98 protein-coding genes and 2 tRNA genes (1 of these 100 running past the window's edge) are annotated in these 115,343 nt (G+C 45.1%); 55 read left to right on the forward strand and 45 right to left on the reverse strand.

From position 1 onward, the window contains the following. Positions 1–114: 114 nt before the first annotated feature. From HRI96_RS10760 to HRI96_RS10790, 7 genes are all read right to left on the reverse strand, one after another. Positions 115–1,161 carry a Gfo/Idh/MocA family protein gene (locus HRI96_RS10760; RefSeq protein ID WP_210117352.1) on the reverse strand — a complete coding sequence of 349 codons (1,047 nt, stop codon included), beginning with the start codon at positions 1,159–1,161 and terminating at the stop codon, positions 115–117. Positions 1,162–1,165: 4 nt separating this feature from the next. Next, on the reverse strand, positions 1,166–1,963 hold the full coding sequence (locus HRI96_RS10765; RefSeq protein ID WP_210117353.1) for a sugar phosphate isomerase/epimerase family protein: 798 nt from the start codon (positions 1,961–1,963) through the stop codon (positions 1,166–1,168). Position 1,964: 1 nt separating this feature from the next. Continuing rightward, complete coding sequence (locus HRI96_RS10770) at positions 1,965–2,780, reverse strand: sugar phosphate isomerase/epimerase family protein (protein WP_210117354.1); 816 nt, start codon at positions 2,778–2,780, stop codon at positions 1,965–1,967. Between the two features lie 163 nt (positions 2,781–2,943). Further along, positions 2,944–4,446, reverse strand: a complete 1,503-nt coding sequence (locus HRI96_RS10775; protein ID WP_210117355.1) for a tripartite tricarboxylate transporter permease — start codon at positions 4,444–4,446, stop codon at positions 2,944–2,946. A gap of 15 nt (positions 4,447–4,461) precedes the next feature. Further along, a complete protein-coding gene (locus tag HRI96_RS10780) occupies positions 4,462–4,980 on the reverse strand; it encodes a tripartite tricarboxylate transporter TctB family protein (protein WP_210117356.1) in 519 nt (172 codons plus the stop codon). Between the two features lie 131 nt (positions 4,981–5,111). After that, a complete protein-coding gene (locus HRI96_RS10785; protein ID WP_210117357.1) occupies positions 5,112–6,128 on the reverse strand; it encodes a tripartite tricarboxylate transporter substrate binding protein in 1,017 nt (338 codons plus the stop codon). 172 nt (positions 6,129–6,300) lie between these two features. Beyond that, positions 6,301–7,515, reverse strand: coding sequence for an ROK family protein (locus tag HRI96_RS10790; protein WP_210117358.1), 1,215 nt, complete (start codon positions 7,513–7,515; stop codon positions 6,301–6,303). A 329-nt stretch (positions 7,516–7,844) separates the two neighbouring features. Between HRI96_RS10790 and nifJ the strand changes: the two genes are divergently transcribed. The 4 genes from nifJ (at position 7,845) to HRI96_RS10810 (ending at position 15,954) form a co-directional block, all read left to right on the forward strand. Beyond that, positions 7,845–11,393: a pyruvate:ferredoxin (flavodoxin) oxidoreductase gene (gene nifJ, locus HRI96_RS10795; RefSeq protein ID WP_210117359.1), complete on the forward strand. Its 3,549-nt coding sequence runs from the start codon at positions 7,845–7,847 to the stop codon at positions 11,391–11,393. A gap of 238 nt (positions 11,394–11,631) precedes the next feature. Then, entirely contained in the window at positions 11,632–13,602 is a 1,971-nt protein-coding gene (locus HRI96_RS10800) for a tRNA uridine-5-carboxymethylaminomethyl modification enzyme MnmG/GidA (protein ID WP_210117360.1), read from the forward strand. 171 nt (positions 13,603–13,773) lie between these two features. After that, positions 13,774–14,859 (forward strand): peptide chain release factor 1, encoded by a 1,086-nt coding sequence (prfA, locus tag HRI96_RS10805; RefSeq protein WP_210118697.1) that lies wholly within the window; start codon positions 13,774–13,776, stop codon positions 14,857–14,859. 27 nt (positions 14,860–14,886) lie between these two features. Beyond that, positions 14,887–15,954: a N5-glutamine methyltransferase family protein gene (locus HRI96_RS10810; RefSeq protein WP_210117361.1), complete on the forward strand. Its 1,068-nt coding sequence runs from the start codon at positions 14,887–14,889 to the stop codon at positions 15,952–15,954. Positions 15,955–15,962: 8 nt separating this feature from the next. Here HRI96_RS10810 and metA read toward each other — a convergent pair whose 3' ends face one another. Continuing rightward, positions 15,963–16,871 (reverse strand): homoserine O-acetyltransferase MetA, encoded by a 909-nt coding sequence (gene metA, locus HRI96_RS10815; RefSeq protein ID WP_210117362.1) that lies wholly within the window; start codon positions 16,869–16,871, stop codon positions 15,963–15,965. A 46-nt stretch (positions 16,872–16,917) separates the two neighbouring features. On the opposite strand from metA, the gene HRI96_RS10820 reads away from it, so the two are divergent. Together HRI96_RS10820 and HRI96_RS10825 are read left to right on the forward strand one after the other, a co-directional pair. After that, complete coding sequence (locus HRI96_RS10820) at positions 16,918–17,946, forward strand: alpha/beta hydrolase (protein ID WP_210117363.1); 1,029 nt, start codon at positions 16,918–16,920, stop codon at positions 17,944–17,946. A 32-nt stretch (positions 17,947–17,978) separates the two neighbouring features. Then, entirely contained in the window at positions 17,979–19,448 is a 1,470-nt protein-coding gene (locus tag HRI96_RS10825) for a peptidase U32 family protein (RefSeq protein WP_210117364.1), read from the forward strand. A gap of 43 nt (positions 19,449–19,491) precedes the next feature. On the opposite strand, the gene HRI96_RS10830 is transcribed toward HRI96_RS10825, so the two are convergent. After that, positions 19,492–21,336 carry a RelA/SpoT family protein gene (locus HRI96_RS10830; protein ID WP_210117365.1) on the reverse strand — a complete coding sequence of 615 codons (1,845 nt, stop codon included), beginning with the start codon at positions 21,334–21,336 and terminating at the stop codon, positions 19,492–19,494. Positions 21,337–21,581: 245 nt separating this feature from the next. On the opposite strand from HRI96_RS10830, the gene HRI96_RS10835 reads away from it, so the two are divergent. The 5 genes from HRI96_RS10835 to malQ are packed head-to-tail and all read left to right on the forward strand — an operon-like array spanning position 21,582 to position 28,959. Continuing rightward, positions 21,582–22,868: a TolC family protein gene (locus tag HRI96_RS10835; RefSeq protein ID WP_210117366.1), complete on the forward strand. Its 1,287-nt coding sequence runs from the start codon at positions 21,582–21,584 to the stop codon at positions 22,866–22,868. Between the two features lie 18 nt (positions 22,869–22,886). Next, positions 22,887–23,948, forward strand: coding sequence for an efflux RND transporter periplasmic adaptor subunit (locus HRI96_RS10840; RefSeq protein ID WP_210117367.1), 1,062 nt, complete (start codon positions 22,887–22,889; stop codon positions 23,946–23,948). Beyond that, entirely contained in the window at positions 23,945–27,085 is a 3,141-nt protein-coding gene (locus HRI96_RS10845) for an efflux RND transporter permease subunit (RefSeq protein ID WP_210117368.1), read from the forward strand. The genes HRI96_RS10840 and HRI96_RS10845 overlap by 4 nt, the downstream gene beginning before the upstream one ends. Positions 27,086–27,090: 5 nt before the next feature. After that, positions 27,091–27,375 carry a PG0541 family transporter-associated protein gene (locus tag HRI96_RS10850; protein ID WP_210117369.1) on the forward strand — a complete coding sequence of 95 codons (285 nt, stop codon included), beginning with the start codon at positions 27,091–27,093 and terminating at the stop codon, positions 27,373–27,375. A gap of 6 nt (positions 27,376–27,381) precedes the next feature. Further along, positions 27,382–28,959 carry a 4-alpha-glucanotransferase gene (malQ, locus tag HRI96_RS10855; RefSeq protein ID WP_210117370.1) on the forward strand — a complete coding sequence of 526 codons (1,578 nt, stop codon included), beginning with the start codon at positions 27,382–27,384 and terminating at the stop codon, positions 28,957–28,959. Between the two features lie 3 nt (positions 28,960–28,962). Here malQ and hisB read toward each other — a convergent pair whose 3' ends face one another. Both hisB and HRI96_RS10865 read right to left on the reverse strand, forming a co-directional pair. Then, positions 28,963–29,553, reverse strand: a complete 591-nt coding sequence (hisB, locus tag HRI96_RS10860) for an imidazoleglycerol-phosphate dehydratase HisB (RefSeq protein ID WP_210117371.1) — start codon at positions 29,551–29,553, stop codon at positions 28,963–28,965. 188 nt (positions 29,554–29,741) lie between these two features. Further along, the gene (locus tag HRI96_RS10865) at positions 29,742–31,196 is read right to left on the reverse strand and encodes an MBL fold metallo-hydrolase RNA specificity domain-containing protein (RefSeq protein ID WP_210117372.1); all 1,455 of its coding nucleotides are present in this window, start codon (positions 31,194–31,196) and stop codon (positions 29,742–29,744) included. Positions 31,197–31,309: 113 nt separating this feature from the next. Between HRI96_RS10865 and HRI96_RS10870 the strand changes: the two genes are divergently transcribed. Beyond that, positions 31,310–32,368, forward strand: a complete 1,059-nt coding sequence (locus HRI96_RS10870; RefSeq protein ID WP_210117373.1) for a DUF2804 family protein — start codon at positions 31,310–31,312, stop codon at positions 32,366–32,368. Between the two features lie 12 nt (positions 32,369–32,380). Further along, positions 32,381–34,420, forward strand: a complete 2,040-nt coding sequence (locus HRI96_RS10875; protein ID WP_210117374.1) for a hypothetical protein — start codon at positions 32,381–32,383, stop codon at positions 34,418–34,420. Positions 34,421–34,499: 79 nt separating this feature from the next. Here the strand turns inward: HRI96_RS10875 and thyX are convergent, their stop codons facing one another. Together thyX and HRI96_RS10885 are read right to left on the reverse strand one after the other, a co-directional pair. Then, a complete protein-coding gene (thyX, locus tag HRI96_RS10880) occupies positions 34,500–35,336 on the reverse strand; it encodes an FAD-dependent thymidylate synthase (protein ID WP_210117375.1) in 837 nt (278 codons plus the stop codon). Positions 35,337–35,339: 3 nt separating this feature from the next. Then, the gene (locus tag HRI96_RS10885; RefSeq protein WP_210117376.1) at positions 35,340–35,921 is read right to left on the reverse strand and encodes a DUF308 domain-containing protein; all 582 of its coding nucleotides are present in this window, start codon (positions 35,919–35,921) and stop codon (positions 35,340–35,342) included. A 580-nt stretch (positions 35,922–36,501) separates the two neighbouring features. Between HRI96_RS10885 and HRI96_RS10890 the strand changes: the two genes are divergently transcribed. The 3 genes from HRI96_RS10890 to HRI96_RS10900 all read left to right on the forward strand — a co-directional run bounded on the left by HRI96_RS10890 (position 36,502) and on the right by HRI96_RS10900 (position 38,161). Then, positions 36,502–36,930: an Hsp20/alpha crystallin family protein gene (locus tag HRI96_RS10890; protein WP_210117377.1), complete on the forward strand. Its 429-nt coding sequence runs from the start codon at positions 36,502–36,504 to the stop codon at positions 36,928–36,930. 224 nt (positions 36,931–37,154) lie between these two features. Next, a complete protein-coding gene (locus tag HRI96_RS10895; protein WP_210117378.1) occupies positions 37,155–37,355 on the forward strand; it encodes a SlyX family protein in 201 nt (66 codons plus the stop codon). A 41-nt stretch (positions 37,356–37,396) separates the two neighbouring features. Further along, positions 37,397–38,161, forward strand: coding sequence for an RluA family pseudouridine synthase (locus HRI96_RS10900; protein ID WP_256729232.1), 765 nt, complete (start codon positions 37,397–37,399; stop codon positions 38,159–38,161). 16 nt (positions 38,162–38,177) lie between these two features. Here HRI96_RS10900 and HRI96_RS10905 read toward each other — a convergent pair whose 3' ends face one another. The 3 genes from HRI96_RS10905 to HRI96_RS10915 all read right to left on the reverse strand — a co-directional run bounded on the left by HRI96_RS10905 (position 38,178) and on the right by HRI96_RS10915 (position 40,845). Further along, on the reverse strand, positions 38,178–38,393 hold the full coding sequence (locus HRI96_RS10905) for a hypothetical protein (RefSeq protein WP_210117379.1): 216 nt from the start codon (positions 38,391–38,393) through the stop codon (positions 38,178–38,180). A gap of 256 nt (positions 38,394–38,649) precedes the next feature. Further along, positions 38,650–39,678 (reverse strand): hypothetical protein, encoded by a 1,029-nt coding sequence (locus HRI96_RS10910; RefSeq protein ID WP_210117380.1) that lies wholly within the window; start codon positions 39,676–39,678, stop codon positions 38,650–38,652. Between the two features lie 174 nt (positions 39,679–39,852). Continuing rightward, positions 39,853–40,845, reverse strand: a complete 993-nt coding sequence (locus HRI96_RS10915) for a helix-turn-helix transcriptional regulator (RefSeq protein WP_256729233.1) — start codon at positions 40,843–40,845, stop codon at positions 39,853–39,855. A 218-nt stretch (positions 40,846–41,063) separates the two neighbouring features. On the opposite strand from HRI96_RS10915, the gene HRI96_RS10920 reads away from it, so the two are divergent. The 5 genes from HRI96_RS10920 (at position 41,064) to proC (ending at position 45,255) form a co-directional block, all read left to right on the forward strand. Further along, the gene (locus HRI96_RS10920) at positions 41,064–41,612 is read left to right on the forward strand and encodes a DUF1697 domain-containing protein (RefSeq protein WP_210117381.1); all 549 of its coding nucleotides are present in this window, start codon (positions 41,064–41,066) and stop codon (positions 41,610–41,612) included. 70 nt (positions 41,613–41,682) lie between these two features. Next, positions 41,683–42,237, forward strand: a complete 555-nt coding sequence (locus HRI96_RS10925) for a hypothetical protein (RefSeq protein WP_210117382.1) — start codon at positions 41,683–41,685, stop codon at positions 42,235–42,237. Positions 42,238–42,291: 54 nt separating this feature from the next. Then, a complete protein-coding gene (locus HRI96_RS10930) occupies positions 42,292–43,560 on the forward strand; it encodes a glutamate-5-semialdehyde dehydrogenase (protein ID WP_210117383.1) in 1,269 nt (422 codons plus the stop codon). After that, positions 43,557–44,405, forward strand: a complete 849-nt coding sequence (proB, locus tag HRI96_RS10935) for a glutamate 5-kinase (protein WP_210117384.1) — start codon at positions 43,557–43,559, stop codon at positions 44,403–44,405. Before HRI96_RS10930 ends, proB begins: the two co-directional genes overlap by 4 nt. Positions 44,406–44,442: 37 nt before the next feature. Then, entirely contained in the window at positions 44,443–45,255 is an 813-nt protein-coding gene (proC, locus tag HRI96_RS10940; RefSeq protein WP_210117385.1) for a pyrroline-5-carboxylate reductase, read from the forward strand. A gap of 112 nt (positions 45,256–45,367) precedes the next feature. On the opposite strand, the gene HRI96_RS10945 is transcribed toward proC, so the two are convergent. The 8 genes from HRI96_RS10945 to amrA form a co-directional block, all read right to left on the reverse strand. Continuing rightward, positions 45,368–46,228, reverse strand: a complete 861-nt coding sequence (locus HRI96_RS10945; protein WP_210117386.1) for a GNAT family N-acetyltransferase — start codon at positions 46,226–46,228, stop codon at positions 45,368–45,370. Beyond that, a complete protein-coding gene (locus HRI96_RS10950) occupies positions 46,225–47,952 on the reverse strand; it encodes a putative bifunctional diguanylate cyclase/phosphodiesterase (RefSeq protein ID WP_210117387.1) in 1,728 nt (575 codons plus the stop codon). The genes HRI96_RS10945 and HRI96_RS10950 overlap by 4 nt, the downstream gene beginning before the upstream one ends. 53 nt (positions 47,953–48,005) lie before the next feature. After that, positions 48,006–49,382 carry an MATE family efflux transporter gene (locus HRI96_RS10955; RefSeq protein ID WP_256729234.1) on the reverse strand — a complete coding sequence of 459 codons (1,377 nt, stop codon included), beginning with the start codon at positions 49,380–49,382 and terminating at the stop codon, positions 48,006–48,008. A 38-nt stretch (positions 49,383–49,420) separates the two neighbouring features. Beyond that, positions 49,421–50,782: a PFL family protein gene (locus tag HRI96_RS10960; RefSeq protein WP_210117388.1), complete on the reverse strand. Its 1,362-nt coding sequence runs from the start codon at positions 50,780–50,782 to the stop codon at positions 49,421–49,423. 67 nt (positions 50,783–50,849) lie between these two features. Next, positions 50,850–52,067, reverse strand: a complete 1,218-nt coding sequence (locus HRI96_RS10965; RefSeq protein WP_210117389.1) for a chloride channel protein — start codon at positions 52,065–52,067, stop codon at positions 50,850–50,852. 90 nt (positions 52,068–52,157) lie between these two features. Beyond that, positions 52,158–53,792 (reverse strand): ATP-binding cassette domain-containing protein, encoded by a 1,635-nt coding sequence (locus tag HRI96_RS10970; protein WP_210117390.1) that lies wholly within the window; start codon positions 53,790–53,792, stop codon positions 52,158–52,160. A gap of 467 nt (positions 53,793–54,259) precedes the next feature. Beyond that, entirely contained in the window at positions 54,260–55,123 is an 864-nt protein-coding gene (gene amrS / locus HRI96_RS10975; RefSeq protein WP_210117391.1) for an AmmeMemoRadiSam system radical SAM enzyme, read from the reverse strand. A gap of 15 nt (positions 55,124–55,138) precedes the next feature. Beyond that, complete coding sequence (gene amrA, locus HRI96_RS10980; RefSeq protein ID WP_210117392.1) at positions 55,139–56,569, reverse strand: AmmeMemoRadiSam system protein A; 1,431 nt, start codon at positions 56,567–56,569, stop codon at positions 55,139–55,141. 304 nt (positions 56,570–56,873) lie between these two features. On the opposite strand from amrA, the gene HRI96_RS10985 reads away from it, so the two are divergent. The 3 genes from HRI96_RS10985 to HRI96_RS11000 all read left to right on the forward strand — a co-directional run bounded on the left by HRI96_RS10985 (position 56,874) and on the right by HRI96_RS11000 (position 58,688). After that, positions 56,874–57,308 carry a hypothetical protein gene (locus HRI96_RS10985; protein ID WP_210118701.1) on the forward strand — a complete coding sequence of 145 codons (435 nt, stop codon included), beginning with the start codon at positions 56,874–56,876 and terminating at the stop codon, positions 57,306–57,308. A gap of 43 nt (positions 57,309–57,351) precedes the next feature. Continuing rightward, positions 57,352–58,281: a class I SAM-dependent methyltransferase gene (locus tag HRI96_RS11805; RefSeq protein ID WP_256729235.1), complete on the forward strand. Its 930-nt coding sequence runs from the start codon at positions 57,352–57,354 to the stop codon at positions 58,279–58,281. A gap of 134 nt (positions 58,282–58,415) precedes the next feature. Continuing rightward, positions 58,416–58,688, forward strand: a complete 273-nt coding sequence (locus tag HRI96_RS11000; RefSeq protein ID WP_210117393.1) for a restriction endonuclease subunit S — start codon at positions 58,416–58,418, stop codon at positions 58,686–58,688. Positions 58,689–58,951: 263 nt separating this feature from the next. Here the strand turns inward: HRI96_RS11000 and HRI96_RS11005 are convergent, their stop codons facing one another. Next, complete coding sequence (locus HRI96_RS11005) at positions 58,952–60,154, reverse strand: integrase catalytic domain-containing protein (RefSeq protein WP_210116713.1); 1,203 nt, start codon at positions 60,152–60,154, stop codon at positions 58,952–58,954. Positions 60,155–60,355: 201 nt separating this feature from the next. Here HRI96_RS11005 and HRI96_RS11010 point away from each other — a divergent pair, with 201 nt between their 5' ends. The 6 genes from HRI96_RS11010 (at position 60,356) to HRI96_RS11035 (ending at position 65,171) form a co-directional block, all read left to right on the forward strand. Next, the gene (locus tag HRI96_RS11010; RefSeq protein WP_210117394.1) at positions 60,356–60,595 is read left to right on the forward strand and encodes a DUF2281 domain-containing protein; all 240 of its coding nucleotides are present in this window, start codon (positions 60,356–60,358) and stop codon (positions 60,593–60,595) included. Continuing rightward, positions 60,595–60,999 carry a type II toxin-antitoxin system VapC family toxin gene (locus tag HRI96_RS11015; protein WP_210117395.1) on the forward strand — a complete coding sequence of 135 codons (405 nt, stop codon included), beginning with the start codon at positions 60,595–60,597 and terminating at the stop codon, positions 60,997–60,999. Before HRI96_RS11010 ends, HRI96_RS11015 begins: the two co-directional genes overlap by 1 nt. A 679-nt stretch (positions 61,000–61,678) precedes the next feature. After that, positions 61,679–62,392 carry a type I restriction enzyme HsdR N-terminal domain-containing protein gene (locus tag HRI96_RS11020; protein ID WP_256729236.1) on the forward strand — a complete coding sequence of 238 codons (714 nt, stop codon included), beginning with the start codon at positions 61,679–61,681 and terminating at the stop codon, positions 62,390–62,392. An 18-nt stretch (positions 62,393–62,410) separates the two neighbouring features. Next, a complete protein-coding gene (locus HRI96_RS11025) occupies positions 62,411–63,841 on the forward strand; it encodes a toll/interleukin-1 receptor domain-containing protein (RefSeq protein WP_210117396.1) in 1,431 nt (476 codons plus the stop codon). A 37-nt stretch (positions 63,842–63,878) separates the two neighbouring features. Continuing rightward, positions 63,879–64,103, forward strand: coding sequence for a hypothetical protein (locus HRI96_RS11030; protein WP_210117397.1), 225 nt, complete (start codon positions 63,879–63,881; stop codon positions 64,101–64,103). A 231-nt stretch (positions 64,104–64,334) separates the two neighbouring features. Then, entirely contained in the window at positions 64,335–65,171 is an 837-nt protein-coding gene (locus tag HRI96_RS11035; protein WP_210117398.1) for an RHS repeat domain-containing protein, read from the forward strand. Between the two features lie 25 nt (positions 65,172–65,196). Here the strand turns inward: HRI96_RS11035 and HRI96_RS11040 are convergent, their stop codons facing one another. Continuing rightward, positions 65,197–66,918: a phospholipase D-like domain-containing protein gene (locus tag HRI96_RS11040; RefSeq protein ID WP_210117399.1), complete on the reverse strand. Its 1,722-nt coding sequence runs from the start codon at positions 66,916–66,918 to the stop codon at positions 65,197–65,199. A 240-nt stretch (positions 66,919–67,158) separates the two neighbouring features. Here HRI96_RS11040 and HRI96_RS11045 point away from each other — a divergent pair, with 240 nt between their 5' ends. The 4 genes from HRI96_RS11045 (at position 67,159) to HRI96_RS11060 (ending at position 71,511) form a co-directional block, all read left to right on the forward strand. Then, positions 67,159–68,316 (forward strand): LysM peptidoglycan-binding domain-containing protein, encoded by a 1,158-nt coding sequence (locus tag HRI96_RS11045; protein WP_256729237.1) that lies wholly within the window; start codon positions 67,159–67,161, stop codon positions 68,314–68,316. Positions 68,317–68,330: 14 nt separating this feature from the next. Continuing rightward, positions 68,331–70,454 carry a flagellar assembly lytic transglycosylase gene (locus HRI96_RS11050; protein WP_210117400.1) on the forward strand — a complete coding sequence of 708 codons (2,124 nt, stop codon included), beginning with the start codon at positions 68,331–68,333 and terminating at the stop codon, positions 70,452–70,454. A 285-nt stretch (positions 70,455–70,739) separates the two neighbouring features. Then, positions 70,740–70,988, forward strand: coding sequence for a NifU family protein (locus HRI96_RS11055; RefSeq protein WP_210117401.1), 249 nt, complete (start codon positions 70,740–70,742; stop codon positions 70,986–70,988). Between the two features lies 1 nt (position 70,989). Beyond that, positions 70,990–71,511, forward strand: coding sequence for an FKBP-type peptidyl-prolyl cis-trans isomerase (locus tag HRI96_RS11060; RefSeq protein WP_210117402.1), 522 nt, complete (start codon positions 70,990–70,992; stop codon positions 71,509–71,511). On the opposite strand, the gene HRI96_RS11065 is transcribed toward HRI96_RS11060, so the two are convergent. Then, positions 71,470–72,075, reverse strand: a complete 606-nt coding sequence (locus HRI96_RS11065) for a shikimate kinase (RefSeq protein WP_210117403.1) — start codon at positions 72,073–72,075, stop codon at positions 71,470–71,472. The two genes, HRI96_RS11060 and HRI96_RS11065, sit on opposite strands and share 42 nt — an antisense overlap. An 85-nt stretch (positions 72,076–72,160) precedes the next feature. Here HRI96_RS11065 and HRI96_RS11070 point away from each other — a divergent pair, with 85 nt between their 5' ends. After that, on the forward strand, positions 72,161–72,853 hold the full coding sequence (locus HRI96_RS11070; RefSeq protein ID WP_210117404.1) for a PrsW family glutamic-type intramembrane protease: 693 nt from the start codon (positions 72,161–72,163) through the stop codon (positions 72,851–72,853). Between the two features lie 142 nt (positions 72,854–72,995). Here the strand turns inward: HRI96_RS11070 and HRI96_RS11075 are convergent, their stop codons facing one another. Continuing rightward, positions 72,996–74,855: a M3 family oligoendopeptidase gene (locus tag HRI96_RS11075; protein ID WP_210117405.1), complete on the reverse strand. Its 1,860-nt coding sequence runs from the start codon at positions 74,853–74,855 to the stop codon at positions 72,996–72,998. A 250-nt stretch (positions 74,856–75,105) separates the two neighbouring features. Further along, positions 75,106–75,429: a cupin domain-containing protein gene (locus HRI96_RS11080; protein WP_210117406.1), complete on the reverse strand. Its 324-nt coding sequence runs from the start codon at positions 75,427–75,429 to the stop codon at positions 75,106–75,108. 395 nt (positions 75,430–75,824) lie between these two features. Here HRI96_RS11080 and HRI96_RS11085 point away from each other — a divergent pair, with 395 nt between their 5' ends. The 3 genes from HRI96_RS11085 to HRI96_RS11095 all read left to right on the forward strand — a co-directional run bounded on the left by HRI96_RS11085 (position 75,825) and on the right by HRI96_RS11095 (position 79,416). Beyond that, complete coding sequence (locus tag HRI96_RS11085; protein WP_210117407.1) at positions 75,825–76,547, forward strand: 5'-methylthioadenosine/adenosylhomocysteine nucleosidase; 723 nt, start codon at positions 75,825–75,827, stop codon at positions 76,545–76,547. A gap of 11 nt (positions 76,548–76,558) precedes the next feature. Beyond that, the gene (locus HRI96_RS11090) at positions 76,559–77,632 is read left to right on the forward strand and encodes a biotin--[acetyl-CoA-carboxylase] ligase (protein ID WP_210117408.1); all 1,074 of its coding nucleotides are present in this window, start codon (positions 76,559–76,561) and stop codon (positions 77,630–77,632) included. A gap of 95 nt (positions 77,633–77,727) precedes the next feature. Next, positions 77,728–79,416: a hypothetical protein gene (locus HRI96_RS11095; RefSeq protein ID WP_210117409.1), complete on the forward strand. Its 1,689-nt coding sequence runs from the start codon at positions 77,728–77,730 to the stop codon at positions 79,414–79,416. Between the two features lie 98 nt (positions 79,417–79,514). Here HRI96_RS11095 and HRI96_RS11100 read toward each other — a convergent pair whose 3' ends face one another. The 6 genes from HRI96_RS11100 to HRI96_RS11125 are packed head-to-tail and all read right to left on the reverse strand — an operon-like array spanning position 79,515 to position 83,573. After that, positions 79,515–79,850 (reverse strand): hypothetical protein, encoded by a 336-nt coding sequence (locus HRI96_RS11100; RefSeq protein WP_210117410.1) that lies wholly within the window; start codon positions 79,848–79,850, stop codon positions 79,515–79,517. After that, a complete protein-coding gene (gene lspA, locus HRI96_RS11105; protein ID WP_210117411.1) occupies positions 79,847–80,374 on the reverse strand; it encodes a signal peptidase II in 528 nt (175 codons plus the stop codon). Before lspA ends, HRI96_RS11100 begins: the two co-directional genes overlap by 4 nt. A gap of 14 nt (positions 80,375–80,388) precedes the next feature. Then, complete coding sequence (locus HRI96_RS11110) at positions 80,389–81,156, reverse strand: Nif3-like dinuclear metal center hexameric protein (RefSeq protein WP_210117412.1); 768 nt, start codon at positions 81,154–81,156, stop codon at positions 80,389–80,391. Then, the gene (locus HRI96_RS11115) at positions 81,153–82,163 is read right to left on the reverse strand and encodes a hypothetical protein (protein ID WP_210117413.1); all 1,011 of its coding nucleotides are present in this window, start codon (positions 82,161–82,163) and stop codon (positions 81,153–81,155) included. The genes HRI96_RS11110 and HRI96_RS11115 overlap by 4 nt, the downstream gene beginning before the upstream one ends. 28 nt (positions 82,164–82,191) lie before the next feature. Continuing rightward, the gene (gene yfcE, locus HRI96_RS11120; protein ID WP_210117414.1) at positions 82,192–82,770 is read right to left on the reverse strand and encodes a phosphodiesterase; all 579 of its coding nucleotides are present in this window, start codon (positions 82,768–82,770) and stop codon (positions 82,192–82,194) included. Positions 82,771–82,790: 20 nt separating this feature from the next. Next, complete coding sequence (locus tag HRI96_RS11125; protein WP_210117415.1) at positions 82,791–83,573, reverse strand: TrmH family RNA methyltransferase; 783 nt, start codon at positions 83,571–83,573, stop codon at positions 82,791–82,793. A gap of 475 nt (positions 83,574–84,048) precedes the next feature. On the opposite strand from HRI96_RS11125, the gene ppdK reads away from it, so the two are divergent. Further along, positions 84,049–86,742: a pyruvate, phosphate dikinase gene (ppdK, locus tag HRI96_RS11130; RefSeq protein WP_210117416.1), complete on the forward strand. Its 2,694-nt coding sequence runs from the start codon at positions 84,049–84,051 to the stop codon at positions 86,740–86,742. Between the two features lie 274 nt (positions 86,743–87,016). Here ppdK and HRI96_RS11135 read toward each other — a convergent pair whose 3' ends face one another. Then, complete coding sequence (locus HRI96_RS11135; protein WP_210117417.1) at positions 87,017–87,859, reverse strand: putative ABC transporter permease; 843 nt, start codon at positions 87,857–87,859, stop codon at positions 87,017–87,019. Between the two features lie 71 nt (positions 87,860–87,930). On the opposite strand from HRI96_RS11135, the gene HRI96_RS11140 reads away from it, so the two are divergent. Beyond that, positions 87,931–88,004 (forward strand) — tRNA-Ala (locus tag HRI96_RS11140). A 72-nt stretch (positions 88,005–88,076) separates the two neighbouring features. Here HRI96_RS11140 and HRI96_RS11145 read toward each other — a convergent pair. After that, positions 88,077–89,351, reverse strand: coding sequence for a plasmid pRiA4b ORF-3 family protein (locus tag HRI96_RS11145; protein WP_210117418.1), 1,275 nt, complete (start codon positions 89,349–89,351; stop codon positions 88,077–88,079). A gap of 247 nt (positions 89,352–89,598) precedes the next feature. Continuing rightward, positions 89,599–90,558 (reverse strand): LysR family transcriptional regulator, encoded by a 960-nt coding sequence (locus HRI96_RS11150; protein ID WP_210117419.1) that lies wholly within the window; start codon positions 90,556–90,558, stop codon positions 89,599–89,601. 255 nt (positions 90,559–90,813) lie between these two features. Between HRI96_RS11150 and HRI96_RS11155 the strand changes: the two genes are divergently transcribed. From HRI96_RS11155 to HRI96_RS11185, 7 genes are all read left to right on the forward strand, one after another. Then, positions 90,814–91,701: a carbohydrate ABC transporter permease gene (locus tag HRI96_RS11155; RefSeq protein ID WP_210117420.1), complete on the forward strand. Its 888-nt coding sequence runs from the start codon at positions 90,814–90,816 to the stop codon at positions 91,699–91,701. After that, on the forward strand, positions 91,698–92,540 hold the full coding sequence (locus HRI96_RS11160) for a carbohydrate ABC transporter permease (protein ID WP_210117421.1): 843 nt from the start codon (positions 91,698–91,700) through the stop codon (positions 92,538–92,540). Before HRI96_RS11155 ends, HRI96_RS11160 begins: the two co-directional genes overlap by 4 nt. A gap of 74 nt (positions 92,541–92,614) precedes the next feature. Further along, positions 92,615–93,916 carry an ABC transporter substrate-binding protein gene (locus HRI96_RS11165; RefSeq protein ID WP_210117422.1) on the forward strand — a complete coding sequence of 434 codons (1,302 nt, stop codon included), beginning with the start codon at positions 92,615–92,617 and terminating at the stop codon, positions 93,914–93,916. Positions 93,917–93,979: 63 nt separating this feature from the next. After that, complete coding sequence (locus tag HRI96_RS11170) at positions 93,980–96,151, forward strand: hypothetical protein (protein WP_256729238.1); 2,172 nt, start codon at positions 93,980–93,982, stop codon at positions 96,149–96,151. Positions 96,152–96,157: 6 nt separating this feature from the next. Next, positions 96,158–97,354: a glycoside hydrolase family 88/105 protein gene (locus HRI96_RS11175; protein WP_210117423.1), complete on the forward strand. Its 1,197-nt coding sequence runs from the start codon at positions 96,158–96,160 to the stop codon at positions 97,352–97,354. Positions 97,355–97,427: 73 nt separating this feature from the next. After that, positions 97,428–98,510, forward strand: coding sequence for a dienelactone hydrolase family protein (locus HRI96_RS11180; protein ID WP_210117424.1), 1,083 nt, complete (start codon positions 97,428–97,430; stop codon positions 98,508–98,510). Between the two features lie 81 nt (positions 98,511–98,591). Continuing rightward, entirely contained in the window at positions 98,592–99,023 is a 432-nt protein-coding gene (locus tag HRI96_RS11185) for a hypothetical protein (protein ID WP_210117425.1), read from the forward strand. Positions 99,024–99,210: 187 nt separating this feature from the next. Here the strand turns inward: HRI96_RS11185 and HRI96_RS11190 are convergent, their stop codons facing one another. Next, the gene (locus tag HRI96_RS11190; protein ID WP_210117426.1) at positions 99,211–100,599 is read right to left on the reverse strand and encodes an MATE family efflux transporter; all 1,389 of its coding nucleotides are present in this window, start codon (positions 100,597–100,599) and stop codon (positions 99,211–99,213) included. 140 nt (positions 100,600–100,739) lie between these two features. Here HRI96_RS11190 and trxA point away from each other — a divergent pair, with 140 nt between their 5' ends. After that, positions 100,740–101,057, forward strand: a complete 318-nt coding sequence (gene trxA, locus HRI96_RS11195) for a thioredoxin (protein WP_210117427.1) — start codon at positions 100,740–100,742, stop codon at positions 101,055–101,057. 21 nt (positions 101,058–101,078) lie between these two features. Then, the gene (locus tag HRI96_RS11200) at positions 101,079–101,756 is read left to right on the forward strand and encodes a tRNA-uridine aminocarboxypropyltransferase (protein WP_210117428.1); all 678 of its coding nucleotides are present in this window, start codon (positions 101,079–101,081) and stop codon (positions 101,754–101,756) included. A 99-nt stretch (positions 101,757–101,855) separates the two neighbouring features. Here HRI96_RS11200 and HRI96_RS11205 read toward each other — a convergent pair whose 3' ends face one another. Both HRI96_RS11205 and HRI96_RS11210 read right to left on the reverse strand, forming a co-directional pair. Further along, positions 101,856–103,709: a glycoside hydrolase family 3 protein gene (locus tag HRI96_RS11205; protein ID WP_210117429.1), complete on the reverse strand. Its 1,854-nt coding sequence runs from the start codon at positions 103,707–103,709 to the stop codon at positions 101,856–101,858. A 2-nt stretch (positions 103,710–103,711) separates the two neighbouring features. After that, positions 103,712–104,653, reverse strand: coding sequence for an NAD(P)/FAD-dependent oxidoreductase (locus tag HRI96_RS11210; RefSeq protein ID WP_210117430.1), 942 nt, complete (start codon positions 104,651–104,653; stop codon positions 103,712–103,714). A gap of 140 nt (positions 104,654–104,793) precedes the next feature. On the opposite strand from HRI96_RS11210, the gene HRI96_RS11215 reads away from it, so the two are divergent. Beyond that, positions 104,794–105,996 (forward strand): integrase catalytic domain-containing protein, encoded by a 1,203-nt coding sequence (locus HRI96_RS11215; RefSeq protein WP_210116713.1) that lies wholly within the window; start codon positions 104,794–104,796, stop codon positions 105,994–105,996. 309 nt (positions 105,997–106,305) lie between these two features. Here the strand turns inward: HRI96_RS11215 and HRI96_RS11220 are convergent. Beyond that, positions 106,306–106,377, reverse strand: a tRNA-Cys gene (locus HRI96_RS11220). A 155-nt stretch (positions 106,378–106,532) separates the two neighbouring features. Between HRI96_RS11220 and HRI96_RS11225 the strand changes: the two genes are divergently transcribed. Beyond that, positions 106,533–108,143, forward strand: coding sequence for a Na+/H+ antiporter NhaC family protein (locus tag HRI96_RS11225; protein WP_210117431.1), 1,611 nt, complete (start codon positions 106,533–106,535; stop codon positions 108,141–108,143). On the opposite strand, the gene HRI96_RS11230 is transcribed toward HRI96_RS11225, so the two are convergent. Beyond that, complete coding sequence (locus tag HRI96_RS11230; protein ID WP_210117432.1) at positions 108,140–109,105, reverse strand: DNA-methyltransferase; 966 nt, start codon at positions 109,103–109,105, stop codon at positions 108,140–108,142. The genes HRI96_RS11225 and HRI96_RS11230 overlap by 4 nt on opposite strands. Positions 109,106–109,138: 33 nt before the next feature. After that, positions 109,139–109,384: a TIGR03905 family TSCPD domain-containing protein gene (locus HRI96_RS11235; RefSeq protein ID WP_210117433.1), complete on the reverse strand. Its 246-nt coding sequence runs from the start codon at positions 109,382–109,384 to the stop codon at positions 109,139–109,141. 104 nt (positions 109,385–109,488) lie between these two features. Between HRI96_RS11235 and HRI96_RS11240 the strand changes: the two genes are divergently transcribed. The 4 genes from HRI96_RS11240 (at position 109,489) to HRI96_RS11255 (ending at position 114,338) form a co-directional block, all read left to right on the forward strand. Next, positions 109,489–109,929 (forward strand): MarR family winged helix-turn-helix transcriptional regulator, encoded by a 441-nt coding sequence (locus HRI96_RS11240; protein WP_210117434.1) that lies wholly within the window; start codon positions 109,489–109,491, stop codon positions 109,927–109,929. A 204-nt stretch (positions 109,930–110,133) separates the two neighbouring features. Next, a complete protein-coding gene (locus HRI96_RS11245; RefSeq protein WP_210117435.1) occupies positions 110,134–111,438 on the forward strand; it encodes an ABC transporter substrate-binding protein in 1,305 nt (434 codons plus the stop codon). Positions 111,439–111,613: 175 nt separating this feature from the next. Beyond that, positions 111,614–113,242 carry a bifunctional phosphoribosylaminoimidazolecarboxamide formyltransferase/IMP cyclohydrolase gene (gene purH / locus HRI96_RS11250; RefSeq protein WP_210117436.1) on the forward strand — a complete coding sequence of 543 codons (1,629 nt, stop codon included), beginning with the start codon at positions 111,614–111,616 and terminating at the stop codon, positions 113,240–113,242. Positions 113,243–113,270: 28 nt separating this feature from the next. Next, on the forward strand, positions 113,271–114,338 hold the full coding sequence (locus HRI96_RS11255) for an MraY family glycosyltransferase (RefSeq protein ID WP_210117437.1): 1,068 nt from the start codon (positions 113,271–113,273) through the stop codon (positions 114,336–114,338). A gap of 123 nt (positions 114,339–114,461) precedes the next feature. Here the strand turns inward: HRI96_RS11255 and HRI96_RS11260 are convergent, their stop codons facing one another. Further along, positions 114,462–115,343 carry the 3' portion of a COG3014 family protein gene (locus HRI96_RS11260; RefSeq protein WP_210117438.1) on the reverse strand. 450 nt of this gene lie beyond the right edge of the window, so only the last 882 of its 1,332 coding nucleotides appear in the window; the start codon falls outside the window, past its right edge — the gene reads right to left on this strand; the stop codon is at positions 114,462–114,464.

Consider the following 115,343-nt stretch of genomic DNA (forward strand, 5'->3'; position numbering starts at 1 on the left):
TGAACACACTGATGCCCGGCCGGCAACTGTCCGCTGCGTGCTAATGCCGCAAAGCGCAAAGTTTCCGTGCAACGGCAGGCTGCTGCCGGAATATAGCCGCTTTTTAACACATTTTCAGCATATGATGCATTTTTTACCGCTTCGGGCGCTTTTATATGCGGCGCATATTATTTCGACTGCACGGCTTGCGCTCTCGCCGGTTATGTCCGGTTCGGAGTCTGTGTCAACGGCGTTTATGAACGATTCAAAAAGCCTCTGATGGCCGTGGAATCCTATAGCAGACGGATCGGGAGCTCCGCCTCCTGTTAAAGTCGCATTGCCGTACTCCGCTCTAATCCGCTCGTCTTCATCCGTTTCGTTTGAAAACTCCCATTTTACAATATTTTCTTCTTCCATAACGGCGGTGCCTTCCGTGCCCATTATTTCAATTCGCTTAAAAAAACCCGGATATGCGCACGTAGTGCCTTCTATGGTTCCCACCGCGCCGTTTGCGAATTTAAGGGCTACTGCGGCCGTGTCCTCAACTTCGATTCTCTTATGTCCTACGGTTCCGATAAAAGCGGACACTTCTTTGACAGGCCCCATAAACCACTGGAGCAGATCTATCGCATGTATGCCCTGATTCATCAAGCAGCCGCCCCCGTCCATCTTCCATGTTCCCCTCCAAGCTCCGCTGTCGTAATATTCTTGACTCCGGTACCATTTTATCTGAGCGTCCGCAAATGCGATCTTGCCGAACCTTCCGCTTTCAACCGCCTCCTTTACTATTCGGGAAGCATCGTGATATCTGGAAGGAAAAACGCCTGTCAATTTTACCTTATTTTTTTTACAGGCGTCTATAATGACCTTGCATCTTTCGGGCGTTACTTCAAGCGGTTTTTCAACAATGACATGTTTTCCGGCTTTTGCGGAAGCAACGGCTCCGTCAAGATGAAGCCCTGATGGGGTGGCAATCGTCACAATATCGATTTCAGGATTATTAAGAAAATCCGCCAAATTTTCATATCCCATGCAACCGTGCTTCTGGGCAAACGCCTCCGCCTTGCCGGGAACAGGGTCAAACCCGGCTATAAGCCGGGCGCCGTCAATATGCTCGATCGCCTTTGCGTGGAACTCCGAGATCATTCCCAGTCCTATTATCCCAAAACCTTTTTTTTTCATCGCGTTACCTCCCAAAGAGGTTTTTAACCTTCGACAGCGCCAGCCTTGCTTCTTGCCATGTCTCAGGTTTTTCCGTTTCAAAAGAAACGGTTTCCTCATAACCGAGTTTAAAAAGAATATTGAGCGCATTAAAAACGTATTCGTCGGATTCTTCGGGAATACGCCTGTTAAAGCCGGCAATATGTACATGTCTTACATGGTCAACACAGGGTTTAAGAGAATCAAGGGATTCTCCGTTGCACATCATGTGAAACAAATCGACCATCATCTCAAGGCCGTCGTCATGCACAGTCCTCACAAGCTCAAGGCCTTCCGAAGCCGAAACGATTAAATTGCAGCAGGTTTTATCAAACGGTTCAATGCAAACAAGCATTCCCGCACGCTTTGTCCTAGGAAGAATGACGTCTTTAAGTATCCCTACGAACTGATCGAAAGCTTCTTTCCTTGTCTGCTCCGGGCCGAATGTCCTTGAAGGGCCGCTTCCGAGTATTATTTTTAGGATCCCAAGCCTTTTAAGCCTTGGAAGAACACTATCCAAATATGAAGCCGTCTTGTTAACGTCAACTCTTTTTCCCACAAGTTTGATATCCGCCGGAAAAAAGTTACAGGCTGCAAGGCTTTTGAGGTCCGATTTTTCCGTCTTTTCGACAACGCTAGAAAATTCGGATTCCGGCATTTTGTAAAAATTCATCAATGGGAATTCCACATAGTCGAAGCCCGCTTCCCTAATCATGTCAAGGAACTCAAGGCCGAGCCCGAAACGAGGTTCCGTGGAAAAACCTGTGCAGTAGCCGTATTTCATCTCATTTCCATTCAATGCCGAGCCCGTCAAGGATCTTCCTTACGGCGTTGACTGCAACCGCAAATTTTTCAGGCGAAGTGCCGCCTCCGAACCTGCCGGCGACGTCAAGATGCGGCTCCATGGAAATAAAAATGTCTCTGTCACGCAATCTGTCAAACACTTGCGGAATACAAGAGACGCCTTCGCCCGGAACGCTCATATCAAGCGCATGTCCCGAATAGTCTTTAACATGGACATAGCTTATATACTTATGCATAACTTTTTCGGCATCCAATGCGTTTTCTCCCGCTATGGAATAGTTTGCAGGATCAAAAACAAGGCCGAAGTGATCGGATTTAAGAGCTGCGGCAATTTCAGCGCTTTGCGCGCTTAACTGTCCGTAAATTTCAGACTCATTTTCATGAAGAAGGGTAACTCCTTCCCTTGACGCAAATTCCGTCATTTTTTCAAGTCTGGACAGAACCTCGTCACGGTGTTCAAGGATATTGCCGTTCTTGCAGTAAAAGGAAAAAATTCTCACCCTTCCGCATCCGAAGAAATTTGCAAGCCGTACAGCCCTTTCAAGCCTTTTCATCTCAAGTGAAAGAGGATCTTCTATAAAGGTCTTGCCTATCGGGGAACCTATACACGAGACTTTTATGCCGCATCCTTTAATTGTCTTTCCGATCAGGCTAACCTGTTCGTCCGTCAGCTCCATCACATTGGAACCCCACGCAGACCTCAATTCAAACCATGAAAGTTCCATTTGCCGCCATATTTCCATCTGCGCATAAAAATCGGGACCAAGTTCGTCTGCAAAGCCCGTAATCGTAAACATGCTAAGCCTTCCTTAAAATTGCACAGCGAATAAATCTTCAGATTTAGGAGCTGGGCAATTCGTGCGCTCTTTGCGCACAATCCAATAAACGAGTTTTCGAAGAAAACTCGAAGTTAAAAGATGCCGCGATATTTTAGCGGCGGCTTTTAAACCTTCCTAAAAATTACCTTTTCGATTTGAATTTGTAAACAAGTTTTTCATAAAAGGGAGTCTGTGTGAAAATCAGATACGCGATCAGGAGCATAAAGAAAACGGATATCGGCCGAGTAAAGAATATGGATATGTCTCCGTGCGTAAGCAAAAGCGCTCGCCGCAGATTCTCGTCGGCCATATTGCCGAGTATGATTCCCAAAAGAAACGGCGCGCCGGGCATTTTCAAATAGCTCATAGCTATTCCCAAAAGTCCGAAGACGAACATAAGTTTTATGTCAAATAATCTGTTTGAAACTACAAAGGCGCCTATTACGCAACACACAAACACGATCGGCATAAGTATCTTTGCGTCTACCGCAAGAACTTTTACGCTGAACCTTGCTATAACCATTCCTAAAAACCACATAAAGCAGGATGCAAGGAACATAAAGACTATAACGTAGTATAAAAAGTTTGGGGTATCCTGCATAAGAAGCGGTCCCGGCCTATATCCGTGCATCCAAAACGCCGCAAGCAAAACCGCGGCGGAAGTCGATCCCGGGATTGCAAGGGACAGCACGGGAATGATAGCTCCTCCTATCGCGCCGTTGTTTCCCGCTTCCGCAGCTACGACGCCGTCAATGCATCCGTTGCTCCAGAGCTCAGGCGTCTTCGAAACCTTTTTTTCCGACCAATAAGATATCCATCCGCCGGTATCTTCTCCTACGCCGGGAATTGCGCCCATAAGCATCCCCAGAATACTCGACCTTAATATGTTTAAGCGGTTTTTTAAAAGTATGATGAGTCCTTCCTTAACGCTGTATTTATTGTTCTGCTGCATCATAGCCTTTGCGCCGCCGCTAAAAGCTTTGACAACTTCGGGGAATCCGAAAAGCCCTATCATGACCGGCAGCAGCGATATCCCTCCTGCAAGATTAATGCTGCCGTAGGTAAAGCGCCTGTATGAATATATGGTGTCCATTCCGACTTGGCTCATGAGCAATCCTATAAAACCCGATATCCACCCCTTAAGCGGGTCTCCGTTGCTGGTAAGGTTTCCGCATATTACGACTCCGAAAACAGCCAGAAGAAACATTTCATGACTCATGAATTTTAGGGCAAATTGCGTCAACATGGGAGTGAACAGCGCAACGCATACAATGCTGATGATAGTTCCGAAAAACGAGGCGCCTGTCGCCACAAAAATTGCAAGCCCGGCTTTGCCCTTAAGCGCCAACGGATAACCCTCCATCGCGGTAGCCGCGGAAGCCGGAGTTCCTGGTATATTCAAAAGAATCGCACTCTGGTTTCCCCCTGATATGGCGCCGATATATATCGACAAGAGCGACATAATAGCCAAAGGACCGTTAAAATTATACGTCAACCCGGTGAGCAAGGCTACCGCCATCGTCGAAGTCAGCCCCGGAAGCATTCCGAAAATCAGGCCGGTAAAAACAGACAGTACCAATGCCAGTAATCCCGTAGGGGTGAGGGCGATAGCAAACGCTTCGCCTATGTAACTCAAAGCTGCCATTTTTCATTCCTCCTCTTACGGCATGGGAACATTAAAGATTATTTGAAACACCAGAATGATGGCAAAAGTCGCACATGCGGATATCAGCAGCAGCTTCGCAATCTTTCCGAACGATTTTTCCCAGTTAATGAATATCAGCAAAGTAGATAGGGCAATAAAAGTGGCGATCCAGAAGGGAAGTCTTCCAAGCATAAAAAAAATATAAACCCAGAATATTGCAATGCCGATCAAGGCCTTGTGCACATTTCCGCTTTTTACGAACTCACGACAAAAGGCCCTTATGTCTAAAAGGCATTCTTTAAGAGGATGCTCCTTCAGTGTTCTTCTAATATATATAATTGAAAATATAAAAAGACATATTCCTATTATCATCGGCATAAGCCCTGAAGAATAATAAAATACGTCAACGAAATCTTCTTTCCAAAAGGTTATGCTCTTGCACATAACATAAACGGACACGGCAAGAACTATGACTCCGGCAACAAGATCTATTCCGAACCTGCTCTTGGGATCCGTCTGCTTTTGATCACCCATGATTAGTTTTCCTTTATCCGCAAACCGTACAAAAGACGGTAAAACTGCGGAGAATCTTTCAACGACACTTTTTTTACAAAGCGCCAAAAGGCGGGTCAATACGGAAAACCGTACCGACCCGGATCAAGTCTCTATCTCTTATATCCTAGATCCTGAGGAGATCGTTTCGCTATCCCAAGATCGTAGAGAGTAAATCCTATGGCCGCGGCCGCTTTGTCTTTGAGTTCGTTAGATTCCGCAATCGTCGAACCTAGAAGGATCATACCTTTTTGACCGGCGAAGGCTTTTACGCTGTCGGTTTGGCAGGCTTTTACGAACGCAGATTCAAGAGCCTTTTTTGTACCATCGGGAACGTCCGACGGGAACATAAGACCGAATGCGTCTCCGATCGGCAGGGATTTTGCAAGTTCCGGAATAAAAGTTTTTATAGACGGAATAGGTTTGGAAACGCCTTCAAGAACAAGGTTTTCTTCCGTGAGCGAGCATAAAGCTACAAGATCTCCCGATCTGAGAAGATCTATCATTTCATTTGAAAGCTGGGACGTAAAGTCTACCTCACCTGCAAGAAGCGCTTTAATCGCATCGGCTCCGCCTGCATAGGGAGTGTTCAGTCCCTTGCCCATAACGGCGTCCGTTGCAGAAAGAACCATAACGGCGTTGTATCCCGAAGAACCTATACCTGCGACGCTGTTTTTGATGGTGTTTGCAGGATTGTCCTTAAGCGCCTTGTACAGGTCGTTAAACGTTTTGTACTTACTGTTCTTTGAGACGGCAATTACACAGGGAACGTAGTAGGCGGCCAAATAATCCCAATCCTTCGGCGACCAGTCGGCAAGACCGTTCACATAGTGAGTATGAGGCGTTGCATTTGCAATGAGAGTGTAACCGTCATGAGGTTTTAAAAGACAATCGTTCATACCAACCGTTCCCGTTGCGCCGGGTGTGTTGACGACGCTTATTTTTACTCCGAAAATTTTAGACATTTCATCGGTTACGCGTCTGCCGACCAAATCCGAAGATCCGCCGGCTCCCCACGGAACAATCAGTGTAATGTCTTTTGATGGGAAAGGCTTTTCTCCCGCAGCCTTAGCGAATACGGCCGTACAAACCAAACAGAGAACCAAAGAAACAATACAGATCTTCTTCATACTTTCCTCCATAAAATTATGAATTTTTCATTCAGCCTCTTATTTATAAACGGTTGATGTTAATATCATAACACGCACAAATATAGCCGTCAACGATAATATTAGCGCAATAACTAGGGAATAATCCGGCAGCAAAAGCATTTAATATCACAACTATTATCATAAAATGATATTAATTATTGTCCATTCCGTGAAAAACAAGCATTTCAATTAGACGGGCTTTAAAGAAATCGGCGCAGCAGCCGAGTGCGGTTATGTCTTCAAAATCTCCGGTTATTATCTCTATCTCAACGGAAGGTTTTGAATACCACGGGAGCTTTTCCCGAATCTTTTCAACCAGCGTCTTTCTTATAAATTGATTACCTACGAACGGTCCGTACACGATAACTCTGTCCGCAGGGAAAACCCTATGCGTGTTATCGATGACGCAAGCCACGCTTTCAACGGCTTTTTCAATCACGGGATCACCGGAAAAATCGCGGCTTGCCATAAGCCGCCCGAGCTCTTTTTCATCGGAAGGAAATACGCCCAAAACTGATCCTAAATGCTTCTGTAAAGCCCAGCCGGAGCTGATCGTTTCAAGGCAGCCCCTTTCCCCGCACCTGCAAAGCGCTGCATCTTTGGGCGGCACAATCTTTATGTGGCCTATTTCGGAAATGCTTCCGGCCGCAAGCAAAGGAATTTTTCCATTTATACAGTAAGCGGCTCCTATCCCGTATCCCCAGTGAACAAGAATTATGGAAGAATCGTTAATGCTGACATTCCTAAAAATTAAGGCGTTCAGCTGAGAATCCAAAAATCGATAAAGTCTTACAGGCACTTTGAACCGGACCGAAAGTTTTGAAAAATCAAGATTCGAAACCTCAGGCCATCTTGAATTGAACACCCACCTTGTTCCGTTGGCGCTGACTATCCCGGGAACTGCAACTCCGATTCCTACAAGAATTTGCTTTTTGGTGATGCAGTATTCCAGCTCTATGATCAGGCGCGTTAGAGACTCAAGGAATACCGTGTTATCAGCATCGTCGGGAACGGGTAAACTCTTTTGCCAAATGCTTTTCCCTTCCATATCGATGAGATCTGCGGTTAGGGTGTTTGAAGAAACTCCGACAGAAATCGCCACGAGTCTGTCAAAGCGCGGATGAAGTATTACCTCCGGTCTGCCCTTTCCTTGAATTTTCACTTCCGCGTCCTCGTACACAAGTTCGTCTTCCGTAAGCTGCTGCACCGAATCCGAAACATTATTGGGCCTTAGCCTGAGTTTTTGATTCATCCGCTTGCGCGACGTTCCCTCTTCGGCACATATAAGCTCATAAAGCCTTGCCTTTTCAATGTCTCGTGTTTTAAATCCGCGGTTGAGATAGTATTCCGAAACCAGATAATTCATATATATACTAATCTTATTCTACCATATATCAGTCAAAAAATTCACTCTGCGGATTGTTAAAAGCCGCAATCGCTTCAGGCAACGCTGCATTTTTTTGCGCAACATGTTCCTCCGTGTCGGTTTCAGCCCTGAAGACGCGGCCCTGTTGCCGCAAATAAGCGGTTTTCCGATTTAACATTCCGTATAAAGCAAAATATGGTTTTCATATCGATGTTTTTCACGTCATCAATATTGCTAAATCTACAGGAACGGTATAATCTATAAGTAGCTATTGTTGGTGGTTTTACCACTATCCCATAACTTATCCCAATATTCTTTTAGGAGGGCTTATGTCCAGAAAAAAGCAGTCAATGGACGGTAACCAGGCGGCTGCACATGTTGCGTATGCATTTACGGAAGTTGCAGGTATTTATCCCATAACTCCGTCATCGCCAATGGCGGATTTTGTCGATCAATGGTCGGCAAATAATTTAAAAAATATATTCGGAACGGAGACTAAAGTCATTGAAATGCAGTCTGAAGCGGGCGCCGCCGGCACCGTGCACGGTTCCCTTGCCGCAGGCGCAATGACCACAACGTTCACCGCGTCTCAGGGACTTCTTCTGATGATCCCGAATATGTACAAAATTGCAGCGGAACAGCTGCCGGCTGTTTTTCACGTTTCGGCGCGTACTGTCGCAACTCAGGCGTTGAGTATCTTCGGCGATCATTCCGACGTATATGCCTGCCGTCAAACGGGATTTGCGATGCTGGCGGAAAGCAGCCCGCAGGAAGTCATGGACTTGGCTCCGGTAGCTCACCTTGCCGCGATAGAAGGGAAGGTTCCGTTCCTTAACTTTTTCGACGGATTCAGGACATCGCATGAAATTCAAAAACTTGACGCATGGGATTATGCGGATCTGAAAGAGATGTGCAATATGGAAGCGGTAAAGGAATTCCGTAAGCACGCGCTCAATCCTGAAAATCCGTCGATGCGCGGTTCGCATGAAAACGGCGATATTTTCTTCCAGCACCGCGAAGCATGCAACCTTGTGTACGACGCTTTACCTGAAATCGTACGCAAATACATGGCAAAGATAAATGTAAAACTCGGCACCCAATACGATCTTTTTAACTATTACGGAGCGAAAGATGCGGATCGCGTAATCGTAGCTATGGGATCCGTTTGCGACGTAACGGAAGAAGTCGTAGACTATCTCATGAAAAAAGGCGAAAAAGTCGGTTTGATAAAGGTTCGCCTGTACCGCCCGTGGGTTGCGGAAGCGTTCCTTAAAGTTTTGCCGGCCACCTGTAAAAAACTCACTGTCCTTGACAGGACAAAAGAGCCGGGATCTTTAGGCGAACCCTTGTATCTGGACGTAGCGACTACATTGCGCGAAGCGGGAAAGCACGACGTCATTCTTACCGGCGGACGCTACGGATTAGGCTCAAAGGACACTCCTCCGTCAAGCATATTCGCCGTATATAAGGAACTTAACGAAGCTTCTCCGAAAGCGCGTTATACTGTCGGCATAATTGACGACGTTACCAATTTGAGTCTGCCTGAAATAAAACCCGCGCCCATCACTTCGGCCGAAGGTACGGTCGAATGTAAATTCTGGGGTATCGGTGGCGACGGCACCGTAGGCGCAAATAAGGATTCTACAAAGATCATAGGCGATCACACAGACAAATACATTCAGGCCTATTTCCAATACGACTCCAAAAAAACCGGCGGCGTTACGATCTCTCACCTGCGCTTCGGCGACAAACCGATCAAAAGTCCGTACTATATCAACCAGGCAGATCTTGTAGCCTGTCACAACCAATCCTATATCATCAAAGGGTATAAGATGGTTCAGGACGTCAAAAAAGGCGGAATTTTCCTTATCAACTGTCAGTGGTCCGATGAAGAACTTGACAAGCACCTCAACGCGGAAGCAAAAAAGTATATTGTAAACAACAATATAAAAGTGTACACGGTTGACGCGGTAGACATAGCAGGTAAAATCGGTCTTAACAAACGCACTAGCACCGTGCTCCAGTCGGCTTTCTTTAAACTGGCAAAGGTTCTTCCGGCGGAAGATGCCGTCAAGTACATGAAAGAAAAAGTTGTGGCAAAGTTCTCAAGCAAGGGACAGGACATCGTCGACATGAACTGCAAGGCGATCGACGCAGGAGTAAACGCGCTGCATGAAGTAAAAATTCCTTCTTCTTGGAGCAATCCTCCGGCAGACGCGCCGAAACCCGCTTTGTCCGGCGAAAAGAGCACAGTCGCAATGGTCAAAAATCTCATGCAGCCCATCGCGCTCATGGACGGCGACAGCTTACCCGTTTCCGCATTCAAAGACATTGCCGACGGTCAGTTCGGAACCGGTATTGCCGCCTATGAAAAACGCGGTATTGCCGTTATGGTTCCCGAATGGGATGCGTCGAAATGTATTCAGTGCAACAACTGTGCTTTCGTGTGTTCGCATGCGACCATTCGTCCGTATCTGCTGTCCGACGCGGAAGTAAAAGGCGCTCCTTCGAATCTTGTTACGGCGGACACCAAGCCGAAACCGAGTCAATACAAATATACCATTTCGGTATCGCCTCTCGACTGCACGGGCTGCGGCGAATGCGTAACAGTGTGTCCCACAAAGGCTATCGCAATGGTTCCGCAGGAAACGCGCGTTCAGGAACAGCCGGTATTCGATTATTTGGTTTCTCACGTGAGCAAAAAGACGGATGCGGGCATGGACGACCTTACGCCCAAAGGTTCGCAATTCAATCAGCCGCTTTTGGAATTTTCAGGTTCGTGCGCAGGCTGTGCGGAAACTTCGTACGCAAGGCTTATCACCCAGCTGTTCGGCGAACACATGTATATTTCCAACGCCACAGGCTGTTCTTCCATATGGGGAGGACCAGCCGCTACCTGTCCGTATACCGTCAACAAGGATTCGAAAAAAGGCCCTGCATGGGCGAACTCTTTGTTCGAAGACAACGCCGAGCACGGCTTCGGTATGGCGGTGGGACAAAAATATATACGCAATGGCTTAATCGCTCAGCTTGAAGAAATGGGAAAGAGCGATAAGGCCAGCGCATCCTTCAAAGAAGCTCTGTCTCAATTTATGGCGACAAAGGATAACACCAGAGCAAATACGGAACCGTGCAAAGCCCTTATCGCGGAGCTTGAAAAAGCCGCTGCGTCCGGATGCGGTCTTTCCAAGGAAATTCTTGAAAAGAAAGAATATCTTTCAAAGAAATCCGTATGGGTAATGGGCGGCGACGGCTGGGCCTATGACATAGGATTCGGAGGTCTTGATCATGTTCTTGCTTCCGGAGAAGACATAAACGTCATAGTTTTCGATACTGAAATGTATTCGAATACCGGCGGTCAAGCGTCAAAGGCTTCGAACATCGGTGAAATTTGTCAGTTCGCCGCGGCAGGTAAGGATATCGGTAAAAAATCTCTTGCGGAAATCGCAATGACCTACGGATATGTTTACGTTGCTCAGATAGCCCTAAGCGCAAATCCGTCGCAAACCGTAAAAGCGATTGTGGAAGCGGAAGCCTATAAGGGACCGTCGTTGATCATCGCCTACTCTCCGTGCGAACTTCACGGAATTAAGGGAGGAATGAATCACTGTCAGGATGTAATGAAGTCTGCCGTAAAATCCGGCTACTGGAACCTGTTCAGCTTTAACCCGGCTCTGAAGGCGGAAGGCAAAAATCCGTTTACGCTTTCTTCAAAACTCGGAGACGGCTCTTATCAGTCGTTCCTTGCAAACGAAACGCGCTACTCCGCTCTTACCAGAAAATTCCCGGAAAGGGCGAGCGTTCTGTTCCAGAGGAACGAAGACACGGCAAAAGCCCGCTTCGAGCACTTGCAGAGGCTGGTTGAACTGTACAAATAAGCTCAAAATGCGGCGTTGCAGAACACGGTTTTCTAAAACGCCGCATGAGAGCGGCGCATACGCAAATATGTGAGTTTTCTAAAGAAACTTGCAGCGCGCACTAGCGTGTCAATAAAAGCCCTTTTGCAAGGCAAACAGCTTTGCGAGAGGGCTTTTTTATCGGCGCGGACATTGCATAACTTGGAGCACGGACGAGCAATTTGCCTAAAACGAGCGATTACACTATAATCGCTCTACTATGGCCGGATTTTATGATTTTTTTGACGTCGCCGTCGTAGGCGGCGGCCACGCGGGAATAGAAGCGTCTCTTGCTTCCGCAAGGATGGGACTGAAAACCGTACTTATAACGCAAAACATAGATTCCATAGGAAGGCTTTCCTGCAACCCGTCCATAGGCGGAATTGCAAAAGGAAACATCGTGCGCGAAATCGACGCGCTCGGCGGCGAAATGGGAAAGATCATCGACAAGTCGATGATACAATTCAGACTTTTAAACCGCCGAAGGGGCCCTGCAGTGCAGGCTCCGCGCGCGCAAGCCGATAAAATCCTTTATTCTCAAATCGCGCGAAAGACGGTAGAAACTACGGAAAACCTTTCAACCTTGATGGATTCGGTAACGGATATTCTGACTGCGGTTTCGTCAGCAAAACTTCCGCCCCAGTCCGACAGCATTGCGGAAAAAGGTTCCATTCCCGGCGAATTACGCAGCGTAAAAACAAGCGAAGCTGCAAAAAGCGGAATGAGGCAAAAGGTTACGGGAATCGTAACCGAGCGCGGAAGAATAATTCCCGTTCGAGCCGTAGTCCTTACGACCGGTACGTTTTTAGGCGGTAAAATTTTCATAGGCGATTACGACGCTCCCTGCGGGCGGCTGGGTGAAGAAGGAGCTTTCGGGCTTACACAATCGCTTATCAGGCTGGGTTTTACGATAGGCAGATTAAAGACGGGAACTCCGCCGAGAATTCTGCGTCACACGGTGGACTTTACAAAACTTGCGGAGCAGCCTTCGGACGAAGACATTATTCCCTTTTCCTTCGATAATGAAAAAATTGAAAGACCGATGGTTTCCTGCCACATCGCCTACACGAATACGAAGACTCACAACATCATAAGAGAAAACATAGGCCGCTCTCCTTTATACAGCGGAAAAATTTCAGGAATCGGGCCGAGATATTGTCCTTCGATCGAAGACAAGGTTATGCGCTTTTCGGAAAGAGAGCGGCATCAGATCTTCGTAGAACCGGAGGGGCTTGAAACCGACGAGATATATTTAAACGGTCTTTCTTCCTCTTTGCCGGAATCGGTGCAGGACGCCTTTTTAAGAACTATGGAAGGCTTTGAAAACGCCGTTGTGGCGAGACCCGGCTATGCCGTAGAATACGACTATGTGGAGCCGACGCAGCTTTATCCTTCCCTTGAAACAAAACGCGTGGCCGGGCTTTTTAACGCGGGACAGATAAACGGAACGTCAGGCTATGAAGAAGCCGCCGGTCAAGGCCTTATAGCGGGAATAAACGCCGCCCTGTACTCCAAGGCGCATAAAGAATTTTGCGGCCCCTTGTGCGCCTTAAATGAGGATACGGGGGGAAACCCGCTTATGCTTAATGAACGCATTGAAAAATTCCAAAAAAAGGCCGGCTTTACAAATTTCCGCATAATTCCTGACTGGAAGCCCGTCATACTTCACCGTTCGGAAGCATACATAGGCGTTTTGATCGACGACCTTGTAACTTTGGGAACAAAGGAACCCTACCGTATGTTTACCGCTCGTGCGGAATACCGATTGAAACTCCGCTTTGATACGGCCGACCAAAGGCTTTGCCGATACGGTTTTTACGCGGGATTAAAGACCCGGTCGCAGCTTGACGCCGTAAACGAAAAATACGCTCTTGAAGACAGGATCATAGCGGAGCTTTTAAAAAATCCTAAAATGCAAAATCCGGGATATCCTCAAAAAGTATGGGAAACGGCGCAGATAGACTTCAAATACAAATACTATATAGAAAAACAGGACAAGCGAGTCGAAAAACTGCGCCGCATGGAAAACACCAAGATTCCCGTTAATTTCGATTACGGATCTATCCCTTCGCTTTCAAGCGAATCGCGGCAAAAACTTGAAAAGATCCGCCCTTTAACGCTCGGACAGGCAGGCCGCATAAGCGGAATACGAAACAGCGACATTATGCTTTTGATGGTTTATCTCAGGTAGATAATTTTTGCAGTTTCAGTGTGCGGCTTTCGCCTCCGAACAAGAACACAGTGTTTGTCGCACACCGTTTTTTGCGCCGATTGACCGGCGGCGAATTTTGGCCGCGTTGACTGCACACGGCGATCCAATTGTAAAAAAAGCGTAAAATATGTAAAATCAATTTCTATGGATTTGTTAAAAAAGCTCGAAGATTGCTCCGTCCGGTTAAAGGAGCTCGATAAAACCGTCGCCGATCCCGATTTGGTAAAGGATCCTCAAAAATACAAAGCCGTTATGAGGGAACACGGACATCTCAGTACGATTGCAGCTCTTTACGACGAGTATAAAAAGGTTTTGAAGGGTATTTCCGACGCACATGAAATGATAACGTCGGAAGACGATCACGACATGAGGGAAATGGCGAGAGAAGAGCTGCGGGAATTGGAAGAAAGACTTCCTAAACTTGAAGAAGAGATAAAATTAAAGCTTATTCCGCCGGATCCTCTTGATGAAAAGAATATTATAGTCGAAATACGCAACGGAGTAGGCGGCGACGAAGCGTCGCTTTTTGTAATGGATCTGTTTCAGATGTATACGCGGCTTGCGGAGCGCAAAGGCTGGAAATACGAAGTCATAAATTCCAGTCCTACGGAAGTAGGCGGATACAAGGAAATCACTTTTTCCATAAGCGGAAAATTCGTATACGGAACTCTCCGTTGGGAAGGCGGCGTCCACAGAGTGCAGCGAGTTCCGACGACGGAAGCACAAGGGCGAATCCACACAAGCACGGTAACGGTGGCGATACTCCCCGAAGCGGAAGAAACCGAAATTGAAATCAAACCCGAAGACGTAAGGATCGACGTAATGAGGGCGGGGGGACCCGGCGGACAATGCGTAAACACGACGGATTCCGCCGTGCGGCTCACACACATTCCCACAGGTCTTGTAGTCATACAGCAAGATGAAAAAAGCCAGATAAAAAACAAAGCCAAGGCGTTCCGCGTATTACGCGCTCGTCTGTTCGATATGGAAGAGTCTAAAAAAAATGCCGAACGTTCGGCCGCACGCAAGTCTATGGTAGGCGCCGGAGACAGGTCGGAAAGGATCCGCACGTATAACTTTCCGCAAAACCGTGTTTCCGATCACCGCATAAACCTTACGCTTTATAAACTGGACCAGTTTATGCTCGGCTACATGGATGAAATGCTCGACGCTCTTAATGTTTATGCAAAAGAAGAGCAGCTTAAAGCGGACATTACGGAGATGAACAATGACTGACATCCCGTGCTGCGAACAGGATGATTTGTGACAGTTTCGGAAGCCGTCGGATACGGCGTAAAATATCTTAAAGAAAAAAAAATCGACCGAAAAATTTTTATGCCGGAAACGACACCTATTTTTGACACGCCGGTTTTAGACGTAAACTGTATCTTAGAGCATACGCTAAAAAAATCGCGAACGTTTATCTTATCGCACGGCGACGCTGAGCTTTCAAAAAAACAAACGTCCGTTTTTAAAAATGCCTTAAAAAAGCGAAGAGAAGGACTTCCCGTAGCATATATTACGGGCGTCAAAGAATTTTACGGACTTGATTTTCTTGTAACGCCTGACGTTTTAATTCCCAAACCCGACACGGAACTTTTGGTAGAACATGCGCTAAAGGAAGCTGCCCAAAAATTTGCCTCAAGAGAAAATTTTACGGCGGATTTTACGGCAGGCCTTGCGGCAAAACCCGAAGACCGTAAAAATTCCCGAAATGCCGCTTACCGAGTAGCGGACGTATGTACCGGAAGCGGCTGCATCGCCGTTTCTTTTCTGCACGAAGCCGCCGCAAGCGGTGTAAATGCACCCCCTATCGACCTTGCCGTTTATGCCTCCGACATAAGCAAAAAAGCGCTCAGTGTGGCAAAAAAAAACGCTTATCGTATTCTTTCAGACAATCCGGCGGCAAAAAAGGCTATGGATTTTTTTCAAGGCGATCTGCTTGACGCCTTCCCTAAAGAAATTCGATTCGAATTGATTTTGTCAAATCCGCCGTACGTACCGTCCGAAACGGTAACGGAACTTTTAAAAGACGGCAGAAAAGAACCCCGCGTCGCCTTGGACGGAGACGTCATGGATATTCGTGACAAAGATTTCTGCGATGAAAATTCATGCAAAAAAGATTTTCACGACGGACTTGCAATTATACGCAGGCTTATTCCTCAGGCGTATGAGAGGCTGTCGGCCGGAGGGCTTTTTTTGCTCGAAGCGGGAGAATACAACGTAGAAAAAGCTGCAAAGCTTATGAAAAGCGAAGGTTTTGCGGACGTTAAAATTCACAAAGACTTGTCGGGGCAGCTTCGGCTCGCGGAGGGAAGAAAACCTTTTTAGGACGGACGCTACGCAAAAGTAAACGGCGTTTCCTGATAGACATAGTAGTTAAGCCAGTTACTGTAAAATAAATGCGCCGTGCTCCGCCATGTGGAACGGGGCGGATTTGACGCGTCGTTTCCCGGAAAATAGTTTTTAGGTAAATCTATCGGAAGCCCTTTGTTTTTATCCCTCCAATACTCATCGGCCAGGGTATGCGCATCGTATTCCAAATGTCCGGTTATAAAAATTCTTCTGTTATCGTTCGACTTTATGATCGAAACTCCGGATTCTTCGGATTCAGCGAGAACCGTCAAATCGGGTACGGCACAAATATCTTCAGTTTTAACGCAGGTGTGTCGTGATTGCGGTATAAGGAATATATCGTCAAATCCGCGTAAAAGCGGATCCGACCACGTCATGCGCGTGTTTTTAAATACACCGAATAATTTGCTTTTTAAAAGATGTTTTTGAATTCCGTACAAATGGTAAAGAGCCGCCTGAGCCCCCCAGCATATATACAGCGTACAAAAGACTTTTTGCCTTGCATAATCCATGATCTTACACAGATCTTCCCAGTAATCGACTTGTTCAAAAGGCAGTTGTTCAACTGGCGCTCCCGTGATGATCATTCCGTCAAAAGATTTGTTAAAAAGTTCTTTAGAGCCTATATAAAATTTTTCAAGATGTTCTTCGCCCGTGTTTTTTGAAACATGATTTTCCATGCGGACAAGTGAAATTTCCACTTGAAGCGGAGTATTGCCGAGAAGCCTTAAAATCTGAGTTTCCGTAGAAATTTTCGTAGGCATCAAATTGAGAATCGCTATCTTAAGAGGACGTATGTCCTGAGTCGTCGCACGTTGCTCTGTCATCACGAATATGTTTTCGCGTCCGAGAATCTCACATGCAGGCAGTCCCGACTGTATTTTTATAGGCATAAGACGGAGTATAGCATCCGGGGATCATTTTTGCTATACTTGAATTATGTTTTTTTCAGATAACAGAAAAGCTGCCGTCAAAAAATTAAGAAATCTTGTGCTTAATTCCAAGACCGAAATTTCCGTATTCAGAAAAAAACTTGAAGCTGCGTTTCAAAACCCGATCCTTCCGAACCGAGTTACTCTTTCCGAACATGTTTACGGGAATATAAAATGCGACGTTCTCATACCTGAAATTTATTCTTCAAGGCGCATAGTTCTTTACATACACGGAGGGTGTTTTGCCGGAGGTTCATGCGCTTCCTGGAGAAATTTCTGTGCGAGTATAGCAAATACGGCTTCGAGCCGCGTCGTCGTGCCCGAATACCGACTAGCTCCGGCGCACGCCTTCCCTGCGGCTATGGAAGATATTCAATTATGTTTTAGAAGTCTGTACACCGAAGAACAGATATCGCTCTCGTTGGATGCGGCTGCGGGTGAAAAAGCGGAACCTGAAATAATAGTTGCCGCCGACGGTTCCGGAGCGACCCTCGCGCTGGCCGTTCTGTTCACTTTAAAGGAACGTTACAAAAAATCCGTAAAACAGGCGATCCTGTTCTCTCCGTGGCTTAACCTTTCTCCTTCGTCCCAAGTCTTTCAGGAAAAAAGATCGTGCGATGAAGTTATTACAGCCGATTGTTTAAGAAAAAGCGGAGAATTTTATACCTATGAATCAAATTTGCAAAATCCGCTCGTTTCACCCGTGTATGTTGAAGAAGAAATGCTAAAAGGCTTCCCCGACGTTTTTATTCAGATGGGCGAAAAAGAAATTCTCTTGCCGGATGCAATGAAATTTAAAAATAAGCTTGAAGAAAACGGTGTAAACTGTACGCTCGACGTGTGGAAAGACATGATGTTTATGTTTCAGATGGCGGACGAATACCTGCCTTCTCCTCATCTCGCGCTCGAAAAGATCGGAAAACTCATAACCGCGCGCAAATCGTGTCCCGAAGATTTTTTTGCCGATTATTCAAAATCCGCCGCAAAGAACCGCGGCGACGCAGCTTCAAAAGCCGGCCGGGATTTGACTGAGTAAGCGCAAAAAAATATTGAGGTCTAAGGTAATATATGGAACTCTTGTCGCCCGCGGGGAACGTTAAAAAACTTTATTACGCGTATGCTTACGGAGCTGACGCGGCCTATATAGGCTTAAAAAAATTTTCTCTTCGCGTAAAGGCGGATAATTTTTACGAAGACGAATACAAGAGCGTTATAGAATTAAAAAAACAATTTCCCGGTAAAAAACTTCACTGCGCCTTGAACATAAGCTTTCATGACAGCGACATAGAACAGTTTATGAAGGACATGGATTATTTTCGTCTGTATCCCATAGACGCTTTTATAATACAAGACATAGGAATTCTTCCCATCCTGCAAAAGCATTTTCCTGAGGCAAAACTTCACTTGAGCACACAGGCAAGCTGTGTAAACGGCAGCGCGGTCAAAATGTATAAAAATATGGGATTCAGCCGCATAGTCTTGGGGCGGGAAGCGTCTCTCGACGATATCCGAAAAATAAAAGATTTTGTTCCGGACATGGAACTTGAAGCCTTTTGCCATGGAGCAATGTGCATCGCCTATTCGGGGCGCTGCCTTATGAGCGCTTATCTTACCGGAAGATCCGCGCAGGCGGGTTTTTGCTCGCACACGTGCCGCTGGAATTTCGACGTAATGACGGCAAAAAAAGCCGATCAAGATAAACAGGCTTCCGGCAAAAAAAATCTTTCCGCAGAGCAAGCCAAACTTATCGCCGAATCAGGAACGCTCTTATTGCGCGAGCACGAACGTCCGGACGAATATTTTCCTGTTTTTGAAGGCGACGGTTTTACGGCGGTATTGTCAAGCAAGGATCTTTGCATGATTGAACATTTGGACGACATGAAAAAGTCCGGCTTGGATTCCATAAAAATCGAAGGCCGGATGAAAAGCATTTACTACGTCGCGCTCGTTACGCGCGCTTACCGCAAAGCTCTGGACGCTCTTGAAGGAAAAATTTCAAAGGTTCAGGCGGCGCCTTTTATTGCGGAACTTGAAAATGTGAGCCACAGAGAATCTACAACCGGATTTTTTTACGACCGCACAGAAGCCGACAAAACCGCCTACGGCGCAAGCGACAGTCCCTACGAATTGGGCGCGATCGTCGAAGAAAAACTTGCGGACGATTTTGAAAGAGAGTTTTTTAAAATATCCGGGACAGCTGCTAAAGAAGTAAAAACAAAAAAGACGTCTTGCGGCGAAAAAGACATAACCTCCGGGCAAAAAAGCATGAAAAAAAAGAGCGGATGGAAATTTTACAGGCTGGAGGCGCTGAACAAATTCGATCCGAGTATGAACCTTGAAGTTATAACGCCTGAAACCGTAAGCCTTATACTGAAATCGGGTTCGTGGAAAATTGCGGATCCTGAAACGGGTCTTGAACGGACATGGGTCTGCAATGGGCATAAATGTGTTTTATACGCTCCGGACGACATTCCGACCGGAGCCCTCATACGCATAAAAGATTCAGGCTACGTCTCAGGAAAAATCCGCGTAACTTAAAAGTTTGAGTAAAGCAAAATTCAAAATCCGTCCGGCGGCGCGGCTATTTGCGTTCCGCCTTGTTTTTTGTGTCGTCCGCTTTTGCAGCGTCCTCTTCGTCCCATAAAACGTCGATAGTCCGCTTTTCCACGTTCCTTATGCGCTGGAAGGTAAGGCAATCCGCCCTGTGTATTATTATTCCGCGGCCGTTTGAAACATAACCTACTATAGGCTCGGGATACTCGGGATTGCAGCACTTTGCGATATTCACAAGAAAATTTGTAGTCGTTCCTATTCTGACCTTGCCTGTGCTGCGCTTTACTGTGACTCCTTCACCCGCCGCCTTGTGCCGCGCTCTCTGTTTTTTTACAGGTTGTAAGGGCGCAGCTTCAGCCGAAGGCTTTGCATGAAGCAAGGGATCCGTAAAATTTACGGCGTGCTGGGTAAGCCATGCGCGTATTTTGCTTCTTGCCTTAGAAGTTTTTACATAGGCCAGCTGATTTTCCGTAGGATGCGCCTGCGGATTCGTTAGAATTTCAATGATCTGCGTGTTTTTAAGCGGCGTTGAAAGTGGAATTATCTTTCCGTCGGCTTTTGCGCCCACTATCTTTTCGCCTATAGCGGAATGAACGTGATAGGCAAAATCGATCGCAGTGGATTCCGCCGGAAGCTGCACAACTTCTCCCTTAGGGGTAAACACAAAGATCGAATCTCCCAAAAGCTCGTTCTTTATTGCGGCAAAAAAAGCTTCGTCCGTGAGATGGATGTTTTTTAATTCCTTTAACTGATTTACGATCGTAAGATTGTCCGCAGCCACAGAATCGCGGCTCATTCCTTTTTTATAAAGCCAATGACTGGCAACTCCGTGTTCGGCAATCGAATGCATCTTTTCCGTGCGGATCTGTATTTCAAGCGGTTTTCCTTCGCACATTACGGTAGTGTGCAAAGACTGATAACCGTTGGACTTAGGCATGGCGATGTAGTCTTTAAAGCGTCCGTCCAAAGGCTTCCACAGCCCGTGAACTATTCCTACGAGGGTATAACATTCCGGTTCGGTACGGCATATTATCCTGAGCGCAAGCAGATCGAAAAGTTCCCCTGTCTCCTTATTGCGTTTACGCATCTTTTGATAGATCGAATAGAAATGCTTTGCACGACTCGTTATGGTGACGTCGATACCGAGCTTTACTGCGGACTTTTGGATCGCCTGAACCGCTCTTTCAAGGTACTGCGCCCTTTCGTCTTTTTTCTGAGAAACTATAGCCTTAATCTGCCTGAAGACATCTGGATTCAGGTATTTGAGGGCAAGATCTTCCATTTCGTTTTTTACGGTAGACATACCGAACCTGTCGGCGAGAGGCGCCCATATGTCCAGAACTTCCTGCGCCACAGCTCTTTGTTCCTCAGGCGGAACGCTCGCCAAATCCCTCATGCGGTCAAGGCGGTCTGCAAGCTTTACGAGGATTATGCGCACGTCGTCGGCCATGGCAAAAAGCATCTTTCTGGTAGAATCGGCCTGCTGCAGAGTCTTGTTGCTGATATTGATGTTTGTGATTCTGGTTGTGCCGGCTACAATGGAAGCGGCGCTTTTGCCGAAATTGTGCTCCACATCGCCTATCGTAATTTCAGAACCTTCGGATAATACCGGCAGCGTATGAAAAAAACCTGCAATAATGCTGTCACAATCCATTTCGTTTTCCGCCAGGATATTTGCAACTCTAATAGAATGAACGTAATACGGACTGCCGCCGCTCTGAACGCCGGCGGTTTTTTCTACAAGATAATTCCACGCTTTTTCAATGCGCATTTTATCATCGCCTTTATAATCCGGAAAACGGTTAAAAAAAGAATTTATGAGATCTTCGGGAGTTTCCTTGCTCTCGGACGGTTCATTCATTATATTATCCATACGTAAAACATAACAAAAATCCTCCGGACGGACAATGCAGGAGTCATAACAATAAATTATCAAAAAATAACAGAGTTTTTTTGCTTTAAAAGCCTTACAATATATATATTTGTGACAGTTTATCGTAACTGCCAATTACGGAATTGTTTTAAGATAAAGGAATTCAAACTGTGCGCAAAAAGCGCACGAATTGCACTCAGTCGAAAATTGAAATTTTCTCCCTCGTGCAATTTTAAGGATGTTTTATGAGGTTAAAGAACTTCGCAGCTACAGTGTTTATCGCTTTTTTTCTTTTCCCGCTCGCGGCGCAAAACCGGAATTTATCAGTGGAAGAAGCCGTAAAGCTGGCTTTGGAACAAAACGCTTCGATCGGACAGAGCAAGATCAGCCTTTCAAGCGCAAAGCGCGAAAAAGCGCATTCATGGAACAGCGTAAGCCCATCTTTAACGCTTGGAGGAACTTATTCCAGCCCTAACGAAAAGGACTCTTACGATTGGAGGCTCTCGGGCACGGCGGGAATATCGCTTTTGTTTTCTCCGTCGCTGTTTACGTCGATCAAAACGGCCAAGCTCAATTATGAAAAAGAACTTATCTCCTACGAGCAAATGTGCCGCAGCATTGAACTATCCGTGCGCACTTCATTTTATTCGCTTTTATACGATCAGGAATATATTTCTTTACAAAAACGCCGCCTTGAAACGGCCAAACGGCAGTACGATCAGAACAGCGTAAAATACAACAACGGAAGAATTCCGGAAATCGACGTTTTATCGGCCAGAGTAAAATACGAAAAGCTGAAACCTCAGGTAGAAGAAGCGGATATTACCTTTTTGAACAACGTCGACACATTTAAAAAGCTTTTAAACATAGACGCAGACACGGATCTCACATTGTCCGGATCTTTGGACGACATTATGAACCTTGTCGAAAAAGACATAGCTTCCGGCAGAGTGGAAGACTGGGTAAACGCTTCCGTTTCCGTGCGTTCGCTTGAAAAACAGTTGGAAGCGGCTGAGGCCGCCCTCACGGCGTCCCGTGCAGCGGTGTTCGGTCCTTCGATAAATGCCGGATGGAATTATCAGCCTTCGCTCACGGATAAGTCCGAAGGAAAAACGACGGACGGCGGCTCCCTTTCTTTGAGCGTCTCGATTCCCTTGGACGGACTGCTTCCGTGGTCGTCCAAAGCCGATACCGTAGCAAGCGCAAAGGACAATATCGCCGCATTAAAAATAAAGCTTGACGAAGCCAAGCGCTCCGCAAGCGTTTCCATAAACAACTACGTGCGGCAAATCAAGCAGACGCAATCGTCCATAAAATCTTTACAGATAAACGAAGAACTTGCGGAAAGAACTTATGAGATGACCCTTGACGCCTATAATAGAGGGACAAAGGATTATCTTACCTTACAGGACGCTTCCGATTCCCTGTTCGAAGCAAGACTTTCCGTAAAATCAAAACTTTACACACTTATTTCAACCATACTTAATTTGGAAAGCGTATCGGGATCACCGTTCGGAACGCTTGCCGAATAAAGAGTTTCGGAGGGAAACATGATATTTTCAAAACGCCCCTTTATAATCTCCCTAATCGTGATTTTAATAACCGTTGCCGCCGCATTATTTTTTAACACGGGCGGTAAAAACGCCTCGCAAGGCGCAAGGGGAAAAGGCGGCAAGGATTCTGCCCAAATAGAGATTGCCGTAAGAACGAAGGCTGCAGAGATAAGAACGCTTCACGACTACGTTTTAACGAACGGCGAAATTGAAGCGCTGAATTCCGTCGCCGTCTATCCCGACATCGGAGGAAAAATTTTAAGCGTGAACGTGCTTTTGGGCGACAACGTAAAGCGCGGAGATGTAATAGCACGGATAGACCCGTCCGAGCCGGGCGCCCGCTATGCTTTAAGCCCCGTCGTAGCTCCGATTTCAGGGAGCATTATTTCCACGCCGCTTAAACCCGGAACAACTGTGACGACGGGAAGCACCGTAGCGATTATAGGCGACATAAAAAACCTTCAGGTTACCGCCAAAATACCGGAAAGGTATACGGCCGTTTTAAAAACGGGACTCAAGGCAAACATTGTTTTGCAAGCCTATCCGGATATTGTGTTTACGGCGACAGTGACGCGCGTTTCTCCCGTAGTGGACGCCGCATCCAGAACCAAAGAGATAATATTGAAATTCGACGAAGACGACACGCGCATAAACGCCGGAATGTTTGCAAATGTGACCTTATACACACTCGATTACAGCGGCAGCATCGTAGTAACGAATAACGCAATAGTGACTAAGGGCGATAAAAAATATGTGTTTGTCGCGTCCGACGACACAGATACGAAAGAAACTTTTGCAAAACAGACAGAAGTCACGCTCGGCGAAGCCGTCGACGGCTTTACGCAGATTTTGTCGGGAGTCGCCGAAGGCGAAAGAATCGTGATAGAAGGCGTGCAGTCGCTCTCGGACGGCGTAAGAATTCGCGATGTTTCAGTTTCCGCAGGACAAAAGGATATGCCGGAAAATTCAAACAAGGCGGATTCCATAAATCAATCCGACAAGGAAAAACCGAAAAACAACGCTGACGCTGGCAGTAGCAATAACGGGGGAGATAGATGAGCATTTCAAAAAAAACGCTTGAACACCCTGTGCTTACGCTCATAATATTTGTTTTGCTCGGCGTAATGGGCCTTTTTACGCTTAAAAACGTGGCCATAAGCCTTTTTCCTGACGTGGATTTTCCCATGATATGGATATCGACGAGCTACAAAAACGCCGGCCCTGAATCGGTTGAAAAATCCGTCACAAAGGTTCTTGAAAGTTCCCTCGTGAGCGTAAACGGCCTTAAAAATATCACCTCCAGTTCTTCGGAAAGTTCAAGTTCCATTTCGCTTGAATTTGAATACGGAACGGATCTTGATGTGGCGACAAACGATATCCGCGACAAGATAGACAGAGTGAAGGGCAGCCTTCCCGGCGATGCGGGAACTCCCGCGATATTTAAAATCGACAGCAATTCAATGCCGATAATGCGCATTGCCGTGCGCGGAAACCGTTCAAACGACGATCTGAAAGAAATCGCAGAGAATTCGATAGTGGACGTGCTCGAACAGACTAACGGCGTCGCGGAAGCGAGCGTTTCAGGCGGTCGAGAAAAAATAGTGCGCGTAGAGCTTTCTCAGAACCGGCTTGCAGCTTATAAGCTCAATATCAGTTCCGTCATAAGCGCGATCTCCAAACAAAACCTCGAACTGGGCGGCGGAAAGATAAACGAAGGCACAAAGGATTTTATCGTACGCACGACGGGCGAATACTCCAGCATAGACGACATAAATAATGCCGTGATAACAACCGTAAACGGGTACGACGTAAAACTGAGCGATTTGGGAACGGCTTTTGAAGGTTACCAAGACAGGTCTTCCGAAGTTTATATAAACGGTGAAGAAGGCGTTTATGTTTCGGTCACAAAGCAGTCGGGAACAAATTCAGTCACCGTTGCCAACGCCGTCTACGAAAAATTGGATCAGTTAAAAAAAACCCTTCCCTCGGACATTTCGCTCGATATTATCATGGACGATACGACTTCCATCCGCGACACAATAAGCACACTTTTGACTTCTTTGCAGCAGGGGCTCGTCCTTGCCGTTTTTATTCTGTTCGTCTTCTTGTGTAATTTTAAAAGCACTATAATAATCGCAGTTTCGATTCCGCTTTCAATGATCATAACCCTGCTTGCAATGCATTTTGCGGGGCTCTCCCTTAACATGATGACAATGACAGGTCTCATACTGGGACTCGGAATGGTAGTAGACGCTTCCATTGTTATGATCGAAAACATTTACGGGTACAGACAACGCGGTACAAAGCCCGTCATAGCCGCAGTTCTGGGCTCTCAAGAAATGATCGTGTCCGTAGTTTCAGGAAACCTTACAACTATCTGCGTATTTCTTCCGTTTTTGCTGTTTATTTCGGAACTGCAAATGATGGGACAGATGTTCAAAGGAATAATTTTTACCGTCGTCATAGCCCTGGTTTCAAGTCTCTTCGTGGCTATCTTTCTTGTTCCCGTTCTTGCAGGAAAATTTCTTCCCCTTTCAAACCGAACCGAAAGTCCTGTACGGAACTCTGTTTTAAAAAGGTTTTATTCATTTTCGGCGCTGTGTATGGACAATCTTACCGCCGCTTATAAAAAAGCTCTTACTTCTGCTCTCAATCACAGGCCCACCGTCATTATTTGCTCTATTTGCGCATTGTTCCTTTCGATCACAGCATTACGCACGATGCACATAAACATGATGCCCCACGGCAACGACGATTCGGTTACGCTTAACATAACAATGCCCATTGGCACAAATCTCAAAGAAACAACTCTCGTCGTACAGCAATGGGAAGAAATTGTAAAAAGGGAAGTAAAAGGCTATAAAAATCTCATCACAAGCATCGGAACGGGAGGCAGACGATCTTCCAGCGGCACAACTTATAAGGGCTCCATATCTATCCGGCTTCCCGAAACAAAAGAACAGATCGACACGGCGCCGGTTATACAGCAAAAACTCCGGCAGTTTTTTAACGACTTTCCCGATGCGCAATTCAGTTTCAGCGCTGGAATGGCGCGGCAGATGGCGGGCGACGATCTTGACATCGCCATTCGTTCCGACGACCTAAATACCGCTTTACAGGTAGCCGATCAAATAAAAGAAGTTATGGACGGCATAGAAGACATAGGGGAAGCGAGCATAGACACGGAAAAAGGCCTTCCGCAAGTAGAAATAGTTATCGATCGCCCCAGAGCCTATTCCTTCGGCGTGGACGTTACAAGCGTCGCCAATGAAATTTATTACGCCATAGACGGTTACAAAGCGACAACTTACCGCAAAAACGGAAACGAATATGAAGTTGAGATCATGCTCCGGCCTGACGACAGAGCGAAAATAACGGATTTGGAATCAATCTATGTAAAAGGTAAGAACGGGCTTGTAAGCGTTGCAAATTTTGCCAGTATAAAGCGCGGCTTGGGGCCCGTAAGCATAAACCGCGAAGACCAGTCAAGAATCGTCCATGTTACGGCGGACATAGTGAGCGCTGCAAACGCAAATGTCGTCGAACAGATGATCAAAGACAAGGTATCACAGACATTCGTAGTTCCAGATAACGTAACTATAAACTATGAAGGTTCGTGGCAGGACATACAAAAGCAAGGCTCCGTTTACGGTCTTATTATCCTGCTTGCGATAATACTCGTTTTCGGCGTTATGGCCGGAACGTACGAGTCTTTTAAAGCGCCTATCATAAATCTTACGACAATACCGTTTCTCATAATAGGAGTTGTATTCATATACAAGCTCACGGGACAGGCTCTTTCAATAATGTCGATGATCGGTGTTATAATGCTCGTAGGCATAGTGGTAAACAACGGAATCATCCTTGTCGATTACACGAACCTGCTGATAGATAGAGGATTAAAAATGAAGGACGCATGCATCCAAGCGGGATCGAGCCGACTTCGCCCGATACTTATGACAACGCTTACCACAATTTTAGGTATGCTTCCCATGTGCTTTGCAACGGAAGGTATGGCTGCGGTAGTTCAGCCCATAGGGCTTGCCGTCGTAGGAGGCCTCGCGTCGAGTACCTTTGTCACCCTGTTTTTTATACCCGTCTTATATTCATTGATAATGAACAGCGGCAAAATAAAACACGGTAAGATTCAAGTGCTTTTGAGCGGAGAGACCGACAGTAAAAAAGGAGAAAGATAAAAAGTATGCACCGTGCCGAAATCATAGCAAATCAATCAGTGCAGGACGATATTCTTGAAGCCCTTGAAGAAAACGTTCCTGAAATTCTTTATACCGTAGTTCCGTCGGTTCAAGGACGCGGCGGAGAAAACCGCAAACTCGGAACGACGACTTGGCCTGAAACAAATTTTCTTGTAATCTCATATATTGAAGACGATAAGGTTCCTGCGGTAAAGGCCGTAATAAAGGCCGTAAAAGAAAAATTCAAGAACGAAGGAATAAAATTGTTTTTTACAAAGGCGGAATCATAAAATAATATGCAACTTAAGCGCGCAAGCGGAATTTTACTGCACCCCACCTCCCTTCCCGGAAGTCCCGGAATAGGAACAATAGGAAAAAACGCCTTTGATTTTATCGATTGGCTCTCCGAAGCAAACCAAACCTTGTGGCAAATTCTTCCGTCAGGGCCTACGGGCTACGGCGATTCTCCGTACGCATCGTTTTCAACCTTTGCGGGAAACCCTCTTTTGATCGATCTTGACATCTTAGTAAAAGAAGGCGTTTTGGATAAAGATCAGGCGTCGCCGCCGGAATATATACGCACAAACGGAAACGTAGACTTCGGCTCGGTCGTATATTGGAAAAAACCGCTTTTAAAGACGGCCGCAGTTCAATTTTTAACCCGCGCCGATCTGAAAACAAAAAGAAACTATGAACTGTTTAAAGCTGAAAACACTTTTTGGCTTGACACTTACGCGGTCTTTATGAGCATAAAAGAAATTTATGACGCAAAGGCGCAAAAGGAAGGCGTCGCAAATTCCATGTGGAACGCATACTGGCCAGAGGAATTGAAAAAGTGCAATGCAGATGCAGTCGAAAAATGGCAAAAAGATTACGAAACCGACTGCGAAATTCAAAAAGCGATACAATATTTTTATTTTTCACAATGGAATGCGCTTAAAAAATATGCCAACGGCAAAGGAATTTCAATAATCGGAGACATACCTATCTTTGTAGCGTCGGACTCGGCCGACGTTTGGGCTAACCAAAAGTTATTCCGCCTGACGGCTGAAAGCCTTCCGGAATTTGTCGCAGGCGTTCCCCCTGATTATTTTAGCGCAGACGGCCAGCTTTGGGGCAACCCGCTTTACAACTGGGACGAAATGAAAAAAGACGGCTATTCATGGTGGATAAACAGGATAAGGACGGTGTTAAAACAAACCGATTACGTGCGTATAGACCACTTCCGAGGTTTTGACGAATATTGGAGCGTCCCTTACGGACAAAAAACGGCCGTACACGGTAAATGGGAAAAAGGCCCTTCATATGATTTTTTTAACGCCATAAAAAGCGAGCTCGGCGACATTCAAATAATAGCCGAAGATTTGGGAATTATTACCGACAGCGTACGAAAACTCAGAGATCATTTTTGTTTACCGGGAATGAAGATCCTTGAATTTGCCTTCGATAAAAATGAAGCGGCTAAAGGCGCCATGACCAACGCTTTTTTGCCTCACACATACGATAAAAACAGCGTCGTATATACGGGAACTCACGACAACGACACAGTGCAGGGCTGGCTTGAAAAATTGCCGCTTGAGGACAAACGCTTGATAGCGGCGTATCTGGGCTTTTCGGAAGGCGAAGCCCAAAAAAAATGTTCGGACGGAGCCCTGTGCCGCGAACTCGTGCGTACAGCTCTTGCCTCCGTTGCAAATTGGGCTATAATTCCCCTGCAGGACATTTACGGGCTGGGTTCCGAAGCCAGGATGAACATGCCTTCTACGGCCGGAGGAACAAACTGGCAGTGGCGCATGAGCGAAGATCTTTTGGACAAGGATAAAGCTCTTTGGTTAAAAAAATGCAGCATGCTTTATGCAAGAAACGTATTGTGAGCTTTACAAAACGCCCTTGGTAGAAAGCACTCCGTTTATCCTTTCATCGTATTGAACCGCCATTTCAAGCGCTTTAGCAAAAGCTTTAAAACTTGCTTCCGCGATATGATGATTGTTATTTCCCGAAATGCAGCGCAAATGCAAATTCATCATTGCCGAATACGAAACGGCGTAAAAAAATTCGCGGATCAGTTCCGTGTCCATGTCGCCGATTTTAGGAACGGTATACTCCTCTTCAAAAACCAAAAAAGGCCTGCCGCAAAGGTCTACGGCGCATAGGACTAAGGCTTCGTCCATCGGAAGAATAAAATGACCGTACCGGTGAATTCCGCTCTTATCGCCTAGAGCTTTTTTTACGGCTTCACCGAGCACGATTCCGCAGTCTTCTATTGTATGATGGGAATCCACACGAAGATCGCCCTTGCAGAGCAAATCGACGTCAAAAAAACCGTGCCGCGCAAAACCGTCCACCATGTGGTCAAAAAAACCTATTCCCGTATCGCTTTTGCATTTACCGCTTCCGTCAATATTTAAAGTAAGTGAAATATCCGTTTCTTTAGTCAGCCTGTGAATTTGAGCCGTACGTTTTTCCATATTAACTTCCAAAGATATCTATTATAAAAGCCTAAAAGACCTTACCCGCAATTTTATTAATTTGCCGTATTACGATCTCAACAATAAAAATATAAATTATAAAAAATCTACTGTCAACGCGCGCTCACATTAGACGCGCAGAACCGGTGTAAACGGGACAATGATAACGCTGCGGTAAAAGTTTCAGTTTATTCAATATCGTACACTTCGCCGTATTTTACGATTGTAACATCTTTATAACCCGCCTCGGAAAGATGCTCTATGAAACTTTTTTGAGCGTCCGCTTCGCCGTGCACAATAAAAATCTGCTTTAAACGGCTTTTGTCGATCGAATTGAGCCAATTTATCATTTCCGAATAATCCGCATGAGCGCTGAATGCGTTTATCTGCTCGACTTTCGCCCTTACCTGGTGCCAGTCGTTGAGAATTTTAACTTCTTTTTCTCCGTCACGAATCCTTCGCCCCAAAGTATTCTCGGCCATGTAGCCTACGATCAAAACGGTATTGTCGGGATTGCTTATATTGTTTGCCAAATGATGGAGAATGCGCCCCGCTTCACACATGCCGTCCGCGCTTATTATTATCATGGGGCCGCTCTTGTCGTTAAGCGACTTGGATTCTTCTACGCTCGTTATATACGATATGACTCCGAAGCCGAACGGGTTTTTGTGGTGCTTTAAAAACGCTTCTTGCGTTTCATTGTCATAACATTCAGGATGGAGCCCGAATATTCCCGTCGCGCTCACGGCCATAGGAGAATCCACATAGATCGGAATTTGAGGAATTTTCTTTTGATCCACCAATAGGTGAAGATAGTAAACCAGTTCCTGGGCGCGTTCTATCGCAAACGAAGGAATTATTATCTTGCCTTTACGGACGACGGCTCCGTTTACAATTTTTTCAAGTTCCTGCATCGCAAAATTTTTGTCTTCGTGCAAACGGTTTCCGTATGTGCTTTCAAGGAAAATATAATCCGGAGCGGGAACGTCTTTTTCGGGATTTCTGATTATAGCTTTGTCGGGGCGGCCTAAATCCCCCGTATATAAAATGCGTATTTCGTTGCTGCCGCTCTTGGACAAAGCCGCGGGAGCGTTAAGCCCCCCGTGCCTGCCCTTTATCGTAACATAGGCATAGGCGGAACCTAAAATATGCCCGGCGTCAAAAAATTCAAGCTGAACGTCCGGCGAGATATACATTTTGCGCCTATAAGAAAGAGTTATGATCTGATCCGCGGCTTTCGTACAGTCGGCCTCATTAAACAAAGGGCTCCAATTGAATTTTTCACCTTTTTTTGCCGCCCTCTTTGCCAAATATTCCGCGTCGCGGGCCTGAATGCGAGCGCTGTCCATCATGATAAGATTTGCAAGATCGCGCGTTGCCGGGGTTGCGTAAATATTGCCTTCAAAACCGTGTTTTACAAGAATCGGCAAGAGCCCGCAATGGTCGTAATGCGCATGCGTCAGGATCACGGCCTCAAGTTTATCCGTAGGAAAAGAAAAACTCCTGTTTTTTTCATCCGAAATGGCTCTTTTGCCCTGAAAGGCGCCGCAATCGATCATGTACGAGCGTCCGTTCATTTCAATAATATGTTTTGAGCCCGTAACCTCTTGGGCGGCGCCCAGCGAATACAAAGATATTCCCATGTTCCCTCCTGAACTGTCAATTACAGTCTAAACTTGCAAAGGACTTACAACAAGAGCCGATTTGCAGATTTTACTCATTTCCTGTATAATTTTACGATGTATACGAGGTAATTTTGTATTCACGACAGATCACGCAAGCGCCGAAAAAACTTATCCGCAACGGGAAACCTCTTTTTGGAACCTATTCGGGACTTACCGAAAAGCTTGACATAAAAGGAGTAAAATTTCCTTTCGGCATAATTCCGCTGCCTACGTTCATAACAAATTTTGCAATACGGAGCCAGCTCTTTGTCGCTTTTAATACCGAAAATTATATAGGACAGATCGCATTTTTTGACGCAAAGCTGTTCGGTTATTGCGAGGTCGTATTCTGGGATACACAGACAAACGCAAAATCCGTGTACAGCGCTTTTATAGGGCCGAGAAAACGTCTTATTCCCAAAAATCTTAAAAAAGGAATCTGCATTTGTTTTAAAAAATCGCATTATATAAAAGTAGGATGGAACCGGGCGCACAAAAGAATTTCCATGTTTTTCAGCCTTGCCGGAAATCCTTCCCGCCCGAACGCGGGAGCGCTGCTCACCGCAAACACCGACGATTCTACGGACATTATTTCCGTAATGCCGGCTCCTACGCTCAGAAGATGTTCGGCGACATGGTTAAACACTTTTTCCGTCCATGGAAATTTCTTCGTAAACAAGGACAGCAAGGCAAAGCCCTCAAACAACTGTTCCGGCTATGCAATCATCTCCATAAACCGCTGTTATTATAAACTGCACGTAAAATACAATAACGTAACGGGGCTCGGCAATTACGATAACAGGCGCTTGTCGTTCAGATTGACAACAAGTTCCTTTGACGCCAGAAACACAAACAACTGCAATTCCAATTTTTTGTTTTTAGACAAAGAAGTTACTCCTTTGCCTCAGGTATTTATCACGCATCCTTTCGGAATGGATAAAAGATGGATCATTCAAGACACGGAAAATATGATAGATCTCACTTTTACACCCGTTTCTGAAAATCTTCGCAAAATGAACACTGTGGTGTTCAGAACGGTTTATCACACTATATACGGTTTTTTTGAAGGAACGCTTTTAACAAAAGACGGCGAAAAACTTTTTCTTAAGAGTTTTCCGGGTATCGTTCAGGCAACTATGCTTCGTCTATAGGGAGAAATTTTTATGGCTGATGAAAAAAAATACCTTGAACCCGGGACTCTCGAAAATACCCGCAAAAACATAGGAACAATAAACAAAGAAGAAGCCGCGCAAATGATAAAGGTTTTAGGCGGTGAGATTTTGGAAGAAAAGCCTGTGACGTCTCCCCTGCAATTCACATCTACGGCTTCCCGCAGCGCAAAACCTCCCAAACCCCGCCCGCCGCGGCCGGAAGCGGTGCGAACGCCGGCGGAAGCCGCCATGCTTTCTACAATGTCCGTAAACCGCGCCTCAAAAAGCGCTCCAGTTTCAAATAAAAAAACTTCCGGCATGCCCAATATTTCTCCCCAGGACTGGCTTGCAGTGGATAAAGTGATGATGTCGCCCGAATACAAAATAAAAACGGATTACGGCATATTCAACTTTATACGCCTTCTGCAAAAAGACGGACTTTTACGGATAGACAGGAATTTCGCCAAAAACACGCTCGACCGCCACATAAGTCACATGGAAGCCTTTGTTACGCTCATACGGACAATAATCAACCTTTCTCCGGTATCCTATCAGGCTAGAATAAGATCCGACGACAACCCAAGATTCAGACTCTTGAACAAGGTGGAAAAATGGGACGTTCATACTTTAAGAGCCCTACACAACGATATTAACTTATACCATGTGCAGATTCCGGACATAATGCCGTTTATAAAGGCAATCTACAGCATGCTTGTCCAAATACTTTTTTTAGGCGAACGTCGAGTTACAATGCTCCTAAAAGAAATTTACGAAGATCTTTCGCTTTATCCGGACGTAAAAAAACCTCTTGTCACAGCGACGATGAAAGATACCCATCGCGAATGGCTTTATTTATATTCTCAAATAGTGAAAGGCCTTTATCCTTTGCTCTATTGCATGTGCGGCGGCCCGTTTCAGAATTTCGAGACATTCTTTTCGAACAGGGCGGCAGCAATCCTTAAATTCACCGAAAAATCTCGTTTTGACATCCTCCTGCCGGAAGCCGAAGCTCCGATTCCTCCCGCTTATGAACAAGCGGAACAAAAAAAGGAAGATGTGCCGCCTGCGCCGGAGGAAAAGGAAACCCAAGAAAAAGAGCAAAAAGACAAGGTTCGAAAAAAACTCGTTAAAACAGGGATAAAGCTTTTGGACACTCTTTTTCCGGACGCCGGATTTACAAAACTTGAAACGCATCCCGACATGTATCCGTATTTTCAGCCCCTGTTCGAATTCCCCGACGGATTCAATCTTCTTTCGCCTGAAAATCCGCTTCAAGTGCTGGTGGTTCTCCTTCGCATAATGGAAGACCTGTTTCAGGGATGCCGCAACATACGTTTTGTTTTCGACAGCGACGCGCGCCAAAGAGACGATCAGGATTCCATACTCACGGTTTTAAACGAATGGAACGCTTACAGAGAAGTTTTATTTGATAAAACATATTGTCATACACTAAGAAATTTCGTGACGGAACAGTACACCAAGAGGGATTTTTGTCACACGCAATACGGCAGGGCTATGCAAAACAAACTCTTTTGGTTTATAAAATATCACTTTCTGCCGCTTTATACATTTGACAAACTCGTACTTGAACGTCCTGAGCACAACAATACATACCGCCCCTTACATTCCAGGACGGACTTTATCTGTGATTTTTTTACCGAACTCGCCCATAATGTGGATATAACGGCTAAAACCGAAAACGCGTCCATAACAGGCATTCAAAATCCGTGGGATCATTACAGCTTCGACATTCCTAATACGGTATCCAAAAGACTTGACGTCTTGTTGATGGCCAACCGTACCGGCAAGGGCATGACCGCAACGAACATAAATCTCATCAAATACACGCTTTGCATCTGCGCCGTTTTGGACTGGTGGATAAACGACGGCGACAGCCCTGCTTATCAATGCGATCAGTTTAAATTCTACCGCATTTCGCTTGAAGACGGAGGGCCTCTGTTTACGGTAACGCTAAGAGACGATCAGCAAAAACTGTTTCTTGAAAACTTCAAAAAGCTGACCGCGGAGCAAAACAAAAAAAAGCAGACATAAAATCGGCAAAAAACCGCGGCGCCTTGCAACGGGCGCAAAGCGCGAGGTTTCCCGCACAACGGCAGCGCGCCCGCGGCTCTTATAGCTGAATGCCCGTCTTTATTTTTTCAAGAAATCTGGAAAGCTTTTTCCCTTCAAGCGGGTTGGGTCTGCCTTCAAGAATTTCCTGCAGAGCCTTCATTTCTTCACCGGAAAATCTTACGCCTTTTTCCATGTGATTTTCGAAGGACTGTACTGCAAGCGGCGCGACCTTTCTTGTAAGCTCAAGCAAAACCTTTGCGTATTCCCTTATCTCATATTGAGCATGGGTTTCCAAGCGGAGTCTTAAAAAATGAAACAGATTATGTAAATCCATCTCCCAGTAAAATTCCGTGTACAAAGAAAGGGGCAGGTTTATTCTGGCTATTTCGCGCGCAAGTCCGCCGTCAATAAGGCTCTCGTATTCTTCATAAGAGCGTTTTTGTCCCTCGATAAATTTATTTTGAATTTTTTGAGCTTCTTCGGCCGGAAAAGCTTCTTTAGAACGACCCTGCTTGTTGTCGGGACTCTGCGGAGCGATATTTTCAAGCGCGGGAACGTAAAATTCTTCTTCCATTATGGAATAGCGCCCCGATATTTCATTCATCCTTCCCGTTCTGTGGCGCACCCACTGACGCGCAACAAAGATCGGCATTTTAACGTGGAACGTAAGAACTACTTGTTCAAACGGCGATGTATGCTGATGCCTTAAAAGATAGTCGATCAAAGCAGAATCCGCCGACACCGTTTTAGTGCCGGCGCCGTAAGAAACGCGGGCAGACTGCACGATCCTCTGATCGCCGCCTAAATAATCTACTAAGCGGACAAAGCCCTTATCAAGGACGGGAAATTCCTTATCAAGTATTTTTTCCGCTTCCGGAACTACACAATGTGACATCACCTACTCCATGTTTTCGGCTTTATCGTCGTCTGATACTTCATCCGCTTCCATAACGATGGGCGCATTCTTAAAAGAATACCGGGCAATAAAAACCGCAAGGGCAATAAGAAGGATTCCCAGAATTCTGACTATTAAAACGCCTATTCTGCCCGGAATCGCAAAAAGCAAAACGGAAAGTAAAATCGAAATTATAATTTCAATTACGTACGGACCTGCGGGAATGCCCGCAGCTTTCAGCTTAAATACGGCAAATATTTCCAGAAGAGCCGACAAAATAAGATATACTCCAAGAATGTATAGCATTATTGTCCATACGGTTGCGGCAAGGACAAGCGGCAGCGATACGGCGGCAAAACCTATTACAATCGATAAAAGGCCGCGGATTAAAATATTCTTTTTAAAATAAGGATCGTCGATAAGAGTTCTTACGACTGCGAAATTTATGATTCCGTCGATTACGGCTCCTATGCCTAAAATAATGACGATCGATTTTATAAATTCCTGTGGGGACGTAAGAACCATAACCCCTATTACGGCAGCCAAAAAAGCAATGATAATACCTGATCTTTTCATGTTTTCCATATTTCCATTATATCATAATAATAAAAAGTCATAAATAGGTTTTTAAAGGCATGTTTTTAAAGACATTTTTAAGCCTGGCCTGAATCTTCGCGCCGACGCGCTCTTTGCGGGGATACAGGCAAAAGCGCACGAATTGCACTCAGTCAAAAATTGAAATTTTTTCCTTCGTGCAATTTTAAGGGCAGTTTGATTCATCGGCGGTGCTTAAGCTGAGTCTAATGTGTCAAAAAGACACATTAGACTATGTCAAATAAACACAATTTGTTCCTTGCACGCACAACTCCAATGCAATTTAAGAAAAACCGAGTTCTACGCCTCCTTTTATTCATCTTTTTTCGTATTTTTAGGCTTTTAAGTGAAGTTTTTACCGTTTTTTAGCGAATTCGGCCGCTTATTCTACTCTATGTCCGCATATTTTGCTTGTTTTGCGGCATCAAAAAAGTTGGCATGATATTTGCTAAATAATAAGTGTAAGGCGAAACCCTTTCGGAAACGAAAGAGCGCCGCCGAACATCGGCAAAATAAAGCCGCTGCAAACTTAAATATTATACGGATGTAAAAAGTCCGAACGGAGGATTTTATGAACGAATTATCACTTTTTAACACATTTTTTAACGACGCTTTTGGTGCAAACGGACTTCCCGAATTCAACTTCCACGCAACTCCCGCAGTTCCGAAAGTTGATGTAAAAGAAACCAAAGACAATTATCTTCTTGAGATGGATCTTCCCGGCCGCACCGAAAAAGACGTGAACCTTGAGCTGGATCACAATGTTCTTACGATCTCTTCGCATAAAGAAGACACAAAAGAAGAACATTCCGGCAAAAACGAAAAGGAAACATGGCTTATCCGCGAACGCAGGGTTTCCGATTTCAGCAGGCGGTTTACGCTTCCCGACGATGTAAACGGAGAAAAAGTTGCGGCTACATTTAAAAACGGAGTTCTTCTTGTGACGATCCCGCGCAAGGCTTTGCCTTCTCCCAAACGGATCGCTATAGAAACGAAGTAAAAAGCTGCCGTGCAAAGGCTTTTTAAGGCTTAACAACAGCTTGGGAATTAAAAGGGCTGCCTTTAAAAGTAATGTACTTTTGAGGCGGCTCTTTATTTTTATTGAGCACTGTAGAAATCGTGAATGTCGCAATACGCTAGATTACCGTTTCACGAAATCTTCGATCCGTAATTCCCGTATTTTCTCATATACATCTACTAAAAAAAACATTAAAATACATAATCATGGATGAAGAGCGTTATACCGCCGTTGAAATAAAACTTTCCTATCTCGAAGATCTTGCCGAAAGTCTTCAGAAAGAAATTCTTCGCCAAAGCCGCGCAATGGAAGCTTTAAAAAACGAAAATAAATTGATTTTGGAAAAGCTGCGCAGCATATCGGACAGAATGGAAGAAATTCCCGATAAAAGACCGCCTCATTATTAACCTATCTATGAAATTTAATAAGGATTTTCAAACGAACATATATGAAAAAAATGGAAATTCCTAGAGTGGGAAAAAAGACATTTCGTGAAAATCACGGAAAAAGCGGAAATAGAAGAATTGAAATCCTTTTTGAAGACGAACACATAATCGTAGTGATTAAGCCAGAAGGAATGCTGTCCGTACCGTATGCGGGGAGCAGCAAAAAGACCGTCATAAACACGCTTGAAGATATCATGCACAAAAACGGCGCCTATTCATCAAGGCATAAACCTTACGCAGTACACCGGCTTGACCGCGACACATCGGGCGTAATGATGTTCGCCTTAAACGAAACCGCGCAAAGAAAAATAATGAATAATTGGAATACAATGGTCACGGAACGGCTTTACAGAGCTGTAGCCGAAAATCCCGCAAGAAGACCGCTCCCCGATACAGGGACGATCGACAGTCCTTTATCCTACAACAAATACAATATAGGATTTGTTCCCGCCTCTAAAAACGGACAATCCGGGGCAAAAATCGTTCCCGCAGTCACACGCTATAAAGTGATCGCGCGCGGTAAAACTCATACGCTTTTTGAACTAAGCTTGGAGACAGGAAGAAAAAATCAGATCCGGGCACATCTGGCGTCAAAAGGATATCCGCTGTCGGGCGATAAGGCTTACAGGGCAAAAACAAATCCGTTCGGAAGGCTCATGCTTCACGCGCGGACTCTCCGCTTTTATCACCCCTTTACAAACGAGCTTATGACATTTGAAGCGCCCGAACCTGAAGAATGGATGACCTTTGTAACAAAAAGATCTTAAAGATCATCACGTCCGATCAGTCTCGTTCCGCTTCGTTTTCTTTCGGCTCTAAATGTTTTTCTAAATGTTTTACGGCATTTTCCTGAGCGCGAACTTCTTTTTGCTCTCTGCCGGGCGAAGTAAGACAGCCGGGAGGAATATAAGCGCAGCCGCCTGAAATTCGGCTTATATCCTTGTATCCGCGTAAAATTTTATGTATAAATTTTTTTACGGTATGAAAAATATTATTCATATACCCCTCCGCAAAAATTATGACCTACCTTAAAATTGCGCTGCGAGTAAATGTGCCGTGCAATTCGTGTGCAAAAGCGCGTACCCTCAGATTATTATACTATATTTTTTACCGCGGGATCCGAATAAATAAAAATTACGCCGCACATTTTAAACGGGCAAGATCTTTTCACTTTATCAAAGAACGATCAACGGGCGGCTTAGTTTCAAGCGGTCTGCCGCTGTGTCATATTAATGCGCTCGGCATGCGGCATTTTTTACACTTCTACCCGCACGACGATGCCGCTTCTTCCGTTCTGCATATCGCCGATACGCGCAAGGCGCGCGTTAAACCGGAACGTATTCGGCTTGGCAGTGCGAAGGATCGCAGCTCCTGTTGCGCGGATGTACCCCGTGCGCTGTAAACCGGTGTCGCCTCGGGCTTTAGAGCAAACGTCTTCGGCCGAAACGGAAATCGCATTGGCATCATGGGGATTGTACGGTTCGGCTTGGACGCTTACGCGGAGCGAGGCATAAATCTTTTTCTTTGCATCACGCACTTTTTGCGTGCCGTCTAAAATATCGTCGCCGACTTTTTGGGAAAGAGCGTCGTCCAGAAAATCGGACCCGTCGTTCCAGCCGTAAAAGTTCATCCCCACTATGCCTATCGTAAACGCCGCACTATGATTTTTAAAATACCGTATAAACATCTGCTTGGGCGTTTCGTTTGCAACATCCGGTTTTAAAACGTCTTTTGCAGCGCAATACAATAAAAACCCGGTATCCGTTTTATCCGCCCCTAGAAGCGCATTCGTTTTATAAAGTGCGGAAAAAGCGGCCTCATCGCTGTGCGAACGCCCGTATATCCACGCAAAAAGCGCTTCGGCTGCCACCGGCTTTACGATAAAGAGCGTAAGCTGCGGAAATTTCATAAACAGAGCTGTCCGGCGCGCAAGCAGTTCCGCGGCAAGCAAAGAATCGCCGCCTTCGACCGCAAGTAAAAGCGCTCCGACGTGCGTCAAAAACGCAAACGTATCGGCATCGGCGATTTCAAAATCGTTTTTAAGATACACGCGGATATCCCTGCAGAGCGCTTCGTCCATGTAAGTATACCATGCGCTCGAAAAATACGGACTTCCGTCGAGCGTCTGCATTGCCTCAAGCGTACCTTCCGCTATGTCTTCAAGTTTTCCGCAAAAATCAAGCTGACCGACACGCGTCCGATTAAAACCCCAATAAAAAGAATCCGTCTTTCCCGCAGCCTGAACGATGACATCGGCGCCGCTTGTTTTTTTCATGTCCGTCATATACACCTCCGATATAAATCAAGAAAAGTATATAGCACGGGGTGTGTCAGGCAGTGATACAGATAAAAATTTTATTTTTTTTGCCGCACAAGTCCATGCCGGCAGATCTGCTGCAAAAATAACCGGCGGCGTATCGCCGACTTTTTGGAACAATTTTCGGGTTACCGCGTCCCGTCAATACAGCTCGGCCGTTTTCCGGACTTCCTCTTTTACCGCTTCGATAAGCTCAGCCGGGTTGAGCACGGTAACGGCGCTCCCAAAGCTCATAACCCAATGCAGCGCTTCCTGAAGCTGATTGGTTTCAAACGAAAGATACACGGTGTCGTCGCTGTTGTGCCGCAGCTGCTGCGTCGGGTGCCAGCTGCGTTCCAGAATATACGTGCCGATTTTTTTGTCGAACAAAAGCTCTATTTTCAGCGGCGCGCTGTCGGTATTCCAGACGCCGAATTCGCTGTCGAAATATTTTTTCGGGTTAAAATCTTTCGGACGCTCAAAGCGCTTTTCCGTAGTTTTCGGATTTTTCATTCGGGAAAACGCGAATATTCTGCACTCCTTGTGCTTTAAACAATAGGCAAGCATATACCAGTTCCCTTTTTGGCAGATCACGTGATAGGGCTGCGCCCGGCGAAGACGGAAGGTGTTACCGCCGAGCGATCTGTATTCAAAGGCGAGCGTGCGCTGCATCTTAAGGCTTTCAAAAACCGCATAAAAAACGCCGTTTTCTATCTGCGGCAGCGGATCGCTTATAAAGCTTAAATCGCTCGATAAAAAAAACGAATCGACGGAAACTTCTTCGGGCATCAGGTTTATAATCGTATCGAAGATATTTTTCATGGTCGATTCGAGCGGCGTGTTTCTGTACTGTTCAAGCAGCGGAATAACCGCCGATACGGCAAACAGGTCCCCTTCGGAAAGCATGACGCTTTTTATAAAAAAGGTTGGGTCGGTATAATAATAGCCGCGCTTTTCTTCATCGTATTCAAGGGGCGCGTTGTACCGGTCGCGCAAAAAATCGATGTCGCGCATAATCGTGCTGCGCGAAACTTCAAACTTTTTACGTAAATACGACGTGTTCGGGTATTTCCCACTGCGGATGATTTCGTCGATTTTAAGGATGCGAAAAGTTTTTACTTTTTCTTCGCGGCCTTTTTTCAGCTTTTTTGCCATGGCTTTTAACAGTATAACACCGATTTATAAAAACGCGCTATCGGTACTTCTTTCAGCGTGCCGAAAGTCGACGTAAAAGCAGCGAAGCTAGCAAAGGCTCACGGCACGGACAGCTGCACATATACTATCGATACGCAAGGTAAACGCACCCCGCACAATTTCATGTGCGATACCCCCGTATTGATAAATTCCATATTCTGAAGTATCGTGGAGCTTCTATGAACTATATTGCGCTCCTGCGCGGCATCAACGTCGGCGATTCCGTCCGCATTACGATGAAAGAACTCAAAGCCTTGTTTGAAAAAACGGGCTGCACAAACGTGTCGACCTATATCAATTCCGGCAACGTGATTTTCACGTCCGCGGACGATCGGCTTGTTATCCGTAAAACTCTCGAAAAAGAATTATTAAAAACGACCGGTACCGATATAAAAGTATTGATCAAAACAAAAGACGAAATCGATGCGATCGCCGCTGCCGTTCCTTCCGGCTGGAAAAACGACACCGAACAAAAAGCGGATGTCGCCTATTTATTCGACGTAATCGACGATGCGAAAATCATCGATGAACTTCCGATAAAAAAGAAATTTATCGACATACGCTACGTAAAAGGCGCGCTTATGTGGAATGTCAAACGCGCCGATTACAACAAAAGCCGAATCAATAAGATCATATCGTGCGGACTGTACAAAGATATGACGATACGCAATGTGAACACCGCCCGCGCGCTGCAAACTTGCATTGCCGCGGGCATGCCAAAAGCTTAATCCAAAGCCCCGAAAATACAAAAAAGCATTCCCCACTTGAATAATATGAGTTAAAAATTTATTATTAATCATGGCTAAGACCGTAGATGTATTCGAGACGGATACACTTACAGAAACATTTATCGAAAAATCAGTTCTCAACGCCGGAAAGAAGATTTTGCAGGAAAAAAATATTGCAAAGGTCGAAGAATTCGCTCTTAAAATAGCGGGCGCCTTTGGAGCGAACGATTCCGTTTCAGTTTCCGAATTTGCCGATGAAAAAAAATTGATTGCCAGTTTTAACAATAATATGACGCTTTTGATCCAAAAGACTTGGGTGGAAAAATCCGACGCGGAACTTAAAGAGCAGGTTTTATATCAGCTTGAGCAGTTTTGTTCTCTCATTGATTTTGATACGTGGAACAAAGCGTATTCTCCGTTTTTAAAAATAATATACGATGCGGTTTATCTGATGTTCGGCAGTCAGGCAAAACAGGAAGATTTTCTTGAATACGCTTTCCGCATAGATCCCGAATTCGGGATTTTTTGGTGGTATATCCAGCTGCTGCCCCAAGAGGCGGATTGGACGTCGGAAAAATGCAGGATTATAATTTTATTGGGTATGTATTTTCTGGCTAATTACTAGAATTCGACAGTCCGGAGTTTTACAGCTCCGTTTTTTTATGTAAAATGGTTAAATATGGATATTACGGCTGTCTGCAACGGTTTGCGAAAAAGTTCAAAGATATTGGCAGGGCAAACGGCAAAACAAAAAAACGACGCCCTCGCTTCGGTCTGTAAGGCTATTGAAAAACGTCGAAAAGAAATTCTTAAAGCCAACGAAAAGGATATAAACAAGGCCTCTCTTGCGGGAATGAGCGGAGCGCTCATAGAACGGCTTTCTCTGGACGATAAAAAGATCGACGGAATAATAAACGGCATACGGACAGTCATAGCGCAATCGGATCCGATAGGAGAAGAGATTTCCGGGTGGAAGATGCCCAACGGGATATATATCCGCCAAATCCGTGTTCCGATCGGAGTAGCCGCCATTATTTACGAGTCGCGTCCTAACGTAACGGCAGATGCGTTTTGTCTTGCTTACAAAAGCGGTAATGCGATCTTATTGCGGGGTTCGTCTTCCGCGCTTTTTTCAAATAAAGAAATAATAAGAGCGATAAAAGAAGGACTCTCATCTTGCCCGGACGGCGTTTCCGGTGCGGTGGAGCTTGCGGATTGTTCGGATCGAAGCGACGTTGACCGGATACTTAGCGCCGTCGGCCTGATCGACGTAGTTCTGCCGAGGGGCGGCGAAGGCCTTATAAAAACGGTTGTGGAAAAAGCAAAGATTCCCGTCATTCAGACGGGGAGCGGCGTCTGTCACATTTACGTAGACAAAACGGCGGATCATGTAATTGCCGCCCGTATTGCGGAAAATTCCAAAATACAGCGTCCAGGTGCCTGCAATGCCGTTGAAACCGTTCTCGTTCATAAAGATGAAGCTGATGAATTTCTGCCGCTTTTGGAAAGGCAGCTTGCAGGCCGGGTACAGCTTCGCGCCGACGGAAGGGCTTTTGAAATTTTGCATACAGAATCTCAAAAAAACGGAAGGGATTGTGTAATAAAAGCGGATGATAAAGATTTCGGATTTGAATTTTTAGATCTCGTTTGCGCCGTAAAAACGGTGGATTCTTTGGAAGAAGCCGTTTCGTTTATAAATGAACACGGAACGAAACACTCGGATTGCATAATAACCAATGACCTTGTCAGTGTCCGTAAATTTCAGCAGCAGGTAGACAGCGCCTGTGTTTATGTAAACGCTTCCACTCGCTTTACGGACGGAGGGGAATTCGGGTTCGGAATGGAACTTGGAATAAGCACTCAAAAACTTCACGCACGAGGCCCCATGGGGATAAGAGCTCTTACGACTACAAAATTCCTGATTGACGGAGAAGGACAGATCAGATGAGCGATTCGGGAAACGGAAAGATACTTGCCGAAGTTGTATCGCGGTCAAGAAAGATCATCATAAAAATCGGCAGCAATACGCTTGCAAAAGAAGACGGCACTGCAAATTTTGAATTTATGCAGAGCTTTTCCGCACAATGTAAGAATTTGATAAACAGGGGAAAACAGATAGTGTTGGTTTCTTCCGGGGCGCAGGTAAGCGGTATTTCAACTATATCCGGCTGGGCTCATAAAAGGGACGTACATTATCGGCAAGCTTTGTGCGCCATAGGGCAGGTCGAGCTTATGAATAACTGGAGAAAAGCCTTCGGCGAACAGAGTTTGCACATAGGTCAGCTTCTTTTAACAAAGGACGATTTTGCCGACGATCACCGCACTTTAAATATCCGAAATACGTTGTTCACGCTTGTAGACGAAGGCGTTATTCCCATTATAAATGAAAACGATTCGGTTTCTTTTGACGAAATCCGTATAGGCGATAACGATAATCTGAGCGCTTTGACGGCAATTTTGTGGAGTGCGGATTTGCTCATATTGTTCAGTGATATCGACGGAATATACACCGATAATCCTAAGACGAACAAGGATGCAAAACTTATAGAAACCGTGAGCGACATAGAAGATCTTAGGAAAAATATAAAAATCGGAAGCGCGAACGATTTCGGTTCCGGGGGAATAGAAACCAAGCTTCAAGCCGCCGAAAAGACGACATCATACGGAATTCCGATGATCCTGGCTAACGGAAAACAAAACGACAGCCTTGAGCATATTGCCGACGGGCGCGGAAAAGGAACATTATTTTTGGCGGATGAAAAATGCCTTATCCGCGCGGTCGGAAGAGGATAGTATTCGGCCGATTTTATAACACAATTTGGGAGGAAGTATGAAAGATATTGCAAACATTACGATAGGCTGTATAGGGGCAGGAACAATGGGAAGCGCGCTTTTAAAAGCTATGACAAAAATCATAAGACCTGAAAAAATATTTGTTTCTTCCCTTAATTTTGAAAACGCAAAAAAGTTTTCCGATGAAACGGGATGCACGGTTTGTAAAACCAATACGGAAGTTGCTTCTTTTTCGGATTTTTTATTTTTGGGAGTAAAACCGTCCGTAGTCTTTCAGGTTTTAAACGAAATAAAGTCTTCTTTAAGAAATTCTTCGGTCATAATATCAATGGCGGCGGGAATCCCTCTTGAAAAACTCCAGACGGCGGCAGAAGGTTTTTCCGTCATGCGTATAATGCCTAACATGAGCGCGCTCGTGGAACAGGCGATAACGGCTCTGTGTTGTTCCGCCGACGTATCTGCAGACGACATTGAAGTTGTAACAAAACTGCTTGAATGCGCGGGCAGGGTAGAAAATGTCAGCGAAAGTCTGATGGACTGCGTTACGGGCGTAAGCGGCTCAAGCCCGGCGTTCGTGTTTATGTTTATCGAAGCGCTCGCGGATGCGGCCGTGCGTTACGGAATGCCGCGTCAGCAAGCCTATGTCTATGCGGCGCAGACGGTAAAGGGAGCCGCTTCAATGGTATTGGAAGACGGAAGATGCCCGGCTGCATTAAAGGATGCCGTTTGTTCTCCCGCCGGCACAACTATAGAAGGGGTCGCTTGTCTTGAAAAAAACGGGTTTCGAAGCGCGGTTATAGAAGCCGTCAGCGTTGTCTGCGATAAGGCAAAAAACCTGAGCAAAAAGTAAGAGCCGTAAAGGGCGGCCCGGAAACGGCCCCGGTATGGCGCGCTATTTTGGCGGCGGTTCGGCTTTGCCCGCATTCCGGGCTGCCTAAAAAGTTTAATTTCCTGGGCAGGCCTTAAACAACATCGTAATAATAAGCTATCGTGTAAGCGGCGATCTCTTTAAAACCGCATTTTTTATATAACTCATACGCATTCGTGTTTTTGTCTTTTACAAAGAGGACGCAGTTTTTTTGATTTGAAAAAAGAAAAGAAATGAGGCTTTTTAAAACGGCGAAGGCAAGTCCTTTTCTGCGGTGTTCGGGAACGGTGTATATCCCGCCTAGCTGAGCCCATTCCCAAGAAAGCGAGGACGTTGCGGCTTTTGCAACTGCGGAACCGTCTTTTGTAAAGGCTGCAAATATATATTGCTCTTTCATTCGGCCGGAAAGCATGTATCGGCAGATCACAGGATCTGCCTTGCGCCCGAAAGGCAAAACTTCTTCTTCCTGGTACGCTGTTTCCAGAGGCAAAATATTTAAAATATCCGCTTGCGTGCAGCGCCTGATTTCCACGTCGATAAGAGGCTGAAAAATTTCTTTTTCGCTTTCACAAATGCCGTTATTCTTTAACTCCATCAGGCGGTAAGAATTCTTTATTTTATATTTTACATTGTTTATTTTTTCGAGGGCTGAAATGAGATATTCCGAGCCGAGAGCTTCGCCGTTGATGCCGGAAACGGAATGTTTTTTCAATATTGCGGCGGCGTCATTTTTTAAAAGATCCGTTTGAAATTCTTCGGGAATATAATGCATGAGCATATTCCCTCGGGATAAAGCGATAACGCCTTTTACTTCGTCTTTTATTCTGCTGCAAAGCGCATAAATGTAAGTTTCTTTTTTTTTCAAGGATTGAATGAGGGCTACGCAAAAAGGTTCGTGTTTTTTTAAAAAATCATTTAAGGCTTTATCTTCACGGTCTATAGGAATAAAATTCATAAAGCTTGCGAAGGCAAAGATTTTGCAAGATAAAAGCCTTGTATGGAATCGCAGCCCAATTCTTTTAAAAGATCGAACTGTTTATCTGTCTCAACCCCTTCGGCTATTACTTCAATGCCCAATCTGTGGGACATATCTATTATCGCTTTTACGATATTTACGCCGGATTTGTCGTGGGGAATGGGATCTATAAAGGATTTGTCTATTTTTAAAAGATCAAGGGGCAAAAGACGCAGGTAATTAAAAGACGAATAACCCGTTCCGAAATCGTCAAGGGCAATCTGGATTCCCATATTATGTATGGCGGTCAGTTTTTCTATGACGGAATCAAAGGAATTTATAGCGATCGATTCCGTGACCTCGATTTCAAGTTTATCCGGCGGCATACCGGTTTCTTTCATAATCGAAGCCAAATTTTCAATGAACAGCGGATGTTCAAATTGCACCGCCGAAATATTAACCGACAGCAAGGGAGAGTTATACATGTCCTTTATGATTTTAAGGTATTGATTTATGCTTTCCCGCAAAACCCACTTTCCGAACGTTATGATGTCGCCGTTTCTTTCCATGATAGGAATAAAGACTGAAGGGCGGATGTAGCCGAAATCCTTTGAGGTAAAATAAGACAGAACTTCAAATCCGCGAAGCTCTTTCGTATCGGTATTGAATTGCGGCTGGAATAAGAGCGAAAAAGTTGAAATTTTTTGATTTTCATCTTCGTCCAGATCCTGAAGCGGCATTATGCCGCTGTCAAGATCTTCCAGCGTGTAATGAATATCCGTTTCCAGAGCGATGCTCTTTCGCAACGTGCTGTTAAAAATGACGCTGCGGTTTTTACCGCGCTTTTTAGCTTCGTACAAGGCCATGTCCGCATATCGAAGAATTTCAGAATCGTTTTGCGCATGCTCCGGAAAGCGAGCAATACCTATGCTGCATGTTACGGAATAATTTTTATTCTTGTATACGAACGGCCGTGTTATTCCGATTTCTATTTTTTCAGCTATTGAAAGCAGCTCTTCATCCGTTTTAGATCCGGAAATTATTAAAAGAAATTCGTCGCCGCCCATACGCCCCAAAAGCATGTCCGGCTCTACATGGCAGGAAATATTGTGCACCGCTTCCTGTAAAAAAATATCGCCTATCTTATGTCCGAGGGTATCGTTTATGACTTTAAAATTATCCAAGTCAATAAACATTATTGAAAAAGGCGAAACGGAGGCTTGAGGATCCGTCATGTTTTTAAGCGTGTCGGATATTTTTCTTCTGCTGGCAAGACCGGTCAATTCGTCCGTATAGAGAAGCTGCTCCATTTCGATTTTTGACTTGTTGAACTGGCAGAGTAAATTCCTTTGCCGGTAATAAATGAAAAATAAAAAAACGGCGGCAGCTAAAGGATTTAAAATTCCCGGAAGAACGAATATGTTATATTTAATCAATATTGCAAGCGCAAATAAAAATGGGATTCCGTTTAAAATCTGTATAAAGACAAAACCCCTGCATCTAAAGTTTAAGATCACAAAGCAGAATATGAATGTGAGAAACAGGCTTGAAGCGGAAAAAAATGAAAAAACAAACTGTATTCGGCCGTTATTTAAAAGTTCCTGCGCGGCGGCGCCGTTGAGCTGCATAAAGAATATGTAATGTGCAAAAAAAATAAGAACGGCCAGAGAAATACGTGCAAGGAGAAAATCTTTGTTATACGGTTCGTTATTTACTATTTCCATGCTCACAATGATAATTATAGAATATATAACATAAAAAAACTATAATTTTAGCGCTATGTTGTTACATTATTAAGCCATTTTCCCGAACGCACGCGGATTATTCCGGCAATTGACTTAAATATATTTTCACACAAAAGGCATGCGTATACCTGCCAAGGCTGCCAGCGGAAGACAAGAGCAGTTACAAAGCCCATCGGTATTATGATCGCCCACATCCAAAACAGATCGTGAAACGCCGCATATCTTGTGTCCCCGCCGGATCTGCAAATACCTACTATGAACAGCATATTAAACGAATTAAACGGATAAAACCATATGAGCGTCCAAAGCATTAACTGGGCTTGCCGCAGTATGTCGGGTTCCACTTTAAAGAAGGACGGCAAAAATAAAGAAAACGGATACAAAAGGCAGCCCACCGCAAATCCTACAGCCGGTATGAAAAAGGCAAAGTGCTTTGCGTATGCGCGGGCGCTTTTTTCATTTCCGGCGCCTATCTGTTTTCCTATTATGATTCCTGCGGCGCTGCCGAAGCCTATAACAAAAACCCATGACAGCTGCGAGATAGTCCCGGTGATATTAAAGGCTGCAATTGCCTTTGTGCCTATGCGCGCAAAGATAGCGTTTTCAAAAGTGATTCCCGTGCCCCACAAAGTTTCATTGAACAACACGGGGAGCGCGGTTTTTATAAATTTCGCTACAAACGCGCGGTCGAAGCTTAAAAGCTCCTTTAACGTTCCGCAGGGTTCGTATTTTTTTGAATACGAATAGCATAAAATGATTGTCATTTCGATGCTGCGTGAAATAAAAGTAGCGACGGCCGCTCCCAAAACGCCCAAGGCGGGAATAAAAACGCGTACGCCTGAAAAAGACAGATTCAGCCCGAAGATGAGAATCAGGTTGAAAAATGCGTTTAGGATAACGGAAACAAACGTTGAAAACATAGGTAAGCGCACGTGCTCCGTGCTCCTAAATGAAAACTGGTATGCAAAACTTATAGCCGTCGCAGGATAGCTTAGCCCCACGGCGCGAAGATATTTTGCTCCGCATTCGATTACTTTGGGATCCTTTGAATAAAAACCTATGAGAATTTCCGGTATGAACAGCGTGGCAAGGGTAAAGATCAAAGAAACCGCGACTGAAGCGGAGAGCATAATGCCCAAAACCTGCCGTATGCGGCGTACGTCGTTTTTTCCCCAATACTGGGCTATGAATATGGAGCCTCCGCTTGCAATGCCGAAAAGTATCATATTCAATATGAAAAATATTTGGTTTCCCAGCCCTACGGAAGCTATTTCCACAGCGCCGAGCTGACCTACCATAATGGTATCGAGCATATTTACAAAGGTCTGCATGAGCTGCTGCAGAGTTATGGGAACGGCGATTAAAAAAAAGTTTTTATAAAATCCGGGAACTTTTTGTGTTTTCATCATAGCTTTTATTACATCAGGCTGTAAACGCCGGCTAAGCCCTAGTTTCTGAAAGAATGAATTGGCGCGGGTATTCTTCCTCCCCGATTTATAAAATCCTCGCAACCAAACCTGTTTACGGATATTATCGGCGCGCCTCCCATTAAACCGCCGAATTCGGCCCAATCACCTTCTTTTTTGCCGGGAACGGGAATAATCCTTACAGCCGTGGTTTTCCCGTTGACCATGCCGATCGCAAGCTCGTCCGCCATTATACCGCTTATCGTCGCCGCGCTAGTATCGCCGGGGACAGCGATCATGTCCAAGCCCACGGAGCAAACGGTCGTCATTGCTTCAAGTTTTTCTATAGTGATGGAATGATCTTTTACGGCGTTTATCATCCCTTCGTCTTCGGAGACGGGAATAAAGGCTCCGCTCAATCCGCCCACGCTTGTGCTTGCCATAACGCCGCCTTTTTTTACCATGTCAGTGAGCATCGCGAGCGCGGCCGTAGTTCCGGGAGCTCCGGCTCTTTCCAGCCCACATTCTTCAAGAATACGCGCTACGGAATCGCCTACGGCGGGCGTCGGAGCTAAAGAAACGTCCAAAATGCCGAAACTTACGCCGAGCCGTTTTGCGGCCTCGGTTCCTACAAGCTGCCCCATGCGCGTGATCTTAAAGGCGGTTTTTTTAATGCCGTCTGCAAGAACGTCTATGGGTTTGCCCTTATATTCTTGCGCGGCGGCTAAAATTACACCCGGGCCCGAAACTCCGACGGAAAGAACGGCGTCGCCTTCTCCCTGCCCGTGAAAGGCCCCCGCCATAAACGGATTGTCTTCCGGCGCATTGCAAAAGACTACCAATTTTGTGCAGCCGTAGGCGTCTTTTTCTTTTGTGAGTTCAGCAGTATTCTTTACTATATTGCCCATAAGTTTTACGGCGTCCATATTTATGCCGGACTTTGTAGTTCCGAGGTTTACCGAAGAACAGACCCTGTCGGTTACGGCAAGAGCTTCCGGAATGGAATTTATGAGCGCAAGATCTCCGGGTGTAATCCCTTTTTGAACCAAAGCGGAAAAACCGCCTATGAGATCGACGTTAAGTTCTTTTACGGCTTTGTCCAGTGTAACGGCCCATTCCACATAGCTTTTTTCTCCGCTGGGCTCCGCAATTAAAGAGATAGGCGTAACCGCAATACGCTTGTTTATAATAGGGATTCCGAATTCTTTTTCAATTTCCCCGCCTACCTTTACAAGATTTCCGGCGCGGCGCATGATTTTGTCGTATACCTTCGTGCGGCTTTCTTTTCCACTTGAGCAGGCGCAATCGCGAAGCGAAATGCCCATCGTTATACAGCGTATATCCAGTTTTTGCCGCATGAACATGTTGACCGTTTCTTGAATTTCGACCGGTGAAAAAATCATATATTAACCCCGTAGCTCTAAACTTTAAACATCATATCCTAACGCAAAGAATATATCAAATATTCTATTAAAGCATGGAAGACAGCCGTTGTTTTCCGTAAATCGTATTGTTTCCGTTACAGGCGTAAGCTATTGCGCATGTGATAAAAAAATACGGAAGATATTTAAAGCCGAAAACTTCGCAGCCGATAAACATGGGGGCTAGAAAGGTATTTGTCGCGCTGCCTAAAACGGAGGCGGAACCCAGCGCCGCGCATAAAACCGGCGGAAGTTTTACAATGCCTGCAAGCACATAACCGAAAGAAGATCCTATACAGAGCAAGGGAGAAATTTCGCCGCTTTGAAATCCTGCGCTTAAAGAGATAACTGTAAAAAGAATTTTTAAGATCCAATCCCATGCGTATACTTTACCGCCGTGGAATACCGAATGGGTTATACCGAGACTGAGCCCCGAATAGCGTCCTCGGTATAAGGCTATGGAGGCTATACTTATTGCTAAGCCGACAATAAAAATCCTGACACAGTCGTTGGGTAAAATTTTCTGCAGCAAAAGGCGCATTTTTTTGTCCGCAGTCGAAAAAATCCGGCCTACCATACAAAATGCGAGAGAGGCGATAACTATGCGGAATATGTTTCCTGCGGTAAACGATATTTCTGCGTCCATTAAAATCGTCTCCATCGGCACTCCTAATTTACCTGAGACAAAAGAAGCCGTAAAAGCGGTAATAAGGGAAGGCAGAAACGCTTCGTAAGCGAGGCTCCCGGCTACGAGCACTTCAAGCGCAAAAAACACGGCGGCTATTGGAGTTCTGAAAAGCCCTCCGAATCCGCCTGCAATTCCCGCTATCAATAAAATGCGGGCGATTCTGTCGTTGCGGAAAATTTTTCCTACTCTAAAACCCAGCGCCGCTCCGATCTGTATGGCAACCCCCTCTCGCCCTACGCTCGCACCGAACAAGTTGGAAATCCACGTAGATACGATGATAAACGGTATGATCCTTTTAGGGACGGAAGGCTTTTCGCCGTATCCCACTTCGAAAATCAAAGAAACACCTTCAGCGCTGGACCCGCCCCAACTTTTATAAGCCGATACTATAAGAATTCCTGCGATACCCAAAAACGGAATAAAAAACAGCGGGTGCGATACGCGAAGCGCATCAAGGAACAAAAGCCCTCTCCCGAAAACTGCGCACACCAATCCTGCAAAAACGCCTACAAAAACTGCCAGCAATAAGATCAAAAAAACGTATGTTTTGTGTTTAATAAAATCAAAGACAACCTGCATTCAAGCTCCCATAAAATTCAACAGTCGAACAAAATTTCAATTTTCGACCAAATGCAATTCGTACGCACTTTGCGCACAGTTCAATTTATTTTATGAATTATCGATAATCTTATACATAGGTCTTTCTTTGGGGTGAAACTCAAGGATGTGTTTTTCACAAGGCAGAACTTCAGAGGGGTCATGAGTTACATGAAGCAATGTCGTGGTTCCGCTTTCGGCTATGGTTTCCAGCAAATTCAATATATTTTCTCTGTACGATTTGTCAAGTCCATGGCAGGGTTCGTCTAAAATAAGGATTTTAGGACATTTAACCGCTGCGCGCAGTATTAAAAGCGCCCGCTGCTCTCCGTAGCTTAAATTCCCGAAAAGTTCTTTTTTTCTGCCGGAAAAACCGCCTAAGTTTAACCATTTTTCAGCCGTGATAACTTCCAGGTCGGTTTTATGTTCGTAAAGACCTATGGAATCGCGGAAGCCCGAAATGATTACCGATTCCAGATCTGTTCCGCCGAGCATCCGATATTCTACGTGCATTCTGTACGACACTATTCCCAACTTGGATTTTATGTCCCAAACGGTTTCTCCCGATCCGCGGCGCTTTCCGAACAAGGAAACGTCGTTGCAGAAAACCTGCATATTGTCGCCCGTTATAAGCTCCAAAAAAGTTGTTTTCCCCGAGCCGTTCGGGCCTCTTATGAGCCAGTGTTCGCCTTCGTAAAGCGACCATGTAAGATCGTCCAAAACGACATGACCGCTCCAAGCCACATTGACGCGCTTCATTTCAACTAGGATCTTGCGCTCTGCCCGTGACGCCTTGTCTGCATTGCCGGCCGTTTGACATAAAGACCGCGTTTTAAAAGACTCATCGTTTAACATAGAAACTTCGGCTATAAATGTTTTTTTACGGCTTTTAAGTTCGGAATTATTTTCTTTTTCGCGCTTAAAAAGCAAATTCTCGTAATCGTTTTTCGATCCGCAAAAACTTATCTTTGCTCCGGTAAATTCGATCACATCATTTATCGCGCCGGGAATTTCGGAATATCTGTCCGACGATAAAATTATATAAGGCAAAGTGTCGTCGATGCGGGAAGACCGTTCTTTTACCGTTTCGTCAAAAAACTTAAACAAAACGCTGCGGCTTTCAGAATCCAGGCCGGCGAACGGGTTGCTTAGGATGAGCAGTTTTTTTTCGGACAAAAGAGAGCGGCACAAAAGAGTGCGCCTTATTTCGCCGGTGGACATGTATTTTAATCCTCTGTCCAGAATATCCTCAATTCCGCAGAGTTTTACATACCGGTTGTTTTCAAGGCATTTTATATTTTCAGGAAGGATTTCGTTTTTCTTTACACTGCGTGAAAAAATCGCCTCCGCAAGAAAAATGCGCCCTGTTCTGCCCGCGTCTACGCCGTCCGGCGAAAATTCGCTGTCGTCGTTTTTACGCTCTTCTTCGATGAGCGCGGCGGCTCTTTCCAGCGAAACGGTCTCTACGGAAGAAGAGAAAACGTTTTTATAATAAGAGCCGTCATCATTCGGTTCGCAAGATGCACCGCCGGACATACCGTTTTCCGAAAGCGCCTTTAAAAACGCTTCTTTTCCTTCGCCGCCGGGACCCGTCACAAGCCACGCCTCGCCGCTTTTCATAGTCCAGCTTAGATTTTGAACGAGGACTTTTCCGCGGTCTTGTATGCGGCAATTTTTTATGGATATAAGGCACGAACCGTCTTGCATATAGAGAGTATACTACAATAATGTGTTTTAAGTCATTTGATAGTGCAAAACGGCAAAGCCTAAACGTTGCGAATTGTGCGCTCATGCGCGCTAAGGCGCCGCCCTCAAAAGCGCAGATTTTTCTGCAGCGGCGCATTTTAATGAATAATTAATCCGAATTTGAAATTTTTAAACATCGGGTGTAATATATATATGGGCAAAGGAAAGTTCCGCTTTGATATCCAGACAATATCATCAATCTTCCCGTCTATATTGAACTCTTTGTCCTCCTAATAACCGGTAGTAAGTTTTACTGCCGGTTTCGGTTTTTAAATCAGGGTTAAGCTGTAAAACGGCGCGGTACCTAGACGCAAGGGGTCGGTTGCGGCGAGTCCGCAGTCTGCCGTTTTATTTGCAGCCGTGTGTTTTGTTGTGAAAATATTTTTCTTCAATTAAGCTATACGAGTTTTACCGAAAAAGCATTGCGCTCAGCAGTTGCCGGGGTACACGTATTCGAGGTATTCCCGCGCGATCGAAACAGAGCGGTATACCGTATCGACAGGCGTCGCATCCGCATTCTTCATGCGCCAGTGCGGAAAAAAGCGCGTAATGTGCAGCGGCATAGCTTTATCGATTTTCGAAACCCACTGTGCAAGGGAACGGATCTCCTCTTCTCCGTCGTTTTTACCGGGGACGATGAGCGTAGTGAGCTCAACATGTGTCCGCTTCGCCGAGCGAACAATCGTATCTTTGACGGCATCAAAATCACCGCCTAACGCCCTGTACCACTCGCGCGTAAATCCTTTTAAATCGATGTTCATCGCATCGACGTAAGGCAGCACTTCTTCTATCACATCGGCGCTGACGCAGCCGTTTGTAACAACTACGTTTTTCATGCCGAGAGAGTGTACACAGCGCGACGCATCGCGCACGTATTCCCACGACACAAGCGGTTCGTTGTACGTGTAGGCGACGCCGATATTGCCGCAGGGGATAAGCGATAAAGCTTTTTCAGCAAGAGCCTCGGGTGAAACATACACCGTTTCGATGCCGCCGCCGCTCTGTGAAATCTCCGCATTTTGGCAAAACGGGCAGCGCATATTGCAGCCCCAACTTCCCGCCGACAAAATCACGCTTCCGGGAAAAAATCGATAGAGCGGCTTTTTTTCGATAGGATCGAGGGCTAATGCTGTGAGCCGTCCGTAATTGAGCGGGACGATTTTTCCGCCCCTGTTCATTCGGGCGCGGCATTTTCCAGTTCGGCCATCGGCGATCGAGCAGCGGTAAAAGCACGTATCGCACACGGCTGTCGCTTTTGACTCAGCGCTTTCCACGCTTACGTCGTCCTTCATCACAGTATCCCGAAATCAATAATGGCGCACAACTTCAAAGCGCTCAAGCTCGGGGTTTTCGCTCATATCGATGCCGGCTTTTTTGCACGCAATTTCTATTTGCTCGTCAATTGTGTTTACCGTTTCGAGGTTCGGCAAAAGTAAGCCTCGCCTGCTTCCCTTCGTCACGATGACGCCGTAGCGCTTTACGTCGAGCTCGGTTTTCGACGAAATTTTTTCAGGGCTCGAGAGAACATCAACGCTGTATACGAGAGATGAAAGTTCGTCTTCCTCCACTTCGGAAAACCGCGGATCGAAAGCGGCGGCGCTTACCGCATTGTGCGCGATCTCTTCGGCGATGTTTGCGCACACAGGGGCGATCGTTCCGATACAGCCGCGGAGCATACCGTCTTTTTTCAGCGATACAAAAACTCCCGCGCGATTGTCGAGCAAATCGCCCGAAAGTTTCATCTGTCCGGGGATGCTTGAACCCACTGCCGCGCCGCCTTCGATGCGAAGATAGCCCTTCGTCCGAACGTAAGTTTCGACCGCGAGCCTTGCAAGGCGGACATATTCGTCTTCGCTTTTTTTCCGTTCATCAAAAGCTCGCCGTTCGTTTTCTTCGTACCGCTCCAAAAAATTGCGCGCTTCGTCACTCCCCGTCACGCCATAGATACAAATCCCGTAGCCCACGCCGAAAGGCCCTTCGTAGGAAAGCCTTTCCGCGCGGACTGCCGTGCGGTCGAGGCTTCCCGCCATAATGATAAACGAACGATGACCGCACTCCGCAGCGTTTTCACAAAAATCAGGGCTGAACAAGCTGGCCGAAAGTAGCTTTCCGAAATCTGCGTTTCCCATAACGTTCATGATACGCTCATCGTATACGGGGCCTTCCGCGCGAAATCCGTAGGGCCCGTCCTCTTTTAGCACGTGAGACAGATCTCCGCTTGCAACGACGACAACTCTTTTCCCCGTTTTTTCCGCAGCCCGACGGATGCACTCGCCGAGCGCATAATGCGCTTTGTACGACTGCCCCGAAAGACCGATGCGCACGAGCTTATAATCTGTGTAATACTTATTGATAAAATACAGCGGCACCGCCGTACCGTGGTCGAGCGGCGCATGCTTTTCCGCTTTCGTACCCGCTGCAATCTTTGCCGCGTCGGCTTCGCTGCAGACAGCTTTAACAAGCACCGTATCGTAAAAAAGGTGAAATCGCACTTCAGGCGCGCCGAACTCGGAAAAATCTCCGACCGCTTCGGTTCCCGGCGATATGTGAAAGTAATCACGGTAGAGAGTTGCATGTGGAGACGTGACGACGATCGTTTCGGGCTTTAGACTCGCGATCTTTTTTGCAACCTGCACATATGCGGCTACCGTCGCAGCAATTTCATCTTCCCTGCCGCGCCCCACTTCATGCACGATTAGCGGAGGATGCGGAACCATAAACGCGCCGATTATCGCCATAGCAAACTCCCGTTTTAAGAATTATTTTGCCGCTCCTGTAAAAGCGCGGCGCTTTCTTAAAATAATTGTACTCCATTTTTTCTGAGCCGTAAACGCCGCCGTAAAGTGCGTGCTCGCATTTATCGATTTGTGCGTCCGCCGCTGCAGGCGCGTCTTTGGCGCGCGTTCGTCCTGTGTACACGGCGCATGTCTTCTCGCGAATTTGACTGACGGGCGCGTTCGCGGTATTGTTATCGTATGGAAAGCGCAGCGAATTATTCCCTTGGCGGAAATGCCGACTATATCCCACAGGCGTAAAAACATGATATGCAAAGAATGTTATTCCGAACAAAACAGAGCGACTCCCTTGCTTAATGCCGCGGAATGTTTAAAAAATCATACTCAGTACATATGCGGTTCCTGCGGAAGATGTATTTGCATAGAACATACGGAACGAGGCCTGCAAAGGTGGAATTTTCCTTTTAGAACATTGGAAATCGCAAAGCTGTATTTAAGGACGGCGGATTATACGGTGAAAAATTGCTGCGGCGTCTATGAAATAAAAAATACAAAAAGTAAAATTTCGTACAAGATTTTATCAGGAAAGGACGACTTGCTTTTATATCTAAAGAAAAATCCCGATAAAAGCTGCAAAGAAGAAAAGCCGGTTTTTTCCGTAAAGGAATACGCTGAATTTCCCAATACGGAAGTACGAAAATTAACCGCTTTGGAAGCCGAAAAATATCTGTCTGAAAGATAGAATTAAACGGACTTTTAGAATAACCTTTATCGGGAGGATAACTATGAGCGAATTTAGCGGTGTGGCCGATACAATGCTTATACCTATGGCGGCGCGGATTTATGCGTCCAAACGTTTTCCGGAATATTTTTATGACGAAACGGCTTTGTCACTGGAAGAAAAAATACCCAAAGAAACGCTTGAGCGGATTTGGAAATCATCTTCCGAATACACTATGCTGGCTTCCGTAGCCCGCTATCACAATTTTGACGAGATAACGAAAAACTTTATTGCCGCGCATGAAAAATGCAACATCATTAATCTGGGCGCGGGACTTGAAACTGCGGCATTTCGGCTGCAAGCAGAAAGTGTGCAGACAACCGGGACGCAGGCAAACATCATACAAGCAGACAACTTACAAGAGGCAACTGTACAGGGAGCCGGCAAACATACCGCAAGGACACATACACCTGTCACATATACGGACGGCGCAATTTTTTACGAAATAGATTTGCCTGAAGTTATCGAACTGCGCAAAAATATCTTGGGCAAAAAAGAAAACGAGACTCTCATAGGAGCCGACCTTTTTACGCTGAGATGGGCAGAAAACATAGACGCCGCCCTTCCGTCTTTGCTGGTTGTTTCAGGCGTGTTTCAATATTTCCGTGAAGAAAAAATTTTGTCGTTTTTGTCGGACATAAAAAAACGCTTCCCCGCCGGAGAATTGATTTTTGATGCGACGAATGAAATCGGCATAAAATACGCGAATAAGTACGTACAAAAGACAGGCAACGCTTCGGCGCATATGTATTTTTACGTAAACGACTGTTCCGTCTTTGCAAAAAAATGCGGTATGGAGCTAATCGAAAGGCGCACGTTTTATACCGCCGCACGAAAAATGTTGAAGCGTAAACTGAAGCTGTATACCCGCATAGCGATGAAAGTGTGCGACGACGGCGGAAGAACGGTCATCTTACATTTAAAACTTAATTGATTTTGAGTGCCGAAATGAACGATCATCTTCTACTGTTGCTGCCTTTTATTGGACTGCCGTATTCCATTTTAATCAATAAGACAACGACGAGGCTTTCAAAGCTTTACGGATAAAGACTTTTAGCAGTTTCTCTATTGATAGGCACAGAATTTTTTTGTAATAATTTTTCCCTTATCTGTTGGAATTATGAAAAGAAATATACGTATATGAAATTTGTATTATTCTTTTTATTGTGGATTCAAGAAAACTTAAAAAAAATAGCTAAGGGAGAAATGCAACCTTTTATTCCATTAAATTTATTCAGAAGGGAAAAATTCATCCCCCTCCCACCGCTCGCCGAACAACATCGAATCGTTGCCAAGATTGAAGAACTGTTTACTAAGCTTGATTCCATCAGGGCGCATTAACTGATTAGTTTTATCTTGAAAGGTCAGGGTACAATGCCCAATGCTTTGCATTGTATGTGCGATCCGGTACGGATGCCGGTGGTTCCAAACAGAAGTGGTTTCATTCGGCTTTAATACTCTTTGTTACGGCATGGAGCGGAGACGTAAAACTTCTGGCATTAAACTCTCCTCTCGGAATACACGAATAAACGATAAACCGTATTTCCTCAAATAAAAATCTAACCCAAATGATTTAGGTTCCTCAAGTAAAAATCTAACCGTAGCTATTTTGACCAAGGGACAGCCATAGAGATAAGCGTACTTTGGAGCTGTTGTGTTTTCTCAAGCAGCAGTTGCAAATCCAAGTTGACCATTCTCCGTCTCAGTTCCTCTTTTTCAGCAGGGCTCAGTTCCTTGCTTTCCATAAGCCTTCGGTAAGGAGTCTTAGCAGTATCATATTTTTTTATAACCTTTGCGTCTATTCGTGCCTTAGCGATAATCTTCATCGAAGGGAAAAAAAAGTTGACGAGCTTGTTATAGTATTCATACAGTTCTGCCATGACTTCTCGTGTTTCTTCTCCTTCAAAGCGGTAATAGCCGACAATTCTTCGTACCACACTGTCATTTTTCTGCTCGACAAAGCAATTGTCATTCTTTTTGTATTCTCTACCTCTGGTAAATACAACCTTATGCTCTTGGCACCATTGCAACAGCTGAGTATTTTTGAACTCACCTCCGTTATCACTGTCGATGCCTTTCATCTTAAACGGTAATTTTTCTTTTACATCATCGACCGCTTCTTTTGTCCAGCGTTGGGCTTTGTTCAAAAGAGCTCTGTTTTCCGTCCATCCTGAATGCACGTCGGTGAGTGTGAGCGTACAAACATACTGACCTTCGCTCCTCATACCGCAATGAGCGACCGTGTCGGCTTCAAAAAAGCCTGGTTTTTTCTCGTCCCAATTGAAATAGGTGCGTATGGGAATAAGCTTATTCAGATTTTTTGCAGGACGTGTGGTCGAAATACCGCGGATTGAATGTTTTGGGATTTCCGGCTTGAGAATCCTTGCGACCGTTGCGCTTGATATGGCGCTTAGTTTAAGCTTGAGTTGTTCATCATAGCCTGCCTTTTGAGCAAAGTAGTCGATGTTGTCGCGGATGAACGGAACAAGGCGTTTTGCACACAGATACATCGATAAAATCCACAGGCGAATAACTTCCTGTTGTACGTCTTGACAGTAGTATTTTTCATAGCGCCGCTTTTTGCGTACTTTCGTAATGACCTGCACGCTCTTTTTTTCAACGTTGTTAAAGTGTGTTATTTTTATGTACGCCGTGTTTTTCAAAATGTGGATGGCATACTTTCGGTTGTAGCCGGTGGTCGCAATGAACTCATCGATGATTTTCGTCTTGTGCTTTTTGCTTGCCGTACAGTAGCGTTTTGCCGTTTCTTCGGTTAATTTCTGTTTCGTTTTCATGTCTAACCCCATTTTGCCCTTCCTTCGGGCTTCTATTGTGACTCAGATTTGGGTTAGATTTTTACGTGATTCACCGCTTTTTTTTCGGTTAGATTTTACGTGAGGCAATGCGTAAACTAGCATAAAAATAAAGGCTTATGTTATAATAGAGCATCTCTAAAAACGTGGTTGAATTTTTCGAGGTTTCCACTAAAATTATGTGGAGGGTTGCCAATGTCCTATGAAAAATATGCTCAAATAGAAACTCTGGTTTTAGAAATGCCTTATGAACAGAAAATTCAACTTCTCTCTATGATTGCAGATAATCTAAAAAATACAAAAGTAATTGAAACGGTTCATTCACAGACTAAAAAAATAAAACGCTGCTTCGGTATTGCAAAAGGAGAATTTTCTTATCCGAGAAATTTTGATGAGGATAATGACGAAATTGCAAAACTTTTTGGAACCGTGTGATGAAGATACTCTGCGACACTCACATTTTGATTTGGTTTCTAACGGGAGATGAACAGCTTTCAACAAAGGCGCGTGCCATTATAGAAAACGAGGAGAATGAAATTTATTTTTCTCTTGTGTCCGTATGGGAAATCAGTATAAAACATTCACGAAAGCCGGAGCAGATGAGCCTATCACCTAAACGATTTGTAGAATTGTGCGAAAGTCAGGGGTTTTTAGAATATCCGATAGAGCAGAGGCATATTCTTGCTGTCGATACGCTGCAACGTCCTGTAGATGTGCCGGAACATCATGACCCGTTTGATAAACTTTTACTTTCACAAGCAAAAACTGACAAGCTAACATTCATTACACATGATTCGCTCATTCCGGATTACAATGAGCCATGCATAGTCCCTGTGTAAAGAAACCCGTAAGTATTATGATACAGATCGTTTATTAGACATTATCACTCTCATTACACAGTAACCGCTAAGACCGACCGATTGAACTAAAGCGATCACCCTCTCGTTGGAGAAAGCTCCGGTTTGAGGACGATCCTTTTGTGAGAGGTGTTTCCTTAAATTTTATATGCGCCGCTCTCTTTACCACGTTACATGGGTAATTGATAATCAGCGTTAGGGATTGAAGGGGCAGCGCAGCTGTTCCGAAGGAATGGAGCGTTAGTGGAACCCCGTAAAGCCCGACGGTTTACGCGGACGCGGAAACCGGAACGCCCAAAATAATTACACATTATAAATCAAATAAGGAGAACCCTATGGATTGCAAAGAAGAAATCGTCGATTCGCGAAATTTTAATGAAAAAGCCTTTGAAAACACAAAGCATAATGCGCAAGCGCTTTTCCGCCTGAACCACACTGTGCCGATATATGGATGAATACGATGCCGCTTTGCGCGAATTGTCCGGCGGCAATATTGCAATAACAGCATGATCTCAACACCTTTGCAAGACATGTGTTTCACACCGAGGACAAAATCGAGAATAACGTCTATACAGAAAACAAACTGTTCTTATGAAGCCCGTACAGGTGTGATATAATACATATAGTATATTCAGGTACGAAAGCGGAATAGGGGTAGACGATGTCCATTAAGGCAAAAGATATGACACCGGCTGAACGCAAGGAGCGCGTGGCGCAGCTGGTAAAGCAGTTTAAGGCGAACGAGGCGTTTTATCTTTCCAAAGATTTTGTGGAAAGCGAAGTGCGTAATAAATTTATCGATCCGCTGCTTGAATGCCTAAAATGGGATGTCAAAAACGAAAAGGGTGCGCGGCATGACAGGCAGGAAGTAATTACCGAAGACCGCGTAGTGATGAACGGTCAGGTAAAGCATCCCGACTACACGCTCTGCTACGGGGGCGAGCGGAAGATGTATGTTGAAGCAAAGCAGCCGAGCATCGATCTTAAAACGAATCCCGAACCGGCGCTGCAAGTGCGGCGGTATGCGTATACGTCGAAGATGCCGATTGCAGTGCTGACGGATTTTCAGGAATTGGCAATTTACGATACGCGGATTAAGCCGAGCGAAAAAGACACTGCTGCGACCGCCCGTATTGAGTATCTGACCTGCGATAAACTCGTCGAAAAATTTGAAGAGTTATACGATAAAATCAGCTGGGATGCCGTCGATCTCGGCACCTTCGATACCTATTACGAAGGGACGAAGGATAAGCGGGGAACGGCAACCGTTGACGACGACATTTTGAATATGATCGAAAAATGGCGCACGATACTTGCCGAAGATATTGCGCTGCATAACGAAGGAAATTTTAAAAATAACAATAGTGAAAAATAGGGAGCAATAACTATATCTATGGAAAATCATCCTAAAGTTTTTATATCATACTCTTGGACTGTGCAAAAGGAGGTGGTAAAACTTGCTCAAAGATTAGTAAATGACGGAATTGATACAATCGTCGATTTTTGGAATTTGAAGCCCGGAAATGATAAATATAAATTTATGGAATCTATGGTTACAGATAAAACAATCGATTTTGTTTTAATTGTATGTGATAAAACATATACAGAAAAAGCCAACGATAGAACTGGAGGGGTCGGTGATGAAACAGTAATTATATCGTCAGAATTATATGGAAAGTTTAAACAAGAAAAATTTTTACCGCTCATTTTAGGAAAAAATGAAGATTCAAGTCCTACTGTTCCCGTTTATATAAAGACGAGGATTTACTTTGATTTTTCTGATGAAAATAATTATGAAAATGAATATGAAAAACTTATACGGCATATTTATGATGAACCGCTTATATCAAAGCCGAAACTCGGTTCGAAGCCTGAATACTTAAAGAATAATTCGGTAGATATAGTTTCGCTGCGGAGCGGAATTTCTATTTTAAAGACTGAAAATACTGACTTGAAAAAAAATGCTGTTCTTTCTGATTTTCCCAAAAATTTTACAGCAAAAGTAAAGGAATTTAAAATCGATACCGCAAATTCAGATAAAGATTTTATAGCTTCTGAGATTGTTTCAAAGATAGATGCAATGAAACCGTTACGTGATATTTATTTAGATTTCCTTAAAGAAGTTATATCATCTGAAAGAGATGTTGCATCGTTTATCTATAATTTCTTTGAAACAACATATAACGAATTAATGCTGGTTGATAAAAACGTTCATTCACGGTTTAAGTATTATTTTTATCATTACACAATATTTATCTGGGAATTATTTGTATGCACGATTGCATATCTAAGACACTATGAAAAATATTCATTACTTCACGATATATTAACGCATACGTATTATTTACAAAGAGAACTTTCACCAGCGAGCAATATAAAACCATGCTCTTTTGTCAAGTTTAGATGTTATCCAACAATAGTTGATGATACTTATCGATATAAAGAAGAGGACTTAGTCTCAAAAACTGCGAATATAATGGTTTCCAGAGTTAAGGAACCGATTATAACAAAAAAATCTTTTGCAGAAACAGATATATTTCTAACCCAAATGTCTTTTGCATTAAACCAAACCTACCATGAAAAACATTGGTTCGCTTTATCGTATATTTATGCAGATAATCCCGAAAATATATGGGTTAGACTATCTTCAAAGGAATACTGCGAGAAAATACTCCCATTATTTGGAGTAAGCTCAATTGATGAACTAAAAAAAGTTATTGCGACTAATCCCGTAACACCCAATTATTGCTATCCCAATGACTTGGATTCAATACCTCCTATTCCCTTGCAAATAGGCAATGATCAGATTGCATCGTTAAAATGAACGGTTGTTGATAACTTAAAACACAGGAGGTCTCCCTATGTCTTACGAAACAGTGATTGAACAAGTAAAAATGCTGCCCGAATCGCTATTAGCGCCGGTTTCGACTTTTATCAAACTGCTTGAAGCGGAGCAAGGTGATTTCATGGAAAATCATGCAGAGCAAATAAAATCCAAAAACAAACAAGCCTTTTTTGCATTAGCCGGGAAAATTCACCTTGATAAAAATTCAGTTACAGAATTACGCGAGACAAGTTTAATATGATTTTGGCAGACACAAATATTATCATAGATTGCGGATTACGCTTGCAAGACAGCTTATAGCACTTAAGAAAAACGGACTGGATGTTCTGTTTCAATATGCAGACTAAAATAGCGCAGCTGAAAACATTTCTCAAAATAAAAAGTAAAGCCTCAAGAGAAACCGGCCGATAGTAGTAACTGCAAGATTTTATTTAAATTCGATATATGGAATATTTTTATTTTGGAGGTTTCTATGAAAAAGATCTGTTTTTTAGCTTTATTTTTATCATCTATAATTCCGGCGGGAATTTTTGCCGATCCGCCGTCTTTTAAAATAAACGGAAACGTGAAGTCGTATACAAAGACAAATTATGTGATAACGCAAAAATTCGGCGATTATTTTCGCACGCCGGACATAAGATACACTTATAAATTTGACGATCAGGGAAGAGAAACCGAAGTTTCGGAAATTACTGCGGCGGGAATTCTTTTAAGCAAAATCACAAACTCATACAACGAAAAAGGCCTCGTCGCTTCAAAGATAAGCACGGATGCGGCCAATATTACAGAGTGGCGCATATCGTTTACATACAACGACGACGGTCTTGTCATAGACGAATCGGAATTCAACAAAAACGACACGCTTTCCGGAAGAACGATTACAAAATATTCCGACGATAAAACCCAGTGTGAAGAATCGTCATACAATGTAAACGGACAGCTCATTTGGAAAAACATCCATAAATTCGATTCTTCCGGCAGAAAGATAGAAACAAATCAATATTTTGCCGACGGCGCTCTGGATCAAAAACAAAAATACACTTATAACGACGAAGGAAGGCTAGCGGAAGTCAACAGCACTGACGGCTTCGGCAAAGCGACGAAAAGAATCCAGTACCGTTTTGACGAAAAAGGAACGGTCACGGAAACTGCAGTATACGACTTTGTCACCGGCGCTGAAGAAAGGGAATTTTATCGCTATAACGAAGACGGAAATCTTATAAGAACGACAACTTACAATGTAGCAAAGAAATTCGACACGATCGTAAACGAACTGATAGATATGAGCGAGTACGTTTACGAAAAATAACGGCGCGCTGATTTATAAAATGGATTTATAAAAGCGGCGAAAACATTCTTGCGATCCGGCCTATCATTCTTTGATAGACCGGTATTTTTTTATATTCCTCCAAGGTAATTTCACGGCAGTTTTTCTGTGTCAATTTAAAATCGTCTTCCATGTCGCGGATGACGGGATTTCCGTAAATAAAGACGCCGCATTCAAAATGATGAAACAGGCTCCGATAATCCAAGTTGATCGTTCCGATAACTGCGCGGTCTCCGTCCGAAATGAACATCTTTGCATGTATAAAACCGGGCACGTATTCGTAGACGCGGACGCCCTTGTCTATAAGAGTCTTTATAAACGTTCGCCCTATGCAGAAGGTAACAAAGTGATCGGCTTTTGCAGGAACCAGAATCGATACTTCAACTCCGCGTTTTACGGCAAAGGTTAAGGCGGTTTCAAGCGTGTTGTCCAATATCATGTATGGAGTTGTAATGTGAACATACCAGCGCGCTTTGTTTAAAATATCGCAGTAAACGTTTTCAGCAATGTCTTCCAGGTTTACCCCGTCGTCGCCGTAGGGAATTACGAATCCGCCCGTCCGCTCGGGCGGCGTTTTTGCATCCAGCTTTGATAAATTCTGTTGTAATAAAACGGAAGAAGCGAGTGTTCCGGAAAGCGACAGAGGGGGAACAACATCGGGCGTGTCCGACATTTTAGTGTAAAAATCCCAATCGTCGGGTTTTTTTTCATTTAAATTCCATGTCTGAAGAAACAGAGCCGTAAGAGTTTTTACGGCCTGTCCGCTTATCTTTACTGCCGTATCCTTCCAATAAGCGAACCTGGTATGGCGCAAGTTCATGTATTCGTCTTCTATGTTTACTCCGCCCGTATATCCTACTCGCCCGTCAATGACAAAAATCTTTCGGTGATCGCGGCTGTTTTGATGCGTTGAGAGTATTGGGATCAACGGCGCAAAAACTTTTGCCTTTATGCCGAAGGTACCAAGATACTCGGGATAACCGGAAGGCAATAACATCATTGAACCTATTCCGTCGTACATAACCCTGATTTCAACGCCTTGTTTCGCTTTTTTTATGAGAATTTCAAGAATGGAATCCCAAATTTTTCCCATTCCGATTATAAAGTATTCGATAAAGACAAAACGCTTTGCCGTTTTCAATTCCGTCATGATGTCACTGTAATTGGCCTCTCCGCTGGGAAAATAGGATGCTGTAAAATTCATATAGGCGGGAAATCCGCCGGAATTTTGCAGATACCAGGCGGTATCGTTTAGTAGAGGCGTGTGCTTTACGACTGTCTGAACTTCAGGATCGGGCTGCAGAGAATCTTTCATCTCTTTTGTGGTCGTTTCCAGAGCTTTGCGCAATCCCACGGCTCCGATATTTGTCCTAAAAAAGATGTAGAATAAAACTCCGAAAACGGGAATGACCGCAACGGGTATCATCCATGCAAGTTTAAATTCCGGCTTTGAATTATTATTCACAAGGAATATCATGAATATGAAACTTAATATATTGACGCCGTTTACTACATAGCTTAGTATGGGGTTTAAAAAGCGGCCTATTGAAAACAAAAAAAGGAATTGTATTGCAAGAAGAAATAATATGACGAGTATCCGGCCGAACAACAAGTACGTAAGAATTTTTTTACTTTTTCGGCGGACTTTTATGATCTTTTTTGAGCCTTTTTTTACTTTTCGTTTATATCTAAATGAATCGGTTTTAAGTTCCGAATTTTTCATTCTCATACGGCAAAATTATAAGCGCTTGATTTAAAAAATGCAAATCGCACAGCCGACTGCGGCAAGGCTTGGAAGCCGCGTTGAAATTCGCCTGAAAATTCACAGGCAAAATCCGCCATAAAAATCTCAGCAAAAAAAGAGTAACGCTCGGTGATTTTCCGGTAAAAAAGCCTTTAACAAAACACTTCAGAAATATGCATTTTATGCCGATAAAAGAAAACGGAATGTTATAGACGAGGGTGTGTTATGAGTAAAACAATCGGCATAAAACTTGCGGACGGATCTTTTTATCCTATACTTGAAGAAGGAAAACCTCAAAAGAAACGAATGGAGCTGACAACCGTCAAGGACAATCAGGAGACTGTTCAAGTAGACCTATACCGGTCTGAAAGCCAAACCATGCAAGACGCAGAATATGTCGACTCCCTGCAGATAAACAACCTTGCCGCACGCCCCAACGGGGAACCTACCCTGTCCTTTGACATAACGCTGGATGAAAACAATAAGTTATCCGCCCAAATCAGCGATCCTGACTCCGGAGAAAAGAGCAACATATCCATAAATCTCGTAAACCGTCCTCCTGAAGAACGCGAAGAACCGGCCAATTTTGAATTGGTTCCGGAATCGGAAGTTCCCGACATTGACTTTGATCTCGGAGACAGTTTCGGCACGGAACAGGAATCTGCGGCCGAAAAAACACAGGGCGGATTGCTTGCCGCAGCAGATAAGGTAAAAAGCGACGACGATAATTTTTTTGATCTGCCCGACTTTGATGAAGACTCGGACAAACCCGATTTTGCCGACCGGAGCAGTCTATCCGATCAATCCGGCGAAACGAACGGTATAAATTCGACTGAAAATTTTGACAAAGACGGGCAAAGCAGGACGGAAGACGGACTGAGCTTTGACGATTTTTATGATAAGGAAACTCATGAAGATTCGGGCGTAAGCAGCGAAGATGTAAAAAAGACAAAACGGCACGTAATAATCTGTCTTATCTGCGCCGTTATCTGCATAACGGCTACGGTCTTGATCCTGTTCGTAGTTCCTTCAAAATTAAACCTTCGCACAAAAAAAGCAAATAAAGACGCCGTCAAGATCGCGCCTGTAGCCGTAGAGCAGCCTTTACCTCCGCCGGAAAAGCCCGCGCCCGCCCGTTCCCCTGCAAAAGAAAACGAAATAGTAGTGCCGCCCACGCCTCAGGTAGTACCCGCAGTTCCGGCCGCGAAGCCTGAGAGCAAAAAAAACATTTCATACAAGATAAAGTGGGGAGACACATTGTGGGATATTTCGGACGCATATTACAGGAACCCGTGGAAGTACCGCAAGATCGCAAATTATAACCGCATAAAAAATCCCGATCACATCATTGCCGGAACGACCATAATAATTCCTGCAGAGTAAGGCCGGAAAATCTTGTGGCGTGCCTCATAAGCAAAACGGTAGGGTTTTTTGTTTTTTCATTAATTTTTTCAACTTTGTCCTGCAGTTCCGAGAGCGGGAAGCTGCAAAAACAATACGGAAAAGATTCTTATTATTTTCAGGGGCTTAAGAGCATTGAAAAAAACGACGTAAAAAATGCGGAGCGTTTTTTCAGAAAAGGAATAAAAGAGGGAAGCAAATATACCGCCCGCCTCTGCGCTGAAGAATTGACAAGGTTCGGGAACATACAGGAGCGTATCGCTTCCTGTGAATATCTTGCAAAAAAATTCCCCGACGACCGCTCTCTTATTTTGCTTGCCTCGTCATTAAACGAAGGAAAGGAATTTTCCAAGCTCATTGCCGTAACCGACGATCTTGACATAAGAACGTGCAGCAACGTTCTTGCCTTTCAACGGCTTTCCGCTATGAGAGAAAAACAGGATCTCCGCTATGAAGACACCGTATACAAGTGGTTTGCCTTGCGGCAATATACGCAGGAGCATTTCAGATTTTTTAAAGAAAACCCTTTAGCCGTTTCGGACGAAAATAAAAAAAACATACTGATTTTTAGGGCGGCGGTTTTTACGCAGAACTATCAGTTCGCATACAATCAGATTAATGAAATATCTTCGCTCATAAAAGACACAATCGCTAACGCCGAAGATCCGCGCTTTACAAGGCAGCTCATATCGGACATGGGCAAGGCCTGTCTTTTCGGATCCGAAATAGGCTCTTTTACCGCCCAAGCCTCTCTTTTTGACGGCATTGCAGCCCAGACCGCTTCTAAAGGAGATTCGGAAACGGCCTTTTACGCATGGTTTTACGCCGCCCGCCTGTATGAAAAAGCCGGCGGTCATCATACCCTCGCTTCAGACCGGTACTTAAAAGCCATGGAAGCTTCCGTAACAGGGGAGCAATACGATAACGCTCTGTGGTATCTTTTAAATTTGGATCTTGGAATTTCAACTGATAAGGCAATACAGAGATTAGAGACCTACTGCACAAAGTGGAACGATCCCGAATATTTTTCCGACCTTTTTTATACAATGTCCGTCTTATTGCTTTCGGGGCACAAGCTCAGTGATTTTTACAAGGTTTATACGATAATCAAAGATGTTGCCGACGAGGACGTCTGTGCAAAGTACGCTTATTTGAGCGCACGCCTTATCGAAACAAAACTTATCGAATCTGCGGCGGATCAAAAAACCGAAGAAGACGTTCAAAAACTTTTTCGCGCCGCGCTGAAAGGCGGTTCGATTTCTTATTACAAACTTTTGGCCGCGGAGCGCTTAAACCTTTCAGGACAGGAACTGGAAAATGCATTGCTTTCTTCGAAAAGAAAAGATTCATTTGACGCCGACAAGGACGCAGAAAACCTTTTGCTGGGATATGCATCTTACGGGTTCCCTCAAAAGATATATTCGGCATGGGAACAATTTTATTTACAGAGAATACCGCTGGGGACGGACTGCCTTCTTTCCGTTTCCTCTTTTATAAACAAATGCTCGGGACAAATACCGGGCAATCTATACAAAAGCCTTCGCATAGCTTCGATCGCCGTAAACGAAAGCGATAGAATTCTATCAAAAAAAGATTTAAAAGAAGCTTACCCGCAAAATTATTCCGACTTGGTTTTCGACGCGTGTAAGGAATTCTCCTTGGATGAAGAAGTTTTATATGCGCTTATAAGAAGCGAAAGCTTTTTCGATCCCGACATAAGAAGTTCCGCCGGCGCCGTAGGATTAACGCAGCTTATGCAGAGCACGGGGCAGGACATTGCAAATCATCTCAAAGTCAAAGAATATGACCTGACGGACCCTCAAACAAGCGTCCGCTTCGGCGCTTATTATCTCAGCAATCTTATAGGAAGGCTGGATTCTTCGATATTGCTTGCAGCCTTCGCCTACAACAGCGGAATATCGCGTGTCAGGCGATGGGTGTCGAATTCAAAAAAAGAATTGGAAATTTCAAAAACGCTTCCGATGGATCTTTTTTTGGAGACGATTCCTTTTTCGGAAACGCGCGAATACGGGCGAAAGATAGTTTTTGCTGCGGCGATATACGGGTGGCTTTATTACGATATTACGCCGGGTGAAACGATCCGTAAGATTATGAAATAAAAACTCGACGTACAAAAAGCCGCCCCCGCAAAGACCGCGACGCATAAGAGCCGGCGCGGATTTGATTTGCTCGCCGCAAACGAGTTCCGCCCGGTCTTCCGCCGCGACTTTGAAAATATTTTCGTAAAAAAACGTTTTTCGTCTATGCTTCCGGCAAAGATTTATATATATTAATGTAAAGAGTTAAACAGTGCGCAAAGAGCGCACAGCTAAAAACTTTTTCGGATATTGAAACAGGCCTAAAGCTTCGCTGCAGGCGCCCGCAAAAGTTTTATAGGAGGCATTATGGAAAACAATAAAGAAAATCCGCTTGAAAAATCCGTAAAGGAAGCGTTAGATAAATTTCGTCCCTACCTGCAGTCTGAAGGCGGCGATATGGAATATTTGTCGCTCGATGATGAAAACCGCGTGCACATACGTTTGGTAGGCGCCTGCGGCTCCTGCCCCATGTCCACCATGACTTTAAAAATGGGAATTGAGGAATTTTTAAAAGATGCCGTTCCTGAAGTACAGGAAGTCGTACAGGAATTTTAAAATGACAGTAGCAAAAAATAAAGTTGTCAGCATCGATTATACTTTAAAAGACGAAACGGGCGCCGTTATAGATTCGTCAAAAGACTCAAGCCCTCTTGAATATGTTCACGGCACGGGAAAGATTATTTCCGGCCTTGAGGCTCTTCTTGAAGGAAAATCCGAAGGCGATTCTTTTAGCGCCGTGATCGAACCTAAAGACGGGTACGGAGAGTACGACAAGTCTCTGCTCATAGAAGTTCCACGAAAGAATTTCGATGAAGGAACGGAAATCAAAGAGGGAATGAAGTTTCAGGCTTCAAGCCCCGGAGGACCTTCCGTAGTAACGGTAAAAAAAGTTACGGACGACGTAATCACGATAGACGCAAACCATGAACTAGCCGGTAAGCAGCTTCATTTTGACGTAAGGGTCGTAAGCGTCCGCGACGCGACAAATGAAGACATGGAACCGCTTTCAGGCTGCGGCGGAGGCTGTTCCGGATGTTCAGGCAGTTGCGGAGGGTGCGGCGGCTCCTGCGGAGAGTAGCAAGGAAACGAGCTTTTTTGTGTTTTCGTTTGCAGAGCAGGAAGACGGCGAAAGCGTAAGATCCGCAAGGGACACGTACCTATCGTTCCTGCGCTTGTAAAAATCATGGAAAATTATCCGCACATCTTCTTCGGTGTGCGGATTTTTTTTTGCTATGTAGGCGGGAATGTTTTTTATTTTACCGTTTTCAAAAATCGCTTCTTTTAAGATCCTGTCGGAAGCGGTTTTTTCGGTAACATCTAAAAATACGAAAAGGCCGCCTGACGAGCCGAGCGTTTCCAAAGCGGGATCGTTGTCGCAAATTCCTCCTCCCGTCGCAATTACGGCAGGGCGGTAAACGATATTCTCACATATCGCTTTGCATGCGAGGGTTTCCGCCTTTTTAAATTCGTCTTCGCCCTTTTCCAAGTATATTTTTCTTGCGGACATGCCGCAGATTTTCAGTATTTGATCGTCGGTATCGAAAAAAGGACAGTTAAAATATTTTGAAAGAAGTTTCCCCTGAGTAGACTTTCCGCAGTGTTTTATTCCCATGAGAACGACGGATCTTGTAAGGCAGAACATAAGTTTTTTCCCTTAAGCAAGAGCATAAGGTATGCACGGATAATTTTCAATTGCAAAAGAATTTTTGTTGAGATATGCTGATGCTATGAACGTTTTGGCTCCGATCGCCCTTTGCTTTGTAATGTATGCCGCGATTTTTATCATATTCGCAGTTCTTGTTCCCTCTTTAAAAATCCGCCATGAGCTTTGGGCTTCTTTTCTCGGGCTGCTTGCGGTTTTGCCTACGGCCTTTACGGAATATGTTGTTCTCAGCCTGCCCATCTTTACGGCGCATACGTTTTTTACGGTTTTGATAACGGCCCTTGTCTTTAACGGTTTGATCGAAGAAAGTCTTAAAATGATCTTTATGCTCCTGCTCCCTTATAAAAAGCTGAAATTACCGGCGTTTTTTGCCTGTTCCGTCTTATGCGGGCTTGTTTTCGGCAGCTTTGAGTCGGTGATCTACATGCTGGTCTATCTGCAAAAAATATCTTCAGGCGGAATCGGCGTAGTGTACAAGCTTATATTGATAAGAATGTTCACGGCCGTAATCATACACACGTTTTGCGCAGGGCTTTCAGGCCTATATATCTGGTCGTTCCGAAAAAAAGCTTCGGATATTACGTCCTTTATTTTTGCAGTAGTGTTTCACGGATTATATAATTTTTTCGCCGGAAACTCAGGGCCGCTTTACTGGTTTATCATACCTGTGATTCTTTTTGCGATCGTAGAATGCCGCATCCGCTATTTGGTCGTAAACGAAAAAAAGGCACGAACAAAAAAAGCAAAGCAGGTTTAAGCATGCAATACTTTGCAGCTGAAAATCGCAGCCTGAAAATTTCAATCTGTAAATCACAACTTTCGCGGTTTTTTTTCAGCAAATAGAGAAATATTACCGCGGCGCGAAAATTTTACTGCTTAACAGGTTTTATCGCTATAGTCTATTTTTTAGAGGCAAAAAGGCTTTCCAATTCTTTGAATTCTTTTTCGTAGATTGAAACGCCGGAGCGCCAAAAATCTTTTTCCGTAATGTCGAAGCCCGCTTTTTTACATAAGTCTTCGCAGTTCATCTTTCCGGTATCGGAAAGCAAAAGACGGTAAGTTTTTGCAAATTCGGGGCCTTCTTTTTTGTAGCGGGCATAGAGTCCCAGAGCGAACAGCTGCCCGAAGGCATAAGGAAAGTTATAGAAATCCAAAGAAGTGCTGTAATAATGTGTTTTTACCGCCCACATATACTCGTGCCGGTTTTCATTAAGACCTTCGCCGTACGAGCGTTCCTGAGCGTCTCTCATGAGAGCGCAAAAATCATCGGCGGTAAGTTCTTCGGAAGCGCGTTTTTCAAATACGCTCTGTTCAAAATAATAGCGGCTTAGAATGTCGACTAAAATTTGACACGAATCCTGCAAGTCGAACTCAAGAAGCCGGATTTTGTCCGCTCCCTTTGCCGAAGGAGCGACGTCCTGTTTTACAATGGTTTCGGCGAAGGTGCTGGCGGTTTCCGCCAAAGTCATGGGATAAGATGAAAGCAAATAAGGATTTTCGGTTACGCACGAATGGTGGTATGCGTGCCCCAGTTCGTGAACAAGGGTTATGACGTCCGAAAATGACCCCGTAAAGTTGGATAAAACACGCGATTCTTTTTGCGCCGGAAAATCCTGGCAATAAGCGCCGCCGACCTTTCCGCTTCGGACGGAAGCGTCGATCCAGTTGTTTTCAAAGGCTTTTTCAGCAAAGCCGCCCATGTCCTTGCTGAAAGAATTAAATTCCTTGATTATATATTTTTTAGCTTCTTCAAACGTCCACACGCGGTCAAAAACCGAATCGGAAGCGTCGCTTCCGGCAGGAACGGGAATAGGAGCGAACATGTCGAAAAAAGAAAGCCCTTTTTGTTTACCTCTTGAGGCGGCGCCGGAATTGTACAGAATTTCGGCTTTAAAACGCATGTATCTGCGCCACATGGGAAGACTTTCTTCTATAACGCCGATCAGGGAAGCAAGAGTTTTTTTGCTCATTCTGGCCGAAAAAAGCGAGCGGTCGACGGCGTTTTCCCAAGCGCGGCGCTTATTCAGACAAACGGTTTCGCCTTTCAGATTATTGAGCGCCGCGGCAAAAGCGATTCTGTTTTGTTCAAGCAGAAAAAGCTCTTTTTCATAGGAATCTTTCCTCGTCTTCGCTTCAGGCGAATATGCGCCGCTTCTCAATTCGTTAAAGGTTTTGCCGGTTTCCCTGTCTTTCAAAGTTGAAATAAGCTGCTCGTGAAGCCGCGCCCACGCGTCTCCTCCGGTGCGCTGCAAATCCGAAGCCAGGTTTTCTTCATCGTCGCTCATCTGGTGAGACAGCTCGTCAAGCTCTTCATTTATAAAAAATTCATAGTCGGAAAATTCGGGGTAGCGTCTGTAAAATTCCGGAAGGCGTCCCATGTTTTTCTTTAACACCGAACGGAATATGAGTTCCTGTTTTTTTGACCTGAGCTGTAATTCTTCCATGCGGGACAGGTTGTCAAGATATTCCTTATTCACGGTATCGACGGAATAAATTATGTAAGCGTAAGCGGCAAGCGATTCTTCAAGAGCCCCCGTCTTGTCGGCGCAAGAGATATACATGCTGAGCCACAAAGGAAAGTCAAAATTGTCTTTGCTCTTTTCCGAAAGCGTATTTGCGGAGTTAAACAGCGAATCGATTTCGTCCATTCCCTTTTCATAATCCCTAAGAGCGTCTTTATATTCTTTGCTCTTCAATGAAGGATAAATGCTTTTCAGATCCCACTCGGGGGCTTTTAAATTTTTATTTGTTTGTTCCATATCCATATTTAATCCATAACTCATTCGATTTAGAGCTTTTACCCCCGCCTATCGTTTGCGGCGAGTACCCGCTGCATCGAATGCGCGGCAAACGTACTGCTAAGACCAGCCGAATACGTCCTATGCGGCGAGAGGTTGCCTTGCCCAGCGTCCGGCCGAGCCGCCGATGCGTCAACGGCTCGGCGAATCCGCCGCATGACGAAAAGCCGCTTTGCCGCACATCCGGCGCCATATCAGGTTTCAGCCGTCTTTAAACAAAATCTTTTCTCATCGGATTAAATATATCCAACAAGACGGAATCTTCCAGCGCGACTACTCCGTGCTCTACATTCGGCGCGATTTGATAAGCGTCTCCGGCTTTTATAATTTTTTTACCCGCGCCGGCTTCTTCAACTTCAAACGAGCCTGAAACGACATATCCTATTTGTTCGTGAACGTGTTTGTGAAGCGCTCCGACGGCACCTTTTTTAAATGTAAGTTCGCACAGCATGAGATTTTCCGAATACGTAACAACCTTGCGCGTTATTCCGCCGCCTAAATCCTTATAAGGTATTTTATCCGCATATGTTATCATTGTGTCGCTCCATGCATTTTGTAATACACAAATCTTTTTATTGTGTTCTGAATGTGATATAAATATACTGAATTTGACAATAAAAAAACAGACGGGTTCTTGCTTTGAGCATCGCACTTTAAAAGCTCGAAATTGAACCATAAAGTACTTGCGGGGGCATAAAAAAAGAGCCGCAAAAAGGAGGAAGAATGCGGCTCTTCAAGTTGTTTGTTGCTGGTAAGAGTAATATATATAATTATAAAAATTATGTCAATCGCAATTGTGTGAATTTTTCGCATATAATGCGTTTTTTTGCGGTTTGAAACAAAAATTTGGTAAATTAAGTATATGCTACGCCGATCGGCAGGATTTCCGCAATTGTTGCACCGATCGTTAAAATTTTCACAGGAGATAAAATGAAAAAGATAGGTATTATAGGCGCCATGGAAGTGGAAATTTCTTTATTAAAAGACCTTATGACCCCGAATGAAAAAGCAAAGCGGATAAACGCCGTCAAATACTGCGGCACTGAGTATTTTGAAGGCCTGATAGATGAAATTCCCGTCGTTGTGGCAAAAAGCGGCGTGGGCAAAGTAAACGCAGCGCTTTGCGCCCTCACTATGATTTATAAATTCGATGTAACTCATATTATAAATACAGGAATAGCCGGCGCCGTCGGAAAGGGTCTTGATGTTCTGGACTTCGTGGTTTCGACGCAAGCCGTTTACCATGACATGGACGCGACAGGCTTCGGTTATAAGCCTACGGAAATTCCGCAGATGCAAACCAGCTGTTTTATAGCCGATAAAACGATGATCCGCGCCGCTCAAAAAGCCTTTGACGGTATCCCCGAATTAAAGGGACATAAGCTTATGAGCGGAAGAATCGCTTCGGGGGATCAGTTTGTTTCCGCTAAGCAGGTAAAAAACCGTATCCGTGAAATTTGTAACCCTCTGTGCGTTGAAATGGAAGGAGCTTCGATAGCGCATACGGCCTTTGTAAACGATATTCCGTTTGTGATAATACGCTGCATGTCAGACATGGCGGACGACGGACATGAATCCGTTTATTCTTTTAACGAAACAAACGCCGCAAAAATGAGCGCGGCTCTCGTGCAGAAAATGATAAAGTTATTTTGACCGGCAAAAATATGATTTCAACGAAACAATTCGTTTTTAAAGAGCTCTCTGCAGCTCAGGAAAGTGGAGTTTTCGTATCCGGACAGGAATTGGCTGAAAAATGCGGAGTTTCCAGAACGGCGGTTTGGAAGGCGATAAAGTCTCTTGCCAAAGACGGAATAAAGATCGAAGGCGTCACAAACCGCGGATACCGATTGGAGGGCAATGAAGAAAATTTATCACTGTCTGCGATGGAATCTTTGGTTCTACCGAAGGAAGGCATACGGTTTTGTGTTTACGACCGGCTCGATTCCACGAATCTTGAAGCAAAGCGCCTGTGTGCACAGGCCGGAATATTGCGCGACGCGCTTGGGGCTCTTACGCCTGAAGGGAAAAAGCTTCACAAACTGGTAATAATCGCAAATGAACAGACGGCTGGGCGCGGCCGCTTGGGGAGAGAATTTTATTCGCCGGCAAAAACAGGAGTCTATTTATCCATGATTTACATTCCGCAAAAAAACCTTGTTCATCCGGCAAAGATGACAGCCTCAGCTGCCGTAGCGGTGTGCCGTGTTTTTAAAAGATTGTATAAAGCTGAACCTAAAATAAAATGGGTAAACGATATTTTCGTAAACGGCAAAAAAGTATGCGGAATTTTGACCGAAGGAATTACGGACTTTGAAACGGGAAGGATTGAAGCCGCCGTTATAGGGATCGGGATCAACATATACGAAGATGCAAAAGGATTTCCGGAACGGATAGCGGATACCGCAGGTTCGCTTTTGGGAACAAAAGGAGAGCCGGCAAAGCGCAACGAGCTTGCAGCGCAAACTGCGCTGGAACTTTCACACATATACGCCGAACAGGAAAACGATCCTCTTTCTTCCGAAGCAAAAGATGTAATAAGTGAATACAAGCAATTAAATTTTCTGCTCGGTAAGACTCTGGAAATAACTCCCGTCATAGGCGTAGAAGAAAAATATACGGCAAAAGCCGTGGACATAACGGAAGACGCGGCCTTAGTTGTAAAAAAAAGCGACGGAACTTACCAGACATTACAAAGCGGCGAAGTGAGTTTATATTCAAAAAATTTTTTATCTTTTTGATTTTCTCACAAAGGTTTTACTGTAAACTTACTCAAGTCTGTGATATAGTTATATAGCTATACGCGTATAATATCAAAAAGTAGGAGACCAGTTTCATGAGCGATTCCGAATTAGATCCTTCTATTTTGGCTTTATTAAATCAGGCGACTCAATCTACGGCACAGGAAGAAAACGGCGGCGAAGACGTGCCGGAAGGCGGCTCTTTTACCGATGAACAAGGCGCTCAGGAAACGGCTGAAGGAAAAACGAGCGATCCTATAAAAGTCGATCTAAGTAAAAAAGAATTTGCTCCCGTAGAAAAATTTTTTCAAGACGTACCTGCCGATTTTTTTGACGACCCGTCGTATTATAAAACGGCGCTGTCCGGAGAAGACCAGTCGGCGCAGAGACTCCATTCCGTACTCTCAAAGTATTTAAAATGCCGCGACGCTCAGGACAGGACGGTTTTTCGACAGCGTCTTGTCAGCGCATATTGGGAATTTTTCCGTTCTATCGCGCCTAAGATGAGACTCCTTTCTACGCCGATGCCTAAGCGTCTTTTGCTGCGATACGGCGTGCTCCTTCCGTCGTTGTTTACGCCCGAACAAAAACAAATGTTTGCCAAGGCATTTATTGAAAACACGTCGGACGAACCTGTTTTTTACGTAGACGAGTGGTTTAAGGAAATAGCGTCAGGGCGCCTGCCCATATCGGCAACGGACGAAGCCCGCCCTGCCCACAAGGCTTCTTCGCCCGCAGAAGTGGATACCGCCGAACAGCAGTATCTTTTACAGCTGCAGACTAAAAACAGCGGAAAGCTGCAAAATTCGGAAAGTCTTTTAAGCGTAAAAGAAAACGAAAGAAGCATGCTTGAATCCGAGCTCAGAAACCGCATAGACATGCTTTTGGAGCATCAACCGGCCATCGGGCTTGAACCGCACAAGATGCCTTATTCAGATTTACAAAAAAAATTATTTTCCGAAATAAATGAAAGATTGCGCGCTCTCTCAAGAAACGATAAGGAATTATCCGCCAACTTTAAGGATTTCAGAGAGGCAAAAGAAATACAGACAAGCCTGCAGGAAAAGATAGCCGCCGGACCGCAGCTTGTCGAAGTAAGGAAGTCGGATATTGATACTGAAATGACTACCGTGCGCCAAATGGTAAAAATGACCGTAGGACGACAGGGCAATCAATTCCCGATCTTTTCAAGGGAATTTTTCCACTGTCTGCCTAAGGAAACGGGTTTTCGTGAAAATGTTATTTCAATACTGTCTTGGATAGAATCCATAGATCCGGGAGCCTTTTGCCGGATTCACAAGAATGTCCCCAATAGGATTGTGCCTTTTGTGCTCCTTGTTCCTTCTTACGGGGAATTCGGCTTTTGCTGGGAACCCTTTGACCGCTACAACCGTATCACAAGCCGCGGCCGCATTGTGATCCCCATGTATCCGCGCAACCTTCAAATTTCAATATTGCGCGCCGTTGCGGATCTTCGCTGGCAGGTCGCAAAAGAAAAAGCTTCTTACTACTGGATGGAAGAAGGACTGACCGGACAGTATTACCAGTGGATAGATTCCCAAAAATTAAAAGGCGACCTCAAATCGTTTTTTATCGAAGATTATATCCTATGGATGACTAAGGAATCTACCGGCGTCCAGCGGCTTGAAAAGACCGTTCGGGGAATTTTTTGGAGACACCTTCCCTTCCCGCAGAGTCTCAAAGACGAGCTCAAAAAGAGAAGCCTCGCTTATGCGGAACTTTATCAAAAAGATATAAACCGTGCCATGTCGGACGGATATTGATTTTTTTACAGAGAGGGCTTCGTTTTTGCCTTTGCCGTCAAATTGCTTAAAAACTGCCTCGGCGCGTCGGTCACGGCAGTGCGGCATAAACGCACATTTTAGGGGCGTGAACTTTTTTTACTGTATAAATATTGATTCGCTATCTTTTTGTTTATCTTGTCTTTAAGATCGAATTTAACGATGATAAAGCGTATGATTTTTACCGATAAGATTATATCTAGTATTAGGCCCGCCGCCAAAATGAACGGCATAACTATGTGGAGCGGCAAAGAAGACGAAAAATTAAAGACTTTGTAAATCACAAGAACCGCTACGATAAACAACGCGACGAGCAGGGCAATCATAAAAATAAAATTAAACACTCCTACGGCTATGGAAAAAATAATCGTGTTTTTTTTGCGCTGATATTCGGTAATTTTTACCTCGTCCATCATTTATCCTCCGGATTTTCTTTTTTTATCGCGTAGACAAAGGAAAATATTAAAATTGCCCCGCAGACGACTACGGCCGAATCAGCTACGTTAAACGTAGGCCATCTTTCCATTCCGAACAGGCCGTAAAATTTGACGTCGATAAAATCTACCACGCCTTCGCTTCTGAAAATTCTGTCAAAAAGGTTCCCCAGGCCTCCGCCGAGAACTCCGCAAATACTCCAGCGCTGCAATTTTGAAAATTCATTGTTTCTAAAATAAATGATAAACACGAGCAAAATCACAAAAAACGGCATGACGGAAAAAAGCGCCGCACGGATGTGAGAGGGCAGACTTCCGCCTACGCTAAAAGCGATTCCCGGGTTGCTCACATGGATAATCCGTAAAAAATCCCCTAAAAACGACGCCCCTATTGAAAAAGGCGGAATCCGCTTTACGATAAGCGCTTTTGAAAGCTGATCCGAAATAAAAACCGCCGCCGTCAAAATTAAGGGAATGAGCTTTTGTTTAAATTTTATTTCAGTCATTTTTATGATCCTGTTTACAATCCTGTAGGAAAATCGATAAAGACGGTCTTAATGCCGGTTTCTTTTTCAAGCTTTTGCCGGACAAGATTTATTCCGACGGTTTCCGTCTGATAGTGACCGCCGGCGATAAGATTAAGTTTGAGTTCTTTTGCGGAATGAAAAACTTCGTGGCCTATCTCTCCGGTTATGTAAGCGTCGATTCCTTCGTTTGCAGCCTGAACATGATCTTCGCCCGCCGCTCCTGAAATTATAGCTACAGTCCTTATTTTTTTTACACCGAACGGCAAAACGTACAAAGGTTTTTCGCCCTTGTTCAAGGCCCTTTGAGACAACTCTTCTACGGTAAGAGGGTTTGGCAGAGCGCCTTTAACGCCTATCGTCATCCCTCTCCATTGCCCGAACGGGCTCAGATCGGTAAGTCCTAACCGAAAAGCTATTCCGTAATTATTACCGACGCTGCTGTTTGAATCAAGGGGAATATGACTTGCATAAAGGGCAAGGTCGTTTTTTAAAAAAATATTTATACGCTCGTAGTGTACGCCGGTTATAGTATCACATTGTCCCCAAAAAAGTCCGTGATGGACAAAAAGAAGGTCCGCTCCCTCTTCCGCTGCGCGCAAAGCCGTAGCGGCACAGGCGTCGACGGCAAAGGCAACCTTTATTATCTGCTTACCGCTGGGCGAAGAATTTGAGATCTGTATGCCGTTCTTGGAAGGATCGTTAATAAAATCTTCCTTGCGCAAAAAACCGTTAAAATAAGCGTCCAATTCGGTCAACGTCATTTTTCCTCCAACGCCTGTTTTGTGCGTAAGACCATATAAGAAGGCACAATTAATGTCGGTTCCCGCTTTGTTCCTAAAACATAGGCGGTAAAAGGATCGGTCTGAGTTACGCAGCCGTATCCCTTGTTCTTATAAAGATCTACGGAAGCTAAAGAAAAGACGCCTTTAAAATCGGGGGAATTTTCTTCACTCAGCTTTATAAGAGCTTTTTCCTGCATGAGGTCGCCGATGTAAAAACAGCGGGTTTGTGAACCCTGCCGCTCCGAAACGATCTTTAGCAAAGTTTCGTATTCGTTTAAGACGGATCTTGTGAATTTCCATTCGTTTTTTATAAATTCGTCAGGCTTTTTTAAAGAAAGATAGATCAGGCCGCTTCGCCTGAAAAACGGCAGATCCAGCCTTGAAGAAACGTATGGAACAGGGCTTTGGTATAAATCCAAGGAATATATTGTGTACCCGGAGCGCGCAAGGAGTATCAGATACGGCCTGTACGACCTTGTGTCGCCCCTTTTGTCGGCGCTAAAAAGAATGACGGGCTTTTCGCTCGTCCTTTGTTCGTCCGTACCGTCTTTTTCTTTAAATGTCCATAAAACAGCTCCCTTGCCGTATCCTTGAAGCCTTTCGGCGGTTTCCGTCACACCGTAAGAAGAAGCGTCGACGGGCACTTCACGAAAATAGACGATCAGCACCGTCAATGCAATCGTGCAAATAAAAAAAAACAGTGAAAAAATATAAAAAACGGGACTGTATCTGTCTACATACAAGTGTGAAGCAAATCGCGATATGGCGTGTATGTTAAGGATGAATACCGCAAGCGAAAGGGCGAATATAAGCAATGCAGGAACGGTACAGCCCTGTGCAAGGATCTGAAAAAAAGAGACAATCAGGACGACGGGCGACAGAACCGTAACGGTTATGCTGTTTTTATGCTTTGAAAAAAAGATACGGCCGTTTATGAGAATTAATAGAAAGAGGCAAAGCAGGTTTCCCGTCAACGAGTCGGTCATGACAAAATATTATACGAAAAGATGAAATCTAGCAATGCAGAGAATTCAGTATTTTCGCTTCCATGTCGTATAAGGTCACCGTCTTATTTTCATATACGGCGAATCCCGCAGGGGAACCTCCTTTAGGCAGCGATACGGAGCCAGGATTGCAGACAAGAACGCCCGACTTGTTTTTTTCAAGGACTTGAATGTGCGTGTGTCCGTAAAAGATCACGGCCGAATCCGAAATAGGAGGTGTCTTGCTTCCGCTCACGGCGACATTGCCGTCGGCTCGTTCCGGCGCATACACGTGTCCGTGCGTGCAGAACAGGCGGACTCCTTCGTCAACTACAAGGGAATATGTTCCCAGCACCGGAAACTTTAAAACCATCTCTTCGACTTCCGCATCGCAGTTGCCGCGGCAGCATATTATCTTGTTTGCCAGCGGGTTAAGTATTTCTGCAACACGGCCGGGATTGTGTCCTTCAGGTAAAGGATTTCTCGGGCCGTGATATAGAATGTCGCCGAGCAAGATGATGTGATCCGCCTTCATCTTTGAAAATTGTTCTATGACTTTTTCACAAGCCGTAGCCGAGCCGTGAATATCCGAAAATATCAAGTATTTCATTTGCTTCTCCTATTAAAACGCTACGCGTTCCCTTTAGCCCATTCATAAAGTATTACCGAAGCGGCCTGCGCTACATTCAGGCTTTCAACCGGCGCCGCCTTATCAGGGTCCGTAAACATTCCGGCCGAAGGAATCACGACAAGAGCGTCGCAATTTTCTTTTACTTCCCGTGAAATGCCGTTTTCCTCATTGCCCAGCACGATAAGAGCCGGTTTTGCTTTACAAAGAGCATGTATCTGAGAAATGTGCGTTTTAGCCCCTACGTCGCTGCCCAGCCTGAACATCTTTCCTTTTAAGGCCTCAAGCAGCTTTAAAATCGACATGACGGAATAAATGTTTACAAGTTCCATGCCGCCTTGCGCTATGCGATAAGCGCTTGTCGTAATGGAAGTTTGCTCTTCCGTAAGCGGAATAATTATATTTTTCATCCCGAAAAAAGCTGCGCTTCTGACTATCGCGCCGAAATTGTTTGCGTTTCCTATTCTGTCAAGAAGAAGAGCTCCCTGCTTTTTGTGCAGCCAATCGTCCGTAATTTCGGAAGTGAGCGGTTCGATTTCAGGCTGGGCTATCATGGCCACAGCTCCTTGATGATGTACGCTCCCGCAAAGTTTTTCAAGCTCGGTGTCTTGTACCGTATTGTAGGGGATTTTATGCTGGGCAAGGAATTTGCATGCGCCGCCGAAGCTGTGTATGCGGTTTTCCGAAAAATACAGCCGCGTTATTTTTTCCGGATGAATGCGGGAAAGGGCAAGAACCGCTTCAAATCCGCAGACAGCGAGTTCTTTTTTTGCCTTGTTTTTCATAAAAAAAATATAGCAGTTTTTCGGAGGCGTAACAACTGAAAGCCGGAAGCTGCGCTGACTGAACCGCGCCGACAGCCGGAAACCTCGCCGAGAATTTAAGTCTGGACGAAAAATTAACCGCGGGAAATTTAAGTTTGACAACTGACAACAGAAAGTGTAAAATCCTCTATCTATTTGGTCGAATTTCGAATTTTGAAAATATCAGCCAGTAATGCTATGCTTTCGGCGAGAACGCTGTTCGGCTTCGCCTCACTACCGAGTTTGCTCCGCAAACTCGCTGTGTATGCCGCGGTCGAGCTTTTTAAGAAGAATTCTGTAAGCATGACGCTCGAAGCGTCACGCAGCCGGAACCTCTCCTCCGCACAGTTTTGTTCGTTTTCAAAATTCACCATTCAGTTGGCACACTAAAGGGTTGGAAAATTTCGAGTTTTATCAAACTCGAAATTAACCCTATTATAAATACACGGAGAAATACATGGCTAAAACAGCAAAACTTGTATATTTTTTTGGCAACGGCAAGTCCGAAGGAAACGCGAGCATGCGTTCGGAACTTGGTGGAAAAGGCGCAAATCTTGCCGAAATGACGAACATAGGCATTCCCGTTCCTCCGGGATTTACAATTTCTACGGAAGTTTGCAAACTTTTTTATGAAAACGACAAACAGTATCCGTCTCAGTTAAAAAGCGAAGTGGCGGAAAATCTTTGCAAGCTTGAAAAAGCTTTCGGAAAAAAATTCGGCGATGAAAAGGATCCTCTTTTAGTCTCCGTGCGCTCCGGAGCCGCAGCCTCAATGCCCGGTATGATGGATACGATTTTAAATCTGGGACTCAACGATAAATCGGTGGAAGGCCTTGCAAAGAAAACGGAAAATCCGCGCTTTGCATGGGACGCATACAGACGCTTTATACAGATGTTCGGCGACGTGGCCATGGGTATAGATCACGATAAATTCGAGCGGATCATAGACGAAGTAAAATCACACAAAGGCAAAAAACTCGACACGGAACTCGATACTTCCGAAATTCAGGAAATCGTGGCCAAGTATAAAAAACTTTACAAAAAAGAAAAAAAATCCGATTTCCCTCAAGATCCTATCGAGCAGATGTGGTATGCGATCAACGCCGTGTTCGGTTCTTGGATGAACGCGCGCGCAATAAAATACCGTGAACTCAACAACATAAAGTATCTCAAGGGAACCGCTGTAACCGTCATGGCCATGGTCTTCGGCAACATGGGCGAAGATTCGTGTACGGGAGTATGCTTCAGCCGGAACGCGGCGACGGGCGAAAACAAATTCTACGGAGAGTATCTTGTAAACGCACAGGGTGAAGACGTCGTTGCGGGAATCAGAACCCCCGAAGAGATAGACGTGCTTGCCAAAAAAAATCCGCATATTTACAAAGAACTGATAGAAATACGCGACAGACTTGAAAAACACTATCACGATATGCAGGACATGGAATTCACCGTTCAGCAGGGAAAGCTTTTCCTTTTACAGTGCAGAAACGGCAAGAGAACCGGCGCCGCGGCGGTTAAAATGGCCGTCGACATGGTTACGGAAAAGCTCATAGACAAAGAAACTGCCGTCATGAGAGTTGAACCCGGACATTTGGACCAGCTTCTTCACCCCGGCATCGACGCAAAAGCGGCAAAACTTTCAGGCGCGATCACAAAGGGTCTTAACGCTTCTCCCGGAGCCGGCTGCGGCCAAATCGTGTTTACGGCCGAGGATGCCGAAGAGTGGGTGAAAGAAGGCAAAAAAGTTCTTTTAGTCCGTAAGGAAACCAGCCCGGACGATATCGCCGGCATGAACGTTTCTCAGGGAATTCTTACGGCAACGGGCGGAAGGACAAGCCATGCGGCGGTTGTATGCCGCGGTATGGGTAAGCCCTGCGTTTCCGGCGCGGAAGAAATAAAATTTACTTCCGCAAAAGAGATAAGCGTCAACGGAAAAACATACAAAGAGGGAGACTGGATGACTATTGACGGAACTACCGGCGAAGTCTACGGCGAAAAAATTCCTCTGGTAGAAGCGGTTTCTTCAAAAGAATTGGACACCTTTATGGCCTGGTGCGACGAGATCCGCAACAAGTCCGTGAGAACGCCGAAGGTCGGAAACAAAATTAAAGGATTCGGCGTGCGCGCGAACGGCGATCAACCGATCGATGCAAAAAACGCATTTAAATTCGGAGCGGAAGGAATAGGCCTTTGCCGAACGGAGCATATGTTTTTTGATCCTGAAAAACTTGTGTATTTTCAAGCTATGATAAGCGCCGATTCCACTGAAATGCGGGAAAAAGCTCTTAAAAAAATTCTTCCGCTGCAAAAAAAAGATTTCGCAGGTATCTTTAAAGCGATGAAAGGAAACCCCGTAATAATACGGTTCCTTGATCCGCCCCTGCATGAGTTCATTCCTCACGATGAAGAGGGAACAAAAAAAGTACAGGCTGTCCTCAAAGAAGAGGGAATTGAAATCGACCTTAAAACCTTGGAGATGAAATTTAACGGTCTTAAAGAATTCAATCCTATGCTCGGGCACCGCGGCTGCCGGCTTGCGGTTACTTATCCTGAAATTTACAAGATGCAGACGGAAGCCGTTACTCTTGCGGCCATAGAGTGCATGAAAAAAGGCGAAAAAGTTTTACCCTACATCATGATCCCGATTGTGTGCGACCCGAAAGAGCTTTCCGTGATCCGCGCGGAATGTGAAAAAGTTATCGCGGAAGTTGAAAAGAAAAAGGGTCAAAAGGCGAATATAGAAATCGGCACGATGATAGAAGTTCCCAGAGCCGCTTTGCTTGCGGACGAAATAGCAAAGCATGCGGATTTTTTCAGCTTCGGAACGAACGATCTTACCCAGATGACCTTCGCTTTCAGCCGGGACGACGCAGGGAAATTCCTTGAATCATATTACAAAAGAGACATTCTTCCCTCGGATCCGTTTAAAACTCTTGATGAAAACGGAGTGGGAAAACTTTTGCAGTACGCGGTTGAAAAAGCCAGGTCGGTAAAACCGAATTTTCACTGCGGTATATGCGGAGAGCACGGCGGTGATCCTGAAACTATAGATTTTTGCTACCGTGCGGGGCTGAACTATGTTTCTTGTTCTCCGTTCCGCGTTCCTATAGCGCGCTTGGCTGCGGCGCAAGCCGTTGTCCGAAATAAATAGGCGCGACTGATCCGGCTCGTGCAGGCGGCAGGGCGGCTGTCCTAAAACTTCGGTTTTCGGACAGTTTTCCTTGATATGCTGCTTTTGCGGCGGCTCCTTTCTCCGGTCGGGCAAGCGGTCAAACGGGCAGCCGGTCGATGAATCAATCGGCCGTTCGGTAACAGTTGCCCGGCCAAGTCAGTCGAGCGACCGGTTATCTATCGGTTAATCAAGCGATTTATTGATCATCGGCGGCCGGTGGTATCTATTGGGCGTCTGTCAGCCCGTCAAGCGGTCAGACCGAAGGCCGATCCGGCTTTTTTCCCTTGTTCGCCGCCGCTTCGCGGAGCATTTCCTTTATAAGGGCAATGGAAGCGCCGTAGTTTTTACTGGTCATGGAGGGGAAATGGCGCAGCAGGGTTTCAGCATTTTTTTGCCGCCGGCGTGTGTCTTCGATTTTTTCAAGAAGCCTTTTGCTGAACTGTTCTCTGTGCTGCTTTGAACGCTCTTTTATTGACAGGAGCATTTCGTTCAGGTCGCCCTTTTTGAACCAGCTTTCCGAAGAAAATCTTTCTTCAAGTTCTTCTTTGAACTCTTTTAGTTTTACCATCGTTTCACTGAAGCCGACAAGCCGCCGGAGTGTGTTCGACAAATCTGCGAAGAGAGCGACGGCTATAAAGGATGCAACCCATCTTGCGCCTTTTTCCGACAACGAAAATACGATAGTTAAAAAGAGCGGCTGCACAAAGTGAGAGCAGAGAACGCCCATCAGTCCGAATAAGACGGAATTTAAAAGACACACTCGGCCGTGCAGGTTGAATTTTTTGTCGGAATAATCCCACCATTTTGTTTTAAACAGCGTTTCAAGGAGCCAGCTGCTTACATATTCAAGGACGGAACAAAAAAATGCCGAAGCAAAAAAAAGTTCTACCCACGTCCCTTTCCAGTTTTCAAGACCGTGTAAAACAATGAGTCCTCCGAATCCGTATATCGGACAGATCGGCCCGTGTAAAAAACCTCTGTTTACAAATTTCCGTTCAAAAAAAATACCTACGTAAAGAACTTCGCAAGTCCATCCTAAAAAACTGTACAGAATAAAAAGCAAAAAAAGACGCGGCGTCGTTATTATTTGGAACATGATATTGAAATATAACACGATTTTTGCGTCTTGACTACGCGCAACATTTTTTATATAGTAAAGACGTAAACGGGGGTGTAGCTCACCTGGCTAGAGCGCTTGCATGGCATGCAAGAGGTAGTCGGTTCAAGTCCGATCATCTCCAAAAAACAAAGATCCGTCGCTATTTACCGCATGTTAAATCAACTGTAAATTTTAAAGAACTGACTACCGAATTTTACCCCAAAAAATCCTTTTTAAAGGCTTTTATCTGTTTGGAAATATTTTTATTGACTTTTTCTGCATCAAAAGTTGACAGATCCATATCGTCTACCCCAAGCCACTCTTTGTATTGCTTGTAATTTTTTCCGGTTTTTACTCTGAATGCTTCTTTTATTGCCTCAAGTCCGCCGATCCCGCCGCAATCTTCAATAATCCCGCTTCCTTTTCCGTCCGTAACAAATGGAAGCGAAGACACCGGAATGTCCGTTAAAAAGTCGGATTTTTTAAGCTCTAACTTTATATCCCAACCGTCGCCGAAATCATACAAAAAGTGAATTTCAGGATTTTCTTTATTCAAAAATCTTATAATTTTTACAGCATAGGCTTCAAAACATTCAGGAGCTTGCAGACCGAGCGTTTCAAGCATAAAATCCGCATCGGCTCTGTCCATTTCTTCATCAATGTAACTTTTAATTTTTATGTCGCTTACAAATTCGAGCATATTTTTTATGCTTTCTTTTGAAAATCCTTTTTTCCTAAGTTCTTTTTCCTTTCGGTCTCGGCGCCTGATTTCAAATTCATACAGGTGGCTTCCGTCCATATTGAACATTATCATAAGTGCAAAGGCAAGGTTTTCCATTGTCGTGTTCGGGCTTATGATAAATTCCCGCCAGATTTCTTTTTCAAAACCGCAAAGAAGCGCTTTTATTTTATAGACGGGTTTTTCCTTAAGTTTTTTTTGTCGAATAACAGTAGAATTTTGCACAGGCTGTATCATAGCGGCAGAGAGAATCATGTTTTTGGGAATAACCATTTCTTCGTTTTCACAAGCAAGCAAGTTTTTATAAGATCTTTTGTTTAATATGTCGTTTAGCTGTTTTAAACTCAAATCTTCTTGTAAATTCGCCTGAAACCTTAGCATAAAAGGAATTGAAGATTTCATCCCCCTCATAGATCCCTGCACTGCACGCGAATTCGTCTTTCTAATTGAATTTTCCGCAAGAAAAGGTTTTATGTTGTTCAAAAATAGTTCCGCCATTCCGTTGGCATCAAAATATTCTTTAATTTTTTCTGTTGCCGATAAGATAAAATCTTCTTTTGAATTAAGATCTTTTGCCGGAATTACCACGGAAAAAAGCGAATAGGCATTTGTCAAAAGAAAATATTTTTTTCCATCTAAACTATCAATAATATCAACAAACCAGTCTGAATATTTATTTTGAGGAGCGGTATCGTCTTCATAATAAGCGTTTATATAATCCAATGCATTTTTTGTAAGTCTAAAAACCATAGTTATATTATAGCAGAGAATTAAAAAAACGGGGAGATTTAACTTCGATCGCTGAAAATAGCCGCAGTTATATGAACCAAAATACCTCTGTGTACATCGGTTTATGGCGAATTTTGGCAAAGTCAAAATATTGCTTTTACATATCTTATCGCCGATTCCGGCACAGCGTGTTCCGGAACGCGCAGCGACGGTTTAAGTTGACATTATTGACAGTAAAAGCCAACCACGCTGTGTTTTAGGCGCAAACCTAAAAAGATGTATACATCCTCGGCTCGGCATAAAAACTGCGAATGGACTCCATAGTGTGATCGATACACCAGCGCTTGGCATCGGTCATTGGCGATTCTTTAAAAACTATAAAGATCTTCAGAATAGATGGAACACCGCCAGGCATTAAAAAAACAGGCTTCTCATCAGTTTTGACGACGTCGGCGTAGTATACGGACTGATAGGTGGTGCCGAGTCCTTTCAGAGCAAGTTGATAGGCGGTATTGTTGTTGGCGATGAAGACGATGTCCTTTGGCGCTAGGCGATGCTGCGAAAAGAGCTGCTGCGTATAGAAATTCAGACCGTTTTTTGTAGAAGGGGAGAAAAAAGTCTGGTTGTTGATGAATTCTGGCGGGACATCCAATGGATGGAACGGATCGTTTTTTTGTATATTCATACCGGCAAGATGAGGATTCTGAGCGCCGGTTACAAGGCAGTGTGATTCTTCCGCGAGCATAAGATAACTAAGCGAACCGACGTAAAGAAACGACTCGATAATCGCTATATCGACAGCGTTATGCTGGACTTTTTCCGCCATGACTTCATCTCGACCTTCAAAAACAGAAAGATGAATGCCCGGGAAACGGTGGTACAGATCGGGGAGAATGTGGGGCAGCATGAGCTCGCCGCGGTTACGGCCTACGGCAATGCGGAGAGTCTCGTATGCAGGCTGATCGAGGCGCCGAATAGATTCCAAAAGCTGATCCTTTCGATACTCGATGTCTTTCATCATCGTGATGTATTGCTGCCCGGCGGGAGTTATGCGTAAAGGAGATTTACTTCGATCCAAAAGCTTTACGCCCAAGTTTGCTTCCAGCCGATTCAGATAGGAAGTCAGCGCAGGTTGTGAGATGTAAAGCCGCTCTGCCGCACGGGTGATATTCAGTTCTTCTGCAAGAGTAATCAGATAGTTCAGCTGTTCGTAATCCCGCTTATGCATGTACATCCATCCATATTTCAATCATATCATAGAGAGAAAAAGAATGTAAAGAATATCATAAGATGTGAGTTATGATGAGATAATACTATTGGTATTAGACGGATCCGATAAAACCAATTAAAATAAATTAAGAAAAGGCGCTTGTTCGATTTGTAATATGAAGTATCAGCCAAATACAAATATACAATTACGTGCAAAGGGGTAATGTCGATGAACGAAAAAACCATTAACGTAAACCGGTTGCGGAGTTCCAGAGTGTTTCGTAAAGAACTTACGCCGTATCTTTTGCTGCTCCCTGTAGTACTGATGATTGTTTGCTTTATGTTGTATCCGATTTGCAGTGTTTTTTCCATGAGCCTTGAAAACTATAAGGCGACTAAACCGAATGCCCGCGCTTTCGTCGGTATTGCCAATTACGTTAAGATCTTTACAAAAGACAAAATGTTTATAAAGACTCTCGGCAACACTTCCAAGTGGGTTATAGTCAGTGTCCTGTTTCAGACTGTATTAGGCTTCTGGCTGGCGTATTTGCTTAACAAGCGGTTTAAGGGGCGCGGTATTATCCGTGCCTTTGCACTTGTCCCGTGGGCAGTTGCGGGCGTTATGGTCGGCATCATCTGGAAGCTCATACTCGGTGAGACCTTCGGTGTGTTCAATGACATACTGAAGCGTCTGAATATCATTTCCGTAAATATGTCCTGGTTCTCTACGCCGGGTAAAGCGATGTTTGCGGCGGTTCTCTCCAATGTATGGCGCGGCATTCCGTTTTTTACAATCAGTTATCTATCCGCACTTTCCAGCATCCCTGACGATCTCTACGAGTCCGTAACTATAGACGGCGCGGGTCCTATCCGTATGCTCTTTTCAATTACCATACCGATGATTAAAGACACCATTATTCTTACGACGCTGCTCCGGGCAATCTGGACTTTCAATGCGGTAGATCTCATCATAAGCTTGACCGACGGCGGCCCGAACCGCGGCACAACCACTCTTGCACTATATATCATGAACAAGTTCTCCGGCGAGTTTGACTACGGATATGCATCAACCCTTGCTGTGATCGCGACAACGATGATGATGTTGCTTGCATTCGTCTATATTACTCTGGGCAAGCTCGGAAAGGACGGTGTAAACGGATGACAATCGCTACGAAGAAAAAACTTTCGGATATCGCTTTCCGAAACATTCCTCTTGCAGTTTTTCTAGTCTTTACGCTGTTCCCGTTCTATTGGATCATCAATACTTCATTGAAGGGCAGTATTGAGGTTTTTGCCACACCTATCCTGTATTGGCCTCTGAATCCCACGCTGGCAAACTTTCAAGGGCTGTTTACTCGCTTCGGTTTCGGAACATTCTTTGTTAACAGCGTAATCGTGGCGTCGGTAACAACATTTCTGGTTACGGTGATGTCGTTGCTCGGCGGTTATGCAATGAGTCGTTATAAGTTCAAGGGTAAGGTTTTCATGTATATTCTGTTGCTTATTACACAGATGCTGCCGGCGGTCGTACTGATGATTCCGCTCTTCCAGATGATGAACAATATGAAACTTATCAATAATCTTATTTCGCTGATTATCGTCTGTTCCTGCACAAATCTGCCGTTCTGTCTGTTCATGATGATGGGGTATTTCAATTCTATTTCGGTATCGCTTGAAGAGGCGGCGCAGATCGACGGGTGTACGCTGCTTCAGTCGATTTTCCTTATTCTGCTTCCGGCTATGCTCCCCAGCATCATTGCAACCGGAGCGTATGCGTTTATCAACACCTGGAACGTGTATGTCTATGCGACGGCATTCATTACCGATAAAGCGGTCTATACGCTGCCGCTCGGACTCAAAATGTTCCAGGGAGAATATGGTACGGATTACGGCAGCCTTGCTGCCGGCTGTGTAGTCGCACTTGTACCGGTTATCATGATTTTTGCCTTTATCCAGAAACACCTATCGGGAGGCGCAACTGCCGGCGCTGTCAAAGGATAAGGGAGAGAATAAAGATTAAGGGGTATCTTTTAAAAACTTCGGTTTTTAGAAGGTTCCCTAAGGAGGACTTAACTGTGAAAAAGACTTTTTCTTTTCTGCTTGCCCTGTCGCTTATGCTGGCATTTACCGCCTGCTCCAAGGCAAAGCCGAAAACCGTCAATTTTTGGTATCATTCTGCCGATCCGGTGACTGATGCCTATTTCGAAGGCAAAATTGCCGAATTGAACGCTTCTCAGAATGAATACAACTTTGTTTACACCAGTTTTGCGTTTGCTGATTTCCAAGAAAAATTTCAAATGGCTGTTATGACCGACGTTATGCCGGACGTTGTGTCACTTGGTTTTTCCAACATTGCCACCTTCACTGCGCAGGACACCCTGCTTCCGCTGAATGATATGATTAGTCGGATGGATAACTATCAGTACATCGATGAAAACCTCATGGCTAACCTTATTTCTCTGGGGAACGGAACTATCTACGGTCTGCCGTATGCATACAATCAGGAGGTTGCTTGGTACAACACAGTCAAGTTTGCGGAAATGGGAATTAAAGCCGCTCCGGCAACACAGAAAGAGTTTTTGGCGCTCTGTGAAAAATATGCCGACAAAAAGAACGGCACCTACTTTGCCAGTCTCCGCGGCGTTCGCCCGTATGACAGCCTGCTGGCATGGCTTTTCACCTATACCGACGGCTGCGGCTATAACGGCAGCTGGTTCAACGAAAACGGCAAATGCATCCTAAGCGATGCCCGTTTTGTTGAGGCGCTAAACGTTTATGCCGACATTTACAAAAAGGGCTGGGTTTCCAGCGACTCTGTGAACAACAACTATGCGGAGATCGTTGCCGAGTTCGGCTCCGGCGTTTCTATGTATATTGTTCACAATTCTTCTTCCGAATCCACTCACCGAAAAAATTTGGGCGAGGGAAACTTTGCTTCTGCCCGCGTTCTTGCCAATGCTGCCGGCCATTACTATGCTTCCGGTCTGCAGCCGAACGTATACTGCATAGCTAAAAACAAAAATCCTAAACATAACTACACCGGCGCCATAAAGCTGATCGACTGGATGATAAGCGCTGAAATCGACGGCGGTCTCTGTGAAAAAGTCGGCCGTGTTCCCTGCAACACCCAGATTGTTGAACAGGACTGGTATAAGAACAATGTTAACATGATGCTTTATGCCGATTATCTAACGGATAAAAACTACATGCAGATCCTCAACCCTTATTGGCTGAGCGATTTCTCCACGATGATTACCACCGATATGACCGCTGACTTCCAGGCTGTTCTTCTTGGGGATATGACTGCTAAAGACTGTTGCGCCAAGTGGGCAAAGCAGATCGACGAATATCAAGCTGAATATCTGGCAAGCCTTTAATCCGGCTATACAAGAGTCATTCTTGTGGGATAATTTCATTGCTCTGTGGTTTAAATAACCCAGATGTGGACGCTGCAGCTGACAGAAGAATTTCAGATTTGCGCTGTGAAGCTGCTGTCGGTTGCGGCGTCCGTTTTTTGTAAGAATCTTAAAACAACATACGGTAAAATATCGTATGGAGAAGGAGATGAAATCATGGGACGGACAGAAATTCTTTTTGAAGATGATTTTTCCTCGTTTCCGATCGGGCCGCTGCCTTTTGACAGAGAGCACTCTGCCATGGGTGAATTTCACTATTGCGTAAATCCGGGTTATTCAGGCCGGTGGTATGATCCTATCACAAACTGGGCTTTTCGCGGTCCAAGCTGGATTGTAACGCACGAAGACGAAAATCATTCTATGGAGCAGATGCGAGTTAGAAATCCTCTTACGCACGATGTCTGCTCGACGTTGGTCGCAGGAGAAAAGGATTGGGCGGACTATACTTTGAGAGTAGACATCCGCGCTCTTTGCACAACGGATCAGGCGGGTATTCTTTTCAGATACCAAACATCTTTACATCATTATGCGCTGTTCCTTTGTAATCAAGAGATGCAGCTGTTTAAAGTCGATAAAACAAAACGGACAATGCTTGCGTCGGCGCCTTTTGAATATACATGCGATGAGTTTCATACCCTTAGCGTCTCTGCGGCGGGAGACAAAATCAGCTGTTCTGCGGATGGAAAAGAAATGATTTCCATTCATGACAAAACCTATGGCCACGGGTGCATTGCTCTTGGAGCGTTCGTGCCGGTGCAGTACCGCCGGGTTTGCGTTGAATGTTCGGATTTTCAGTATAAGGAGCTTTTATCGCGCAGGGATAGGTATGCAAAACTTCTTGCCGAAAAAAGGAAAAACTATGCCCAGCCTAAACTGTATAAAACTTTTGATCTGGGTAATTACGGTGCGTCCCGCCAGATCCGGTTCGGTCATTTAACCGGTACGGATGAGCTTTTTTTTCTGATTGCGCAGCATCAAAAGCGCGTTTACAAAGAGCGCTATTGCAACATCAGCTGCCTTACCGCTGTGAGTCTTGAAAGCGGTAAAATTCTTTGGCAATGGGGAGAACCGTCCGAGTTGGAAGTTAATCAGGACACAACCTGCGATCTGCCGATGCAGATCTATGACATAAATAACGACGGATTCGACGAAGTTATTGTCGCCCGCGATTTTAAGCTCATGATCCTTGACGGACGAACGGGCAAAACCCTTCAATGGATAGACGTACCGTTTAACACGGAGGATCCTGCAAAAATTCAGGGGATAGAATTCAAAAAACATGCGTTTGACCGCCTGAATGTAGATGCCATCCGTATAGTCAATGTATCGGGCAAGGAGCGCCCCAGCGATATCCTTATAAAAGATAGATATGCTAGACTTTATGTTTATAACGATCATCTGGAGCTGATCTGGAAATTCTGTCATAACAATACGGGGCATTTTCCGTATGCATACGACTTTAACGGTGACGGCAGAGATGAGATTTTCAGTTGTTATAACATGATCTCTGCAGACGGTGAGCTCCTTTGGGAACTGCCGATCCCCGACGATCATACTGATGAGATTATTATAGGACGGTTTAATCCCGATATGGACGAGGATCAGATCGCCGTCGTTGCCGGATGGCGGGGTTTCATGATAGTTGACATAAAAGGTAATATCTTAGTCAGACACATTAACGGACATGCACAGCGCATCAGTGCCGCCAACTACTGTCCTAATCGTTCCGGCTTGGAAATATGCACAACAACCTATTGGGAAAATCAAGGAATAATTTATCTGTATGATGGGAAAGGCCGCGAAATCTGGCATATGGAGCCGTCCACAAACGGAAATATCATTGCACCGGTCAATTGGCAGGGTGACGGGACGGAACTTATCATGCTGAACGGCAACGTTCGGCTCGGCGGAATGCTTGACGGAGACGGAGACAGAGTCGTTGTCTTTCCGGATGACGGACATCCTGAGATGTGCTGCGAAGTGTTGAATATTACCGGAGATGCGCGGGATGAGATTGTCCTCTGGGATCATAAGAAGATGTATATATACACGCAGGACAGACCTTGCGGCATAACCGATAGGGAATATATCCCTGAAAAGTATCCGATCTACAATTCGTCCAATTATCGAGGAGAATACTCTTTTGCGCGTTGGAGAAGCTTAAAACCGAACGGGCGGGATAAGAAAGGAGATTGAAAAGCTATGCTGATGGAGTACTATCTAAAGGAATACGCCGGACTTTTTGCAAACACAGACAGGAATGTCTGGAATTACGAAGACGGTTGTGTGTTGATCGGTTTAAATGCTCTTTATGAGTCAACCGGAGACGAGACCTACTTTGATTGCATCAAGACATTTATGGATCGGTATATCGAAGAGGACGGACACATCCGCCTTTACCGGATGGAAGATTATAATGTGGATTTTATACCGGCAGGGCGCGTACTATACCTGTTGCACGAAAAGACAGGAAAGGAAAAGTATCTCATAGCAATCGAAACTCTGATGGAACAGATCCGTCGACAACCGCGCACTCAACACGGAAGCTTTTGGCATAAAGCAATCTATCCAAATCAAGTCTGGTTAGACGGGCTGTACATGGCGTTGCCGTACTATGCGATGTATCAGTTGCGCTTCAGCAACGGCAGTCTTGACGATATTGTTATGCAGTTTGAAAATGCAAGGAAATATCTTTACGATGAAAAACAGAAGTTGTACTATCATGCATTCTGTGCTACAAAGGATATTTTTTGGGCAAATCCAAAAACGGGCTGTTCCGCGAATTTCTGGACACGCGCAATTGGCTGGCATCTTATGGCCTTTGCGGATATCTATGCGATGATGCCCAATGGGAAACTGAAAGAGCGCATGGGTGAGTTGTATATGGAGTGCGCTTCCGGTGTCATTAAAAGACGGGATGATAAAAGCGGTATGTTTATGCAGCTCACTGCTCTTCCGGACACGAAGGGCAACTATCCTGAAACCAGCGGAACACTGATGATCGCTTACAGCCTGATGAAAGGAACAAGGTTCGGCCTTCTGCCTGCGGAGTTTGGCAGAACGGGAGCCGAAGTTTTAATGAGTGTGGAAAAGAATGAATTTCGACTGGCAGGGGACGAGTTGCATCTTGGAGGAATCTGTAAAGGCGCCGGCCTTGGTCCAGACGGCAATTTCCGACGCGATGGCTCGGCGGAGTACTACATTTCTGAGGATGTCGTTGAGGATGAGCAAAAGGGTGTCGGCGTCTGTATGATGGCCTATGCCGAATGGCTGTGCTATTCGAATAAAGTGCGGCACGGTGGTCCGAGAGTCGGTATCTTTATGAAAGCCTATGACCCGATCATGCCGGATGAAATCGCAAGGTTGGCAATAGAGGGCAAACGGCCTGGCCGCTTGTGAACTGTAAAATAAATTTGTATGCAATGCTGCGCCCGTGCATGGATATGCATTTATCATCAAAAGGAAGTGAACTATGAGTAGTCAGCAAAGTACCGTTTATTATGACAGCTTAAAGGGTATGCTGCTCAAATATGATAAGTATTCGCGGAAAAGCCGCTTTTTGGGAAAAGGGCTGGAGGACTTTCAAAAATGGAAAATTAACAGCAAAAATATCCTGTGTAATCTTTTGGGATTATCTTTGATGGATAGAACAGAATTAAATCCTCAAATGCTGGAATCCGGTCCTTATACGGACGGGATATCTTTTGAAAAAATTCTGCTAGAGACGGAACCAGATATCTACATGCCTGTTTTGATTCTGATACCGAAAACAACGCCAAAAGGAGTTTTTTTGGCAATGTCGGGACATAGGGGCGTCGGAAAAGAATCGGTTGCGGGGCATCACGTCAATTCTACAGTTGACGGTGCGATTGAGTTTTATAATTATGATTACGGGTATCAGCTGGCAAAACTGGGCTATGTAGTTGCATGCCCTGAAACACGGGGTTTCGGAGAACGAAGAGATGCGGCGGCTCAGGGCAATACGCCTGAAAAATTGCTTTCCTGTTCTTGTTTTCAATTAGCTCACATGGCGGAGGGTATGGGCGAGACTGTAGTGGGAATGCAGGTTTGGGACAATATGCGGCTTATTGATTATCTGGAACGGCGAGCAGAATGGAGTCTTGATAACCTAGGGAGCATCGGCTTTTCCGGCGGCGGTATGCAAACGTTATGGCTTTCCGCCATGGATGCACGCGTAAAGCAGGTTTACATAAGCGGGTATTTTTACGGGGCACGTGACTCGTTTATGCTCTTGAACGGCAATTGCAGCTGCAATTATGTGCCGGGATTGTGGCGGCACTTCGACCTCGGCGATATTGCTTCGATTATTGCGCCAAAGCCTATGGTAATCCAGACGTGTTCTGAGGATGCCCTTAACGGCCCGCGCGGATTGAAAAATGTAGAAGAGCAATTGCAGATTTTACGCAAAGCCTACTCATTTTATAATGCTGAAGACCGCTTGATACACGAAATTTTCCCCGGACAGCATCATATGCATACGGATAATCTTGAAAAGCTGACAAATCAATTTGACTCAATTCTAAGAAAGATGTAGGCTAAGTTGAAAATCATTTATCTTCATTATTCTCTCCGGTTTTTTACAAAAATACTTTTATGTGCTAGAATGCTTTAATTTATGAAGTATGAAATTCCGTTGTTAGAAAAGATCGTTTCCGCCGTTACGGGGAATAAAACAAAAAATGATCCCGATGTGGCTTTTGCAAAAAAATCATTAAAGGGAATTTGTTCTGCGATCGATAAATTCGCGCAAAAGGCGGACGGCCGCCTGGCTGAAAAATTTCCGGAACTGTCTTTAAAAATAAAGGACTTGAGCCGTAAAATGCATATGCTCGAACCGGACGTGTCTACCGCCGCCGGCAAAGCCGAGCAGGCGATCGCCCAGAAAATAACTTGCGCCAGCTCTTCGTGCGAGGTTGTGCTTACGGGCGGCGGCGCCGAAGAATTGGAAAAACAGCTTGCGGAGCTTGAGAAACTTGTTCACATAAGGTCGCACGGATCCTTGCCGCCGCCGGCAAAACAGACGGCTAATCAGGCGGCGCTTTTCTGAGGAGCGCGTCGCCGGACTTGCAGCGGCGCTTTCCGAACGGCGGCCGTCATAATGACGTGCGCCTTCCGCCGGACGCAGCAAGTTTTTACACAAGTTCCGCCGAATACGCGCTTTGCCTTAGGCGCACGATACCGGCCTTGAAGCGGCGATATGCGGCGGGAAGAGTCTCCGGGATAACTTTTCCGCTTTATTTACGGCTCGCTTTTGGATCGGGCGTTTTTCTTCTTCTGACATCGTGTTTTTCTTCCCAAAGTCTCAGCTTATTAAGGCAAACATAAAACGCGGGAACAAGAAAAAAATCGGCAAAAAGCCATGCCGCAGGAGAAGCGAAGCAGGCTCCCGCGAATCCGAAAATCGGAACAAAAACAATGCCTATGAAAGAACGTGCGAACATTTCAAGAACGCCTGCGTAAATCGCAAATTTGCTGAAACCCATTCCTTGAATCGTAAACCTGATTACATTGACCATTGTAAGTAAAATATAAGATGCGCTGTTGACTATCAAAAAAAGCTGTGACTGCTCAAGTATGCTTACCTTCGCTTTATTTAAAAATAACATAGTGAGCTCTTTACCGAAAAAAAGCATGACAAGGAAAGCCAGCACGGAATATGCAAAGCCCAGAGCGTTACTCGAATACATTCCAGTCTTGAGCCTGTCAAGTTTTCCGGCGCCCGTGTTTTGTCCGGCATAAGTCGCCATAGTAGTTCCCAGTGCGTCAAACGGAGTACAAAAAAACGCTCCTATCCTGCTGCCTGCCGTGATCGCCGCCACCGCTCCCGAACCGAGAGTGTTTACAGCCGCCTGCAGAACTACCGTTCCGACCGCCGTAATGGAATATTGCAGCCCCATCGGAACGCCCGTTCCGCACAGAGTGGTAAAATGATGCGTCCGGATGCGTCTGTCGTCCTTTGTCATGTTCAATATCTTAAATTTCTTTTTCATGTAAAGCAGGCACACAACGCCCGCCGCAGCCTGTGAAATAACGGTTGCAAGAGAAGCTCCTTCCACATCGGTGTGAAGAAGACAGATAAAAAACAGATCCAATCCTATATTTATTACCGATGAAAAAAGCAAAAAATAAACGGGAGTTTTGCTGTCGCCCATCGCGCGTATTATGCCGGAAACCACGTTGTATAAAAAAACGAAAGGAATTCCGTAAAATATTATGAGGATATAGTTTGCGGCACGATCGAGTATGTTGTGCGGCGTAAGCATTAAAATCAGAAGCGGACGGCAAAATATGACGGTGACGGCTGTCATAAAAAAAGAAAAAATCACTGAAAGATATCCGGCGTTGGCAACAAACTGGCGCATGGTTCTGTAGTCCTTCGCGCCGAATTTTTGCGCAATAGGAATCGAAAGGCCGCTGCACAGTCCCGTCACAAATCCTATTATCAAAAAATTTACGGAACCTGTAGAACCTACGGCCGCAAGAGCGTCTATGCCGAGAAATTTTCCTACTATAACGATGTCCACAAGGTTATAGAATTGCTGAAACAGATAACCCAAAAGCGCAGGAACCGAAAAACCCAAGATAAGCGACAGGGGCGACCCCTGAGTTAAATCCTTTGTCATGCAGAAAATTATAGCTTATTTCAGCAGAAATCGCGAGTGTCCGTATTGCCTTACTTGTCGCGTACCGCAATTTTTATTTGCTTTTTTTTGCGTTTTACCGTATATTAATTGTATACAATTTAATTTTGGAGGATTGGATTATGGCAATGGAAATAACACAGCAGAATTTTAAAAGCGAAGTAGCCGAATCTTCGGTTCCGGTTATGATCGATTTTTGGGCTTCATGGTGCGGGCCTTGCAGAATGATGGGGCCGATCGTCGATGAAGTTGCCGAGGATCTTAAAGGAAAGGTAAAAGTGGGAAAGGTCAACGTCGACGAGCAAAGCGGCCTTGCCCAGGAATACGGAATTTCAAGCATTCCCACGTTTTTGGTTTTTAAAGGCGGAAAAAAGGTCGCTGAAATCGTCGGAGGCCGCAGCAAAGACGATCTTAAGAAATTTGCATTGGACAATGCTTGACGCCTCTTTTTCAGCTTTAGTATGAGCGAGCGGTGCGTAAAATGTTTCCGTCCTTTGGGAAATTGCTTTTGTAAATACATATTCCCCTTTGATCCCGGAATAAAATTCGTATTTTTAATGCATCCCAAAGAAGCAAAACACCAAAGGACGGGCACCGGCCGCCTGTCGCATCTTACCCTGATAAATTCCGAAATCCTTGTGGGCCTTGATTTTACAAAAAACGAAAGGCTGGCCGAGCTTCTTTGCGACGAAGACTATTTTCCGCTGCTCCTGTATCCCGGAAAAGACGCTTGGACTTCCCAAAACGAGGGTTTTGCAAAAACTGTGGGAAAAAAGAAACTTTTAGTACTCATCATCGACGCAACGTGGTTTTGTTCGCGTAAAATTATAGAACACAGTCCCAATCTTATGACAATCCCGCGCGTCTCTTTTTCAGGCTGTTACCGGTCGATTTTTACATTTAAAAGAGAGCCCCGCCCGGAATATATTTCTACGATAGAATCCTGCTATTATCTGATAAAGGAATTGCAGCCCTTAGGCCTTGCCGCCCGCAGAGCCGAGCCCGAACCTCTTATGGAAGTTTTTAAGCGGATGATAAAATTTCAAATCGAATCCGAAAACGCCCGCATAGAAGGGAAACTTCCGAGCACGCATGCCTATGATTGGAAATATAAGAGAAAAAGAGATATTCTTTTATGACGCAATTAAGAACTTTATGACGCAATCAAGACCTTCGCCGCGGATCCGCAGCGAAGATAAAAGCGCGCGGTGTATTAATTTTGCACGAGCGCAAAGCAGTTATTCGTTAAGTATGGGAAGCACTCCTTTCGGAGAAAATTCCCCAGCAAGCGCGCCGAAAAGAGCCGCCGCAGTGTATTCCGAATAGCTGTAACCCATCAGAATTGCGTCCGACCACGTCAGGCTGAAGGCATTTTCAGGGGACATGATGGAAAGGATTATTATTTTTTTACCCGAATCTTTAAGACTTTTAAGACGCTCGGCGATCTGCCTTGTTCGTCCGTTATGGACGCAAAAAATAACGGTGTTGTAAGATGCCGCCGTGTAAAGAATATTGTCTATCATCCACTGCGTTTCGTTCGGCCCTATTTCATAATTAAAACGGAATTCCGCAGCGTCGGGAAAACGCTTTTTTCCTTCCACAAAATAAGACGGAAAAGCTCCCGCCAAAAGCACGCGGCCTGCGTCTTCTTGTTTTAACGGGAGCCCGTCGGCTTTATACGGCGTTATCGAGCGGCAGGCTTGCTCCAAAAAGAATTTTCGGCCATCTTCATCCGGAATCCTTTTCGGAATGGCCGCCGTATCCGGGTAAAGAGGAGCTGCGTTTTTGTTTTTAAAATAGTCGAGTTTGACTTTTATTACGCGCCTTGCAGCCTTTGTTACCGTTTCGCGGAACGCAAGATCGCTTTTCATCCTTGCCAGATTTGAAGTCCAAAGACCTTCGTTTAAATGAGCCGTCGTCGACGATATTATGATGTCGTTCCCCGCTTCTATTGCCATTCTGAATGCGTTTGAAACCGAACCTGCGTACATGGTGTCGCCGTTCATCATCATGTCGTCCGTAATTATAAGCCCTTCGTAGCCTAACTTTTCGCGCAGTATTTGCGTCAAAAAAGTTTTTGAAAGCGACGCCGGTTCCCCGTTGTTTGTTATCCTAGGGAATCCTAAGTGGCCGGACATAACGGCGGGAATTTTTTCGGCGATAAGGTATTTGAAAGGAACAAGTTCCCTTTCAGACCATGTTTCAAAATCTATATCTATAGCCGGAAGGTGCAGGTGAGAGTCTTCATCCGTAGCGCCGTGGCCCGGAAAATGTTTTGCAGTGGGAATAACGCCTGCGGCCATACTTCCGGCCGCAAAGGCCGCTCCCAGAACGCCCGAATTGTCCGGATCTTCGCCGAAAGAGCGCGTCCCTATGATCGCCGAATGATGATTTGTGTATAGATCCACCGAAGGGGCAAAGTTCATGTTTATTCCGAGCGCATGAATTTCTCTGTTGATATAGTATCCGCTGTACCACGCGTCGAACGGATATCCAGACGCGCCTATTGCGAGGTTACCGGGAGTGTTTGCCGTCGCGCCCTTTACGTGCCTTATCCAGCCGCCTTCCTGGTCGGTAGCGACGAACAAGGGAATTTTATACCGGCGGCCTTGAGCCTTTTTTTGTATTTCGGAAACCGACTTTGCCACAAGGTTTATGTCGTCCGTATTCCACCCGAAAATCTTTACGCTGCCGAGCCCTCTGTCCGACACCCATTGGTTTAGAAGTTCCGACGGTTCGGCTCCCGCCCACCCGAACATGAAGATCTGCGCCAAAAGCTCCGAATCTTCCATGCGCCGTATCAGGGCTTCCGCAAGAACGTCGGAAGGATAATCGCTCCAAAACGTAATGTCTGGCGGAAGGCAGTCGGCAAGAGAAGGAATCTCCGTTTGATTTTTTTGATCCGCGGCGGCGCCTGAACGGTTTTCGACAGGAAATTCGGCGCTTCCTGAATAAGTTTCGGATATGGGCGCAAAATTCGCTTCAGCGGCAGGATTTTTTGCCGATGTTTTTATGATCGCCCGCCCGGCCGTAAATAAAACCGCCGACAGACAAAGCGCAAGGAGAATGGAAAGAGCGACGATTTTTTTCATTTTTAAATACTTCCTTTTTCGGAAGTTTTAAGATCGTATATGTACTCGGCCGCTTGATGCGCCGCCGTAGCTCCGTCCGAAGCTGCCGTAATGAGCTGCCTGAAAGGTTTTGCGCGAACGTCGCCCGCTGCGTAAAGCCCCGGAACTATTGTTTCCATGCTGTCGTTTGTGATTAAATATCCGTTTTTATCCGCAGGCAAGGTAGAAACGATTTCCGTACACGGCGATATTCCTATAAATATAAAAACGGCGTCCGCCGGAAGTTCGGTTTTTTCTTTTGTCTGAGTATCTTCCAAAAGCACGGACTCCACCCTGTTTTTGCCGCGGATTTCAAGTATGTTTGTGTTATAGCGTATGGCTATGCCCGTCTTTACCACCTTATCCGCCACGGCTTTTTGCGCGCCGAGTTTTGCCCGCCTGTGAACGAGCGTTACGTCGCTTGATATTGTGGAAAGATATGCGGCTTCGGTACAGGCGGAATCTCCCCCTCCCGCAACTATTATCTTTTTGTCTTTAAAAAAAGGCCCGTCGCATGTGGCGCAATAAGAAACTCCGTGTCCCACCAGTTCGCTTTCTCCCGGAATTCCCAAAGTATTGTGAGTAGCGCCGGTGGCAATAAGAAGCGCAAGAGAAGAAAAAATTCCTTTTGAAGTTTTAACAAAAAAATTTTGCTTTATTTTATCGACGGAAATCACATTAGCCTGTAAAATTTCTACGCCGAAAGCCTTTGTCTGTTTTATCATATTTATGGCAAAATCGGCTCCGTTTACCGGAGGATACACGCCCGGATAGTTTTCAAGTTCCGCTATCTGCAGAGCCTGCCCCCCGCCGGTTGACGTGTCAAGTATGAGAGTTTTCAGCCCCGCTCTGGCGCCGTATTGCCCGGCCGAAAGCCCCGCGGCTCCCGCGCCGATTATGATGTAATCGAATTCCTGTGGATCCATAGAGACAGTATACCATTACGGACATGTTTACAAAAGATATCGCATTGCCTCACGTAAAATCTAACCGAAAAAAAAGCGGTGAATCACGTAAAAATCTAACCCAAATCTGAGTCACAATAGAAGCCCGAAGGAAGGGCAAAATGGGGTTAGACATGAAAACGAAACAGAAATTAACCGAAGAAACGGCAAAACGCTACTGTACGGCAAGCAAAAAGCACAAGACGAAAATCATCGATGAGTTCATTGCGACCACCGGCTACAACCGAAAGTATGCCATCCACATTTTGAAAAACACGGCGTACATAAAAATAACACACTTTAACAACGTTGAAAAAAAGAGCGTGCAGGTCATTACGAAAGTACGCAAAAAGCGGCGCTATGAAAAATACTACTGTCAAGACGTACAACAGGAAGTTATTCGCCTGTGGATTTTATCGATGTATCTGTGTGCAAAACGCCTTGTTCCGTTCATCCGCGACAACATCGACTACTTTGCTCAAAAGGCAGGCTATGATGAACAACTCAAGCTTAAACTAAGCGCCATATCAAGCGCAACGGTCGCAAGGATTCTCAAGCCGGAAATCCCAAAACATTCAATCCGCGGTATTTCGACCACACGTCCTGCAAAAAATCTGAATAAGCTTATTCCCATACGCACCTATTTCAATTGGGACGAGAAAAAACCAGGCTTTTTTGAAGCCGACACGGTCGCTCATTGCGGTATGAGGAGCGAAGGTCAGTATGTTTGTACGCTCACACTCACCGACGTGCATTCAGGATGGACGGAAAACAGAGCTCTTTTGAACAAAGCCCAACGCTGGACAAAAGAAGCGGTCGATGATGTAAAAGAAAAATTACCGTTTAAGATGAAAGGCATCGACAGTGATAACGGAGGTGAGTTCAAAAATACTCAGCTGTTGCAATGGTGCCAAGAGCATAAGGTTGTATTTACCAGAGGTAGAGAATACAAAAAGAATGACAATTGCTTTGTCGAGCAGAAAAATGACAGTGTGGTACGAAGAATTGTCGGCTATTACCGCTTTGAAGGAGAAGAAACACGAGAAGTCATGGCAGAACTGTATGAATACTATAACAAGCTCGTCAACTTTTTTTTCCCTTCGATGAAGATTATCGCTAAGGCACGAATAGACGCAAAGGTTATAAAAAAATATGATACTGCTAAGACTCCTTACCGAAGGCTTATGGAAAGCAAGGAACTGAGCCCTGCTGAAAAAGAGGAACTGAGACGGAGAATGGTCAACTTGGATTTGCAACTGCTGCTTGAGAAAACACAACAGCTCCAAAGTACGCTTATCTCTATGGCTGTCCCTTGGTCAAAATAGCTACGGTTAGATTTTTACTTGAGGAACCTAAATCATTTGGGTTAGATTTTTATTTGAGGAAATACGGATATGCAAGGGTTTCGCCCCACACGAAAAAACGATCCCAAAACCGGGGTTATGCTTGGGTTCTTACTTCGTCAATAAACAAACTGTATTCGTCTAAGGTCTTGCAGCGGTTTAAGAAAAAAAGCGAAACACGCGGATACGCCCAACTGAAATAGGAAAAAAATAACGGCGGCCGTAAAAAACTACAGCCGCCGCGCATATATAAAAACGGACGGCGTTTTTGCCATACCGCCCGGAAAAAAGAGGCGTCAATCGGAATTGAACCGATGCATAGAGGTTTTGCAGACCTGTCCCTTACCACTTGGGTATGACGCCGTTCTAAACCGAATATATTGTAAAGCCGGCCGTTTGTCAATCTTTTTATCATGTAAAACTTTAAATAGAAATCGTTTGGTGATACAATCATATCGATTTTGAAATGTGCTTTTACCTGCATTTTATCCACTTATTCTTTTTATAGAGGTGCTTTTATGGAACATTACGGCTTATGGGGAATTATTCCTCCCGTGCTTACTATCCTGCTTGCCTTTGTGACAAAGGACGTCGTCGTCTCTTTGTTTTTAGGAATTTTATCGGGAGCTCTGATAATAGGCGGCGGTAATCCGTTTATCGCTCTTATGAAACTGGCGGATCTTTTGGCCGGATCACTTGCAGACGGATGGAACATACGTATCTTTTTATTCTGCGCGCTTTTGGGCGGACTGGTAGGTATGCTCACAAAGACAGGAGCCGCCGGTTCCTTCGGGCGCTGGGCGTCTTCCAGATTAAAAAACAGCCGCGGAAGTCAGTTTATGACCTTTGTCTTCGGAATCATTATCTTTATTGACGACTATTTTAATTCTCTTTCGGTCGGCACGGTTATGCGTCCCATAACGGATAAGACGAAAGTTCCCCGCGCAAAGCTTGCGTACATTTTGGATTCCACCGCAGCTCCCGTATGCATAATCGCTCCCATTTCAAGCTGGGTGGTAACCGTAATGTCCATAGTGCGCGACGCCCAGGGATTTGAAAAACTCGGTATGACTGAATTTACGTTTTTCATTCGCTCCATACCGTACAATCTTTATGCGCTCACAACCCTTCTTATGGTTTTATGCCTTATCATTTTTAAGCGCGACTTCGGCCCCATGAAGGCTTCGGAAGAATTGGCAAAGACCGGCATTCTTTATAATGAAAAGAAATACGGCCCCGTGAGCGGGAACGTTCCCGAAGCATCTCAATCCAGAGCGAAACCTTTCGACATGCTTTTTCCGATCATCGTTTTGATTGTGAGCGCCGTGTCGTTTTTCCCCGTAACTACGTGGATCGGCGCCGTCGACGGCGAAAGCATAACTTCGTTCGGGCAAGCTGTAACAAGCATGTCTTTAAAAGAAGCGTTTAACAACACCGATTCGTCCGTAGCTTTGTGCTATTCGATTATCTTTACGATAGCGCTTACGTACGTATACTATTTGCTTCGCAGGCTTATGTCGCTTCAGGAATCAGGGGAAGCGCTGAGGGACGGAATAAAGAGTATGGTGCCCGCCCTCGTGATTTTGACCATGGCGTGGTCGATCGGGACTATAATAAAATCGCCCCGAACGGACGGCGGACTGGGGCTCGGTATTTATCTTTCAACCGCAGTAAGGGAAGGCGGTTTTCCCATAGTGTTTTTACCGGGCATCTTATTTATATTGAGTGCTCTCATAGCTTTTTCTACGGGAACAAGTTGGGGAACGTTCGGCATTATGATTCCGCTTGCGATGCCTATCGTTACCGGTCTTGCCGAAGGAAACGGACTTCCGCAAAGCGCCCTCGTTCAGGCTACGATGATTTCCATCGCGGCAGTATTGAGCGGCGCCGTATGGGGAGATCACGCTTCTCCAATTTCGGACACTACGATACTGTCTTCTACCGGCGCAGGATGCCCGCACCTTGAGCATGTGGCTACGCAGCTGCCCTACGCGAGCTTCGTAGCGGTCTGCGTCCTGTTTGCTTTTTTCGTCGGCAGCATCTTTGAAAGCCTTCTTGTGTGCTGGATCGCGGATTTAGCCTTATTTATCACAGGTCTTATCGTTTTGCCTAAGGTAATAAAGTCCTAGAGCGATACCGGCCTTGTGTTGCGCTCGTAAAATACTCCGCCTGAAAAGCCCTGTATGGATTTGTCTTTTTCCGCATCTTCAAGGCGCTTTTCGGCCCAAACGCAGTACTGCGGATTTTGTTCTATTCCGCAGTAACGGCGACCGAGTTTTTTTGCAGTGACGGAAGTGGTTCCCGAGCCTAAAAACGGATCGAGTACGGTGCCGCCGGGCGAAGAACTTGCCAAAATCAGCTTTGCGACAAGCTTTTCAGGCTTTTGCGTGGGATGAGCCGTGTTTTCCGGCATAGACCAATAAGGAATCGATATGTCGTCCCAAAAATTTCCGGGGCAAGTGTCTCTGAAATTTCCTTGTTCGGTCTTTTCCCAGTCCTTCGGCTGTCCGTCTTTTTTGTAAGGAGCTATCACCTTTCGCCGTATTTTTACATTTTCCAGATTAAAAGTGTATGCCGATTCGTCGATCGTGCAAAACCAAATATCTTCCATGGAATTTTTCCAGTTGCGCGCAGCTCCCCGACCCTTTTCTCTCTGCCATGAAATTCTGTTTTTAATAAACAATCTTTTTTTATCCTGAAAAGATGTAAGAACTTCGGCAATCTGCACGCTGCTTTTCCAGTCGCAGCAGACATAAAGCGATGCATCGGGCTTTAAATGCGGCAGCAAAAGATTGAGCCACGACTCGGTGTATTTTCGATACTTTTCGGCTTCGAGCTTTCCGAAAGTCGTTTCGCCGTAGTTTTTATACAGATTGTACGGAGGATCGATCACAGCAAGGTCCGCAAAAGAAGACGGCAAGAGCGGCAAAACGGAAAAGGTGTCGCCGCATAAGGTTTTGTCTAAAATTTCGTTTATTTCAAAAGGAACCGCTTTTGCCGCATCGTTCAATTTTATGCATTTATCAAGATAGGATTTACCCTCTTCAAGGCTCATGTCTATGGTCTTATTTCTGTCGGATTTTTTTTGCATAGGAGGCTGATAAAATGCGCCGAAGGCCGCACGCTATTCGCTCATCACGGCTTTTGCCAACTGATCGGCGCAGCTGGTATTCTTTTTGCCGCAGATGTTCCCGGCAAGTTTGTCGCGGATCTGTTCGGCCGTCATCCCTTCTACAAGTTTGGAAATGGCTTTAAGATTCCCGTTGCAGCCGCCTTCAAACGAAACGTTTGTGATCTTCCCGTCGTCCGTTTTTGTAAAATGTATCGTCGTTGCGCAAGTTCCGCGAGTTTTAAAATCTACAGTTTTCATGACTAAACAGTAGAACAAAACAATGCGGGTTGTCAATATTATTTTATATTGCACGCTATTTAATTGTGCTTGAAATTATCGATTAAAATCCTTATAATACTGATATGTCCGGAAGCTCGGATGCTTTAAACCTTGATAACCAGTTGTGTTTTACGCTCTATGTCTGTTCAAAAGAGATAATACGTCTGTATAAACCTTTTTTGGATCCTTTGGGGCTTACGTACACGTCTTATATAACAATGATGGCGCTTTGGGAAAGCGACCGTGTCACGGTGAACGAATTGGGGCACAGGCTTTTTCTTGATTCGGGAACTCTCACGCCTCTCTTAAAAAAAATGGAAAAACAGGGATTAGTAACGCGGTCGCGTTCCGCTTCGGACGAACGGACGGTAGTAATTTGCCTTACGGACAAGGGACGCGCTCTTAAAGACGATTGCCGCAGCGTGCGTTCAAAACTTCTATGTTCTTCGGTTTTTAAAATCAAAGACGCGCCGGAGCTTTTAAAAAAGCTTCACGGCTTGCTGGATTCCTTAAGCCGCCGTTGAGTTAAGCCGATCGAGTTTTCGCCGAAAGCGTAAAATATCAGCTGATATTTTACTGAATTTTTTTCTTGTAAAATCCGTTTTCTTGCCTTATTATTTTTCTTAAGCGGATTTTTTGCTTTATCCGCAAAACAAAATTTTTGACGAAAATTCTTTTTATATGCTTTTGCCGCGCGTATGTGTTGCGCACGGCAGGGAGAGAGGAGTATGAAAAAGATTATCACTGTTCTGTTTTCGGCAGCGTTGCTGTATATGCCGTCCGCGCTTTTTGCAGCGGGCGCAAGCGAAGCGAAAACCGAAACCAAAGAAGTTGTCATCGAATTTTGGACGCACGAAGACGTAAACCGCCAAAGGCTCGAAGACCGTTACATAAAGGAATTCATGCAGGCCAATCCTCATGTCACCGTGAATGTCAAAAGGTTTGATTCCGAAAAAATGGCCGATATCATAAAATCCGCTCTGGATAATAATACCGGACCTACGATGTTCAATCTTTCGATAAACGACGAATATTCGCATATAATGAACGGCCGCATCGCCCATGTGAACTATAAGGCTGCAGGATATAAGGACGCAAAGGCGCTCATCGAATCTTACGCGCCCAACATGCTCGACCCTGTGACAATAGACAGACATGTTTACGGACTTCCGCTTGAACTTACAAATTGGGCGATTTTCGTAAACAAAAAAATGTTTATCGAAGCGGGGCTGGATCCCGTAAACGACTTGCCCAAAACATGGGAAGACATGATGGAAGTTTCAAAAAAGATCGTCAAGCGGGAAGGAAATACCATTACCCGCCGCGGATACGACTTCCGCTATAAGTATCAGCTTGAAAATATCGTTCCAATGGTGGAACAGCTTGGCGGGCATCTCATAAGCATTGATGAAAAAGAAGCAATCGTCGGTAAGGACGCATGGGTAAATGTTCTCAGCTTTTTAAGAGAATGGGGAGCATACGGGCAGAATTTAGGCTCGCCTGAATATACGGCCGCCCGCAGGCTGTTCAACAAGGCAAGCGGCGATGTTGCGATGTGCTCAAGCGGTTTGTATCAGGTTGCGCGCATAAAGGCTGAAAACGAAGAGTTTTACAGCAGCGGAGACTGGATGGTTATTCCCTATCCTAAATTTAAAGACGCCGTAAAAGATGTTTCCGCGTGTCATTACGGGCATTACTATGTGGTCAACTCTGCGGCTACAAAACAGCAAGAGGAGTCTGCGTGGGCTCTGATCTCCTATATGCTGAGCCACAGCGAAGAATATCTGAGGGAAGTAAATATCATACAGCCCACCCTTGCGCTTCTTAACAGCGAAACTTACAAGAGCCTGCCGTATTCGGAAGTTTTTATCAAGGATATGGAAAGGGGGCACATTGTTTATTACGCCGAGAATGCGAACAAAATACAGGATGCCCTTAAAACCGCCGTCAACGGCGTAATGCTTGAAGGCATAGCGCCCGAAGCCGCTTACGAAAAATTAAAAGAAACCGTACAGAAATTCATTTCCGGTTGACACCGACACGGTCGGCCGCGGCGGTTGCCGGGGAACTTCGCACTTGCGCGGGAAACTTCGCGTTTGGTGCTCGCGGCAAGCGGCCCCCACATCTCAACTGCACCTCAACTGCCTCATTGAAAATGTGAGTGTTTTTTGGTAATATGTTACATCTATTGCGATGCAGGGGTGCCATATGAAAAAACGGGCTATTATCAGCGTTTTCAAAAAAGAAGGGATACTTGAGCTTGCTTCTTTTTTGAATGAAGCCGGCTGGGAAATTCTTTCTACAGGGGGAACGGCCTCTTATCTGGCTCAAAACAAGATCCCCGTAGTCGACGTAAGTTCCGTTACCGGTTTTCCCGAATGTCTGGACGGACGCGTAAAGACATTGCATCCGGCAGTTCACGCAGGAATTCTTGCCAGGCGCGATAACGCCGCACATATTGCAAAACTCGAAGAGCTTTCAATAAAGTTAATCGATCTTGTCTGCGTTAATCTTTATCCGTTTTTTGAAAAAGTGCAGCAAGATCTTTCGTTTAACGAGAAGGTAGAATTTATCGATATAGGCGGCCCCACTATGCTGCGCGCAGCCGCAAAAAACTATCAGGATGTTCTGGTTTTGACCGACCCCGCGGATTATGCCAAGGCTATAAAAGGAATAAAAAATGACGATCTTTCCATCGAATTCCGGCGAAGGATGGCGGGAAAGGTGTTTAACCTTACGGCGGCGTACGACGCTGCGATTTCCCGCTTTATGCTCGGCGAAACGGGAGAAGACGAATATCCGGAATACTATACGCTTTCTCTAAAAAAACAACAGATGCTGCGTTACGGCGAAAACGGACATCAAAGCGCGTGCCTATACGTTTCTGCAGACCGCAAAGGCGCCTTCGGCGGAATGAAACAGCTTCAAGGCAAAGAACTTTCTTATAACAATATCCGTGATCTGGACGTCGCTTGGAAAGGAGTTTGCGCTTATTCAAAGTTTATCAAAAACGCGCTTCCCGTGAAGGGCAAAGACAAAGAAGGCAACGCGGTTACCGCTAATTTTGCTCCGGTTTCAGGCAGCGTTTTTACGATCGCATTAAAGCATAACACGCCCTGCGGCGCGGCATTAGGAAAAAACGTTTTGGATTCATACAAAAAAACATACAGCTGCGATTCGGTTTCAATTTTCGGCGGAATTTTAGGATGCAGCGCCGTTATCGATGAAAAAGCTGCGCTTGAGATGAAAAAATGTTTTCTTGAAGTTATCGTGGCGCCCGGCTTTACCGACGGCGCTCTTAAAGTATTTGAAGAAAAAAAGAATCTCCGCCTTATCGTCGCCGAAATTCCGGCGGATGAAAAACACAGCTATCTTTCCGTTGACGGCGGAGCTTTGATTCAGAGTTCAGACGACACGCTTTTTGAAAAGTGGGATATAGTGACAAAGGCTAAACCTACGGCGGCTCAAGTAAACGAAATGGCCTTCGGAATGACGATCGCCATGTTTGCAAAGTCAAACGCCGTTTTGGTCATCAAAGACCAAATGGCTATAGGCATAGGCTGCGGCCAGACGAACAGGATCTGGGCTGCGGAGCAGGCTTTGGAGCGGGCGCAAAAAGTCGTCCAATCCGGCGCCGCTTCGGACAATAAAAACGCCGAAGTTCTCATAAGCGACGCGTTTTTTCCGTTCGACGATACCGTGCGCGCTGCGGCAAAATACGGCATAAAGGCCATCGTTCAGCCCGGCGGTTCTATCCGAGACGAAGATTCTATAAAGGCCTGCAACGAGCTGGGTATAGCTATGGTATTTACCGGAACGCGGCATTTCAAACACTAGAACCGGAAACTGATATTACCGAGGAATTATGCTCTATCACATAGGCTCTTTTTTACAGCAATATTTCGGCCCCGCAAGGCTTTTACAATCGTACACGGTTCTTATCGCTATCGCCTTGTATGCGGGGTTTTTATCCATAAAGTTTTTTTTACCTAAATTTTACGGAATTTTACCGGCTGACCGCGGCCGGGAATTTACGCTGACGGCGGAAGCTTCCAAGGGGAAACCTACCGGAGCGGGCAGCGTTTTTATAACGTTTTTTATCATTTTGACGCTTATTACGGCTCCCGTAACAAAGCTCCAGCTTTGCATATTGGCTCTTACTTTTGTAACCATGCTTACAGGCTTTTTTGACGACGCCAGCATAAAAAGCTGGGGAGAATACAAAAAGGGGCTTCTTGACCTGATCATAAGTCTTTCAGCCGCCTTTGTTTTATATTTTTTTACCGCAGAAAGCAGCGCCGATGGAATTCATTTTTGGCTTCCTTTTATAACAAATCCCGTGCGTATTCCCGGAGCGCTGTACATAGCGATAACAACCCTCATGCTGTGGGTTTCCATAAACACTACTAACTGCACCGACGGAGTCGACGGCCTTTCTTCGACGCTAGTCCTCATCGCACTGATAACGCTTAGCTGTGTTTTTTATTTTGTGTTGGGACACAAGGTAATAGCTACATATCTTCTGGTTCCTCACCTGGCTGCGGGCGCCAACTGGGCCGTGATGACATTTTGTCTGTCGGGAGTTTTAATGGGATATCTGTGGCACAACGCTTATCCCAGTAAGGTGTTGATGGGCGACGCGGGAAGCCGTGCGCTGGGATTTTATATAGGCGTGTGCGTCATGGTTACGGGTAACCCCTTTTTAATTTTAGCGACGTCTTCAATGATCTTTGTGAACGGCGGCATGGGGCTCGTAAAAGTGGCTCTCATACGTTTTTGTCACATACACGTGCTGAACAGCATACGGTTTCCGCTGCACGATCACATGCGGAAAAACAGAGGATGGTCTCCTACGCAGGTTTTAGTAAAATTTATGATCATGCAGCTTTTGATTACAGTTGCGCTCATAGGCGTCTTCTTAAAAGTCCGCTGAAAAGCAATAAGCTGAAAAACACAGATCGAGGCATTTTGCCGGTTTGCGCGGCTGTGCAGGCGGCAGTGTCCCCGGCCGCATTATGGGCAAGCGGCGCATCATCAGCCGGCCGCAATCTCTTGTTTATTTTAAGCAAAAAGATTCTATTAGATTGAGTTTTTCCGCACTTACCTGATAGCCGGATATGTCGTGCTCCGAAACGGGATTTCCGTTACCGTTATAATAGACTATTTTTATGTCATATATTCCGGGTTCCAGAGTAAGACCTGCAACATAAACGCTCGCGGGAAAAAACCTTCCCGTGCGGACGTCGGCGCGTTCCGTAACTTCCGTTGAAACGGAAGAAGCGAACGAAAGCAGGCTTAGCGCAAATCCGACTGCGCTGTCGTATTTTTCCGATTGGTTTTTCAACACACCCGTCATCGTCGCTTTTGAAATCGAGCGCAAAAGCGATCTTGCAAAAAGCATTGCATATTCTTGTTTATACGTATCCAGCGCAATATTTTCAATGCTTTCGATTTTTTCAAGGCTTCCCTCAGTCCTTTGGGCTGCCGTTTTCGACTCCACAAAAATTTTTGCACCCGCGACGCCGGACGCTCTCCTTTGCATTTCAGGCAGAGACAGTTTATAGTACGTGTCCCCTAAAAACAGCCTGAAATTGTTTTCCGTCTTAACGGGAGCGAGCCCTGAAAAGCTTATCACATTAAGGCGCGCCATTTTAGGCGGAACGTCCAGCTCCGAATTGACGGAAGACGGAAGCGAAAAATCGTACAAGTCGGGTTGAAGAGCGAAGGCTTCTTTCAGCAATTTAAGATCGACTCCCGCGTTATCGGAATCTCCGTCGGCACGGTATATGAGCATGCTGATGTAACGCGCAAAAGCCGAATTATGAAATTTTATATCGGAATCGGGAAGTTCGCCGTTGTTTTCGGCCAGAGACTGTTTTGCTTTTGCAATGGCCACTTGATTTTGCGATATTATCTCCTGCAATTTATTGTTAAAGCG

Source organism: Treponema parvum, assembly GCF_017893945.1.
GTDB classification, from domain to species: Bacteria; Spirochaetota; Spirochaetia; order Treponematales; family Treponemataceae; genus Treponema_D; species Treponema_D parvum_A.

What these genes read in the sequence shown, in the direction of transcription:
- HRI96_RS11205 (WP_210117429.1), bottom strand. Translation starts at nt 103,709, where the DNA reads ATGAAAAAAATCGTCGCTCTTTCCATTCTCCTTGCGCTTTGTCTGTCG.
- HRI96_RS10930 (WP_210117383.1), top strand. Translation starts at nt 42,292, where the DNA reads ATGGATATTACGGCTGTCTGCAACGGTTTGCGAAAAAGTTCAAAGATA.
- HRI96_RS11230 (WP_210117432.1), bottom strand. Translation starts at nt 109,105, where the DNA reads ATGCAAAAAAAATCCGACAGAAATAAGACCATAGACATGAGCCTTGAA.
- HRI96_RS11245 (WP_210117435.1), top strand. Translation starts at nt 110,134, where the DNA reads ATGAAAAAGATTATCACTGTTCTGTTTTCGGCAGCGTTGCTGTATATG.
- HRI96_RS11115 (WP_210117413.1), bottom strand. Translation starts at nt 82,163, where the DNA reads ATGACCGACTCGTTGACGGGAAACCTGCTTTGCCTCTTTCTATTAATT.
- HRI96_RS11135 (WP_210117417.1), bottom strand. Translation starts at nt 87,859, where the DNA reads ATGTTCCAAATAATAACGACGCCGCGTCTTTTTTTGCTTTTTATTCTG.
- HRI96_RS10850 (WP_210117369.1), top strand. Translation starts at nt 27,091, where the DNA reads ATGCACCGTGCCGAAATCATAGCAAATCAATCAGTGCAGGACGATATT.
- HRI96_RS11805 (WP_256729235.1), top strand. Translation starts at nt 57,352, where the DNA reads ATGAGCGAATTTAGCGGTGTGGCCGATACAATGCTTATACCTATGGCG.
- HRI96_RS11030 (WP_210117397.1), top strand. Translation starts at nt 63,879, where the DNA reads ATGTCTTACGAAACAGTGATTGAACAAGTAAAAATGCTGCCCGAATCG.
- HRI96_RS10915 (WP_256729233.1), bottom strand. Translation starts at nt 40,845, where the DNA reads ATGGCAAAAAAGCTGAAAAAAGGCCGCGAAGAAAAAGTAAAAACTTTT.
- HRI96_RS10960 (WP_210117388.1), bottom strand. Translation starts at nt 50,782, where the DNA reads ATGATTTTTTCACCGGTCGAAATTCAAGAAACGGTCAACATGTTCATG.
- HRI96_RS10830 (WP_210117365.1), bottom strand. Translation starts at nt 21,336, where the DNA reads ATGGATAATATAATGAATGAACCGTCCGAGAGCAAGGAAACTCCCGAA.
- malQ (WP_210117370.1), top strand. Translation starts at nt 27,382, where the DNA reads ATGCAACTTAAGCGCGCAAGCGGAATTTTACTGCACCCCACCTCCCTT.
- HRI96_RS10800 (WP_210117360.1), top strand. Translation starts at nt 11,632, where the DNA reads ATGGCCGGATTTTATGATTTTTTTGACGTCGCCGTCGTAGGCGGCGGC.
- HRI96_RS11045 (WP_256729237.1), top strand. Translation starts at nt 67,159, where the DNA reads ATGAGTAAAACAATCGGCATAAAACTTGCGGACGGATCTTTTTATCCT.
- HRI96_RS10920 (WP_210117381.1), top strand. Translation starts at nt 41,064, where the DNA reads ATGAACTATATTGCGCTCCTGCGCGGCATCAACGTCGGCGATTCCGTC.
- HRI96_RS10790 (WP_210117358.1), bottom strand. Translation starts at nt 7,515, where the DNA reads ATGAATTATCTGGTTTCGGAATACTATCTCAACCGCGGATTTAAAACA.
- HRI96_RS10965 (WP_210117389.1), bottom strand. Translation starts at nt 52,067, where the DNA reads ATGCAGGTTGTCTTTGATTTTATTAAACACAAAACATACGTTTTTTTG.
- HRI96_RS11035 (WP_210117398.1), top strand. Translation starts at nt 64,335, where the DNA reads ATGAAAAAGATCTGTTTTTTAGCTTTATTTTTATCATCTATAATTCCG.
- HRI96_RS11225 (WP_210117431.1), top strand. Translation starts at nt 106,533, where the DNA reads ATGGAACATTACGGCTTATGGGGAATTATTCCTCCCGTGCTTACTATC.
- ppdK (WP_210117416.1), top strand. Translation starts at nt 84,049, where the DNA reads ATGGCTAAAACAGCAAAACTTGTATATTTTTTTGGCAACGGCAAGTCC.
- HRI96_RS10925 (WP_210117382.1), top strand. Translation starts at nt 41,683, where the DNA reads ATGGCTAAGACCGTAGATGTATTCGAGACGGATACACTTACAGAAACA.
- HRI96_RS11025 (WP_210117396.1), top strand. Translation starts at nt 62,411, where the DNA reads ATGGAAAATCATCCTAAAGTTTTTATATCATACTCTTGGACTGTGCAA.
- HRI96_RS10820 (WP_210117363.1), top strand. Translation starts at nt 16,918, where the DNA reads ATGTTTTTTTCAGATAACAGAAAAGCTGCCGTCAAAAAATTAAGAAAT.
- amrA (WP_210117392.1), bottom strand. Translation starts at nt 56,569, where the DNA reads ATGGCGATAATCGGCGCGTTTATGGTTCCGCATCCTCCGCTAATCGTG.
- nifJ (WP_210117359.1), top strand. Translation starts at nt 7,845, where the DNA reads ATGTCCAGAAAAAAGCAGTCAATGGACGGTAACCAGGCGGCTGCACAT.
- HRI96_RS10775 (WP_210117355.1), bottom strand. Translation starts at nt 4,446, where the DNA reads ATGGCAGCTTTGAGTTACATAGGCGAAGCGTTTGCTATCGCCCTCACC.
- trxA (WP_210117427.1), top strand. Translation starts at nt 100,740, where the DNA reads ATGGCAATGGAAATAACACAGCAGAATTTTAAAAGCGAAGTAGCCGAA.
- HRI96_RS10760 (WP_210117352.1), bottom strand. Translation starts at nt 1,161, where the DNA reads ATGAAAAAAAAAGGTTTTGGGATAATAGGACTGGGAATGATCTCGGAG.
- HRI96_RS10970 (WP_210117390.1), bottom strand. Translation starts at nt 53,792, where the DNA reads ATGCAAGACGGTTCGTGCCTTATATCCATAAAAAATTGCCGCATACAA.
- lspA (WP_210117411.1), bottom strand. Translation starts at nt 80,374, where the DNA reads ATGACTGAAATAAAATTTAAACAAAAGCTCATTCCCTTAATTTTGACG.
- HRI96_RS10895 (WP_210117378.1), top strand. Translation starts at nt 37,155, where the DNA reads ATGGATGAAGAGCGTTATACCGCCGTTGAAATAAAACTTTCCTATCTC.
- proB (WP_210117384.1), top strand. Translation starts at nt 43,557, where the DNA reads ATGAGCGATTCGGGAAACGGAAAGATACTTGCCGAAGTTGTATCGCGG.
- HRI96_RS11215 (WP_210116713.1), top strand. Translation starts at nt 104,794, where the DNA reads ATGGGGTTAGACATGAAAACGAAACAGAAATTAACCGAAGAAACGGCA.
- HRI96_RS11255 (WP_210117437.1), top strand. Translation starts at nt 113,271, where the DNA reads ATGCTCTATCACATAGGCTCTTTTTTACAGCAATATTTCGGCCCCGCA.
- HRI96_RS11145 (WP_210117418.1), bottom strand. Translation starts at nt 89,351, where the DNA reads ATGGTTTTTAGACTTACAAAAAATGCATTGGATTATATAAACGCTTAT.
- HRI96_RS11150 (WP_210117419.1), bottom strand. Translation starts at nt 90,558, where the DNA reads ATGCATAAGCGGGATTACGAACAGCTGAACTATCTGATTACTCTTGCA.
- thyX (WP_210117375.1), bottom strand. Translation starts at nt 35,336, where the DNA reads ATGTCACATTGTGTAGTTCCGGAAGCGGAAAAAATACTTGATAAGGAA.
- HRI96_RS10875 (WP_210117374.1), top strand. Translation starts at nt 32,381, where the DNA reads ATGGCTGATGAAAAAAAATACCTTGAACCCGGGACTCTCGAAAATACC.
- HRI96_RS11200 (WP_210117428.1), top strand. Translation starts at nt 101,079, where the DNA reads ATGAGCGAGCGGTGCGTAAAATGTTTCCGTCCTTTGGGAAATTGCTTT.
- HRI96_RS11055 (WP_210117401.1), top strand. Translation starts at nt 70,740, where the DNA reads ATGGAAAACAATAAAGAAAATCCGCTTGAAAAATCCGTAAAGGAAGCG.
- yfcE (WP_210117414.1), bottom strand. Translation starts at nt 82,770, where the DNA reads ATGAAATACTTGATATTTTCGGATATTCACGGCTCGGCTACGGCTTGT.
- HRI96_RS10885 (WP_210117376.1), bottom strand. Translation starts at nt 35,921, where the DNA reads ATGGAAAACATGAAAAGATCAGGTATTATCATTGCTTTTTTGGCTGCC.
- HRI96_RS11180 (WP_210117424.1), top strand. Translation starts at nt 97,428, where the DNA reads ATGAGTAGTCAGCAAAGTACCGTTTATTATGACAGCTTAAAGGGTATG.
- HRI96_RS10945 (WP_210117386.1), bottom strand. Translation starts at nt 46,228, where the DNA reads ATGAATTTTATTCCTATAGACCGTGAAGATAAAGCCTTAAATGATTTT.
- HRI96_RS10780 (WP_210117356.1), bottom strand. Translation starts at nt 4,980, where the DNA reads ATGGGTGATCAAAAGCAGACGGATCCCAAGAGCAGGTTCGGAATAGAT.
- HRI96_RS11065 (WP_210117403.1), bottom strand. Translation starts at nt 72,075, where the DNA reads ATGTTCTGCCTTACAAGATCCGTCGTTCTCATGGGAATAAAACACTGC.
- HRI96_RS10825 (WP_210117364.1), top strand. Translation starts at nt 17,979, where the DNA reads ATGGAACTCTTGTCGCCCGCGGGGAACGTTAAAAAACTTTATTACGCG.
- HRI96_RS10765 (WP_210117353.1), bottom strand. Translation starts at nt 1,963, where the DNA reads ATGAAATACGGCTACTGCACAGGTTTTTCCACGGAACCTCGTTTCGGG.
- HRI96_RS10865 (WP_210117372.1), bottom strand. Translation starts at nt 31,196, where the DNA reads ATGGGAATATCTTTGTATTCGCTGGGCGCCGCCCAAGAGGTTACGGGC.
- HRI96_RS10840 (WP_210117367.1), top strand. Translation starts at nt 22,887, where the DNA reads ATGATATTTTCAAAACGCCCCTTTATAATCTCCCTAATCGTGATTTTA.
- purH (WP_210117436.1), top strand. Translation starts at nt 111,614, where the DNA reads ATGAAAAAACGGGCTATTATCAGCGTTTTCAAAAAAGAAGGGATACTT.
- HRI96_RS11015 (WP_210117395.1), top strand. Translation starts at nt 60,595, where the DNA reads ATGAAGATACTCTGCGACACTCACATTTTGATTTGGTTTCTAACGGGA.
- HRI96_RS11235 (WP_210117433.1), bottom strand. Translation starts at nt 109,384, where the DNA reads ATGAAAACTGTAGATTTTAAAACTCGCGGAACTTGCGCAACGACGATA.
- HRI96_RS11010 (WP_210117394.1), top strand. Translation starts at nt 60,356, where the DNA reads ATGTCCTATGAAAAATATGCTCAAATAGAAACTCTGGTTTTAGAAATG.
- HRI96_RS11240 (WP_210117434.1), top strand. Translation starts at nt 109,489, where the DNA reads ATGTCCGGAAGCTCGGATGCTTTAAACCTTGATAACCAGTTGTGTTTT.
- amrS (WP_210117391.1), bottom strand. Translation starts at nt 55,123, where the DNA reads ATGAAGGACGACGTAAGCGTGGAAAGCGCTGAGTCAAAAGCGACAGCC.
- HRI96_RS11020 (WP_256729236.1), top strand. Translation starts at nt 61,679, where the DNA reads ATGTCCATTAAGGCAAAAGATATGACACCGGCTGAACGCAAGGAGCGC.
- HRI96_RS11185 (WP_210117425.1), top strand. Translation starts at nt 98,592, where the DNA reads ATGAAGTATGAAATTCCGTTGTTAGAAAAGATCGTTTCCGCCGTTACG.
- HRI96_RS10955 (WP_256729234.1), bottom strand. Translation starts at nt 49,382, where the DNA reads ATGATGAAAACACAAAAAGTTCCCGGATTTTATAAAAACTTTTTTTTA.
- HRI96_RS11090 (WP_210117408.1), top strand. Translation starts at nt 76,559, where the DNA reads ATGATTTCAACGAAACAATTCGTTTTTAAAGAGCTCTCTGCAGCTCAG.
- HRI96_RS10770 (WP_210117354.1), bottom strand. Translation starts at nt 2,780, where the DNA reads ATGTTTACGATTACGGGCTTTGCAGACGAACTTGGTCCCGATTTTTAT.
- HRI96_RS11040 (WP_210117399.1), bottom strand. Translation starts at nt 66,918, where the DNA reads ATGAGAATGAAAAATTCGGAACTTAAAACCGATTCATTTAGATATAAA.
- proC (WP_210117385.1), top strand. Translation starts at nt 44,443, where the DNA reads ATGAAAGATATTGCAAACATTACGATAGGCTGTATAGGGGCAGGAACA.
- HRI96_RS11160 (WP_210117421.1), top strand. Translation starts at nt 91,698, where the DNA reads ATGACAATCGCTACGAAGAAAAAACTTTCGGATATCGCTTTCCGAAAC.
- HRI96_RS10845 (WP_210117368.1), top strand. Translation starts at nt 23,945, where the DNA reads ATGAGCATTTCAAAAAAAACGCTTGAACACCCTGTGCTTACGCTCATA.
- HRI96_RS11190 (WP_210117426.1), bottom strand. Translation starts at nt 100,599, where the DNA reads ATGACAAAGGATTTAACTCAGGGGTCGCCCCTGTCGCTTATCTTGGGT.
- HRI96_RS10950 (WP_210117387.1), bottom strand. Translation starts at nt 47,952, where the DNA reads ATGGAAATAGTAAATAACGAACCGTATAACAAAGATTTTCTCCTTGCA.
- HRI96_RS10835 (WP_210117366.1), top strand. Translation starts at nt 21,582, where the DNA reads ATGAGGTTAAAGAACTTCGCAGCTACAGTGTTTATCGCTTTTTTTCTT.
- HRI96_RS11125 (WP_210117415.1), bottom strand. Translation starts at nt 83,573, where the DNA reads ATGAAAAACAAGGCAAAAAAAGAACTCGCTGTCTGCGGATTTGAAGCG.
- HRI96_RS11070 (WP_210117404.1), top strand. Translation starts at nt 72,161, where the DNA reads ATGAACGTTTTGGCTCCGATCGCCCTTTGCTTTGTAATGTATGCCGCG.
- HRI96_RS11110 (WP_210117412.1), bottom strand. Translation starts at nt 81,156, where the DNA reads ATGACGTTGACCGAATTGGACGCTTATTTTAACGGTTTTTTGCGCAAG.
- HRI96_RS10890 (WP_210117377.1), top strand. Translation starts at nt 36,502, where the DNA reads ATGAACGAATTATCACTTTTTAACACATTTTTTAACGACGCTTTTGGT.
- HRI96_RS10910 (WP_210117380.1), bottom strand. Translation starts at nt 39,678, where the DNA reads ATGACGGACATGAAAAAAACAAGCGGCGCCGATGTCATCGTTCAGGCT.
- HRI96_RS11095 (WP_210117409.1), top strand. Translation starts at nt 77,728, where the DNA reads ATGAGCGATTCCGAATTAGATCCTTCTATTTTGGCTTTATTAAATCAG.
- HRI96_RS11175 (WP_210117423.1), top strand. Translation starts at nt 96,158, where the DNA reads ATGCTGATGGAGTACTATCTAAAGGAATACGCCGGACTTTTTGCAAAC.
- hisB (WP_210117371.1), bottom strand. Translation starts at nt 29,553, where the DNA reads ATGGAAAAACGTACGGCTCAAATTCACAGGCTGACTAAAGAAACGGAT.
- HRI96_RS11060 (WP_210117402.1), top strand. Translation starts at nt 70,990, where the DNA reads ATGACAGTAGCAAAAAATAAAGTTGTCAGCATCGATTATACTTTAAAA.
- HRI96_RS11005 (WP_210116713.1), bottom strand. Translation starts at nt 60,154, where the DNA reads ATGGGGTTAGACATGAAAACGAAACAGAAATTAACCGAAGAAACGGCA.
- HRI96_RS11085 (WP_210117407.1), top strand. Translation starts at nt 75,825, where the DNA reads ATGAAAAAGATAGGTATTATAGGCGCCATGGAAGTGGAAATTTCTTTA.
- HRI96_RS10785 (WP_210117357.1), bottom strand. Translation starts at nt 6,128, where the DNA reads ATGAAGAAGATCTGTATTGTTTCTTTGGTTCTCTGTTTGGTTTGTACG.
- HRI96_RS10900 (WP_256729232.1), top strand. Translation starts at nt 37,397, where the DNA reads ATGAAAAAAATGGAAATTCCTAGAGTGGGAAAAAAGACATTTCGTGAA.
- HRI96_RS11170 (WP_256729238.1), top strand. Translation starts at nt 93,980, where the DNA reads ATGTGGACGCTGCAGCTGACAGAAGAATTTCAGATTTGCGCTGTGAAG.
- HRI96_RS11075 (WP_210117405.1), bottom strand. Translation starts at nt 74,855, where the DNA reads ATGGAACAAACAAATAAAAATTTAAAAGCCCCCGAGTGGGATCTGAAA.
- HRI96_RS11080 (WP_210117406.1), bottom strand. Translation starts at nt 75,429, where the DNA reads ATGATAACATATGCGGATAAAATACCTTATAAGGATTTAGGCGGCGGA.
- HRI96_RS10905 (WP_210117379.1), bottom strand. Translation starts at nt 38,393, where the DNA reads ATGAATAATATTTTTCATACCGTAAAAAAATTTATACATAAAATTTTA.
- metA (WP_210117362.1), bottom strand. Translation starts at nt 16,871, where the DNA reads ATGCCTATAAAAATACAGTCGGGACTGCCTGCATGTGAGATTCTCGGA.
- HRI96_RS11100 (WP_210117410.1), bottom strand. Translation starts at nt 79,850, where the DNA reads ATGATGGACGAGGTAAAAATTACCGAATATCAGCGCAAAAAAAACACG.
- HRI96_RS11210 (WP_210117430.1), bottom strand. Translation starts at nt 104,653, where the DNA reads ATGGATCCACAGGAATTCGATTACATCATAATCGGCGCGGGAGCCGCG.